The sequence below is a fragment of the Poseidonocella sedimentorum genome, assembly GCF_900116005.1.
Lineage (GTDB): Bacteria > Pseudomonadota > Alphaproteobacteria > Rhodobacterales > Rhodobacteraceae > Poseidonocella > Poseidonocella sedimentorum.
The window spans coordinates 333424-444848 of sequence record NZ_FOYI01000002.1 but is presented as its reverse complement, the minus strand read 5'-3'; the positions used below and the strand labels follow the sequence as shown (position 1 = coordinate 444848).

Below are 111425 nucleotides of genomic sequence, written 5' to 3'. Positions count from 1 at the left end.
CCTGCTGCGCCAGCGCGATCAGCTGATGGTGGACGGCGTGCTCAAGGCGCAGGATCGCGATGACCTCTGCGCCGGGTTCCAGCGCGCCGTCGCTGATATCCTCGCCGAAAAGACCCGCCGGGCGCTGGCCGCCTTGCACGAGGCCGGTCCGGTCGATCCGACGCTTTCGGTGGCCGGGGGCGTTGCCGCGAATGGCGAGATCCGGGCGCGGCTCGGCGCCGTCTGCGCGGAAAACGGGGTCGCCTTCACCGCGCCGCCGCTCGCGCTTTGCACCGACAACGCCGCGATGATCGCCTATGCCGGGCTGGAGCGCTTCGCCGCGGGCGCGCGCGATGACATGACCCTCGCCGCACGGCCGCGCTGGCCGCTGGACGAACGCGCCGCGCCACTCATCGGAAGCGGGCGCAAGGGGGCCAAGGCATGATCGCGGTGATCGGTGCCGGGGCCTTCGGGACCGGGCTCGCCGTTGCGCTCGCCCGCAAGCACGAAGTCCGGCTCTGGGCCCGCAACCCCGATCATGTCGCCGCGATGCGCGCGGACCGGGCAAACCACGCCCGGCTGCCCGGAATCGCCCTTCCGGAACGGGTCGTACCGACGCAGGATCTGGCCCTTGCCGCCGAGGCGGAGATCCTGCTCCTTGCCCTGCCGATGCAGCAGCTTTCGGGCATGCTCACAGACCACGCCGGGCGCTTTGCCGGCAAGGTGCTGGTGGCGACCTGCAAGGGGCTCGATCTCGACAGCCTCGCGGGGCCGGTGGACCTTATCGAACGGCGGCTGCCGGGCTGCCGCGCGGCGCAATTGACCGGCCCGAGTTTTGCCAGCGAGATCGCCGAGGGCAAACCCACTGCCCTGACCCTCGCGGCGCGCGATCCCGCGCTTGGCCGCGCGTTGCAGGAGGCCCTGACCACCCCAACGCTGCGGCTCTACCGAAGCACGGATGTGATCGGCGCACAGCTTGGCGGGGCGCTCAAGAACGTGATCGCCATCGCCGCCGGGGTGGTGATCGGCGCGGGGCTCGGGGCGAGCGCGCGCGCGGCCCTCATCACCCGGGGCTTCGCCGAGATGCAGAACCTCGCAGGGGCGCTCGGGGCGGAGCCCGAAACGCTCGCCGGTCTCTCGGGGCTGGGCGATCTGATCCTGACCTGCACCTCCGAGCAATCGCGCAACTACAGCTTCGGTCAGGCGCTCGGCCGGGGGGAGCATTTCGCGAGCACCATCACCGTCGAGGGCACCGCCACCGCCCGCGCCGCGCACCGGCTCGCCGGGCAACACGGGCTCGACATGCCGGTACTCGCCGCCGTGGTGGCCGTGCTGGAGGATCCCGGCGCGCTGAACGACACCATCGACGCGCTGCTGTCGCGGCCGCTGAAACCGGAATGAGGGACCCCGATGCGCTACTGGCTTTTCAAATCCGAACCGTCGACCTGGAGCTGGGAGGACCAGCGCGCCAAGGGCGACGCGGGCGAGGAGTGGGACGGGGTGCGCAACTATCAGGCGCGCAATTTCATGCGCGAGATGGCCGTGGGGGACCGGGGCTTTTTCTACCATTCGCAGAGCGAGAAGGCCGTGGTGGGTCTCGTCGAGGTTATCGCCCAAGCCCATCCCGACAGCACCACCGAGGATAAGCGCTGGGAGTGCGTCGACATCAAGGCGCTGCGCAGCGTAGAAACCCCGGTCACGCTCGATGCGATCAAGGCCGATGAGCGGCTGGCCGAGATGATCCTCGTGCGCAACTCGCGGCTCTCGGTGCAGCCGGTGACGGAGGCCGAATGGCGGATCGTCTGCGAGATGGCGGGCGTCACGCCGATGTGACCAACCCGCCCCTGCCGTAGGGGCACGCAAAACCTTGGCAGATCCCCGCGCCCGGCGCATACTCACGCCAATCACCGCCGAAGGAGAAGAGCCGATGGGTGTGGTCAGTGTTATCGCGGCGGGGGCCGCAGCGTGGGTTTTCGGAGCGATCTGGTACAGCGTGCTGGCGCAGGCGTGGAAAGAGGCTTCGGGCGTGGCGCTCGGAGAGGATGGCGCGCCGGTCAACCAGAAGAACCCCGTGCCCTACATCGCGTCGATGGTCTGCATGATCGTTGTCGCGGGCATGATCCGCCACATCTTCGCGGGGACGGGCATCACGACACTCGGCGCAGGCGGTCTCGCCGGTCTTGGCGCCGGGCTCTTCATCGCCGCACCCTGGATCGTGACGTGCTACGGATTTGCAGGGCGTCCGCTCAAGTTGATCCTCATCGACGGCGGCTATGCCACCTTCGGCTGCATGGTCATCGGGATTGTGCTGACGCTTTTCTGACGGCGCGTCTGCCGCCCCGGCAGCGGCAAAGCCCGGACATACGGCGCGGCAACGGAGCTGCTCTGCCTGCCGTGCGCGTCGCCTGAATTGAAAGAAGGGTCCCGATCGCAATGACCGAGACCCTTCCTCACCCCGCGTGCTCCCACAAACACCACACGCGTTTCTTGAAACTGGATCCCGGCCATCCTAGCCGTTGCATCAGTGATACACCGCAAAGCCCTGAATCACCAAGCCGCAAGTAGTTAGAAATGGATGTGAACCGTTGAGGGTTTGATAAGCAAATCGCGCGCCGTTCGCGCTGACCGAGGCAAAGATTAAGGCCCGCCGCCGGGATGGCGCGGGCCTTTGTGTCTGGTCCGGTCCGGGTCTCGGCTCAGCCGTAGACGCTCTCTTTGCCGAAATGCTTGGTCAGCATGTAGTAGATCACGGCGCGGTACTTGTTGCGCTCCGAACGGCCATAGGTCTCGATCACGGAATTGATCGCGTCCATGAGCTCCGGGCCCTCTGCGAGGCCGAGTTTCTTCTTCAGAAAGTTCTCCTTCACCGTCTCGAGCTCGCCATCCTGCGAGGCTGCGACGGTCGAGGCGTCGGCGTTGTAGATCGCCGGGCCGCAGCCGATTGTGACCTTGGTGAGAAGAGCCATGTCGGGGTCCATCCCGCATTTGTCCTTCAGGTCCTCGGCGTATTTCGCAATTAGGTCGTCACGCTTTCCCATGCTTATCCCTGTCTCCACTGTTGCACCGCTGTGTTCTTGTCGCGGTTTCGCGTTTGAGTAGTGCGGAACCTAGTCAGAATTTCCGCCTGCGGGAAGCTTAAATATCCGGCGGGTTTCGAGGTGGCCGATTGCCGCCCGGCTCGGCGAGGCGTTGCAACTCAGGCCGCGCGCCGGCGGCGGCGCGGGACGATCTGCTGCACGATCCCGGCGCAGAGCAGGTAAAGCGTCGTGATCACAAGGCCCCAGTGGGCCCAGCTTTCGGGATGAAATCCGACCCAGGCCGCCCAGCCGGCAAAGACCGTCCAGCCGATCGCCATGGGCAGCGAGACCGCCCGCCAGCGGGCCGTCCGGACCGGGTGGATAAACTTCAGCGGCAGGAACATCGCCACCGCGAGCAGCACGATGATCGCGAACATGACCCAGAAATTCGGCTCCAGCGCGAAGAGCACGAGGACCACCATGTTCCAGCAGCCGGGGAAGCCGAGAAAGGAATTGTCGGCCGTTTTCATGCCGGTGAAGGCGAAATAGAGCGCGCTGGAGAAGGTGATGGCGATGATCGAGGCCCAGCCGGTCCAGCCGGGCAGGAGGCCGGATTGAAAGAGCGCGAAGGCGGGGATGAAGACGTAGGTCAGATAGTCGATGATCAGGTCGAGCAACACGCCGTCGAAGGTGGGCGCATTGGCCTTTACGTCGTAGCGCCGGGCGAGCGGGCCGTCGATCCCGTCAACCACGAAGGCCACCACAAGCCACAGGAACATCATCGCCCAGTCGGCCTTGACCGCCTCCAGCATGGCGAGCATGGCAAAGACCGCGCCGGTCGCGGTGAAGAGGTGAACGAGGAGCGCCTTGGTGGTGAGTTTCATCCCCCTGTCATGGCCGAGGCGCGCGCGTGATGCAATCAGGCTTTGGGATGAGCCTTGGCATAAACCTCCATCAGGCGGGCCTGATCGACGGCGGTATAGGTCTGGGTTGTGGAGAGGCTGGCATGGCCCAGAAGCTCCTGAATTGCCCGCAGATCCCCGCCCGCCGAAAGCAGGTGCGTGGCGAAGCTGTGGCGCAGGGCGTGGGGCGTGGCGTCGGAGGGCAGGCCGAGCTGCATCCGCGCCGCCTGCATCGCCTTCTGGATCGGCCGGGGCGAAAGCGCGCCGCCGCGCACCCCGCGAAACAGCGCCATGCCCGGGGCGCTCCCATAGGGACATTGCCGCAGGTACTCCTCCACCGCCGCCCGCGCGACCGGCAGGAGCGGGACGATCCGCTCGCGCCCGCCCTTGCCGCGGATCCGCAGGCTCTCGCCCAGCGGCAGGTCCGCCCCGGTAAGCGAAAGCGCCTCGGAGATCCGCAGACCCGAGCCATAAAGCAGCGTGACCACCGCCACATCCCGCGCCGCGACCCAGGGCTCGCGCGCCTGAAGCTCGACCGTGCCGAGCATATCCCGCGCGCCCTCGATCGAGAGCGGCCGGGGCAGCTTGCGCTGAAACTTCGGACTGCGCGCGCTCAGCACCGCGCTCGCGTCAAAGCCCTCGCGCTCCGAGAGCCATCGGTAGAACGTCTTGACCGCCGAGAGCTTGCGCGCCAACGACCGGGCCCCAAGCCCCGCGCGCCGCTCCTGCGCCATCCAGGCGCGCATGTCCTGCACGCTGACCCGCGCCAACGCCGCGAGCCCCTGCCCGCCGCCGGTATGACCGGCAAGAAAGCCCAGAAACCCCGCCACATCGGCGCGATAGGCGGTGATCGTGTTGTCGCTCGCGTCCTTCAGCGCCGCCTCCGCCTCCAGCCAGCGCTGGAGCGCGTCCATCGCGGCGGGGGCGCCGGTGATCACGCCAGCCAGCCGCGCAGTTGCCGCTCGACCACCCCACCGAAGAAATCAAGCAGGTCCGTCGCCTGTTGCGGCGCAAAGGTCTTGGAATCGCGCGCGCCCATGACCAGAAGCCCGGGCAGCCGGTCGGGCCCCAGATCGAGCCGCAGGCAGGCCTCGGACCGGATCTCGACCGAAATCGGCCCGTAAATCGCGGGCAGCCCCTGTTGCAGATTGCGCAGCACAACGCGCGTCTCCGCCCCGCCGAGCCCGCTCAGAAGCCGCGTGACGAAGCCGGGCGGCGCGGTGGAGATCACCGAATTCACCGGCACCAGCGCAGTGCCCTGTTCGGCATCGGCGGATTCGAGGATGATGTGCATCTCGTCGACCCGAAGGATCGCCGACGCCTCTCCGCTCAGCGCCGCGAGGAAGCCCTCGAAATCGGCGGGCTCCAGCATTTGCAGGATCGCGCGGTGGACCTGATGCGTGCCCGAAAGGTTCTCATAGGCGGCGGCGATGACCGAGCGGTGAGTGTCTTCGAGCCGGTCAAGCCGGCGCTCCAGCCGCTCCATCGCGATGCCGCGCAGATCGATGACATTGTCGCCGCGCGCCTCCTCGCTTGCCGTCACGAGGGCTTTCATCACGGCGCCGTCTTCGAGAATGGACTCGGGCTCGGCGATGATCCGCGCCCGCAGCGCGTCATCAATCAGGGGGTCGGTGCTCATAGGTGCCTCTTTTCGGGTCGTTTGGTCTTGCCTGTTTTGGCCAAAGCCTAGCAAAGCCCCGCCCGGCCCGCCGAGGGAATTCCGCCCGGCGCCGCACGATTGGCCCGAGGCGTTGCGCGCATGACACCAAGGCCGCGCCCAATGGGCCGCCCGGCTCACCCGCTCAAGCCCTACGGGCAAGAGCGTAAGGCCTAACGCCATGACCCTCCCACAGCGAGCCCACATGCTCACACTCCCGCGGCTAGCAATCCATCGCGCCGGATTGCGGGGAATATAGCATGAAACCGGATCGTTTTGGGCGAGTACGTCCAGCCCCCTGCCCGGACGCGGGAGCCGGTGCCCACAAACGCACCGCGCCGCCGGCTCCGGGGACGCGGCGGCGCGGAAATGGCCGGGAAAGCCCCCCGCCGCAGGGTTAATCTCAGAGGATCTTCTGCCCGGTCTTCGCCCAGTCGGCGAGGAAGGCGGCGAGGCCCTTGTCGGTCAGCGGGTGGCTGACCATGGATTTGATGACCGCCGGCGGCGCGGTGATCACATCAGCGCCGATGCGCGCGCTCTCGGCGATGTGGTTCGCCGTGCGGATCGAGGCCGCGAGGATCTCGGTCTCGAAGGCGTAGTTGTCGTAGACGGTGCGGATGTCGGCGATGAGCTCCATCCCGTCGATGTTGATATCGTCGAGCCGGCCGATGAAGGGCGAGATGAAGGTCGCCCCGGCCTTGGCCGCGAGAATCGCCTGATTTACCGAAAAACAGAGGGTTACGTTGACCATATGGCCCTCGGACGAGAGCGTCTTGCAGGCCTGGAGCCCGTCCCACGTGAGCGGGACCTTGACGGTGATGTTCTCGGCGATCTCGGCCAGCTTGCGGCCCTCGGTGATCATCTGCTCGGCTTCGGTGGCGACCACCTCGGCGCTCACCGGCCCATCGACCAGATCGCAGATCTCCTTGGTCACCTCGATGATATCACGGCCCGATTTCATGATCAGGGAGGGGTTCGTCGTCACCCCGTCGACCATGCCAAGGGCGTTGAGTTCGGCGATCGCCTCGACATCTGCGCTGTCTACGAAGAATTTCATACCGGGGTCCTTTGACTGGCATTCCGTTTGCCCTCCGTGTAGCCCAAGCATGGGGGCGCGGGAACCCCCCAAGATGCGAGAGGACCCACGGCCTTGTACTTTGATGAAGGCGATCGCGTCGCCGTTTTGACGACTCAACCCCTTGATCGCGCTCTGGATTATCTGGCGCCCGAGGGCGGCTGCCATCTCGGCGCCTTTGTCGAGGTGCCGCTGGGACCGCGCAAGGTCATCGGCGTTGTCTGGGGGCCGGGGACGGGGGATTTCGACGCGGCGAAACTTCGCCGGGTGAACCGCGTGCTCGATGTGGCGCCCATGCGCGAGGAGCTTCAGGATTTTCTGGAAAAAGCCGCGGCTTACACCCTGACGCCCATGCCCGCGATGCTGCGCCTTGCGACCCGCGCACCGGGGCTCGGGGATCCGCCGTCGATGCGCAAGGTCTACCGGCGCGGGGAGGGGCTGCCCGAGCGGATGACCGATGCGCGGCGCCGGGTGATCGCGGCGCTCGATGACTTCGGCGGGCTTGCCTTCACCCTCAAGGAACTGGCCGATATGGCCGGAGTCACGAGCTCGGTCGTCAAGGGGCTCGTCAAGCTCGGCGCGGTTCGCGAGGAGGACGCCCCCCGGGATACCGCCTTCCCGCGGCTGGATCCGGAGCGCGGCGGCAAGGACCTGACCGAGGATCAGGCCGCCGCCGTGGCGGAGCTCGTCACCCGCGCCCGCGCCGGGAGCTATGCGACCACGCTGCTGCGCGGCGTCACCGGGTCGGGCAAGACCGAGGTGTACCTCGAAGCCGTGGCCGAGTGTCTGCGGCAGGGGCGGCAGGCGCTTGTCCTGCTTCCGGAAATCGCGCTGACGGCGGAATTCCTCGCCCGGGTCGAGGCGCGGTTCGGCGCGCGGCCCGCCGAGTGGCATTCAGGCGTAACCATGACCGAGCGGCGGCGCATCTGGCGTATGGTTGGCGAAGGTGGGGCCGAACTTGTCGTCGGGGCGCGCTCGGCGCTTTTCCTGCCGTTTCGCGATCTTGGGCTGATCGTCGTCGATGAGGAGCATGACACCTCCTACAAACAGAGCGACGGAGTGAACTACAACGCGCGCGACATGGCCGTCTTGCGGGCGTCGATCTGTGCGGCACAGGTGATCCTCGCCTCTGCGACGCCGTCGCTCGAAAGCTGGGCCAATGCGGATGCGGGCAAATACGCGCGGCTGGAGCTGACCTCGCGGTTCGGAGAGGCGGTGCTGCCGCAGATGCGGGCCATCGACATGCGCGCCGAGACGCTGCCCGGCTCGCGCTGGATTTCACCGACACTTCAGGGCGAAATCACCGCCCGGATCGAAGCCGGCGAACAGGCGATGATCTTCCTCAACCGGCGCGGCTACGCCCCGGTCACCATCTGCCGCGCCTGCGGGCACCAGATCGGGTGCGATCACTGCGATGCGCGCATGGTCGAACACCGGTTCCAGAAACGGCTCGTCTGTCATCAATGCGGCGAGACCAAGCCAATCCCCAGCGCCTGCCCCTCCTGCGAGGCCGAGGACCGGCTCGCCCCGGTGGGGCCGGGGGTGGAACGGATGACCGAAGAGGCGCAGCTGCTCTTTCCCGACGCGCGGATCGCGACGCTGAGTTCGGATCTTTTCGGCTCGGCCCGCAGCCTCAAGGAACGGATCGAGGAGATCGCCACCGGCGGAGCCGACATCATTATCGGCACCCAGATCGTCGCCAAGGGGCACAACTTCCCCAACCTCACGCTGGTTGGTGTGATCGACGCGGACCTCGGCCTTCAGGGCTCGGATCTGCGCGCGGCGGAGCGGACGTTTCAACTCATGCGGCAGGTGGCCGGACGCGCCGGCCGGGCCGAAAAACGCGGGCTCGCGCTGCTCCAGACCTTCCAGCCGGAGCACAAGGTGATCCGGGCGATCCTGTCTGGCGAGGAAGAGGCGTTCTGGACCGCCGAGGCCGAGGAACGCCGCGCCGCCGGGATGCCCCCTTACGGGCGGCTCGCGGCGATTGTCCTGAGCGGCAGCGATCTGCAACAGGTGTTCGAGCTGGGCAACGCGCTGGCGCGCAACGATGGACCGTTGCGGCGCGCGGGGGCGACGGTCTTTGGCCCGGCCCCGGCGCCGATTGCCCGGGTGCGTGGCCGGCACCGGGTGCGGCTCCTGGTGAAAGCGGCGAAAGCGGCGGCGATTCAGCCCGCGCTGGCCGAGTGGGCAGGCGCGCAGCGGCTGACCGGCGATCTGCGCCTTGTCATCGACATCGATCCGCAGAGCTTTTTCTAACGCAAGAAGGCGGCCCAATGGCCGCCCTCTCTATATCTTGATGTCGGCAGGATCAGGTGCCGGAGGCCGCCGCGACGGTGATCAGCGCGAAGGTGCCGCCGACGATCAGCAGGGGCAGCGCGAGAAAGGCCGTGCTGGCAAAGGGATCGGTGGACACTTCCGCTTCGGTTGCAGCGGCGGGAGCGGCGGCGCTGAGCGCGGATGCGGCGACAGCGGCGAGTACAAGTTTTTTCATAACGGTCTCCAACTAAAAGATGGCAGCGGCGCCACCTCATCACCCAACTAAGAACAGGTCCGGCCCCGTTCGCCAAGGAAAAAGTCCCAAATCTCTCAGGTTGGCGGAAAAATACCACAGCCGCTGCCCGCGCACTCCACTCAATCTGCCAATTGACGCGTTTGCCGCACAATCAACCCACGGCTGTGAGAACCTCAGGGCGACTTGGTCAATGCCGCCTGCGAATCATCCCCCGTCTCGATCGACCGGCTGACGAGCTTGCGAATCTCGCCGCTATCGCGCCCCTCGATCGCACGGCGCAACTCGCGCACCAGCTTCGCCATCTGAATCTCCGAAAGGTGGCGCTCCTGCGCGCGCAGGATCTTGTTGTGCGGCGTGGTGAGCATGTCCGAGCCGATCAGAAGCTCCTCGTGAAGCTTTTCGCCCGGGCGCAGACCGGTCACCTGAATCTCGATATCGCCGGAAGGGTTGGACGCATCGCGCACGCTATAGCCCTCATCTTCGATCATCTGTCGCGCCAGTTGGCGAATCGGGACGGGATCGCCCATATCGAGCACGAAGACATCGCCCCCGCGCGACAGCGATCCGGCCAGAAGCACCAGCCGCACCGCCTCGGTCACGGTCATGAAATAGCGCGAGACTTCCCAGTCGGTCAGCGTCACCGGGCCGCCGCGGGCGATCTGTTCCTCGAAGAGCGGGACAACCGAGCCGCTGGAGCCGAGCACATTGCCGAAGCGGACCATGGAGAAAAACGTGTTGGGCGAACGCGTGGCGAGATCCTGAATGACCATTTCGGCGATGCGCTTGGACGCGCCCATGATGCTCTCGGGGCGGACGGCCTTGTCGGTCGAGACGAGGATGAACCGCTCGGCCCCGAAATCGCGCGCCGCTTCGGCGACGGTCTTGGTGCCGAGCACGTTGTTGCGCATGCCCTCCACCACGTTGCCCTCGACCATCGGCAGATGCTTGTAGGCCGCGGCGTGGAACACCACGTCGATCTCGAACCGCTCGAAGAGATCGCGCACCAGCGCCTCCTCGCAGATCGAGCCCAGGACGGGGATGATCTCCACCGCGCGCGCCGCCGCGGCCAGTTCCCGCTCCACGTTGTAGAGGGCCAGCTCGCTATGATCGACGAGGATTACCCGCGCGGGTTTGAGCGCGAGGACCTGACGGCAGAGCTCCGCCCCGATCGAGCCGCCCGCCCCGGTCACGAGGACGGATTTGCGCGAATAGCTGTCGCTGGTGCCGGGAAGCTCGGCCTCCAGCTGGTTGCGCCCCAGAAGCTCGGAGACACGTCTCGCGGTCGCAGCCTCGGCGAGGTTTTCCCGCAGAACGAGCTGGGCAAAGGACGGCAAGTCGCGCACCTCGCAGCCCAGATCCCGCAGCTGGCGCACGATCCGCGCGCGGATCGGGCGGGTCGTCGTGGGCATGGCGAGGACGACGAGATCGGCGCTGCGTTCCCGCACGATCCGGGTCATGTTGGTCGAGGGGTAAACCTTGAGCCCGCAGATGGAAATCCGCTGCAGCGCGACCTCATCATCGACGAAGGCCACCGGTTCGACCTCGTGATCGGAGCGCAGCGCCATGGCAAGCTGTTGGCCCGCGTGGCCCGCGCCATAGATCACGATCCGCCGGCGCGGCTTGCCCTGATCGTAGATCTTGCGCACGAACTGGCGCAGGGTCAGGCGGCCCGAGACCGTCGCCACGAGAAAGCTCAGCCCGAAGACCACGAAAAACCCGCTCCGGGGCTCGGGGAGCGCGACAACCGCAAAGAGCAGACCGAGCGCGGCGGTCCCGGCCGCCATGCCGAGAGATTCGACCATGCCGTGAGATTCGAAGGCGTTGAGCTTGATCTTGTGCAGCCCGAACCAGACCGAGAGGCCGAGCCCCGAAAAGAGCAGCGCCGCGAGCAAGGCCCATTCGCCGTTCTCAAGCGGAAGCGCCGCCCCCGTCACACCGCGCGCGAGCGCAAACGACAGAACGATCGCGAGAAAATCGAGAAACAGGAAGATTGCCTGCTTTTGCGGATTCTGCAGACCGATACAAATTTCGTAAAGCTTCATACGCTGAAATGCCCCACCCGAACTGGCCCGCAACACGCGCGAAACCATAACGCTTCAACTATTCCGGGAATTTTCCCGGAGTGGCAAGCCGTTACCGCAAGAGTGTGCAAATCGGCAGGTTTCCTCCCGCCCTGTCGCCTCAACGCCGCGCAGCGCGCCATACTGTCCGGAGCAGGATGACCATATCCCAGCACCACGTCCGGTTTGCGGCATAGAGCAGATCGAGCCGCGCCTTGAGCGGCACGCAGCGCCGGGCGTAGACCGCATCGGTCTCCTCCGCTGAGGCACAGCCGGCCAGAAGCGCCTCTTCGCGGCGGTGGGTGAGCAGGGTCGCGAGGCCGGTGATGCCGGGGCGCATCGTCAGAACGGCGCGGTAGAGGTCGGGGAAGCGCTCGGTATATTGCCGCAGGGGCGGGCGCGGACCGACGAAGCTCATGTCGCCCCGCAGCACGTTGACAAGCTGGGGCAGCTCGTCGAGCCGCAGCGCCCGGAGCCAGCGCCCGGTGGCCGTGATCCGCCCCGCCTTGTCGCCGCCGGAAACGCCGGTATCGGCCCGCGCCCGGCTCATTGTGCGGAATTTCAACAGCGTGAACCCGGTCTCCGGCGTCTTCATCCGCTCCGACAGATAGAGCACCGGCCGGCCATCGCGCAGCGCGATCAGCAGGGCGATCGCGCAGATCGGCAGGGCAAAGATCAGCAGGAGCGCGCCCGCCAGGATCACATCGGTGAGGCGTTTGCCCGGGGTCATCGCGGCCGCACCTCGCGCCAGTCGGTGATCATCTCCGCCGCCGTGCTCCGCGGCAGGGCGCCGCGGAGGAGCGTGGCGAGACGGTCGGTCGAGAGCGTGGCGCGTTCCGCGGCGCCGGGGGGCGCGGGCTGCCAGTCGAACGGGCGCCCGGCGGCGCGGAGCAGGTCCTCCATCCGGACCGGCTCGGGCGCCGCGATATTGAGAACGGGCGGCAGGCTGCCCGCGTCCAGTCGCAGCAGCCCGGCAAGAACCCGCGCGAGCGCGCCGGGCGCGATATAGCTGCGCAGCGGGCCCGCGCCGGTGGGGAAGCGGTCAATCCGGGCGGGAACTGTCCCGTCGAGGGCCGCGGTGAGGCTATCGGCCCCCACCACATTCCCCAGCCGCAGGCAGGTATGCGCAGAGCCGCCGTTCAGCGTCGCCACCTCCCGCTCCATCGCGACCTTGGCCCGCCCGTAAGGGGTCGTCGGGCGCGGCGCATCCTCCTCGTGCGCGCCATCGCATCCCGGCCCATAGACCGCGGCGGAGGAGAGGTGCAGCACGCGCCGCGCACCGATGTGCGACGCGATGCGGGCGGCCTCCCTCGCGAGCGCGGCGTTCTGCGTCAGGTCATCCCCCGAGGTCACGCCCCAAAGCGCGAGGATCGCCTCCGTGGGCGGCAGGTCATCCATCGGCGCGCCGGGCCTCCAGACCACATCCGGCCCGCTCCCGGGCTGCCGCGATTGGTAGATCGGCCGGATCGCCGGGGGCGGCGCGAGAAACCAGGCGCGGCGCAGGAGCCTGCCGACGCGGCCGCTCGCGCCGAGCACGAGGACGCGGGTCTCCCCGCTCACGGGGCGCGCTCCAGCACGGCCTCGACCCGTCGGTTGCGCATCCGGCCCGCGTCGGTCTCGTTGCTCGCGCGCGGCGCAAGGTAGCCCACCCCGCGGGCCATGATCCGGTCCGGCGCGACGCCGTGGTCCCGGATCAGACGCGCGCGCACCGCATCCGCACGGGCGCGCGAGAGGGCGACATTGGCGTCCAGCGACCCGACCCAGTCGGTATGCCCGACCAGCACCACGCGCAGCGCCCGATCCGCCGCCATCAGCGCGGCAAGTTCGGTCAGCGACGCGAAAGGCCCCGGCCCGAGCGCGGTCGATCCGGTCTCAAAGGTCAGATCGTCGAGCGCGGCGTGGCCCTCGGCGGCAATGGCGCGGGCGATGGCCCCGTCGGGCATGGGGCCGATCTGATCGGGCGCCGCCACCTCCGCGCGCGGGACGGCGTCCATCGGCGCCGCGGTGATGAGCTGGAGATAGACGGTGTTGCCCGACCGACTCGCCAAAGCGCTCGCCACCCGGCCATCGGAGTGGCGCAGGGCCACATAGCGAAAATCCTGCAGGTTGACGATCATCTCCGGCGGCCGGGCGAGGTCGATCCCGAAGCGAAAATCATAGCCGCCGCAGACAGTCGCGCGGCAGAGGAAGACCTCCTCGAACCCGCGGGCGGTAAAATCGTCGCGCAGCGCGGAAAGGACGCGGAACGTCCCATGGCTCGATCGCGGGAAGCGCCAGATCTGGCGCGTGACAAGCCCCTCGATCCGCTCCGTCGGAACGCGCTCGCCGTCAAAGGCCGCAATCGGCAGCTGGTAGCGATCCGGCGCGATCTGCTCCGAGATGAGCTCGGCCCCGGAGGGAAGATCCAGCGCAAACGCCCGGCTCGCGGCAAGCACGCCGATCAGCGCGAGGGCGGCAAGACCATCACGCCGCATCGCGCGCGGCATCCCGGAGGCGGTAGTGGTAGCCCCCCACGGTTTCCATTCCCAGCGCGCGGTAGAGCGCGTTGGCCGGCCCGTTCGCGCGGGTGACGGCGAGGCCGATCCGCGCCGCGCCCCTCTCCCGCGCCCAGAGCGCCGCGTGTCGCAGCAGCGCGCGGGCCTGCCCTTTGCGGCGAAATATCGGGCGGACGTAGAGCGCGTGGATCATCGCGATCTCGCCATGGGCGGCAATGAAACCGACCCCCGCGGCGCGGTCGCCGTGCCGCGTGAGCAGATGGGACCGGGGGCCACCCGTGCGCGCCATGACCGCCCGCCGGGACGCGCCAACCCCGTCTTCGGCCCAGATCTCGGACATGATCGCGAGCGGGGCCTCGGCGTCGGTGATCGGATGGGCGCCCGGGTCGAGACCGGCAAGCGCCGCCACCGGCGCGCCATAAAGATGGACCGGATCGACGATGCCGTAACCCTCGGCCTCAAGCTGGGCGTCGAGCGCCCGCTGATTGGGGGTGATCATGAAGAGCGGCGCCTGAGCGCGCGCGCGCATGTGGTCTTCCGCGGCCCGGAGCGCCTCGGGGGCGAGCGCCCCGGCGCCGGCAACACTGGCCGCGCTCACCCGTTTGCCGCCGCCCTGCCCGTCCCGGAGCGTGATCGGCGCATGGGTTTCGGTGCGCGCGGGGGGCCATGTCGCCTCCATCGCCTCCAGCCAGGGCTGCGCCCCGTCCGTCATGCCTCCAGCAACTGCGCCAGCTCGGCCATGGCGGCGTCGATCTGGCCGCCGTCGAACCCGCGCACGACGATCTGCGCGCCGAAAACGCCGTCTTTCTGGAACGGGTAGGAGCCGAAGGACAGCGCGGGAAAACGCCCGGCAAGATCGGCCAGCGGCCCCGCGATATCGCCCTCGCCGCGGTAGATCCGCAAGCTCTGGGACAGCAGCGGCTTGCCCCCGGCGATGCTCGGCAAGACGCTCGCCACCATCGCCTGAAACACCGTCGGGACCCCGGCCATCACATGGATATTGCCGATCGTGAACCCCGGCGCGATGCTGACCGGATTGTCGATCAGCGCCGCGCCCTCGGGGATCCGCGCCATGCGCAGCCGCGCGGCGTTGAGTTCCGATCCTTGCGCGCGGTAGTGCTCGGCCAGCAGCGCGCGGGCGTCCTCGCGAATATCGATCGCGGCGCCCATCGCCTCGGCGATTGCATCGGCGGTGATGTCATCATGGGTGGGCCCGATGCCGCCAGAGGTAAAGACATGATCATAGCGGCCTGAGAGGGCGCGGGCCGCGTCCACGATACCGGCGTGATCATCGGAGACGATGCGCACCTCGCGCAGCTCGATGCCCTGTTTCGTCAACTCGCCGGCAAGGTAATGCATATTGGCATCGCGCGTCCGGCCCGAGAGGATCTCATCCCCGATCACCAGCATCGCCGCCGTTGGATTGCCCATCGCTGCCCTCCTTGCGCGCCCATCTGGCACGCTCCTGTCTGGCAAGGTATAGGGCCAACCCATGCGCTTTCAAACCCCGCTCGTGCCCGCCCGCCTGATCCGCCGCTACAAGCGTTTCCTCGCCGATTGCCGGCTCGATGACGGGCGCGAGGTGACGGCTCATTGTGCCAATCCGGGCAGCATGATGGGGCTGGCCGATCCGGGGATACGGATCTGGCTGGAGCCCAACGATGACCCGAAAAAGAAGCTGAAATACGGCTGGCGGCTGGTCGAGCACGAGGACGGACATTTCACCGGCGTCGATACCTCCGTGCCCAACCGCGCTCTGCGCGCGGCGCTGGAGGCGCGCGCGGTGCCGGGGCTGGGGCCCTATGAGACGGTGCGCCCCGAGGTCAGATATGGCGAGGGGAGCCGGATTGATTTCCTCCTCGGCGGCGGGCCGGAGCCCGACCTCTATCTGGAGGTCAAAAGCGTCACGCTCTCGCGCGAGCCGGGGCTCGCCGAGTTTCCCGACAGCGTCACCGCCCGCGGCGCCAAACACCTCGCCGAGCTCTCCGCCATGGTGCGGGCGGGCCACAGGGCGGCGATGCTCTACCTTGTCCAGCGCACCGATTGCCGGCGGTTTGCCCTCGCGGCCGACATCGATCCGGCCTATGCGGCGCGCTTTGCGCAGGCGCGCGCGGCCGGGGTCGGGCTCCATGTTTTCGGCACGGATATCGACACCCAAGGCATCACGCTCGGCGCTCCGATCCCCTGCGATCTCTGAGGACTGGCACAATGCTGCATTTGCAACTAAATAAATCACAGACACCTTCAATTCCAGCGCACCCTGAAGGAGGGGCGGTTTGAACGATCAACACACGGGCCGCCTCACACGGGACGGCATACGCATCCATTCCGAGGCCGACTTCGCCGGTATGCGCCGCGCCGGCGCGGTTGCCGCGACCATTCTCGACGACATCGCCGAACACATCTTCCCCGGCCAGACCACGGGCGAGATCGACCGGATCATCGAAGAGAAGATCAACGCCGCCGGTGCCGTCTCGGCCACGATCGGCTACAAGGGCTACGAACACGCGAGCTGCATCAGCGTGAACCACGTGGTCTGCCACGGGATCCCGGGCGACAAGAAGCTCAAGGACGGCGATATCCTCAACATCGATGTGACCGTGGTCGTCGATGGTTGGTACGGCGACAACTCGCGGATGTACGTGGCGGGCAAGCTGAGCCGCAAGGCCGAGCGGTTGATCCAGATCACGCACGACGCGTTGATGAAAGGCATCGAGACGGTCCGCCCCGGCGCGACCTTTGGCGATATCGGCCACGCGATCCAGAGCTTCGCCGAAGCCAATCGCATGAGCGTCGTGCGCGATTTCTGTGGCCACGGGCTCGGCCGCGTCTTCCACGCGCCGCCCAACGTCCTCCACTATGGCCGCCCCGGAACCGGCGCGATCCTCGAAGAAGGCATGTTCTTCACCATCGAGCCGATGGTCAATCTCGGCCGCCCCGAGACCAAGGTTCTGGCCGATGACTGGACAGCCGTGACCCGCGACAAGAGCCTCTCGGCCCAGTTCGAGCACTCCATAGGCGTGACCGCGGATGGCTGCGAGATTTTCACGCTTTCTCCCGCCGGGACCTTCCATCCGACCTACTGACACCTTATATAGTAGGCGCTCGACGGCCTGACCCTAGATCCGTGTCAGTGTTTCGAAAGGTGCGGCGAAGCCACGCGAAGCGGGCCTGTCTGGTTGCAACACGCACCAAATTTTGCACTCTGCGCCCCATCGCGGGCGTTTTGACGCTGCAAATGGAGGAAACCAGCATGAAATTCCGTCTCGCCGCCGCGCTTGCGGCGCTCGCCAGCGCCATCGCGCTGCCCGCGGCATCTCAGGACGTGACCTTGCGGTTCCAGCATTTCGTTTCGCCGAACTCGGCCAACCCGAAGTATTTCATCGAACCCTGGGCCGAAAAGGTCGAGGCGGAGAGCAACGGCCGGATCAAGGTCGAGATTTATCCCCTGATGCAGCTCGGCGGCTCCGCCCCGGGGCAATACGACCTCGTGCGCGACGGCGTGATCGACGGCGGCTGGGTTATCCCCGGCTATCAGCCGGGCCGTTTCCCCGAAGCCGAGGCGATGGAGCTGCCCTTCATGGTCTCCAAATCCGGTGAAGAGGCGAGCCGCGCGGCCTGGGCCTTTACGCAAAAGCACTTGATGGATGATTTCGCCGATGTCCACGTCATCGCCGCGCATATGCATGGGCCCGGCCTCGTTCACAAGAAAGGCGCGCCGATCGAGGCGCTTGCCGATTTTGACGGGCTCAAACTTCGCGGCCCCTCGCGGCCCGCGACGCTCCTGCTCAAGAAGCTCGGCGCGACGCCCGTGGGCATGCCCGTGCCCGCCTTCCCCGAAGCGCTCGCGCGCGGCGTGGTCGATGGCGGCGTGATCACGTGGGAAATGTCGCCTTCGCTCAAGCTCGACGAACTGACCGACAGCCACACCGATGTCGCCGGCGAACGCTCGCTCTACAACCTCTACTTCGTCTGGGTCATGAACAAGGCCAGATACGAGGGCCTGCCCGATGACCTTCGCGCCGTGATCGACGCCAATTCGGGGCTGGAGACCTCCGCCTGGGCGGGCCGCGCGCATGACACCGGCGACGAGGACGGGTTCAACGCGATGAAGGCCGCCGGCAATGTCATCGCCGAGATCAGCCCGGAGGTCACCGAGGAGATCAAGGCGCTTGGCGAGGCGGTGACGCAAGAGTGGATCGCGGAGATGAGCGCCAAGGGGCTCGACGCGCAGACGCTCTATGACGACGCCAGAGCCGCGGTGGCGGCCGCCGAAGCCGAGTGATCACCGAAGGCCGGGGACGCGCGCCCCGGCGGTTTCACTCCCGCTCTAGAAACGTGACCGTGGTATCGCCATAGCGGCGCTGATCAAGACGGGTGAACCCCGCGGGCGCGCTCTGTGCGGCGCTCTCCTCCCAGACGATCAACGCCCCGCGCGCGATCCAATCACCGGCGTCCGCCGAGGCCAGCGCCTTGCCGCCGAGCCCCTTGCCATACGGCGGGTCGAGGAAGACGAGGGTTGCCGGGGCGCCGGTGTTCGCGGGAAGCCGCGTTGCATCGCGCTTGAGGATTTGGGTCAAGGCTTCGGTGCGCGTGCGGGCGATATTGTCGCGAATGAGCCCCCGCGCCTTGCCGCCGTCATCCACGAAAACCGCCCCCGCCGCGCCCCGGGACAGCGCCTCCAGCCCGAGCGCGCCCGTGCCTGCGAAAAGATCCAGCACATGCGCCCCGCTCACCGGATCGCCGAACTTCCCGCCGGCCAGCACGTTGAAAAGCGTCTCGCGCACCCGGTCCGTCGTGGGGCGCAAATGCGCGCCCGGATCGCCCTTGCCGAGCCCGGCCAGCGCCGTTCCGCGAAACTCGCCCCCGACGATCCTCATGACGCGCTCATGCCCGGAGCAGCGCCTTGAGATCGGTCTCCGGATCGGCCACCACATCCGGCGCAGGTGATTTTCCGCTTTCGATCAATCGCTTACCCACCATGTAGGCGCGAGGATCATTGATCGCATCAAGCGCGAGCAGCGTCTCGCCCGCGTAATACCAGAATGAGACCGCCCCGCCCTCGCCCGGCCGCGTCACGACCCGGTCATGCCCGGTGCCGAGCCCCGCGATCTGGAGCTTGACGTCATACTGATCGGACCAAAACCACGGCTTGGCCGCATAGTCGCGCTCGGCGCCGAGCATGTTGTCGGCCACGCATTCGGCCTGATCGATGGCATTGCCGACGCTTTCCAGCCGCATCCGCCCCGTCCCATGCGGGAAGGAGGCACAGTCACCCGCGGCCCAGATCTTCGGATCGGAGGTGCGGCCCGACGTGTCGGTGCGGATGCCGTTGTCGAGCGCGAGCCCAGCGGCCTCGGCGAGCGCGGTGTCGGGCACGATCCCGGCACCCACGATCACCAGATCCGCCGCGACCTCGCTCCCGTCGGTGAGCCGCGCGCCGGTCACACGGCGCTCGCCGAGCAACCGCTCAAGGCCGATCCCTTCGCGCAGATCGACGCCGTGGCCCTCGTGCAGCGCCCGGAAATAGGCCGATGTCTCCTGCGACGCAACGCGCTGGAGGATACGGTCGGCCATCTCGACCAGCGTGACCGTCAGCCCGGATTTGATCAGCACCGCCGCGGCCTCCAGCCCGATGTACCCGCCGCCGACCACGAGCGCCTTGCGGCCGGGCGACACCTCCGGCTCAAGCGCCTGCACGTCCGCCAGCGTGCGCACCACGTGCACGCCACCGAGCGCCCCGCCGATCGCTTGCGGCAGACGGCGCGGCGCCGAGCCGGTGCAAAGCGCGAGCTGGTCATAGGGGATGCGGCCGCGGCTGGTCACGACCTCTCCCGCCGCCCGGTCAATCGCCTCGACGGCGCAGTCGAGCCGGAGCTCTATGTCCTTTTCGGCATAGAACTTTTCGGGCCGCAGGTAGAGCCGCTCCTCCTCCATCTCGCCCAGAAGATAGGCCTTGGACAGCGGCGGGCGCTGATAAGGCGGGACCGGTTCGGCGCAGAGCAGCGTGACCGCCCCGTCGAACCCCTTGGCGCGCAGCCGCGCGGCCAGTGAGGCGCCCGCCTGTCCACCACCCACAATCACGATCCGTTCCATCCGCGCGCCCTCATTCCCGATTGGCCTTTTGCCGGCGCAGGCTATATCGCTGGGAGTGCGAAACGCAATCAGCAACCAAGCCGAGGGATGGGTATTATGGCGATCAAGACAAGCGACACTCTGCCGGATGCAACACTGGTGAAACTGGGGGCCGAGGGGCCGGAAGCGGTCGAATTGTCGACCCTGCTCAACGGGCGCAAGGTGGTGATCTTCGCCGTGCCGGGGGCCTACACGCCAACCTGCGATTCCGCCCATGTGCCGAGCTTCATCCGCACCAAGGATAGCTTTGTGGAAAAGGGCGTGCACGAGATCATCTGCATCTCGGTCAACGATCCCTTCGTGATGGGCGCATGGGGCGCCTCGACCGGCGCGACCGAGGCCGGGATCACCATGCTGGGCGATCCCGAAGCGGCCTTCACCAAGGCGATCGGGATGGAGTTCTCGGCCCCGCCTGCCGGTCTCATCACGCGCTCCAAGCGCTATGCGATGCTGGTCGAGAATGGGGTCGTGAGCCTTCTCCACGAAGAGGCCGCGCCGGGGCAATGCGATGTCTCCGCGGGCGAGGCGCTGCTCGAAGCCATGTAATTCGCCGTGGCCCTGCAGCGCGCGGCGCGGGGCCCGGCTACAGGAGTGTCTACTCGCCGCGGGCGGTTGACGCCCGCGGGGCGAGCGGCCTCGCAGTTTAGCGGTACATCAAGGGTGAGAGCCATGGCTGAGGGCAACTGGATCAAGATCGAACGGCAGCTGACCGCCCCGATCGGGGAGGTCTGGCGCATGTGGACCGATCCGGCGCACTTCGTGCGGTGGTACGGGCCGGGCGGGATGGCCGTCAGCGTGATCGAGATGGACCCGACGATCAACGGCGCGCGGCGGATCCGCATGAAGCGGCCCGGGCCGGGGGGCGGGATGTCGATGTTTTTCACCGGGGCCTTCACCGAGATCGATGCGCCCGGTCGGCTGGTCTATACCGAGGCGATGTGCGACGCGGAGGGCGCGATCCTCTCGCCTGAGGCAATGGGCATGCCGGAGGGCACGCCCGAGGTTACGGAGGTCAGCGTGGATCTCGCCCCGTTGTCGGGCGGCACCCGCATTGTGCTGGTGCATCGCGGTGTTCCGGCGGGCAGCCCGGGCGAGGCCGGCTGGCGCAACGCGCTAGACGCGCTGGCCGGGCTTCTGGACTGACGGCCCCGGCCGCCGGTCAGGACATCGGGTCGAATTCGGTGACAACCACGCGCCCGTCATCAAAGACTTTCTCGCGCGACAGCCGCGTGCCTTCGTCGTCGAACCGGTCCACATAGTGCGACCAGTTCCGCGTATCGGCAGTGTCGGTCATGGTCATGAGGGTCCGCACGCCGCCGTCAAACTCCGCCACCATCTCGCGCCCATCGTCGTAGAGCGTGCGCTGCTCGGCGAGCGCGCCGGCCTCGTCATAGTCGCGCGCGACCTCCCGCCAGACGAACGCATCTTCCACATCCGTCGTCACCGCGCTCTGCTTGATCCCGTCCGCGTAGAGCGCCTCCGATACGCGCCCATCGTCATAGACCTTGAGCCGCGACAGGAGCGCGCCATCCGCATCGAAGATGTCCGAAATGGTCTCCCACGCCAAGGCGTCCTCGGCGTCCTCGATCTGGCGCGAGCTGAGCGCCCCGTCTGAGTAGAGCGTCGTCACCACGCGCCCATCGTCGTAGACCATCGTGTCGGACGTCGGCTGACCGCTGTGATCGTAGAGCTTCAGGCTACTGCTCCAGCGGAACTGGTCGGTCGTATCGGTCACGGCGCGCGACGTGATCTCGCCCTCCGAGAGCCCGATCACCGCCATGCGCCCGTCATCATATTGCGCCACGCGCAAGACCTCTTGCCCCGCATCGTCGCGGAATTTCAGCTGGTAGGTCCAGGGCCGCGTGCCCTCCCAATCCACCACCAGGTCAAAGCTGAATCCCGCCGCGCTGCCGCCGGGCCAGATCATCTCCGCTGAGGTGCTGGGGGTTCGGGCGGTCCAGAGAGTTTGCAGCCAGGTCACCGATATCGCTCCGTTGTTCGGATTTCGCGCAAGGGCAGAGCCGCCGCGCAGTCACCCGGCGAGAGTTCACATCAAATGATTTCAAACTGGTGTACCCGAGCGCGTGCCCGATTGTCGCGGGGTCGCGCGGGCAGCGATCAGTCGGCCCCGACCGCCTGCCCTTTTTCGACAACGAGCGTGCGCGTGGGGAAGGGAATGCCGATCCCATTGGCGTCGAACGCGTCCTTGATGGCGCGCGTCATGTCGAACTTGAGCCCCCAGAGATCATCCGCGCTGCACCAGAGCCGCAGGGTGAAATCGACCGAACTGTCGCCGAGATTGGTGACTTTGCAGAAGGGCTCGGGCTCGGCAAGCACGCGCGCATCGGCGCGGATGAGCTCCCACAGGATCGTCTCGGCCCGTTTCAGATCGGCATCATAGCTAACCCCCACGACCAGATCGCAGCGGCGCGTCGGGTGGGCGGAGTAATTCTTGATGACATTGCCCCAGACCTCGCCATTGGGCAGGATCAGCTGCACGTTGTCGACCGTGGTGAGCTCGGTGGTGAAGAGCGAGATGTTGGACACAGTCCCGCTCTGGCCCGCCGCCTCGACGAACTGGCCGATCTGGATCGGGCGGAAGGCAACCAGCATCACCCCGGAGGCGAGGTGGCTCAGCGTGCCCTGAAGCGCGAGGCCGATGGCGAGGCCGGCGGCACCGATGAGCGCGGCGAGCGAGGTGGTCTCGATGCCGAAGCGGCTGAGGACGAAGATGAGCGCGAGGGCCAGAACCGCGTAGCGCGCCACATTGGCGAGGAAGTTGGCGAGCGTCGGGTCGAAGTGGCGGGTGCGTGCCCCGAGCCGCAGGATCCGCCGCTTGACCCAGCCGCTGACGACAAGGCCGACAATGAAGATCACCAGCGCGGCGAAGATGTTGACCACGAGCCCCTGCACGATCAGGAACGTCTCGCGGTTGTCATCGAAAAATTCCAACGCGGCCTCGAACTGCTCTTCCATCGGCATCCCTCTTGCAAGCGACGGGCCCGGCGGGGCCCGTCAATCGTCCGGCTTCGCTAACGATTCTGGGGCGTCTGTCAACCCGGGGACATGCCGCGCAGCCGCTCGGAGCGGCGGCGCAGAAGCTCAAGGCTGGTCAGCAGCAGCACCGAGATCGTCACGAGGATGGTCGCGGCGGCGAGGATCGTCGGGCTGATCTGCTCGCGCAGGCCGGTGAACATCTGCCACGGCAGGGTTTGCAGCTCGGCCGAGCCGAGGAAGAGAACGACCACGACCTCGTCAAACGAGGTGATGAAGGCAAAGAGCCCGCCCGAGATCACGCCGGGCAGGATGAGCGGCATCTGCACGCGGAAGAAGGTGGTGATCGGGTCGGCGCCCATGTTGGCGGCGGCGCGGGTAAGCGAACGGTCAAAGCCGACGAGCGTTGCCGTCACGGTGATGATCACGAAGGGGATGCCGAGCACCGCGTGGGCGAGCACGACGCCCCAGTAGGTGCCGACGAGGCCGATCTTGGAGTAGAAGAAATACATCCCCGTGGCCGAGATGATCAGCGGGACGATCATCGGCGAGATCAGGATGGCCATGATCGTGCGGCGGCCGGGCACATGGGACTGGCTCAACCCGATGGCGGCGAGGGTGCCGAGAGTGACGGAGATGAGCGTGGCCAGCGGCGCGATGCGGATCGAGTTCCAGACGGCAGACGTCCATTCCGGGTTGGTCAGGAAATCGCGGTAGTGCTTGAGCGAGTAGCCGTCCGGGTCGAAGCGCAGCATCTCGGGCGTGAAGGTGAAGAAATCCTCGGCATTGAACGACAGCGGAATGACCACGAGGATCGGCGTGATGAGAAAGATGAAGATCGCGCCGCAGATCACGCGGAAGGTGTAGTGCCACAGCACCTGACCGGAAGTGAGATAGGGCACGAGATGAGCGCGGTAGCGATTGGTGGCGAGCCAGTAGATGAGCCAGCCGAAGAACCAGCCGAAGAGCGCGCCGATCACCCCGCCCATCGGCCCGCCAGACCAGAACCCGGCGACGGCGGCGAGGAGCGCAAGGCCCCAGCGGGCGACGCGTTCGGGCGGGTTGGCGAGCATGATGAGCGCGGCGAGCAGGGCCGCGAGGGTCGCGCCGGCGACAAGCCCGATGAGGCCGGAGCCCTGCGCCGTGCCGACGAGCAGGCCGGCGAAGGCGCCGAAGGCGGCGGCGGTGGAGGCAACGAAGGAGAGCGGGCGTTTGAACTTGGTCATGGCGCTTATCCCAGCTTCACGTTGTCGATGCCGACGATCCGGTCATACGCCCAGTAGAGCACCAGAACGACCGCGAAGAGGATCGACCCCAAGGCCGCCGCCAGCCCCCAGTTGAGCGAGGACGAGATATGGTAGGCGATGCGGTTGGAGATGAATGTCCCCGTTGTGCCGCCGACGATTTCGGGCGTGATGTAATAGCCGATGGCGAGGATGAAGACGAGGATCGACCCCGCCCCGATCCCGGGCACGGATTGCGGAAAATAGACCCGCCAGAAGGCCGTCCAGTTCGTCGCCCCGAGCGATTTGGCGGCGCGGGTGTAGCTTTCGGGGATGGTCGACATGACCGAATACATCGGCAGGATCATGAACGGCAGCAGGATATGCGTCATGGCGATGATCGTCCCGAGTTGGTTGTTGATCATCACGAGCCGGGCATCATCGCCCACCAGACCGAGCCAGACGAGTACGTCGTTGATGACGCCCTGTTGCTGGAGCATGATTTTCCACGCGCTGGTGCGCACGAGAAGCGATGTCCAGAACGGCAGAAGCACGAGGATCATCAACATGTTGGCCGAGCGCATCGGCAGGTTGGACAGCAGGAAGGCCACCGGGTAGGCGAGCAGGATGCAGGAAAACGTGATCATCAGGCTCATGAAGAGCGTGCGCTTGAAGAGCGTGGCGTAGATCCGCTCGCCCTCGGGGCGCATCTCGGGGCCGTCGGTGGTTTTCTGCATGTCGACGGCGTTGAGGAAATAGCCCGTGGTGTAATCGGGGCTGTACATCTTGATCGTGTCCCAGACCGGCGGGGCGATCCAATCCTCGTCGATCTGCTCGAAGGCGGCGGCGAAATCGATGGGCGGCAATTCGGCGAGGGCGGCCTGCGCGCGGGTGAGCTCGGCGGCACCGGGGCCGGAATACAGGCTCAGATCGGCGGTGCGGAGATCCTGCACCAGCGCGGTGTAGACCGATTCCCACGGCTCCTCCTCCGCGACGACGTCCTCGTCCTCGATCACGGTAAAGAGCGCGAAGGCAGTGTATTCGCGGGCGGTCTGCGGCAGGAGCGCGACGATGTCCTCGCCCGGGGTGAACCCGATATCGCCCTGGAAGCTCTCGCCCGCGAGCGCGGCGAGCCGGGCGCGTTGATCGAGCAGAAGGGCCCGGTCGGAGTCGCCATTGCCCTGCATCAAGCCATGCCAGAAGCCGGCCTCCTCCCATTGCGGATCGAGGTCTTCCAGCAGGTCCCTCTGGTCTTCGCCCACGTCATCGACCCCGCGGCCGGAGGAGCGGAAGAGCGACGACAGGCCGGTCTGTTCGTAGTTCAGCCGCGTGCCCAGCCGGGTGTGGCGGCGGGCTTCGGCGGCGAGAAAGAGATCATAGTAGAGCGCTTCGAACGTGGCGGGGGGCGGAAGGTCGCTCTCCCCGTCCCAGTCTTCGAGCACGCGGGCGGTCATCGGGATCGTATTGGAAACGATCCGGTTTTCCACCGAGCGGAACAGCATGTCCCCGATGGGCGCGATGAACGCCATCAGAACGAAAATCAGCAGCGGAGCGATCAGCGCGAGCGCCCGGAGCTTTTGCGCGCGCAAGGCGCGGTTGAGCGATTTCTTGAGCGGCGTGCCATCGGCGGCCAGCACCGGGCCGCTGTCGGCCGCATCGCTCTGATCCGAAGCCGTCGCGCTCATTGAGTGCCCTCCACAACGAGGATCACGCTGTCGGCGGTACGCCAGCGGATCGCGGCAACCTCCTGGTACTCGGGGTCGTCATAGGCCTTGAGCGCGGCCTCGTAGCTGGGAAATTCGATCACCACATGGCGCTGGAAGGTCTCGCCTTCCTTGACCTCAGAGGGGCCGCCCCGAACGATGAACCGCCCACCAAGCCCTTCGAGGATCGGCGTATCGCGCTCTACATATTCCTTGTAGGCTTCGGGGTCGTTCACGGTGATATGCCCGATGATGTAACCTTTTGCCATGGCGCGGCGCCTCCCTGCGTGGTTGGGGTGCGGCGGGACAAGGCGCCCCGCCGCGAGGGGTTTATTGAGCCAGCCAGGACTGGAATTTCGCGTCGATGTCGTCGCGATAATCCGCCCAGAACTCATAGTTGTAGAGCAGCGTGTTGGCCGCGTTGTCCGGATCGGTGGGCATGTGCGGCGCCATGTCGATGCCAAGTTCGGCATGCTGGCCGACGAGCGGTGCCGAGGACAGACGCGCGGGACCGTAGGAGATATAGGCCGCCTGATCCGCCAGACGCTGGGTGTCGGTGGCGAAGCTGAGGAAGTCCATCACCCGGGCAAGCCGGTCTTCGGGAAGATCCGCCGGGACGATCCAGCCATCAAGGTCGAAGACCTGCATGTCCCAGAGCATCGCGAAGGGCTGACCCTGTTCCTCGATCGCCGAGAACCAGCGGCCGTTGTAGGACGAGCCCATGACGATCTCGCCATCGGCCAGAAGCTGCGGCGGCTCGGCGGCGGCGGACCACCAGACAACCTGATCCTTGATCGTGCCCAGCTTGGCGAGCGCGCGTTCCTGCCCTTCGGGGGTCGCGAGCACGTCATAGAGCTCGTCCTTGGACACGCCGTCGCAGTAGAGCGCCCATTCCATATTGTTGATCGGCCGCTTTTCCAGCGCGCGCTTGCCCGGATATGCGTCCATGTCGAAGAAGGCGCAGATGCTGGTCGGCGCTTCCGCCCCATCGGGCAGCAGGTCCGGGCGGTAGGCCGCGGTGGTGGAATAGACGATCTGCGGGACGAAGCAGTCGGAGACGATCAGGTCGCCGAAATCGTCGGAGGGATCGGAGCCATCGTCGCCCTTGGCGAGCACATCGTCGTGATCGATCTCCATGGCAAGCCCCTCGTCACAGAGGCGGATCGCGTCGGAGGCAACCACATCGACGATATCCCAGGTCACGTTGCCGGCCTCTTCCATCGCGCGGAGCTTGGCGACCGCCTCGTTGGAGGATTCGTCCCAAGACCAGGACAGGCCATCATTGGCCGCCTGGTAGGGCTCGACATAGGCTTTTTGCTGCGAGGACTGATAGGCGCCGCCCCAGCTTACTGCGGTCATGCTGTCGGACATGTCCTGCGCCGTCGCGGCGCCGGCAAGAGCGAGTGTGAGGGCGGATGTGGCCATCAGGGTATTGGTGAGTCTCATGTAGGTCTCCCTGTATTTCCCCGTTTGGTCGTAAGCAGCACGGCGCGCCCCGGGTCAGGCGGCGCCGGCATCCGGTCCGGATGTGTGGACCGGGTGAGTGGTCGTGTGCGTCGGGTCAGGCATCAAGCGCGCGGCAATCCCGCGGCAGCCAGCCGATCGAGATCACCTCGCCCTTCTTCAGCCTACGCTGATCGGGCGAGTTGCGGGTCTTGATGATGAAATCGTCGCGCCCCGCGACGCGAAGCCGGGTGCGGAAGATATCGCCCATGTAGATGAATTCGAGAACCTCGGCGCGAATCGTCTGGGCGTCGGGCCCGAGCTTTTCGGTGTCGATCTCGACCCGCTCGGGCCGGATTGAAACCAGCGTCCGCTCGCCCGCGCCGGTCACGTTCACGGCCTTCGCCGCGACGATCTCGCCGGTGTCGAGCTCGACGGTCACATCCTCGCCGCGCATGCTCTTGATGCGGCCCGCGAGCGTGTTGTTCTCGCCGATGAACTGGGCGACGAAGCTGTTTCCCGGCGCCTCGTAGAGCTCATCCGGGGGGGCAAGCTGCTGGATTCGGCCATCGTTGAAGACAGCGACGCGATCCGACATGGTCAGCGCCTCGGTCTGGTCATGGGTGACGTAGACGGTCGTGATGCCAAGGTCATGCGCGAGGTTGGTGATCTCGAACTGCATGTGCTCGCGGAGCTGCTTGTCCAGCGCGCCGAGCGGCTCATCCATCAGCACCAGCTCCGGCTCGAACACCAGCGCCCGCGCCAGCGCGACGCGCTGCTGCTGCCCGCCCGAAAGCTGCGCCGGACGGCGGCTCCCGAATTCGCCCATCTGAACCATGTCGAGCGCGCGGCGGACCTTCTGCTCGCGTTCGGCCTTGCCCAGCTTGCGCACCTCCAGTGGAAAGGCGAGATTCTCGGCAATCGTCATGTGCGGAAACAGCGCGTAGTTCTGGAAGACCATCCCGATCCCGCGTTTGTGCGGAGGGATATTGTTGATCGAAACACCCCCGAGCTTGATCTCGCCATGGGTCGCCGTCTCGAAGCCCGCGAGCATCATCAGGCAGGTGGTCTTTCCGGAACCCGAGGGCCCGAGCATCGTGAGAAACTCGCCCTTCGGCATCGTCAGGTTAAGGTCTTTTACGACAAGCGTTTCGCCGTCATAGCTCTTCTGGACATGTTCGAACGCGACAAACGCGTCCTCCCCACCGTCATAGGCCAAGCGATACTCCCCATTCATTGCATCCCGGTTTTCCCGGCGTTGTCATGGGGGAATAAAGCGCGTCAGACCGCAGGTTGCAACCGTATCGCCCGGATAAGACCGGGGTTCGCATGGAAATACACCCCAAACCGCGAGTTTTCAGGCGGTTCGGGGCGGCGGAATGGGGCTGCGCGCGACTCAAGCCGCTTTGAACAGGCCTTTTTCGTGCAAATCCTGCAAACACTGATCAAGCGATTTCCATGCCCGCTCGATCAGGATGTCGATCTCGTCGCGGCTGATGACCAGCGGCGGGGAGATGATCATCCGGTCACCCACATGGCGCATGATCAGGTTGTTTGCAAAGCACCGGTCGCGGCAGACAAAACCCACCGTTCCGGCGCTGGAGGCAAAGGCCGCGCGGGCGGATTTGTCAGGCGTGAGCGCCAGCGAGGCCATCATGCCCACGATCTTCGCTTCGCCCACGAGCGGGTGATCGGCCAGCGCCTCCCACTTCTCGCGCAGGTAGGGGCCGGTATCCTCGGCGACGCGCTCGACGATCTTTTCCTCATCGAGAATCCGCAGGTTTTCGAGCGCCACGGCGCAGGCGACCGGGTGGCCGGAATAGGTGTAGCCGTGGTTGAACTCATGCCCGGAGATCACGGCCGCGACCTCATCGGACAGAAGCGAGCCGCCGATCGGCTGGTAGCCCGAGGAGAGCCCCTTGGCGATGGTCATGATATCGGGCCGCAGCCCGAGCGTTTCGGAGCCGAACCAGCGGCCCGTCCGGCCAAAGCCGCAAATCACCTCGTCGGCAATGAACAGGATCTCGTACTTGTCGCAGATGCGCTGAACTTCCGGCCAGTAGCTGTCGGGCGCGACGATGACGCCGCCCGCCCCCTGCACCGGTTCGGCGATGAAGGCCGCGACGTTTTCCTCGCCAAGCTCATTGATCATGGCTTCGAGCTGGCGCGCGCGTTCGAGCCCGAACGCCTCCGGGGTCATCTCGCCGCCCTCGGCCCACCAGTTCGGCTGGTCGATATAGTGGATGTCCGGAATCGGCAGGCCGCCCTGGGCATGCATCCCGGCCATCCCGCCCAGCGACGCGCCACCCATGGTCGAGCCGTGATAGGCGTTCTTGCGCGAGATGATCTTGCGCTTGGACGGTTTGCCCTTCTCCGCCCAATACTGGCGCACGATGCGGATGTTGGTGTCATTCGCCTCAGAGCCGGACCCTGCGTAGAAGACGTGGTTCAGATCGCCCGGCGCGAGCTCCGCCAGCCGCGCCGCGAGGGCGATGGCGGGGACGTGAGTCGTCTGGAAGAACGTGTTGTAATACGGCAGCTCGCGCATCTGGCGCTCGGCCGCCTCGGCCAGTTCGTGGCGCCCATAGCCGATATTGACGCACCACAGCCCCGCCATCGCATCGAGAATGCGCGCGCCCTCGCTGTCATTGAGCCAGACGCCATCGGCGCGGGTGATAACGCGCGCGCCCTTTGCGGACAGCCCGTTTCCATGGGTAAAGGGATGCATGTGATGCGCGGCGTCGAGCCGCTGCAATTCGGCGGTGGGCATGTGATTTGTGATGGCAGGCATGGGGGGCTCCGGATGGGAGAAACACTCGGGGCGACAATATGATCAAATTGCACGCTGTCAATCGAATCACCGTCTAGCGGACGGCGACCAGCGCCGTGTCGATCAGGGCCATGCCCTGCGCCACATCTTCATGCATCGCCGCCACGGCGCCGGCCTCATCGCCCGAGCGCAGCGCGTCGATCAGAAGCTTGTGGTTGTCCGGCAGCCCGAGCGTGCCCAGCCGCCCGACGACGACGCGCATCGAGGGGCCGAATCGCAGCCAGAGCGTATCTGCGACCGACGAGAGGATCGGAGAGGCCGCCAGATGATGGATATGATGGTGAAAGGCGTGGTTGCTGCGCAGGTACCCCTGCAGATCCCCCCGCGCGATCGCGGCATCCACCTCGGCGTCGATGCGCGAGAGCGCGCCGATGTCGACATCTGTCATATGTCTCAATGATTTGCGGCACAGTTCCGCCTCGACCCAGAGCCGCGCGCTCAGCAGGTCCGCCAGATCGCCCGCCTCAAGTTCGGGCACACAGACGCGGCGGTTGCCCCGCAGCTCCAGCGCGTTTTCACTGATGAGCCGACGGATCGCTTCGCGGACCGGGGTCGATCCAGCCCCGAGCGCATCGCAAAGCCCCTGAATCGTCACCGGTTGACCCGGTACGAGATCCCCGAAGAGCACCGCGTCGCGCATCGCGAGATAGGTCTGCTCATGGGCGGGAACGGGCCGGTCCTGCGCTCGCTTTTCCATCAATCCACCCCCGCTCCACTCCATTTCCGCGCGCGCCGCTATTGCACCGCTTGCGCACCGCCCTCTGGCGTGGAAACATACTTGTCGCGACCCGAATTGCCAGAGTTGATCAGATTCAACCACGGACGGCCGTCGCTCAGGAGCCCGCATACTCGGGACCAACGGGAGATACTGATGAAGAAGACATTCCTGGCCATTGCCCCCGCGATTTCGCTCATCGCCGGCGCGGCTGCCGCAGATGAGGTTCGGGTCTATAACTGGTCCGACTATATCGATGAGGAACTGCTCACCAAGTTCGAGGAAGAAACCGGGCTTGAGCTTATCTACGACGTGTTCGACAGCAACGAAGTGCTGGAGACCAAAATGCTCGCCGGCGGCTCCGGCTACGACATCGTCGTGCCGACCGGGACGTTCCTGCAACGGCAGATCTCCGCCGGCGCGTTCCAGAAGCTCGACATGTCGCAGTTGCCCAACGCCGAAAACCTCTGGGATGTGATCTCGACACGGACCGCGGGCTATGACCCCGACAACGCCTATTCGATCAACTACATGTGGGGCACCACCGGGATCGGCGTGAACGTCGGCAAGGTGCAGGAGCTGCTCGGCCCGGATGCGCCGATCGACAGCCTGTCTCTCGTCTTCGATCCGGCCAACATGGAAAAACTCGCCGAGTGTGGCGTGCATTTCCTCGATGCGCCGGCCGAGATGATCCCCGCGGCCCTGACCTATATCGGCGAAGACCCCGACAGCCACGACCCGGATGTCATCGCCAAGGCCGAAGACGTCTTCATGGCGGTCCGGCCCTACATCCAGAAATTCAACAGCTCCGAATACATCAACGCGCTCGCCAATGGCGATATCTGCGTGGCGATCGGCTGGTCCGGCGACGTGCTGCAAGCCCGTGACCGCGCCGCCGAGGCCGACAACGGGGTCGAGATCGCCTATAACGCGCCGACCGAGGGCGGGCAGATGTGGTTCGACCAGATGGCCATCCCGGTGGACGCGCCGAACCCCGAGGGCGCGCATGTCTTCCTCAACTTCATCATGGACGCCGAGAACATGGCGGCGGCGTCGAACTACGTCTACTACGCCAATGGCAACCTCGCGTCGCAGGAGTACCTCGCAGAGGACGTGATCGGCGATCCGGCGATCTACCCCTCGCCCGAAGCGCTGGAAAACCTCTACATCACCACACCGTTCGAACCCCGCGTGCAGCGCACGGTGACCCGGCTCTGGACCAAGATCAAGTCCGGCACCTGATCCGCGATCCGGCCCGGGCTTTTCGCTCGGGCCGTCCAATTCGGAAGCCCGCATGACGCAAACCATATTCGCGCCCTGGACCGATCCCGCCGAAAAGCCGCTCATCGAATTTGACCGGGTCACGAAGCGGTTTGGCGATTTCACCGCGATCGACGATCTCAGCATGGCGATCTACGAGCGCGAGTTCTTCGCCCTGCTCGGGCCCTCGGGCTGCGGCAAGACCACGCTGATGCGCATGCTCGCGGGGTTCGACACGCCGAGCGAGGGGACGATCTGGCTCGCGGGGCAGGACATCGCCCCGGTCCCGCCCAACAAGCGCGCGGTGAACATGATGTTCCAGAGCTATGCGCTCTTCCCGCATCTCTCGGTCTGGGAGAACATCGCCTTCGGCCTGCGGCGCGAGGGGATGCCCAAGGACCAGCTCGCCGCGCGGGTCGACGAGATGCTTCGGTTGACCCGGCTGCAACGGTTCGCCGGGCGCAAACCGCATCAGATTTCCGGCGGCCAGCGCCAGCGCGTCGCGCTCGCCCGATCGCTCGCCAAGGCGCCCAAGCTTCTGCTGCTCGATGAGCCGCTCGGCGCGCTCGACGCCAAGCTGCGGCAGGACACCCAGTTCGAGCTGATGGAGATCCAGGAAACCACCGGCACGACCTTCGTCATCGTCACCCACGATCAGGAGGAAGCCATGACCGTCGCCTCCCGCGTGGCCGTCATGGATGAGGGGCGCGTCATGCAGATCGCCACGCCCGAAGACATCTACGAAGCTCCGAGCAGCGTCTACGTCGCCGATTTCATCGGGGATGTGAACATCCTGCGCGGCACGGCTCGCCAGACCGCGCCCGGCCGCTACGAGATCCTCTGGGGCGAGGGCCGCGCGCCGCTGATCAGCGAGAGCGACACCGCGCTCGACAACGGGCAATCCTGCGCGCTGGCCATCCGGCCTGAGAAGGTCTCGATCAGCGCCGACCGGCCCGAGACCGCGAATGCGGCGCAGGGGAAAATCCTCGATATCGCCTATCTCGGCAACCTCTCCACCTATCACGTCGAGCTCCCGGACGGGCAAATCATCAAGGCGCAGGAAGCCAACACCCAGCGGATCGCGCGGCGCAGCTTCACCTGGGAGGACGAGGTCTGGGTGAGCTGGACGAAAACCGCAGCCGTCCTGTTGGCGGACTGATGCGCAAGGCCCTCGTCATCGCCATCCCGTACCTGTGGCTGCTCGCGCTGTTCCTCGTCCCCTTCCTGATCGTTCTGAAAATCTCGCTGAGCGATTCCGTCCTGGCGATCCCGCCCTACGCGCCCAAGCTCGACCTCTCGGAAGGCTGGGGCGGGCTGATGAGGTTCGTTTCCGAGCTGGATTTCGAGAACTTCGCCTTCCTGGCGAGCGACAACCTTTACTGGAAAGCCTACCTCTCCAGCCTTCGCATCGCGGTAATCGCGACGTTTCTGACCCTTCTCGTCGGCTACCCGATCGCCTACGCGATGGCGCGCGCGCCCGAGGAATGGCGCCCGACGCTGCTCATGCTGGTCATCCTGCCGTTCTGGACGTCCTTCCTGATCCGCGTCTATTCGTGGATGGGCATCCTGAGCTCTGAGGGTTATCTCAACCAGCTTTTGCTGAAACTCGGGCTGATCTCCGAGCCGCTCACGATCCTCAACACCAACATCGCGGTCTTCATCGGGATCGTCTACACCTACCTGCCCTTCATGATCCTGCCGATCTACGCGGCGCTCGAAAAACTCGATGGCTCGCTGCTGGAAGCCGCCGAGGATTTGGGCTGCTCGCGCACCTCCGCCTTCTGGCTGGTAACGCTGCCGCTGTCGCGCAGCGGGATCATCGCGGGCTGTTTCCTCGTTTTCATCCCGAGCATCGGCGAATTCGTGATCCCCTCACTGCTCGGCGGCTCGGACACACTGATGATCGGCAAGGTACTTTGGGAAGAATTCTTCTCGAACCGGGACTGGCCAGTGGCCAGCGCGGTTGCCGTCATCCTGCTCCTGATCCTGATCATCCCGATCATCCTGTTCCAGAGAAACGAACAACGGCAACGGGAGGCGGACAGTTGATACCGAACACACGTTGTCACCGGCTCACCCCGGAAAATGATCAATCATTTTCCGGCACGATTTCTGATCGATCAGAAATCGGCGCCGCGGAGAGGGCATCGCGATGAGACGACTGTCTTGGGTGAGCGTCACGGCATTGAGTTTCGGGTTGGCGTTTCTCTATCTCCCGATGTTGATCCTCGTGATCTTCTCGTTCAACGACTCCAAACTCGTCACCGTCTGGGCCGGGTTCTCCACGAAGTGGTATGGCGAGCTGCTGCGCAACGAGGCGTTTCTTGATGCCGCCTGGGTCACCTTGCGCGTCGCGGTCATCAGCTCGACCATCGCGACCGTTCTCGGCACGATGGCGGCCTGGGTGCTCATCCGGTTCAGCCGGTTCCCCGGACGCTCGCTGTTTTCCGGCATGGTCTACGCGCCGCTGGTCATGCCCGAAGTGATCACCGGCCTTTCGCTGCTCCTTCTCTTCATCGGCATCGGTCTCGATCGCGGCGTGGTCACCATCGTGCTTGCCCACACCACCTTTTCAATGTGCTACGTCTGCGTCGTGGTCTCCTCGCGCCTCGTCAGTTTCGACACCTCGCTCGAAGAGGCCGCCTTCGATCTCGGCGCGACCCCGTGGGAGACCTTTCGCCTCGTGACCTTGCCGATCATCGCGCCCGCGGTGATTTCCGGCTGGCTCCTCGCCTTTACCCTCTCGCTTGACGATCTGGTCATCGCCTCCTTCACCGCCGGCCCCTCCGCGACCACCCTGCCAATCAAGATCTTCAGCTCGGTCCGTCTCGGGGTCAGCCCCGAGATCAACGCGCTTTCCACCATCATGATCAGCGTCGTCGCGATCGGTGTGATCACCGCCTCACTCATCACCAAACGCACCGCCGTGCAGCGTCAGATGGATGAACAGGTCGCGCTGCGCGATGAAACGTCTGTATGAGCCCGCGGCTTATGAGGCCGCGTCATACGATGATTGCTATTGGAGCGGCACGGCCGAGCTTCCCCGCTGTCCGGCACTGGAGGGGGACGCGCGCGCGGATGTGGCGATCGTGGGGGCCGGTTTCACCGGGCTGAGCGCCGCGTTGCATCTCGCCGAAGCCGGGCGCGACGTGATCGTGTTGGACGCCCAGACCCCGGGCTTCGGGGCCTCGGGGCGCAACGGCGGGTTCTGTTGCATCGGCGGCGGCATGTTGAGCGATGCCGCGATCGCATCGCGCTTCGGCGCCGTGGGGCTCGCGGATTGGCAAGCGGCGCAGTCAGGCGCGATTGCGCTGGTGCGGGACCTGATCGACCGCCACAGCATTGACGCGGAGACCCATTCCAACGGGGAGACCCAGCTCGCGCATTCGCGGCTGGGGATGGCGCGTCTGCGCCACGCGGGCGGACAGATCATCGAGCGCAAGGAGCTTGCCGCGCACGGGATTACTGGCCCGTTCCACGGCGCGCGGATCACGCCCGAAGGCTTCGCGCTCAACCCGCGGCGCTATGTTGCCGGGTTGCTGGAGGCCTGTCTTCGGGCCGGGGTGCGCGTCCATGGGATGACCGAAGTCAAAGGCCTCCCGGAGCCCGGCGCGCTTACCACCGGGCGGGGGACCGTCCGCGCCGGGGAGGTCATCCTCGCCACCAATGGCTACAGCGCAGACGGGCTATTCGATTGGATGGGCGCGCGTTTCCTGCCGGTCATGTCGGCCGTCATGGTCACGCGCCCGCTGAGCGAGACCGAGCTTGCGGCGCAGGGCTGGAGCAGCCGGCAGATGTGTTACGACACGCGCAACCTGCTGCACTATTTCCGGCTCCTGCCCGAGAACCGAATGCTGTTTGGCATGCGCGGCGGCATTCGCGCGACCCCGCGTGAGGAGGCCGCCGTCCGTCGGCGGTTGCGGCATGATTTCGACGGGTTTTTTCCCGCCTGGACCGGGGTCGAGGCGACGCATATGTGGTCCGGGCTCGTCTGCCTGATGCGGGGCGGGCTACCCTTCGCTGGACGGGTGCCCGGCCACGAGCGGCTCTGGGCCGGTCTGGGGTATCATGGCAACGGCGTTGCGATGGGCAGCTATACGGGCCGCCTTCTGGCCGAGGCGATCACCAGTGCCTCCCCGATCCCACCGGTGCTGAACGCGCCGCCCCGCCGCTTCCGCCTCGGCCTGCGCCGGCGCGCCCTTCTCCGCCCGGTCTACGCCGGGCTCGGGCTCGTCGATCGGCTATAGGCCAAACCGCTTGCATTGCGCGCCGGAAGCCCGTCAGAGTGGACGGGAATTGCAAGGAGCGAAGCATGTCTGACTGGTGGCGCGGCGCGATTGTCTATCAGATCTATCCCAGATCGTTTCAGGACAGCAACGGTGATGGAATCGGCGATCTGAACGGGATCACCCGGCGGCTGGATCACGTGGCATCGCTCGGGGCCGACGCGATCTGGCTCAGCCCGATCTTCACCTCGCCGATGAAGGACATGGGCTACGATGTGTCAGACTATACCGACATCGACCCGCTCTTCGGAACGCTCGCGGAATTCGACGCGCTGCTTGCCCGCGCCCATGATCTGGGGCTGAAAGTGATCATCGATCAGGTGATTTCACACAGCTCCGACAAGCATCCCTGGTTCGTCGAAAGCCGCACGAGCCGGGACAACCCGAAGGCAGATTGGTACGTCTGGGCAGACCCCAACCCCGACGGCACCCCGCCGAACAACTGGCCCAGCGTCTTCGGTGGACCGGCCTGGGAGTGGGAGCCGCGGCGGCGGCAGTATTACCTGCACAATTTCCTGATCGAACAGCCCGACCTCAACATGCACAATCCCGAGGTGCAGGACGCGCTGCTCGAGACGATGCGGTTCTGGCTCGCGCGCGGGGTCGACGGCTTCCGGCTCGACACGGTGAACTACTATTTCCACGATCAGGATCTGCGGAGCAACCCGCCCAATCCCGACGGATCGCAGGAAATGGCGACCGACACCTACGGGATGCAGGATCACATCTACTCCAAGAATCGGCCCGAAAACCTCGCCTTCCTCGAACGGCTCAGGGCGCTTACCGATGAATTTGACGACCGAATGATGGTGGGCGAAGTGGGCGACGGCGGCCAGCGGGCCATCGATCTGATGGCGGCCTACACCAAGGGCACGAAGCGGCTGCACATGTGCTACAGCTTCGAGATGCTCGGCCCCGATTTCTCCGCCGGCCACTTCCGCAGGGTGATCGAAGGCTTCCTCAACGGCGCGCCGGACGGCTGGCCGAGTTGGTCCTTCTCCAACCACGATGTCCCGCGCCATGTGACGCGGTGGGCAACCCATGCCGAGGATCAGGACGCGCTGGCAAAACAGACGGTGGCGCTGCTGATGTCCTTCGAGGGAACGATCGGGATTTATCAGGGCGAAGAGCTTGGCCTGCCCGAGACCGAGATGGAATACCACGAGCTGACCGACCCGCCGGGCCTGCGGTTCTGGCCCGAGCAGAAAGGCCGGGACGGCTGCCGCACGCCGATGGTCTGGCAGAACGACGCCCCGCATGCCGGGTTCACCACCGGCACGCCCTGGCTCCCGGTCAAAGTGCCCCAGATCGCGCGCGCCGTCGATCTGCAGGACGGCGAAACGGGCAGCGTGCTCGCGGCCTATCGCGCGATGATCGGTTTTCGAAAATCCCGTCCATCCCTCGTCGAGGGGCGCACGGAGTTTATCGACTGCAAACCGCCATTGCTTGCCTTTCAGCGCATCGCAGACGGCGACGCTTTGACATGCGTGTTCAACCTCGGGACGTCGCCAACTTCGGTTTCCGTGACCTCAGATGCGCGGCTGGCTCACAACCAATTCGCAAGCGTGCGAAACGGACAACTCAAACTCGGACCAAACGGCTTTGCCTTCCTCGAGCACGACGACGCGAGCTCGCCGGTCAAGCTAAAGCTCTGACCGCGCCGCCACGCCGTTTTCTGATTAATCAGAAAACGGGCCGGAAAATGATTGATCATTTTCCGGTGGCGATGGCGTCGATCTTGCGCGCAAAGGTGACGTCCCGCTGGCTCAGCCCGCCGACGTCGTGCGAGGTCAGGGTGATTTCCACACGGTTGTAGGTGTTTGACCATTCGGGGTGATGATTGAACTTCTCGGCCAGAAGCGCGACCTGTGTCATCCAGCCGAAGGCCGCGCGGAAGTCCTTGAACGCAAACCGCCTCTGCAAGGCGTCGCGGTCTTCGGCCATTGTCCAGCCCGCGGCCAACAGCTCCGGGAGAGCTTCGGCGCGGTCGGCCTCGGTCAGCTGATCCTTGGTCATTCTTGCTCCTCCACGTTTGCTTTTCGGAACGGCCCGTACTCGGTCAGGATCTCGATTTCCTGATCCACCGCTTCCGCTTCGGCGTCGATAAACTGCGCGATCGCGCGGGAGAGGCCGGGGTCCGCGATCCAGTGCAGCGAGTGTGTTTCCACCGGCAGATAGCCGCGCGCCAACTTGTGCTCGCCTTGTGCGCCCGCCTCGACCGCCGAGAGACCACGCCGGATCGCCGCATCGATCGCCTGATAGTAGCACAGTTCGAAATGCAGGCAGGGATGGTGTTCGACACAGCCCCAATAGCGCCCGTAGAGCGTCTCGCGCCCGATGAAGTTCAACGCACCGGCGATGTATCGCCCGTCGCGCTCCGCCAGGACGAGCAGGATATGCTCGCGCAGGCTCTCTTGTGCTGCGTCGAAGAAGGCGCGGGTGAGGTAGGGTGTGCCCCACTTCCGCGCGCCGGTGTCCATGTAGAACTGCCAGAAGGCGTCCCAGTGTTCGGGCTCTATCTCATCGCCGGTCAGGGTAATGATCCGCCCGCCGAATCCCTGCGCCTGGGCGCGTTCCTTGCGGATGTTCTTGCGCTTGCGCGAGCTGAGCGAGCCGAGGAAATCGTCAAACCCCGCATAGCCGTCATTGCGCCAGTGAAACTGCTGCGATTTGCGGCGCAGCAAGCCCATCGCCGCGCCCGCCGCCGCTTCGGCCTCGGTGCAGAAGGTCACGTGGAGCGAGGAGAGCTCGTTGTCCGCCGCGACCTGGACCGCCCCTTGTATCAGCGCCGTGGCCCCTTCCGCATCCCGCCCGGGCCGGGTCAGGAAGCGCCGCCCGGTGGCCGGGGTGAACGGCACCGCGATCTGAAGCTTGGGGTAGTAGCGGCCGCCCGCGGCGTCGTAGGCATGGGCCCAGTTGTGGTCGAAGATGTACTCACCCTGGCTGTGGGTCTTGGCGTAGAGCGGGGCGACGGCGATGATCTCGCCGGCTGCGCGTGCCGAGAGGTAGAGCGGTTGCCAGCCGGTCCCCGGCCCGACCGATCCGCTGTCCTCCAGCGCCTTGAGGAACGCGTAGGTGGTGAAAGGGTCGCAGGGCGGCCCGCCGTCCTGCGTTTCGGGGCAGGCGCAGGCGTTCCAGTCCGTCTCGCCGATGGCGTCGATCCCGGACGCGGTCGCGATTTCGATCATGTCCTGCATCGGCCCTTCCATACCCTGCTACGTGGCGCGTTTCGGGCCCGGTTCAACCCGGATCATAGCCTTCGAATGTGATATTGTCGGCAAGAGCGCGCGCCTCTGTTTCAGACGCCTCCGAGCGGATTGTCCAGCACAGGATCGGTACCCCGGCCTCGCGCAGCGCCGCCACCGGCCGGGCGCTCAAATCGCGCGCTTGATGGCTTATGAAGGAGGCGCCGACACGCTCGAAATCGGGGATGCCGCGAAGGCGGCGGCGCGTCTCTTCGGGCAGGAGGGGCCAATCCTCGGCATCGTAGGCGCAAGTCGTCAGCCCGCGCGGCAGGTCGGGCAGAAGCCGGGCGATCTCGGCCACCGAATGGGGGTTGAACGACATGATCGCAACCGGCCCGGCGTAGGGGGCAAGGTCCTGCGCGAGTGCGGCCTCGAGCCGGCCCACGCCGGGGCCCATGGCGCCATCCTGATCCTTGATTTCGAGCAGCAGCGGGACGCGCCCGTCCACCAGCTCGAGAATATCGCGCAGGCTCGGGATCCCCTGCGCGCCGCCGCGCAGGGTGATCTGGCGCAGGGCATCGGCGGGGCGCAGCGCGACCGGGCCGGTCTCCGCGGTCAGCCGGTCGAGCTCGTAGTCGTGGAACACCATGGCCCGACCGTCGGCGCTGAGCTGCAGGTCGAGCTCGACGGGAAGCCCGCGCTCCATCGCGGCGCGGACGGCGGCGCGGCTGTTCTCGGGCCGGCCCTCGGCGACTTCATGCAAGGCACGGTGCGCGATGGGCCTGGCGAGAAACGCGTCGGGCAGGATCATCGGACTTCGAAAATCCCTTCGATCTCCACGGCCACGCCAAACGGCAGGGAGGCGGCGGAGACGGCGGAGCGGGCGTGGCGGCCGGCATCACCCAGCACCTCGACGAAGAAATCGGAGGCGCCGTTGATGACCTTGGGCTGGTCGGTGAACTCCGCGGTGGAATTCACGAAACCGGTGAGCTTCACCAGCCGCACCAACCGGCCCAGATCACCGCCACAGGCCGCGCGCGCCTGCGCCAGGAGGCTCAGCGCGCAGTGCTTTGCCGCAAGCGCGCCGTCCTCGACGCTCAGATCCGCGCCGAGCTTGCCACAGATGAGGCCGCTCTCATTCGCCGAAACCTGCCCCGAGATATGAACGAGGCCCCCGACCTGCACGAAGGGCACGTAGTTGGCCGCCGGCGCGGGCGCATCGGGCAGGGTCAGGCCGAGCTCGGCAAGGCGGGTTTCGATCGGGTTGGTCATAGTGTCTGGTCCTTTGAAGCAGGTCTGCGCATCGGGCCGTCAGCCTTCACGGAAGGCCTTGGCGAGATAGTCGGTCAGGGGTTTGACGAGGTAGGCCATCGGGGTGCGGTCATTGGTGCGCAGGAACGCCTCGACCGGCATTCCGGGCACCAGCGCGATCCCATCCGGCAGCTTGGCCAGCTCCCCTTCCGTCAGGACGATCTCCGCGCGGTAGTAGGAGAGCGAGGAGCGGTCATCAGTGAAGGCGTCGGCGGAGATCTGGACGACGGTGCCGTTGAGTTCGGGCGTGGTCCGCTGATCGAAGGCCGAGAAGCGCAGGACGACCTCCTGCTGGAGGCGGATCTGGTCGATGTGGATCGGCTCGATCTGGGCGGCGATGATCAGCGGGCGGTCCTGCGGCACGAGGTAGAGCACCGGGTCGGCCGCGCGGATGACCGAGCGCGGGGTGAAGACCGTGAGCCCGTAAACGATCCCGGAGACCGGCGCGCGAATGTCCAGACGGCTGAGCTGTTCGAGCAGGCTGCGGCGGCGTTCGCGCGATTCGAGCTCGTTGACGGACAGGTCCCGAAGCTGGGTGATGGCCTGTTCGCGGCGCTGGTTCGCGAGCTTGATGATCTCGATGTCGATCTCCGTGACGCGCCCCTCGGCCTGGGCCTTTTGCGCCTTGAGCTCGCCCACCGTGCCGGAAAGCCGCGCCTCTTCGCGGCGCAGGGCGAGCACGCTGCTGGCTTGGGTGAGCCCGCGTTCGAGCAGGGATTCCTGCCCCACCAGTTCCTCCCGGATGAGGTCGAGCTGGGTGGTCAGGGCGTCTTGCTGGGCGTCGATGCCGACGATCTGATCGCTGATCTGCAAGCGGCGCTTGCCGAGCTGTTCAACCTCGTTGGCGATGGAAATCCGGCGGCTTTCGAAAAGACGGCGCTGGCCGGCGACGAGCGTCTCGATCTCCTCGCGCTCCGCCGCGGCCTCCAGCAGGATGGGCGCGAAGGCGATCTCTTCGGTGTCGTCCCGCTCGGCCTCGAGCCGCCCGATCCGCGCGAGGATCTCGAAGAGCTGGTTCTCGACGACCGCGAGCTCGGAGCGCAGCAGCGTCGCATCGAGCCGGATCAGAAGATCGCCCGCCTTCACCGTGTCGCCCTCGTCGACGATGATTTCCTCGACCACCCCGCCATCGGGGTGCTGGACGATCTGGCGGTTGCGATCGACCTCGATGCGGCCATTGGCGATGATCGCCCCGGAGATGATCGCCTGCGTCGCCCATGTGCCGAAACCGCCCACGAGGATGAGCAGCGCAAAGGCCCCGAGGATCAGCGGCCGCTTGGCCGACCAGGTTCTTTCGGCGCTCATGAGACCCCCCCGGGATTGGGCGAGGCCTGGATGTCGCGCGCGTTGGTGACGACCTCCTTGAGCACCTCGTCCTTGGGCCCGAAGGCCCGCCGGGCGCCCTGATCGAGCACAAGCAGGTGCGAGCATTCGGCGATGGCGGCGGGGCGGTGGGCCATGATCAGGATCGACTTGCCGTCTTTCTTCATGGTGCGGATGGCAACGTTCAGCGCCTCGGAGCCCTCGTTGTCGAGGTTGGAGTTGGGCTCGTCGAGGACGAGGATCACCGGATCGCCATAAAGCGCGCGGGCCAGCCCGATGCGCTGGATCTGCCCGCCTGAGAGCGTCGATCCGGCGATGGAGACGCGCGTGTCGTACCCATCGGGCAGCTTGAGGATCATGTCATGGGCGGCGGCCTTGCGCGCGGCCTCGATGACCTTGTCCGCATCCGGCTGGGTCGACATGCGGGCGATGTTCTCGGCGATGGTCCCGTCGAAAAGCTGCACCCGCTGGGGCAGGTAGCCGATATGCTGACCGAGCACGTCCGGATCGTAATTGTCGAGCGAGGCACCATCGAGCCGGACCTTGCCGCCGGCCGGGCGCCAGACGCCCATGATCGCGCGGGCGAGCGTGGATTTGCCCGAGCCCGAGGGGCCGATCACGCCGATCGCCTGACCCGGTTCGACCGAGAAAGACACCATGCGCAAGACCGCCTGCTGCTGCCCCGGTGGGATGACAGTGACCTGTTGCACATCGAGCTTGGCGCGCGGCTTGGGGAGCTGCGTGCGCGGCGGCTGCGGCGGCGCGGCGCTGAGCAATTCGCCGAGCGAGGACCAGCCCTTGAGCCCGCGCTGGATCACCGGCCACTGGCCGATGAGCAGCTCGATCGGCGCCAGCGCCCGGCCCAGAAGGATCGAGCCCGCGATCATGACGCCGGGCGTGACCTCGCCCTGCAGCACAAGATAGGCGCCGAGCCCGAGCATCCCTGATTGCAGGAAGAGCCGGAATGTCTTGGTGATGGCCGAATAGGTCCCGCCGAGATCGGCCGCACCCACGGATTCGCTCAGCGCGACATCGCGCGCGCGCTGCCAGCGGGAGAAGGTCGCGCCGCGCATCCCGAGGCTCTGGACCATCTCGGCCTCGCCCCGGATCTGATCGCCGAGCTGTTCGGCCACGTAGGTCGCGCTGTTGGCGCGGGTGAGCGGGCGTTTGGTGGTGGTCTGGTTGAGCAGCGTGACGATGATCAGGATGCCGCCGCCGATGGTCGCCAGATAGCCCAGATAGGGGTGAAACAGGTAGATCGCCGCGAGGAAAAGCGGAGTCCAGGGCAGGTCGAACAGCGCCATGAGCGCGGGCGAGGACAGCATGCGCTGCACCGATTCGAGATCGCGCAGGCCGGTGCGGGCGGATTCCTCCGGCGCGCCCTTGCCCGCCTGGCGGAGCACCGCGTCGAACACCCGGCCCTCAAGCCGGTTCTGGAACCGGGCGCCGACCCGCGCCATGATCCGGCCGCGGGCATAATCGAGCAGGCCCATGACCCCGTAGAGGAAGGCCACCAGCGCGGTCAGGGCGATCAGCGTCTCGATGGAGCGCGAGCCGAGAACGCGGTCATAGACCTGAAGCATGTAGATCGGGCCGGTCAGCATCAGCATGTTGGCGAAGAAGCTGAAAATCGCGACGGACCAGTACAGCGCGCGGCTATCCGCGCGGGCGGCGCGCAATTCCTCGCGACCGTCATGGGGAGAGGGTGCTGCCATGGGCTCTAACCGAAAACCTTTCTTCCAATTGGCAATATGTTGTGCAAGTTGTGCGGTCAAATTAATTTGCAAATAGGGCGCGCGGAGCAATGCCGGAGGGCAGAGCGGTGCGCCATGGCGGTTGGTAGCATGATTGGATTGGGTTTGTCTCGCCCCTGTCGGCGACTGTTTATTGCGCTCTGCCTGTTGCCCGCGCTGGCGCTTGTGGCCGGCTGCGCGCTGCCCGAGGCACCAGCGCCCGCCGGGATCGAAGACCCCTTCGAGGAGCGCAATCGCCGGGTTCATGCCGCAAACAAGGGGATTGACCGCGCCGTCCTTCGGCCGGTGGCGCGCGCCTATGGCGCCGTGGTGCCGGGGGTGGCGCAGACCGGGCTGCGCAATGTGGCCAATACGCTCGATCTGCCAGGGACGGTGGTCAACAACCTGTTGCAGCTCGACCTGCCCTCCGCGGCGCGCAACAGCGCGCGGTTTACCATCAACGCCACGCTGGGAATTGGCGGGCTCTTCGATCCGGCCGGGGAGATGGGGCTTGCGGAGGCGGACACCGATTTCGGTGAAACGCTGCATGTCTGGGGCGTGCCCGAAGGGGCATATGTGGAGCTTCCGGTGTTTGGCCCGTCAAACAAGCGCGATGCGCTCGGGACCGTGGTCGATATCGTGCTCAACCCACTCGGGCCGATGCTCTCTGACGAGACCCGCCGCGTGGTCACGGCGATCGAGGTCGGGGAGGTGGTCGACACGCGCAATCGCTATGCGGTCATGATCGACGGGGTGCTCTATGAAAGCGCGGACAGCTACGCGCAATCGCGGCTTCTTTACCTGCAAAATCGCCGCTTCACATTGCACACGGACATCGCGACCCCAGATGAAGATCCAATGGCTCTCGATACCGAAGGATTCTAGGCTCGATGCTGACCCGACGCCAATGGCTCGCCGCCCTCGCCGCCGCGCCCGCTCTCACACTGGCACGCCCGCTTGCCGCACTGACCGAAGCCAGCGGCCGCGCGCTGATCGACCGGGTGGTGGCAGAGATCAACACGGTGATCGCATCGGGCGCCTCGGAGGCGGGGATGTTCGACGCCTTCGAGACGATCTTCCGGCGCTACGCCGACACGAGCTACGTCGCGGCCTATGCGATGGGCGCTGACGGGCGCAGCGCGAGCGACGCACAGAAGCGCGCCTTCACCGATGCCTATGTCGGCTACCTCGCGCGGAAATACGGGCGGCGGTTCCGTGAGTTCATCGGCGGGCGGCTGGAGGTGCGCGACGTGGTGCCGGCGACAAACGCGGTCGAGGTGCGCACGACGGCCTATCTCAAGGGGCAGGCGCCGTTCGAGGTCAGCTTTCTGGTCTCTGATCGCACCGGCTCGGACCTCTTCTTCAACATGTTTGTCGAGGGGATCAACATGGGGCTGACCGAACGCGCCGAGATCGGGGCGATGATCGATGCGCGCGGCGGGGATATCGACGCGATGATCCGCGACCTGCGCAGCGCCGGCTAGACGTTTTTACAAGGAGCGCCTGCGGCGCACGCGATCTCTCGCGCCCCGGCCTTGCGGCCGGAGCACTCGGATTGGCGCGGGGCGAAAGATCTTCGGCTCAGTTCCCGCCGAAGATCCCGCGCAGCACGTCGCGCAGGATGTTTTCGGCGATGTTGTCGGGCTTCTCCGGGGATTTTTGCGAAGAGCTTTGGCCGGAGCGGGACGTCGTCGTTGTGCCCGGTGTGCGGTTTGAGGGTTCGGGGACGATCATGGGCAGGGGTTTGGGGGGGATGCCCTCATGCACCCGGACCATAGTCTCGTGCCAGATTTCGGCGGGCAGCCCGCTGCCGGTCACGCCCGTCAGGGGGGTGTTGTCGTCATAGCCCATCCAGACGCCTGCGACGTAGTCGGCGGTGAAGCCGATGAACCAGGCGTCGCGGGCGGACTGGGATGTGCCGGTCTTGCCGGCGGCCTGACGGTCGGGGAGGCGGGCGCGGGTGCCGGTGCCTTCGCTGATGACCTTTTCCATCATGTAGGTGAGTTTGCGAGCGGCCTCTTCTTGGATGACCCGTTCGCCGATCCCGCCGCCGGCGGCGTCCATCAGCGGACTGTCATCGCCGAGCAAGGTCAGCTCCGTCAATCCGTAGGGTTCGACCGAGGAGCCGCCGTTGAGGATACCGGCGTAGGCGCCGGTCATTTCCAACAAGGTGGACTCGGAGGCGCCGAGGGCGAGGGCGGGGCCTTCGGCCAGATCGCTCTGGATGCCGAATTCCGAGGCGACGGTCTGGACCACATCGCGCCCGACCAGCTCGGAGATCTTGACCGCGGGGATGTTGAGCGACTCCTGGAGCGCCCGGGTCAGCGTCACGCGGCCGTAGAACCGGTTGGTGTAGTTTTGCGGCGACCAGGGGCCGGATCCGGGGATGTTGATGGTCAGCGGCTCGTCGACGATCGTGTCGAGCGGGGAATAGCCGAAGTCCATCGCGGCGGCGTAGACGAAGGGTTTGAAGGCCGAGCCGGTCTGGCGGCGGGCTTGGGTGGCGCGGTTGAAGAGGCCGGGGACGCCCGTCTGGCGCCCGCCGACCATGGCGCGCACGGCGCCGTCGGCGCTCATCACCACGATCGCGGCCTGGGCCTTGGAGCCCTCGCGCACCTTTTCGTCGAACACCGTGCGCAGCGCCTCTTCCGCCGCGGTCTGGAGGCGCTGGTCGAGGGTGGTGCGGATGAGCACGTCCTCGGTGGTGTCGCGCGTGAAAAACTCCGGGCCGGATGACATCACCCAATCGGCGAAATACCCGCCAGCGCGCTTCTCGGCAGCTTCCGAGAGCCGGGCGGGGCGGGCCAGTGCATTGGCGGCCTCGGTGGCGTCGAGATAGCCTTGACGCTCCATCAGCCCGACGATGACCGCCGCGCGATCCTGCGAGCGCTGGAGGTTGTTGGTCGGCGCGTAGCGGGTTGGCGCTGTGAGGAGCCCGGCGAGCATCGCCGCTTCGGCGGGGCTGACATCGGCGGCGGATTTGCCGAAATACCGCTGGCTCGCCGCTTCGAAGCCGCGTGCGCCGGAACCGAGGAAGGCCCGGTTGATATAGATCGTCAGGACCTCGTCCTTGGTGAACTTGAGCTCCAGGGCAAGTGCGTAGGTCGCTTCCTTGATCTTGCGCCAGAGCGAGGTCTCGCGGCAGTCGGCCTCATAGGCGGATTCGCTCTCCCAGCGGGCCGGATCGAAGGGGACCCCGAGGCACAGAAGCTTGGCGGATTGCTGCGCGATGGTCGAGCCGCCATGACCGGAGAGCGGGCCGCGGCCCTCGCTGAGGTTGATGCGGATTGCGCTCGCAACGCCGATCGGATCGACGCCGGGGTGGTAATAGAAGCGCCGGTCTTCTGTCGCGAGGATGGCGTGTTTCAGGTGGGGCGAGATTTGATCCGCGGTGATCATCCCGCCGAACTGCTCGCCGCGCCAGGCGAAGACCTCGCCCTCGCGGTCGAGCATGGTGACAGAGCCGCGCGCACGCCCGTCGATCAGCGCATCGAGCTCCGGCAGGGTCGTCACGAAGTAGACCGCCGCGCCGAGCACGAGCAGCGCGGTGACGGCGCCCAATCGCCACAGGACCGACCAGGCCAGACCGATCGTCCAGCGGATCACCCAACGCAGCGCGCGCGCCACGGGGCCGCGCTTGATGGCCGCCGGCTTGCGGGGCGCCTTGCGCTTGGCGGGTTTGGCCCGTGCCTTGGAGGGCGCCTTGGATGATGCCGGGGATCGCCGCTTGTCGGCCACAAGCCGACGTCCCGACCTTGGTGAATCACTCATTGACGTGAACTGCCTGTTGTCATGCCTCGCGGGCAAGATAGCCGCTTTCGGCGCCCATGTTTAGGCAAGGACCCACCGAGAGCGCGTTTTCATACCGCTCATTTTTTGAGCATTAATTATTAAATGTGCAAAAAATGTGCATTTTGCCTGTCCGATTGGTCTGAATTTGGGCGTCGTCAGGTTGAGCGCGGCGCCAATCAGCGTCTGAGTGCTGGGCACCAAAGGGCGCGACATGCGCGGAACGAAGGGGAACACAGTGAAACTCATCATCGCTGCAATCAAGCCGTTCAAGCTGGAGGAGGTCCGCGAGGCGCTGACCGCCATCGGTGTGCGCGGCATGATGGTGACAGAAATCAAGGGGTTCGGTTCGCAATCGGGCCATACGGAAATCTATCGTGGCGCCGAATACGCCGTGAATTTCGTGCCGAAAGTGAAGCTCGAGATCGCGGTCGCGGACGCAATGGCCGAACAGGTTGTCGATACCATCACCAAGACCGCCAAGACCGACAAGATCGGCGACGGCAAGATCTTTGTGCTGGACCTCGAACAGGCGGTTCGCGTCCGGACCGGTGAATCCAACGAAGACGCGCTTTGAGCCGCGCGAACTAGGGACTTTTGATCCAATGAAACTTCTCAAAACATTCGCCCCGGTCGCCGCGCTTGCCGCGTTGCCGTCCATGGGCCTCGCACAGGACGCCGCCGCGGCGCCGGGCTTCGACGAGATCGGGCCCTACATCATGACCACTCTGCTGTTCTGCATGGCAGGGTTCCTGGTGTTCTTCATGGCCGCTGGTTTTGCCATGCTCGAAGGCGGGCTGGTACGCTCCAAGAACGTCACGATGCAGATGACCAAGAACATCGCGCTCTTCTCGATCGCGGCGATCATGTACTGGCTCATCGGCTTCAACCTGATGTACCCGGGCGACTTCAACGGCTACGTCGGCAGCTTCTTCTCGCCGACGGTCCTCGATCCCGTGGGCGTTGCGGCGGCCGATGCGGCGCTCGACTACGCATCTGTCGGGTCGGACTTCTTCTTCCAGCTCGTCTTTGTCGCGGCGACCGCCTCCATCGTGTCCGGTGCTGTGGCTGAGCGGATCAAGCTTTGGCCCTTCCTGATCTTCGTCGTGGTCCTGACTGGCGTGATGTACCCGATTTCCGGTTCCTGGCAGTGGGGCGGCGGCTGGTTGAGCCAACTGGGCTTCTCCGACTTCGCAGGGTCCACCGTTGTGCACTCCGTCGGGGGTTGGGCGGCGCTGGCTGGCTGTATCGTGCTTGGTCCGCGGATCGGCAAATACAAAGACGGCAAAACCACTCCGATGCCCGGCTCCAACCTCGCGCTGGCCACTCTGGGGACGTTCATCCTCTGGCTCGGCTGGTTCGGCTTCAACGGCGGCTCCCAGCTCGCCATGGGCACGGTCGGCGATGTGTCTGACGTGTCGCGTATCTTCGCCAACACCAACATGGCCGCTGCGGCCGGTTCGGTTGCCGCGCTGGTCCTGACCACCATCGTCTATGGCAAGCCGGACCTCACCATGGTGCTCAACGGCGCACTGGCCGGCCTTGTGTCGATCACCGCTGAACCGCTCGCGCCCTCGCTCTTCATGGCGCTCATCACCGGTGCCATCGGCGGCGTGATCGTGGTCTTCACCGTCCCGATGCTCGACAAGTTCAAGATCGACGACGTGGTCGGCGCCATCCCGGTTCACCTCATCGCAGGTATCTGGGGCACGCTCGCGGTTGCCTTCTACACCGGCGACTGGGGCGCACAGATCACTGGCATCATCGCCTACGGTGTCTTCACCTTCGTGGCCAGCCTGGTTGTGTGGTTCATCCTCAAGGCGATCGTCGGCATCCGCGTGAGCGAGGAAGACGAAATCATGGGGCTCGACATGGCCGAGCTGGGCATGGAGGCCTACCCCGAGTTCTCCAAAGGCTAACTCCTCCTTCCATTAGCCTTTCGGACCAACTGCCCGGGCGTTCGCGCCCGGGTTTTTTGTTGCCCGGACGCCAGACTCAGGGCCGCACGGGGCCTGCGACCGGGGCGGCCTCCGGGCGATGTCTTGCGAATGGGTGTAAAAGGGCCGGGGCGGCTCAGTCGTCGAGCGCGCGCGCCTCGTCCACCAGCATCACCGGGATGCCGTTGCGGATCGGGAAGGCAAGGCCGGCCGGGCGGGAGATGAGCTCCTGCGCCTCGGATTCATACTCAAGGCCCGCGTGGGTTTGCGGGCAGATGAGCGCCTCCAGCATCCGGCGGTCAAAGGCCGGCGCGGGCCGGGCTTCGGTCTCGGGGTTAGCGGTCTCGGTCATTGCTTGATCATCTCCTCGTCGCCACCTCTTAGCGCGAACTCGATCAGCGTGACCAGTGTTTCGCGGCGGGTCGAGAGCGAGGGCGCTTCGAGCAGGGCCTGCTTGTCCTCCGGCTCCAGCGGGCAGAGCATCGAGAGCGCGTCGATCAGCATCTCGTTCTCGGCATCTTTCATGCTGTCCCAATCGGTCTGCAGGTCATGCACGTCGAAATACCGGCGCAGAAGGTCAAAAAAGCTTGTGCGGCAGAAGTCGGTGTCTTTCTCCGGCGTCTGGTCGAGATCGCGCTCGAAGCTCGCCCAGCTCACCTCGCAGCAGCGATAGGGGGTGAACCCTTCTACCTCGCGCGTGATCCGATAGCGGCTGATGCCCGCCAGCGTGACCATGTAGCGCCCGTCCTCGGTCTCGGAAAACTGGGTGATGCGCCCGGCGCAGCCGATGGCGTGGAGCTGTTTTTCCTTGCCGGTGCAGAGCGGGTTGGGCTGGACCATCCCGATAAGGCGGTGCGGCGTCTTGAGCGTGTCGTCAAGCATCGCGAGGTAGCGCGGCTCGAAGATATGCAGCGGCAACCGCGCGCGCGGCAACAGCAGCGCACCCGGCAGCGGAAACACGGGTATCTTGTCGGGCAGGTCTGCCAGCTTCATCATGAGCGAGAACCTAGCCCGCGCCCGGCGTCAGGCAAATATCATCGAGCTGAGCTTGCGGCGCCCGTTGAGCACGATCGGATCCTGCGGCTTGAGCGCGTCGAAGATGGTGAAAAGCTGGGCCTTGGCGGCGCCGTCGTTCCACTCACGGTCCCGGCGGAACAGCTCCAGAAGCTGATCGACCGCGCCCTCCACGTCGCCATGGGCGTGCAGCGCCTGGGCGAGATCGAAGCGCGCCTGGTGATCGGCAGGATCGGCCTCGACCTTGGCGGTCAGCTCGGCCACGGGCCCGGCATTCGCGGCCTGCTTCGCCAGCTCGACAGCGGCGGCGGCGGCCTCAAGCTCCGGGGCGGTGGAAATCTCCGCCGGTGCGCCATTGAGAATCGCCTCGGCCTGATCCAGATCGTCCAGCGCAAGGTGCGCCCGCACGAGCCCGCCGTAGGCGGCGGCATTGGCCGGATCTTCGCCCAGAATGGCGGAGAAGGTCTGGGCGGCATCGACCGCGGCGCCCTCGGCGAGCATCTGCTCGGCCGCCTCGACCGCATCGCCAAGCCCGCCGTCACCCTCGCCCCCGGCGATCTCGGCCACGCGCGCAACGAAGGCGTCGATTTCCGAACCCGGGACCGCGCCCTGGAACCCGTCGACCGGCTGGCCCTTCCAGAAGGCATAGACCGTGGGGATCGACTGGACCCGCAACTGCCCGGCGATCATCTGGTTTTCATCGACGTTGATCTTGACCATCCGCACCGCGCCACGGGCCTTCGTCACGGCGGCTTCGAGCGCCGGCCCGAGCGTCTTGCAAGGGCCGCACCACGGCGCCCAGAAATCGACGATCACCGGGATCGTATCGCTCATCTCGACCACGTCGGCCATGAAGGTGGCCTCCGTGCCGTCCTTGATGAGATCGGCGGCGGGGGTGGTATCGGCGGTGCTGTCCAGTCCGAGCATCGGGTCGCTCCTGATGGCGTGAGTGTGTTTGGCGTTGGCCCCTATATGGCCCGGCGGCCCCCGTCTGCCAAGAGGCGGCGGCGGCCCGCGCGGGCTCAGAGGTCAAATGTGGCGAAGACGGGCGCGTGGTCGGACGGTTTCTCCCAGCCGCGCACGGGGCGCAGGACGCGGCTGGAATGGCCTGCGCCGGAGATGTCCGACGTGGCCCAGATGTGGTCGAGCCGGCGCCCCTTGTCGGCCGCATCCCAATCCCGCGCGCGATAGCTCCACCAGCTGTAGAGCCGCCCCTCGGGCACATCCTGCCGCGTGATGTCGACCCAGTCGCCCGCCTCCTGTACCGCGCCGAGATGCTCGACCTCGACCGGCGTGTGCGAGACGATCTTGAGCAGCGCCTTGTGATCCCAGACGTCATCCTCGCGCGGGGCGATGTTGAGATCGCCCACGAGGATGGCTTTCCGCGGGGTCTCGGCGTGGAACCAGTCGCGCATCTCGGTGAGGTAGTCGAGCTTCTGGCCGAACTTCTCGTTGACCTCGCGGTTCGGCTTGTCGCCGCCTGCGGGGACGTAGAAGTTGTGGATCGTCGTGCCGTTCTCCAGCCGCGCCGCCACGTGGCGCGCATGGCCGAGCCGGGCGAAATCCTGCTCGCCCGCATCGACAAGCGGCAGTTTCGACAGGATCGCCACGCCGTTGTAGCCCTTCTGCCCCCGCGCGACCATGTGGGGATAGCCGAGCGCGGCAAAGACCTCGCGGGGGATCTTGTCCACCGGGCTTTTGCATTCCTGCAGGCAGAGCACATCGGGCGCCTCCTCGCGCAGCAGCCGCGCCACCAGCTCGGCGCGCAGCCGGACGGAGTTGATGTTCCATGTGGCGAGGGTGAAGGGCATGTCAGGCTCCGGTCGTCAGGGTCGCGGGATCGCGCGCCCCCGGTAGCACAGGCCCGAGCCCGTCCGCCAGCGCCGAAGCCCCCCTCGGAGCGGGTGGACGTTTCAGAAGGCTTGGCAGAAGACTTGATGGGGCGGGCAAGACCCGTTATGTGACGCGCTATGAAGAGAATGTTTGACATGGACGATCGAGCGTTTCTCCCGTGGCGTTTCTTTGGCGCTTCGCGGTCGGTACTCGCACGGCTATAAGGCCGCGACGCCCGCATTCCGTCTATTTTCAAAACATGTCATCCAGGGAGAGGACCCATGTCCCCCAAGACGCTCTACGACAAGATTTGGGACGCGCATATCGCGCATGAAGCCGAAGACGGCACCACCCTTCTCTATATCGACCGCCACCTCGTGCATGAGGTGACGTCGCCGCAGGCCTTCGAAGGGCTTCGGCTCACTGGCCGCAAGGTGCGCGCGCCGGACAAGACCATCGCCGTGCCGGATCACAACGTGCCGACCACGCTGGACCGGACCAAGGGCATCGACAACGAGCAGAGCCGGATTCAGGTCGATGCGCTCGATCGCAACGCCAAGGAATTCGGCGTCCATTACTATCCCGTCTCGGACATCCGTCAGGGGATCGTGCATATCGTGGGCCCGGAAAACGGCTGGACGTTGCCGGGCATGACGGTCGTCTGCGGCGACAGCCACACCGCGACCCACGGCGCCTTTGGCGCGCTGGCCCACGGGATCGGCACCTCCGAGGTCGAGCACGTGCTCGCCACCCAGACGCTGATCCAGAAGAAATCCAAGAACATGAAGGTCGAAGTGACCGGCAAGCTCAAGCCCGGCGTGACACCCAAGGACGTCACGCTCGCGATCATCGGCGCCACCGGCACCGGCGGCGGCACCGGCTATGTCATCGAATATTGTGGCGAGGTGTTCCGCGACATGTCGATGGAAGGCCGGATGACGGTTTGCAACATGGCGATCGAGGGCGGCGCGCGCGCAGGGCTCGTCGCACCGGATGAGACCACGTTCGAGTATGTCAAGGGCCGGACCCACGCGCCCAAGGGCGCCCAGTGGGAAGCCGCGCTGACATGGTGGAAGACGCTCTACACCGACGAGGGCGCGCAGTTCGACAAGGTCGTGACGCTGCGCGGCGAGGATATCGAGCCGGTCGTGACCTGGGGCACCAGCCCCGAGGACGTGCTGCCGATCACCGGCGTCGTGCCCGATCCGTCGCAGTTCAAGGGCGGCAAGGTCGACGCAGCGCGCCGGTCGCTGGAATACATGGGGCTCAAGCCCGGCCAGAAGCTCAGCGAGATCGAGATCGACACGGTCTTCATCGGTTCCTGCACCAACGGGCGGATCGAGGATCTGCGCGCCGTGGCGGATGTGGTCAAGGGCAAGAAGATCAAGGAGGGGCTGCGCGCCATGATCGTGCCCGGCTCCGGCCTTGTGCGGGCCCAGGCCGAGGAAGAAGGGCTTGCCGAAATCTTTCAGGAGGCGGGCTTCGAATGGCGCCTCGCGGGCTGCTCGATGTGCCTTGCGATGAACCCCGATCAGCTCTCCGAGGGTGAGCGCTGCGTCTCGACCTCCAACCGGAATTTCGAAGGCCGGCAGGGATACAAGGGCCGGACGCACCTCGTCTCGCCGCCCATGGCCGCCGCCGCGGCGATCACCGGCCGCCTCACCGATGTGCGGGAGATGATGTAATGGACAAGTTCGAGAAAATTACCGGAATCGCCGCGCCCATGCCGCTCGTCAATATCGACACGGACATGATCATCCCCAAAGTGCACCTCAAGTCGATCAAGCGGACCGGCTTCGGCAAGCACCTCTTCGACGAAATGCGCTACAACCGCGACGGCACCGAGGTGGCGGATTTCGTCCTCAACAAACCGCAGTACCGCGATGCCGAGATCCTGATCGCGGGCGACAACTTCGGCTGTGGCTCCTCGCGGGAACACGCGCCCTGGGCGATCGCGGATTTCGGGATCAAGTGCGTCGTCTCGACGAGCTTTGCCGACATCTTCTTCAACAACAGCTTCAAGAACGGCATCCTGCCCATCGTCCTGCCGCAAGAGCAGGTCGACATCCTCATGGCGGACGCCGAGAAGGGCGCGAACGCGCGGATGACGGTCGATCTCGAAGCGCAGGAAATCACCACGTCCGATGGCGATGTGATCCCGTTCGATGTCGATCCGTTCAAGAAGCACTGCCTGCTGAACGGGCTCGACGATATCGCGCTCACCATGGAGAAGGCGGCGAGCATCGACACGTTCGAATCCTCCATGTCGGTGCAGCGCCCCTGGGTCTGAGCATCCGGGCATTTTGCGTCGCGGCGGCGCTTCTGGCGTCGCTGCTTCCCGTCGCGCCCCTCGGCGCGGCCGAGACCATCCGCGTTGCCAGTTTCAACGCCGAACTTGGCCGCAAGGGCCCCGGCCTGCTCCTGCGCGATATCCTCAAGGGCGATGATCAGGCCGCCGCCGTGGCGCGGGTCATCGCGGAGGTCTCCCCCGATATCATCGCGCTGCAGGGCATCGATTTCGACGCCGAGAGCCACGCGCTCAACGCGCTGGCCGATCTCATCGCCGAGGCCGGCGCGGATTACCCCCACCGTTTCGCCCGCCGCCCCAACAGCGGGCGGACCACCGGGCTCGATCTCGATGGGGACGGGCGGCTCGGCGGGCCCGGGGATGCGCAAGGCTACGGCGAGTTTTCCGGCTCCGAAGGCATGGCCCTGCTATCGCGCTTCCCCATCATCGAGGCTGAGGTCTCCGATCTCTCCACGCTCCTCTGGCGCGACCTGCCGGGCGCGGAGATGCCCGAGTTGAGCGCGGAGATCATCGCGATCCAGCGGCTCTCCACGATCGCGCATTGGATCATCCCGGTGGAGCTGCCGGAGGGCGGGCGCGTCGATGTCATGACCTTCCACGCCACGCCCCCCGTCTTCGACGGGCCCGAAGATCGCAACGGGCTGCGCAACGCGGACGAATTGCGCCTCTGGTCCGCGCTGCTGGACGGCGCCTTGGCGGATGTGCCCGGCGGCGCGGCGCCCCCGGAGGGGCCCTTCGTGATCCTCGGTGACGCCAACCTCGACGCCTCGGCCGGCGATGGCCGCCGCCCGGTGATGCAGGAGTTCCTCGCGCGCTCCGACATTCAGGACCCGCGCCCCGAGAGCCCCGGCGGCACGGACGCGGGCCGCCCGATGGCCACCGCCGACTGGCGCGCGATCGATGTGGGCCTCATGCGGGTCGATTACGTCTGGCCCTCGCAGCACTGGCGCATTGCGCGCTCGGGCGTTCACTGGCCCGCCGCAGAAACCCCCGCAAATGCTGACGCCATCGCCGCCAGCCGGCACCGCATCGTCTGGGCCGATCTGGTCGTGCCCGAGACCCCGTGAGCTTTCTTGACCCCCCAAGCCGCAGCCGATAGGCCGTTGGCCGACCAACGCAGACAGGACCAAATACCATGAGCAACCCCTCGCTTCTCATCCTCGCCGGGGACGGCATCGGCCCCGAAGTCATGTCGCAGGTGCGCCGGATCATCGATTGGTACGGCGAGAACCGCAGCCTCGCGTTTGACGTGAGCGAGGATCTGGTGGGCGGCGCGGCCTATGACGTGCACGGCGTCCCGCTGACCGACGAGACCATGGAAAAGGCGCAATCGGTGGATGCGGTCCTGCTCGGCGCGGTCGGCGGCCCGAAGTATGACGATCTGGATTTCTCGGTGAAGCCCGAACGCGGGCTGTTGCGCCTGCGCAAGGAGATGGACCTCTTCTCCAACCTGCGCCCCGCGCAATGCTTTGACGCGCTTGCCGATTTCTCCTCGCTCAAGCGCGACGTGGTGGCCGGGCTCGATATCGTCATCGTCCGCGAGCTGACCTCCGGCATCTACTTCGGCGAGCCGCGCGGCATCATCCAGGAAGGCAACGAGCGCGTCGGGATCAACACGCAGCGCTACACCGAAAGCGAGATCGAACGCGTGGCCCGGTCGGCCTTCGAGCTGGCGCGGCGGCGCGGCAACAAGGTCTGCTCGATGGAAAAGGCCAACGTCATGGAATCGGGCATCCTCTGGCGCGAGGTTGTCCAGAAGGTGCACGACGAGGATTACGCCGATGTCGAGCTTTCGCACATGTACGCGGACGCCGGCGCGATGCAGCTTTGCCGCTGGCCCAAGCAGTTCGACGTCATCGTGACCGACAACCTCTTCGGCGATCTGCTCTCCGACGCGGCGGCGATGCTCACCGGCTCGCTCGGGATGCTGCCCTCGGCCTCGCTCGGCGCGCCGATGGCCAACGGCCGCCCCAAGGCGCTCTACGAGCCGGTCCACGGCTCCGCCCCCGATATCGCGGGTCAGGGCAAGGCCAATCCGATCGCCTGTATCCTCAGCTTCGCCATGGCTCTGCGCTATTCCTTCGACCAGGGCGACGAGGCCTCGCGGCTGGAGAACGCGGTCGAAGCGGTGCTCGCGGATGGCGCCCGGACGGCCGATCTTCTCGGCGAAGAGGGCGTCACCCCGGTGACAACCGCTGAAATGGGCGACAGGATCCTCGCGGCGCTCGACGCAAGCCTCTGATCCCCTTGAGTGTACCGCCGGTTTGGGGCAACCCTGTGCGCAGGCAGCTTCGAAACGGCGGTACCCATCCATGGGCGGCAACACCAAAGGCGCGCTTCACGCACTGACGGCCTTCGCGATCTTCTCGGCGCATGACACGGTCGTGAAGTTTCTCGGCGGCACCTACTCGCCGTTCCAGATCATCTTCTTCACCGCGCTCTTCAGCTTCCCCATCATCACGATGATGCTCATGGGCAGCACGACCAAGGGCAACCTGCTTCCGGTGCATCCGTGGTGGACGGCGGCGCGCACCTGCGCCACCGTGGTGACCGGCATCTCTGCCTTCTACGCCTTCTCGACCCTGCCCCTGACGCAGGTCTATGCGATCATCTTCGCCGCCCCCCTCCTGATCACGGTCCTCGCGATACCGATCCTCGGCGAGACGGTGCGCCTGCGCCGTTGGATCGCGGTTCTGGTGGGGCTCACCGGGGTGGTGATCGTCCTCCGGCCGGGCACGGCCGAGCTCTCTCTGGGCCACCTCGCGGCGCTCGCCGCCGCCTGCGGAAGTGCCTTTGCCTCGATCATCGTGCGCAAGATCGGATCCGACGAGCGCAGCGTCGTGCTGCTCCTGTACCCGCTCGCGGCGAACTGCATCCTGATGGCCTTCGCCCTGCCCTTCGTCTACCGACCCATGCCGCTGACGGACATGGCCGGGGCCGCCGGTATCGCTTTGCTGGGCCTTTTGGCGGCGAGTTTCGTGATCTCGGCCTATCGCAACGGCGAGGCGGCCATCGTGGCGCCGATGCAGTATTCCCAGATCATCTGGGCAACGCTCTTCGGCGCGCTCCTCTTCGACGAGTTCCCCGACGGTCCGACCATCCTCGGCGCCGCCATCGTCATCGCCAGCGGTGTCTACATCGTCCTGCGCGAGAGCCGTAGCGGCCAATCGGCCAACACCCCGGTCCTGCGCACGCGCACCCGCTTCGGTGTCACGACGACCCCCCGCCTCAACACGATCTTCGACCGGCGCACACCCAACGACTGACCCCCCACCGCGCCCGCCGGTTTGCCCTTGTCAAACCCAAGCCGCTCGGGTATCTGCGCCCGCACGGTCGGAGTGTAGCTCAGCCTGGTAGAGCACTGTCTTCGGGAGGCAGGGGCCGGAGGTTCGAATCCTCTCACTCCGACCAATATTTTCAGATGCCTATGGGTTTCTGGGGATCATCGCTCAGGGTCGTTGCCCCTGACTCTTTTCGCTACAGTCGAACTCTGTCGATTTCAGCCGCGTGTCTGGACTGATCCACCCGGGTTTCCAGCCATTGGCTGGAAATGGCGCGCGCCAATGTGAAAACATTGCGGGGAACTTGCGAGCTCGCAAGATAGTTGGACCGTCATCGCCGATGCAAATGGCCCGGATACGTCCGGCCCTCTCCAAAGGAAAGTATCAATGAAACTCCAGATCGGCGTTGAGCTGCATTACGCAGTCGAGTCCGCCACGGATATCATCTTGCAGATCGAGGTTCCCAGCTTTGCCGATCAGCGGGTCGTCCACGAGAAGATCGAGTTGAGCGAAACTCTGGACTCGGCACAAGTGTCGGCAGAGGAAGGCCTCGGGCACCGCAGGCTGCTGCAGGTCGACAAGGACTTCAAGTGCAGCTACGTCACGCACGTCGAGGTCGATCGCCCCGCCCTGGATATCTCACAACTTCCGGCCGTGCCGCCGCATCAGCTGCCGAGCGATGCGATCCGATACCTGATGCCGTCGCGCTATTGCCCGTCCGATGAATTGCAGAACTTTGTCGCGGCGGAATTCGGATCACTCAACGGCGGCGCGCGGATCGCTCAGATCCGGGACTGGATCTTTGAGGGGTTCAAATATGTTCCGGGGTCGAGCAACGCGCAGACGACCGCTCTGGATACCTTCGTCCAGCGCCAAGGCGTGTGCCGTGACTATGCCCATGTCATGATTGCCCTGGCTCGCGCCTCGGCGATTCCAGCGCGATTTGCCAGCTCCTACGCGCCCTACGTCACGCCGCAGGATTTTCACGCGGTCGCCGAGGTCTATCTCGACGGCACATGGCATCTCGTCGATGCAACGGGGATGGCTGCCGCCAACCAGATCGCACGGATCGGCGTTGGCGCGGACGCCGCGGAAGTGTCGTTCTTGTCCAGCTTCGGTCAGGTCTATCTGCAAAACCAAACGGTAGAGGTGACTGTCTCCGAATAGGATGGCGCTGGAACGGCTCTTGCCGGAGTTCGAGGCGTTGCGTCAGGACACTTGACGCCTGTCAGCGGTGATGCGGCCGTCCTCCAGCGTGATGATGCGGTCGGCCATTTCAAGGATGCGGGGGTCATGAGTGACCATGACGGTTGTCGTGCCGCGTGCGTCGCCCAGACCCTTCAGCATCTTGACGACCCTATGCCCGGACGCCTTGTCGAGAGCAGCGGTCGGTTCGTCAGCCAGGACGATTTCGGGGTTCGACACCAATGCGCGCGCCACGGCAACGCGCTGTTTTTGGCCGCCCGACAGGTTTCCGGGCAGGTAGTCGCACCGATCCGCAAGGCCAAGCAGGTCGAGAAGGTGGTGCGCCGCGGCGCGCTGTTTTCTGGCGTCACCAGCGCCATGCACCTGCAGCCCCATCAACACGTTCTGCGTCGCAGTCAGGCTTTCGTGCAGGTTATGCGCCTGAAAGATGAACCCCAGCCGGCGGCGCAGGGCAACCAGCGTCGCCTCATCCGCCCTCATCAACTGTTGGCCAAGGATGCGCACGTCCCCGTCTTTCACCGCGCGCAGACCGCCGATCAGGGTCAAGAGCGTTGTCTTGCCTGATCCGGACGGCCCCATCAGGACGGTCAGGCTGCCCCGATCCACCTCCAGCGCGATGTCAAAGAGGGCCTGCTTGCGGGTGTCCCCGGTCCCGAAAAAGTGGTTCAACCCGTGCGTGATGATCGGGGCGTCGCGCATCAGAACAAGTCCGCCGGATCGGCATTGGCCAGCCTGCGCGTGGCAATGGCGCCGGACAGGCTACAGGCCGCCAGTGTGCCGAAGAACACGAGGATTGCGCGGCCTGCGTCCATCACGACAGGCAAGCCGGTGACCGACACCAGCCCGGCATAGAGCACCATCGAGACAAAGACGCCGGGAATGAAGCCGAAGACGGCAAGGACCATCGCCTCCTCAAAGACGATCCCAAGGAAAAACGGCTGTCCATATCCCATGGCCTTGAAGGTGGCGTATTCACGCAGGTGGTCAGCGACGTCCGTGGACAGGACCTGATAGACGATGACCAATCCGACGAGAATGCCCATGAACACGCCAAAGCCGAAGATGATCCCGGTCGGGCGTTCGGTTGCCATGTAGGCGAGGTCGTTGGCAGCTGACCCCGCCATGGTCTGGATGCGAATGTTGCCTTTGGGCAAGGCCGCTTGCAGGCGGGCCACCACGGCGTCCGGTGATACCCCGTCGGCGGTGCGGATCAGGATGTGGTTGGGCGCGCCGCTGGTGCGGTTGGGAAACAGGCGCAGAAAGGTCTGGTCGGACATGATCACCATTCCGTCGGCCAGAAACCCGCCGCCAACATCCATCGTTCCGATCGCGGTCAGGGTAGTGCCGCCGGTCTCAAAGCTGTAACGCCCGCCATCCGTGAGTTTGGCGATGACGGAGGCGGGCATACCGCGCGTGCCTTCGTCCAATAGGGCGGTGTTTTCGAGGGTCAGCCTGCTCAGGGACGCCGCGATTCCGGGGCTGGCGAAGGACGGTTGGGCCACGTCCATGCCAAAGCTGAGCAGGGACACGGATGACCCGTCGTCCAGCGTGAAGGGCAGGTTGCCGATATAGAGGGGGGTGGCATCGGCCACACCGGCCACCCCGAGGGCCTGAAACATGCGCACGCGCGGGATATGGCCGCCGTCTGTCAGGGTGTTGCCGTCCTCGGACGACAGGATGATGTCGGCGTTGAGCATGGCATAGGGGGCCACGGTGGAAGAGTTCAGCGCGCCCATGATACCAAGCTGCATGAAGACAAGCAGGTTGGCAAAGGCCACCCCCGCCACGGCGGCGATGAACCGGCCGCGATTGTGGGTCAGTTGCAGCCAACCGATGGGCAGGCGGCCGAAAACCAGGGTCAGAAGTTGGCTCATGGTGCGCGGCCGGCGTCGATCCGTACAACGGCCGCAAGATTGGTGAATCGCGCCGCGATGGGCGAAGAGGCCGGATCAAGAGTCACGATAACATCGACGACGCGTGCATCCGTGTTGGCGGCCGGGTCGTTCGAGGTGATGGATTGGCGTCCGATCTCGAGCCCGATGGCGGTGACCGTTCCGGTCAGATCCTGTGACAGGGCATCGGCGCTGACGATGACGGGATCGCCGATCGTGACGCGCCCGATCATGGTTTGATAGACCTCGGCCTCGACCGTCATCTGCGAGGTGTCGCCAAGGTGGATGATCCCTGCCGAGCCGGGGCGTTCCCCTGCGCGGACGTTGATATCCAGAACCTTGCCGCGGTCCGGCGCGCGCACATAGGCGCGGTCGAGGTTCTGCTCGGCGCTGGCGAGTGCGGCGCGGGCGGCATCCAGATTGGCCTCGGCCACGGCGATATCGGCCTGAACGATCTCCGATTGCGTGGTGTAGCGCGACAGAGTGGCCTTTGCGCGTTCGACATCAAGCATGGATTGCGTGGCGGCGGCCAGGGTTTGATCGAAGACCGCGCGGGTCGTCACACCGCGTTCGAACAGGGTGGTGACACGCGCCAGTTCCGATTGCGCCACATCCGAGGCGGCCTGCGCCCGGTCGAGCGAGGCCTGCGCCTCCGCGCGGCTGGCGGTGTTGGAGGCGCGTGTCCGGTCAAGGCTGGCCTGGCGCACGCGCAGCTCCGCCCGCGCCGCGTTCACGGCGCTTTCGAGTTGGGGCAGGTTATCGAGAACAGCGAGGATGTCGCCCGCTTCGACCTCATCCCCCACCGCGACCCGCAATTGCGCGATCCGCGCGTCGCCTGCGCCGGACGGCGTCGCAACGCTGATGACGTCACCGCGCGGGATGATCCGGCCAAGGGCGACAACATCGCCTTCGCTGATCACCGCGACCTGTTCGTGGTCCTCCACCTGCTTGATCGCCACGGCGATCGGCGTGGACGTACCTGCCCCGGGTTCCAATCCCGTCGTGTTGAAAAAAGCCCGCAACCCCGGCGGTTGGAAATACATGCCGATCACGGCCCCGGTGAAGAGGGAAATCATGACCAGCGGAATCAAAAGCAGTCGGGACCAGCCATCGCCTTCTGGCGGGGGGGCCGGTTCGGGCTTTGTCAGACCGGCGTCCTCCAGCGGAAGATCAACGGAGGTGATCGGCTCATCGGGCATGGTACGCGGTTCAATCGAGGTTTGTGCCGGGCCTTCGGCGCCGCAAGGACACAGGGGCCAGGCGATCCCGGTAGTCTATACGTTTCGGGGCCTCTGCGCACCTTGCGCTGGATCAAGCGTCGATCAAGACGACGAAAGCGGCGCCCGGCATGCACCGGGCCCGTTCTGACATGGGCAGGTCGTCCCGTCTCACCCGTGCGTTTCCTCCGGACGAGACTTCGGACACCCTCCCTGTTCTTGATAGAACGGGAGGGCGGTGCAGGTTGTCGCGGTAATTTGGGTTGTACCCGTTGCCATACCTAGATCGACGGAAGCGCCTTCACCATGGCGGCGAGCACATCGTCCGCCGGTTTGGTCCACCAGTTTTCGGCCGAGAATATCTCGACCTCGACCAAGCCGTCGAAGCCTTCGGCCTCGACCATCTGACGGAAGGCCGGGATGTCGATCACCCCGTCGCCCATCATGCCGCGGTCGGTCAGCATATTCTGCGTCGGGTTCATCCAGTCGCAGACATGAAAGGCGTGGATGCGCTCCTTGCCGGCGCGCTTTATCTGAGCGGCGATCGCCGGATCCCACCAGATGTGATAGACATCAAGCGCCACGCCGATGCCCTCGCCGAGCGTGTCGCAGATATCCAGCGCCTGCCCCGTGGTATTCACGCAAGCGCGGTCGGCGGCGTACATCGGGTGGAGCGGTTCGATGCCAACCTTCACCCCGACGGTGCGGGCATAGTCGAGCGTTTTTCCCAAACCCTCGGTGACGATCTCGCGCGCCGCGACGATATCCTTGGAGCCCTCAGGCAACCCGCCGACCACCATGACAAGGGTCTCCGCGCCGATGGCCGCGGCCTCGTCGACCGCGCGTTTGTTGTCGTCGATCACCTGTTGCGTCAACGCAGCCTCGGCGGTGTACCACCCGCCCCGGCAGAGGCCGGACACGCCGAGCCCCGCGTCGCGGATCAGTTTCGCCGCGCGCTCCACGCCGCAGTCCTGCAACTTGTCGCGCCAGGGGGAGATGCCGCCGATGCCGTGGCGGCTGCAGCCATAGATGCACTCTTCGAGCGTCCATTGCTTCGACACCGTGGCGGTGTTCAGCGAAAGGTCGGCGGCTGTCAGCGTCCTCATGCCCAGACCCCCCGCGCCTGAAACACCGGCGTCGCGCGGCGCAGGACCTCATCGGGATCGGTGAAGAGCCGGGCCGCGTTCGCCAGCCGGATAACCTCGGCCAGATGCAGCGTCGAACGGGCACTTTCCTGACCGCCGATCATGGTGAAGTGATCCTGATGGCCCATGAGGTAGGCCAGGAACACAACCCCGGTCTTGTAGAACCGCGTCGGCGACTTGAAGATGTGGCGGCCCAGCGGCACGGTCGGATCGAAGACCGCGTGGTATTGCGCGTCATCGCCCTCGGCCAGCGCGTTGAGCGCGCGGCAGGCGGCCCCGGCGATGGGATCGAAGATTCCGAGCAGCGCGTGGGAATAGCCCTGCTCATCCCCCTTGATCAATTCGGGGTAGTTGAAGTCGTCGCCGGTGTACATCAGCACGCCGTCGGGCAGTCGGCGGCGCATGGCGATCTCTTTCTCCGCCGACAACAGCGAGACCTTGATGCCGTCGATCTTGTCGGCGTTCTCGGAGATCACGTTGAGGCAGGTCTCCATCGCGGCCATGTGATCGGTATTGCCCCAGTAGCCCGCCAGCGCCGGGTCGAACATCTCGCCCAGCCAATGCAGGATCGCTGGCTGCTGCAAGCCAGACAACACCCGGCCATAGACCTTGGCGTAATCCTCCGGCCCCGTCGCCGCCCGCACAAGCGCACGGCTGGCCATCAGGATCACGCGGCTGCCGGTGGCCTCGACCGCCTCGCATTGCATCTCGTAGGCGGCGATCACGTCGTCGAGGGTGACATCCGGGCCGGGGACGAGGTGGTCGGTCCCTGCTCCGCTGGCAATCAGCGCGCCGGCGGGGGCGGCGTCCATGCTGCGTTGGATCAGCTCCAACGACGTTGGCCAGTCGAGGCCCATGCCCCGCTGCGCGGTGTCCATCGCCTCGGCCACCCCCAGACCCAGCGACCAGAGGTGCTGGCGGAAGGCCAGCGTGCGGTCCCAGTCGACGGCGACGCCGTCCCCGGGATCGACCTCGGCCAAAGGATCAGAGACCACATGCGCGGCGGCATAGGCCGTACGGGTCCACCCGCCGCCCGGGGCGGGGACCGGTCCGGCGGAGATCTCGAACCGGGCGGTGCTGCCGCCTGCTGTGGGAAGGATGAGTTGTGCCATGTCCGCCCCCTCAGATGTCCAGCGCCGGCACGTCGAGCCAGCAGCGCTTTTCGGAGCTTTCATAGCCCAGTTCCGCGAGCTGCACGCCCTTGGCGCCCTCTTCGAGGGTGTAGGACCACGGCGCGTCCTCGACCACGTGGCGCAGGAATTGCTCCCATTGCACCTTGAAGCCGTTGTCGAAAACCGTGTTGTCCGGCACTTCGACCCAGTCGTCGAAGAAGTTCATCGTTTGCTTCTGGTCCGGATTCCAGACCGGCTTGGGCGTGTTGACCCGCGCCTGGCTGTAGCAGGTGTGCAGCCCGGCGACGGCACTGCCATGGGTGCCGTCGATGTGGAAGGTCACGAGGTCATCGCGGCGCACCCGGGTGCACCAGGAGCTGTTGATATGGGCGATGATGTCGCCTTCGAGCTCGAAGGTGGCATAGGCCGCATCGTCGGCGGTGGCCTCGTAACGCTCGCCATTCTCGTCCCAACGCTCGGGGATATGGGTCACGGCTGTGCAGTTCACCGCCTTGACCGGCGCAACCACGTTATCCAGCACATACCGCCAGTGGCAGAGCATGTCAGACACCATGCCGCCGCCATCCTGCTTGCGGTAGTTCCAGGAGGGGCGCTGCGCCTGCATCCAATCGCCTTCGAAGACCCAGTAGCCGAATTCGCCGCGCACGCTGAGGATCTTGCCGAAAAACCCGCTGTCGCGCAGCCGCTTGAGTTTCAGCAGGCCGGGCAGGTCCAGCTTGTCGTGCACGATGCCGTTCTTAACGCCCTTCTCCTTGGCGTGCTTCGCAATCGCGACCGCCTCATCGAGCCCTTCGGAGACCGGCTTTTCCGAATACACGTGCTTACCGGCGTCGATCGCCTTGCGCAGCAAACCGGGGCGCATCTGGGTGCTGGCGGCGTCAAAGAAGATGGTGTCGTCGGGGTTGGCCAGCGCTGCATCGAGATCGGTCGTGTACCGCTCGACGCCGTGCTGCGCGGCCAATGCGGCGATCTTCTTCTCGTTGCGCCCGACGATGATCACATCCGGAACAAGCCGATCGCCATTCTTCAGCAGCATCCCGCCCTCGTTGCGGATCGCCAGAACCGAGCGGATCAGGTGCTGGTTCATCCCCATGCGCCCGGTGACGCCGTGCATGATGATGCCGATGCGTTGTGTGGTCATTTGCTTGCTTCCTTTTTCTTGGCGTCATTCGGGCGCGCGCGGCGCTTGGGTGCCGTTGATCTGCACGGGCGAAAACAGGAAACCGCGATGCCGTTCATGTACCCTCCCGCAAGCTACCGTCTGGTAATCTATAAGTTACCAACTAGTAGGTTAACGGAATCGAGTCAAGGATCGATGCGTGCGACGCCGCGATTTTCGGTCTGCCGAAATGAACTGTGGAGGGTCAGGCGTGGGGTTGATCAGCGTCCGTCTCGGACGGCCGCAAATAGGCAATGATCATGTCGGCTGCCTTGTCGGCATGGTCCTTCACCCAGCCTTCCGAGATCGGGGCGTGAAACACCACTTTGAGCGTGTGCATGTTGGAGATCGGAAACCAGCAGACCGAGGCGATGAAGATATAAAGCTCCACCGGATCAATGGAGGATCGGAACTGGCCCGAGCTGTTGCCGCGCCGTAGGATTTCCTCGACGCGGCGCAGCAGGACCGACTGGATTTCGGTGGCATCGTCGAGCGTCCGAACGGTTTCGCCGCCCATCAGATTCTCGGTGTTCAGCATCCGGATGAACCACGGATTGTTCCAGAAGTGGTTCATGGTGAAATGCACCAGCGCGCGCACTGCCTCTTCCGGCTCCAGCGTATCGAGTTCGAGCGTCATCTCACCCTGGCGGATCTGCACATAGGCTTCGCGGAGCGCCGCGGAATAAACTGCGTCCTTGTCGCCGAAATAGTCATAGATCATCGGCTTGCTGACCCCCGCCCGCGCGGCGATCCGGTCCACGCGCGCGCCGGAATGGCCAACCTCGCTGAACTCCTCCAGCGCGGCGTTCAGGATGGCGGCCCGGGTCACTTCCGGGTTGCGCTTTCGGTCCTTGCGGATCGGGGTAACTTGCTTGGCCATGCGCCCTCTTGCTGGTCGTGCGGTCCCCGCCCCGGGGTGCCCTCCTCTTTAGCAGCCGAAACCCGGGCGGGCCAGAGAGCCGATCTCGACCCGCCCCCCGGCGATGCGGAGCGCGACGCCGTTGTCATCCTGCGACAGGATATCGCCGTGGCGCTCCAGCAACATGGCGCGTTCCGCCTCCGGCGCGCCCTGCAGTCCACCAGCGAAATGATGGCCGTTGCGCTCGACGTCCCGCACGCCGCAAGCCGACATCATCGCCGCGTCCTGAAGCCAGCAGATGCCGGGCTGACAGGTAAGGTCCTCGCCCGACAGAAGCGTCCCCGACGCCTCGGCCCGCGCCTTGTTGATCAGCGCCCGGAGCACACCCTTGCAACTTTTGATCGAAGTGCCCGACCAGCCGAGGGTCAGGGCACGCGCAAAGGCATCTTCGCGGTCGTCGCTTTCGTCGATGATCAGCGGAAGCGGCGCGTCAACCGGGTTGGTGAGGGCGACCTCGCGCGGGAAGGGTTGCTCCACGAAACGCACCGCCGGGAAGAAGCGCGACAGCGCCGTATCCGCGGCAATGGCCCCGAGGAAAGCGCCGAAGTCCTCCGGCGCATATTGCTCGTTGGCGTCCAGCGTCACGGCATAGTCACCGCCCCCGTCCAGCAGTCCGGCGATGTCGCGCAGACGGCGGTGATCGGCCTCCGGGTCGCCCTTCAGCTTGATCTTGAACGCCGACACGCCGGTGTCCGAGATCACCTCGTCCAGCGATACCGGTCGGCCGTCCTTCGGACGATCCTCGCCGACGTCCGCCTGCCGCAGTGGCGCGTCGAAGCCGACGGTGTGACGCAGGACAAGCGTTTTCGGCGCGGAAATCGTGGCCAGGGAGGAGGACAGATCCGCAGGGGAGAGATCACCCGGGCAGCCGCTGACCAGCCCGAAGGCATCATCGCGCGCGGCCGTCCAGAAAGGCACTTGGAGCGCTTTGCAAAGCGCGTCGATCACGGCCATTTCGACCAGCGCGGGTCCGAAACCCCGCGCCAGCGGTGGGGTGTTCGGCAAGGCCCGGTCCAAACCTGCGCGCAAGGCGCGCGTCACCTCCAGCGCGGTACCGCGCAGCCCCGGGGCCTCGGCCACTGCAGTGTCCACGACCCGGCGCAATTCGTCGATCGTATCGGCATTGCTCATCTCCGCGCTCTTGTTGAACCAACGCGGGACCATGAGTTGCGCCGACACGCCCGTTTCACGAATGCCGTTCACGTCGATCTCGACGCGCGCATGCGCCTCGGCGGTTTCGCGGACCTCGGTACTGCCGAACTGAAACGGCAGCCGCATGGTCACGGGGCGTTCCGACCAGGTGGCCGAGCGGATCGTGAGCGTTGTCATGAGCAGGCCCTTTCACAGGCTCGCAAGGTGGCAATTCCGGTGGCCGCGGTGACCGGCGCGTCGATCAGGGTGCGGAATGGCTCGACACCCACGGGCCGGGCCCAGCCGGTCTCGACCAGCGCGGCGACGATCTGAGGGAACGGGTCATCGCCCATCCCCGGCGCGCCGCGATTGGTGTCGTTGGCGTGGATATGACCGATCATTCCCGTCGGCACCCAATGTCGGATAAGGTCGGCCACCGGCGGCTCGGTCTGGCCGGATGCGCTGATGTCGATCATGGTGCGAAAGGCCGGGTTGCCGATGGCGCGGGCCAGCTCCGCCCCCTGAGCCACGGTGTTGATCGCGTCGTCCTCGGCCTGCGACAGCGGCTCGATGCAATAGGTCACACCAGAGCTCTCGGCCGCCTCGGCCACCGGCGCGAAGAACTCCGCAAGCAGCGCCAGGAATGCGGCATCGTCCATCCCCTCGGGCCGAACACGTTGTTTCGGCGAGCCGTGGATCAGGACATCCCCGCCGAGCGCGGCGCAGAGATCGACCAGCTTCAGCAGGATCGCCTGCGCCCTGCCCTGTTTCGCCGGATCGGTGATCGACAGATCCGGATACCCGCTGAGCAACCAATGCAATCCGGTGACGCGAATGCCCTCGGCCTCGATGGTGGCGCGGATGCGGGTGATCTCCTGCGCCGTCAGATCGTGCGGCGCTTCGCCCAAAGTCGCTGGCGCGAGTTCCAGCCCCGAATACCCCAATGCGGCGGCGATCCGCGCCTGTTCGCCCAGGTCTCTGCCCTCATCGGCCAGCAACTCGTTGCATAAGGTATAGTCAAGCATTGAGCCGCGCCCCGAGTCGGCGGAACGGTGCGAGGGCCACGCGCCGGACCTGCGGCAGGTTCATTGCGATGGACAGCACGATCAGCGCCACGAAGACCGCCGAGACCGGGCGCGTGAAGAACGGCGCCAGCTCGCCATCGCTCAACGTGAGTCCGCGACGCAGGCTCTTGTCGAGCAGGTCGCCGAGGATGATCCCCAGAACCAGCGGCGCCATCGGGTATTTCATCTGCCTCAGGACAAAGCCGACCAGCCCGAAGAACACCATGATCCAGATGTCGAAGATCCGTTGGCTCAGGGCATAGGTTCCGATGACGCACAAGACGAAGACCACCGGCATCAGATAGCTGTAGGGCACGCGCAGGACCTGAACGAACGCCTTGGTCAGGGTCAGGCCATAGAACGCCATGAACACCGTGGCGATCACCACCATCGCGCTGATGAGGCCGACGAAATGCGGCTGTTCGATCATGATCAGTGGCCCGGGGCGGATGCCATGGATGAACAGCGCGGCGATCAGAACCGCCGACGAGGCCGATCCGGGCACCGCCAGCGTGATCGCGGGGATCAGCGATCCGGGCACCACGGCGGAGTTGCCGGTTTCCGCGGCGATGAGCCCCTCGTGGCTCCCGTGGCCGAATTTTTCCTTTTCCTTGGACGTCTTGCGCGCCGCGGCATAGCTCGCCCAGGCACCGATATCCTCGCCCACGCCGGGAATGATGCCGACAAGTGTGCCGATCAGCCCGGAGCGCGCGATGGTGAACTTGTAGCGCCAGAGATCCGCAAGGTCCGGTATCGTCCGGTCGCTCTTGTCCTTCTTGACCGCCAGCTCGCCAGCCTTGTTCCACATCGCCGTCAGAACTTCGGCAAAGCCGAAGGCCCCGACCATTGCCGGGATCAGCGCGATGCCGGCGTTGAGGTCCTGCACCCCGAGGTTGAAGCGCACATGCGCGTGGATCCCCTCCGAGCCGATCATCGCAACAGCCAGCCCCAGCAGACCCGCGATATAGCCCTTGAGCGGCGTGGTGTCGGCGGTCAACTGGCCGGAAATCAGGATGCCGAAGACCGCGAGCCAGAAGAACTCGAAACTGCCGAAATTCAGCGCGGCCTCAGCGAGCGGCGGCGCGATCAGCACCAGCATGAAGACACCGGCCAGCGTCCCCAATGCGGACCCGGCGGTGGCCAGCCCCATCGCGTATCCCGCGCGCCCCTGTTTGGCGAGGGGATAGCCATCGAGCGAGGTTGCCGCGCTTGCCGGTGTGCCGGGGATATTGAGCAGAATCGCGCTGCGCGACCCGCCATAGATCGCGCCCACGTACATGCAAATCAGCACGAAGATCGCAGCGGTCGAATCCAGCGAATAGGTCAGCGTGGTCATCAGTGCCACGCCCATCGTCGCGGTCAGCCCGGGCAGCGAGCCCACCACGATGCCCAGAAGCGTCGCCCAGGCCGCGTGAAACAGCATCATCGGCGTGAGCAGCGTGCCCAGCCCGGTGATCAGATCTCCCAGCCCGCTCATGGCAACCTCACCAGAAAGAGTTTCTCGAACAATAGCGCCGAGCCCAGCGCCACGCCGAAACCCAAGGCGAGCGCCCCGGCGAGGGATGTGAGCTGCGCCCGCCGCGCGCCGTCGATCGGGAAGGAAAAGACCAGAGTGAAACACGCCGTGAAGACGAAGGTGGCCCAGAAATACGGCAGCCAGCCAACAAGCCCCAGCGCGTAGACGGTACAGATCGCCGTCGTGATCCCCAGCCGCGCCCAGGATCCGCCCGAGAGCACCGGTGCCGCGTTGCGGTCCTCGGCCTTGTAGGTCGACCGAAAGAGCAGCGCCGCGCAGAGCGCCAGCAGCACGCCGAGGATCATCGGCACGAGACCGGGAATCGAGGCCGGGTGAATCTGCCGGATCTCGAGCCGGTCCATCGTGTAGCCGCCCACCAGAAGCGCCAGTCCGAGCATGAAAAGCAGAAGCGCCGAAAGGCGGTCCGCCAAGGCCATGTGCATGGGATTACCTGTTTTCGTTTGTCAAAAACTCAAAATCTCCGGGTGGAGCCGCGACGCCCCACCCGGACGGCGTTGTTATTCTGCGGGGCAGTCGATGCCGATCTCGGAAGGATCGACAACCGCTTCGCCACGGGTCACGCGGGCACAGGCCTCGGCCACCACGACCGGCATCGCCTTCTCCAGCGCGCCATCACCGAAGCTCGGCGCGAAGACGGCGCCGCGATCGGTGGCATAGGCTTTGAGCGCCTCGCTGTTCATGACGTGATCCTGCCAGATCTGATCGACGGTGTCATAGACTTCCTGCGGCGCGCCTACGGGGATGAAGACCCCGAAGTAATCCGCGGCCACGTGGAAATCCGGCATGAAGTCGGTGATCGGCGGAACCGGGTCGATGCCTTCGACCTCGAGCGGGGTATCCGACAGCACCGTGAGCGCGCGCAGACGCCCGGCGCGGATCATCTCGGTCTGCTCCACCGCGAGCTGGGTGGTGACCTGAACCTCGCCCGACGCCGCCGCGATCACGGCCGGGTTGCCCCCGTCATAGGTGATCATCCGCGCGCCGGACAAATCGCCCTCGGCGCTTTCCTTGATCGCCGCCAGCGCCATGCCGCCCGAGGAGTTCACCCCCGCGGTGCCGACCGTGACCGAGCCGTTCTGCATGTCTTCCAGAAGTTCCGGGAAGGTCTGATAGGGCGCGTCGGCATTGACGCTGACCACCGGAACATTCGCGACATGCAGGTAGATGTGATAATCCTCGATCGAGGTGTCCTCGATGAGCCCGGTCACCGCGTAGGTAGCATTGTTGGCGATGGCGTTGGCGGTCCAGGTGTAGCCGTCGCGCGGCGCGTCGAGCGCGGCCTTGGTGCCGGTGGAGCCGGATGCCCCCGGCTGGTTGACCACGACGACATCCGTCCCCAATGCCTCCTCCAGGATGGGCGCAACGACGCGGGTGACCTGATCGGTCGATCCGCCCGCCGACCACGGCACGATGATGTTGATCGGACGGTCCGGTTTCCAGGCGTAATCCTGAGCGGAAAGCGGGGCGGCAAACGCCGCGGTCGCCGCGAAAATGGCGACCCTTGAAAAGGCTGACATGGTATCTCCTCCGTTATCTACCATATAGTAGGTTATGGAGCAAACCCACGCCTGTCAAACGTTTTGGTAAAACCGCATTTTCGGTATTGTGTCAGGCCGCTCGCCGCGCGCCATGGTGGATCGCCACCGCAGGAGTGCGCCAGCGCGGCCCCTGCGAGGGGGCGCCGAGGGGCTTGATTTGCACCAGCCTCCGGCGGATCAGCTCGCGGCTTCAAAGCGTTTGCCCCGGGAAGCGCCGCCTGAGCCGCCTCACTGGAATCACGGGCCGCCGTCAGGTAGGTGTGGGGCGACACGGAAAGGCCAGCCTATGCACACCACGCCCCAAGCAGAACGGCTCGCGAACGTCTTGCGCCGCGCGCGCCGGACCGGCGCGCCCGAGGATTTCGACGCGGCGGAGAATATCAGCACAGCGGAGGCGATCTCCTACCAAGAGGCGCTGGCCGTCCAGCAGTTGATGATGCCGGATCTGGGCGCGGTGAGCGGCTTCAAGGTCGGCGCCTTTCGACCGGGTCAACCTGCCCTCGCGCCCATTCCCGCCGAACGGACCTTCGAGAGCGGCGCGGATATTCCCGCGCGCGGCAAGATCGGGATCGAGCTGGAAATCGGGTTCGAAGTCCTGCACCTGCCGGACGCTCAGGCGCGTGACATGCCCCAGACCTGTTTCCGGCCGCGCATCGTGATCGAGCTTTGCGGGCAGCGTCTGGCCGGAGACGACCTCGATCCGGTCTTGAAGCTCGCCGACATGCAACTCAACGAGGGGCTCGTGGTCGGGCCCGCTTTGCAAGGGTGGGACGGTCGGGATTTCAGCACGATTACCGCGCGGCTGCGCTGCGGTGAGGAGGTGGTGACCAGCGGCGAGGCCGCCATCCCCGGCGGCTCCGCCCTTGGCAATCTCTGGACACTTGTCGACCATCTCGGCGCGCATTGCGGCGGGCTCAAGCCCGGCCAGATCCTCATCACCGGATCGGTCTCCGGCCTGCGCTGGTTCCGCCCCGAGATCCGCGTCGATGGCCACATCGAAGGGTTCGGCCCGATCGCCTGCCGGATCGTTCCGGGATAGCGTCCGGCAAGTGCCTCTCTATCGGGCAACCGGCGGGCGCGGCGCATCAATCTCATCACGTGGCAGCTTTGCGGGCGAAGTTCGTGCTGACCCCGAACCATCCCCGACCGCTTCCGTGCTCTGATCGCAAGACCGATCAGGGAGCCCAAAGATGAGCCATCGCCGCTATATCGTCGCCCTCGGCCAGCTTGGCCCCATCGCCCGGGAGGAGCCACGGGCGAGCGCCGTGGCACGGCTCTGCGCGATGCTGGAGGAGGCGGCGAAGCGCGGGGCGCGCCTCATCGTGTTTCCCGAACTCGCGCTGACCTCCTTCTTCCCGCGCTGGTACATGGACGGCCCGGCGGAGATCGATGCGTGGTTCGAGACCGAGATGCCCAACGCCGCTGTGCAGCCGCTCTTTGACCTCAGCGCCGACCTCGGCATCGCCTTCCATCTCGGCTATGCGGAAAAGACGCCGGAGGGGCGCTATTTCAATACCGCGATCTTTGTCGAAAACGGGGTGATCGTGGGAAAATACCGCAAGATCCACCTGCCCGGACACCGGCAGAACGAGGAGTGGCGCGCGTTCCAGCACCTTGAAAAGCGCTATTTCGAGAAGGGGGACCTCGGGTTTCCGGTCTTCGATGGGGCCGATGGCCGGCTCGGGATGTGCATCTGCAACGATCGGCGCTGGCCGGAGACGTGGCGGATGCTGGGGCTCGGCGGCGCGGAACTGGTCATGCTTGGCTACAACACGCCGCAGCACTATCCGCCCGCCCCCGAGCACGATCACCTGCAACATTTCCACAACGCGCTGTCGCTTCAGGCCGGGGCCTATCAGAACGGGCTCTGGGTCGTCGCGGCGGCGAAAGCGGGGCGGGAGGAGGGCTGTGATCTGATCGGCGGCAGTTGCATCGTGGCGCCCACGGGCGAGATCGTGGCAAGCGCGGCGACGGTGGCGGACGAGGTCGTTACCGCGATGGTCGATCTCGACCGCTGCGCCGAGATCCGCGCCAATATCTTCAACTTCGCGGCCCACCGCGAGCCGGGGGATTACGGGCTGATCACCGCACCAAAGGGATGATCAGCGAAGCTCGATCACCGCATCCACCTCGACCAGCGCATTGGCGGGCAGCGACGCGACATTGACCGCCGTCCGGGCATGGCGGCCCCTCTCGCCGTAGAGATCGATGAAGAGCTGCGATGCGCCATTCACGACAAACGGCCCTTGGCCGAAGTCGGGCGGCGCCGCGACAAAACCACCGAGACGGACGACCTCTGCGACCGCGTCGAGCGAGCCGGCCACGGCCTTGATGCAGTAGAGCAGGTTGAGCGCGCACATGCGCGCGGCGGCCTGTCCTTCCTCCATGTCGAAGCCGTCGCCAACCGGGCCGAAGTATTTTGGCACGCCCTCCCATTCGCAGATCTGACCCGAGAGAAAGAGCAGGTTGCCGGTGATCTTGCCCGGCAGAAAAAGCGCGCGGGAGGGGGCGGAGGGCGGCAGGGCGAGGCCAATCTCTGCCAGTTTGTCTTCGATGCTCATGCGGGGTTTTCCACGTGTGTGAGGGTGATGGCCAGTCGGATCAGCGACAGATCGGATCCGCGCGGCCCGATGAGCGACAGGCCGAAAGGCGCGCCATTGACGCGGCCGCCGGGGAAGACGACTTGCGGAAGCCCCGTAAGCCCGGCGACGCAGAGCAGCTTTTGCGAGTGGTGGCGATAGGTGTCGAACACCTCGACCGGGTCGTCATGGCGAAACGGCGCGTCGTGGCAGGCGGGCGCGAGGATAACCCCATCCGGCCCGAGCAGCCGCTCAAGATGGGCGGTGTACTCCGCCCGTGCGGCGCGCGCCGCTGACACCTCCGCCTCCGTCAGCGCCTCGGCGGCCGCCGCGCGTTCGCGAATACCGCGCACAAGGGGCATCCCGGACGAGCGGATGAAGGGCAGGATGGCGTCCTTGGCATCCGCACCCACGGTGGTCAGGAAGGTCTGGTAGACCGCCTCCACGCCGTCGGGATAGAGCCCGGTCAGCTCCGCCGCCTCCAGCCCCGAAAACCCGCCTTCGCAAAGCGCGCGCTGTTCGGGCCCGAGCTGGGACATCATCTCTACCGGCCAGAACAGGCGCGGGGTTGCGGGCAAGGGGGCCGCGTCGGTCTGGAGCACGGAATGGGCGCGCAGCAGCGTCTCGCCATCGCGGGCGAAGAGCCCGGCGGTATCGTAGCTCGGCGCGAGCGCCATGACCCCATCCAGCGGGATCAGCCCGTGGCTCGGCCGCAGGCCCCAGACGCCGCAGAAGCTCGCCGGGGCGCGCACCGAGCCGCCGGTGTCCGAGCCGATCGCGATGTCCGCCAATCCGCCCGCAACCGCGGCCGCCGAGCCCGAGGACGAGCCGCCCGAGATATGCCCCGGCGCGGCGGGGTTCTGGACGTAGCCCATATGCGCGTTCATGCCGTACATCGACCAGGCGAGCTCGTCGGTGTGGGTCTTGGCGGCGAAGCGCGCGCCGGCGTCGAGGAGCGTCTGGACGGCGGGGCAGGTGCGGGTCTTGACCTCGGACATGGCCAGCGCGAGCGGGTTGCCGTTGCCGGTCCGGTATCCCGCGACATCGTAGATATCCTTGACCGCGAGCGACAGGCCGGTCAGCGGCCCGTCCCCGTTTGGAACCGCGGCGGGAGGATAGGGCATGAGGCAGTGATAGGGATCGTGCGGGCTGGTCATATCATTCGGCCGCAATGGTCTCTTGCGCGCGCAGACAGGCGACGCGGCGGCGCTCGGAGAGATCTACCATCGGCGGCCGGCATTCCCGGCAGGCGGGCAGCACATGTGGGCAGCGCGGGGCAAAGGAACAGGCCTCGGGCCGGGTTTCCAGCGCGGGCGGCGCGCCGGGGATGGCGTTGAGCCGCTCGCCCCGCGCGACGTCGTGCAGGTTCGCCGCCAACAGGCCCTGGGTGTAGGGGTGGCGGCCCTCGCGGATGATCTCGCGCGTGGTGCCTTCCTCGACGATCTGGCCCGCGTACATCACCGCGACCCGTTCGGAAATCTCGACCGCGACGCCGATATCATGGGTGACGAAGATCACGCCCATGCCGAACTCCTTCTGCAACTCGCGCAGCAGCAGGAGGATCTGGATCTGCACCGTGGCATCGAGCGCGGTGGTCGGCTCATCCGCGAGCAGGAGTTTGGGCCGGCACGCAAGCGCGAGCGCGATCATCACCCGCTGTCGCATCCCGCCCGAGAGCTCGTGCGGGTAGTTGTGCAGCCGGCGATTGGCGGAGGGAATGCGCACGCGGTCGAGCATGTCGAGCGCGGTGGACATCGCGTCATCGCGCGAGATGCCCTTGTGACGCATGACAGCCTCGGCGATCTGATGACCGACGGTGTAGACCGGGTCCAGCGCCAGCGCCGGCTCCTGAAACACCATCGAGACCTCGCCGCCCCGGTAGCGGCGCAGGGCCTTGCCGGAGAGGGAAAGCACATCGGTGCCGTTGACGTGGATCGAGCCTTCGATCTGCGTGCGTTTGGGGGGCAGCAGCCCGAGGAGCGCCTTGAGTGTGACCGATTTTCCCGATCCCGATTCCCCAAGCAGCGCGAGGGTCTCGCCCTGTTTCATCGAGAGAGAGACGTCGTTGATCGCGTGCACCGTGCGCTTGCCGTTGAAGCGGATGGTGAGGTTGTTGATGTCCAGCAGGTTGGTCATGATGGCAGGCCCTGTCCGGCGTCGGGGTGGCCCGAGGCGGGATCGTGTAGATGGCAGGCGACAAGGTGCGCAGCGTTCTCGGACAGGCCCGCGAGCTTCGGTGCCCGGGCCTTGCAGACCTCGGAGGCAAAGCGGCAGCGCGTGTGGAACCGGCAGCCGGAGGGCGGGTTGATCGGGTTGGGCGGATCGCCGGTGAGCGGCGGTACCTTGGTGCGGTTGTCCGGGTCCATCGACGGCATCGCCGAGAAGAGCGAGCGCGTGTAGGGATGCGCCTGCGCGGCCCAGATGCTGTCGACCGGCGCGACCTCCACCACCTCGCCGAGATACATCACGAGGATCCGGTCGGAAATGTAGCGGACCACGTTGAGATCGTGGGAGATGAAGATGTAGGTCAGGCCGAACTCGGCGCGCAGATCGTTGAGCAGGTTGAGCACCTGCGCCTCCACCGACTTGTCGAGGGCGGAGACGGCTTCGTCGAGGACGACGAGACGCGGCGACATGGCCAGCGCCCGGGCGATGTTGACCCGCTGGCGCTGACCGCCCGAGAGCTCGTGCGGATAGCGGTGGGCGAAACGGTCGGGGTCGAGCCCGACGCGGTCCATCATCTTGCTGGCCAGCCCGGCGGGATCCTCAAGGCCCAGCACCTTGGCGCCGAAGGCGACCGAGTCGAGGATGGTCAGGCGCGGGTTCAGCGTGGCGTAGCTGTCCTGAAACACCATCTGCACGCTCTTGCGCAGGTCCTTCAGCGACAGGTCCGGGCCGAGCGACTGGCCGTCGAAGACGATGTCGCCCTTGTCCTTTTCGGTCAGCCCGATGAGCAGTTTGGCCGTGGTGGATTTGCCGCAGCCGCTTTCGCCGACGATACCGAGGGTTTCGCCCTTGCTGACCTCGAAGGAGACGCCGTCGACGGCCTGCACCTTCGCCTGGGTGCGCCCCAGAAGGCCGCCGCGGACGGGGAAGTGTTTCTGCAGGTCCTGCACGACGAGGAGAGGGCCCTCGGGCGCGGTGCCGGCGGTGTCGGGGGCGTGATCAATCGCGGACATTCATGGCACTCCTCAGGCCGTCGGACAGCAGGTTCAGGCACAGCGACGTGATGAAGATCATCACCCCGGGCAGCGCCGACAGCCATGGATTCACGTAGATCGCGGAGCGGAGCGTGTTGAGCATCAGGCCCCATTCCGGCTCGGGCGGGCGCACACCGATGCCGAGGAACGACAGGCCCGCGGCGAGGATCATGCAGACCGAGGTGAGCGAGGTCGCATAGACGAAGATCGGCGACAGGACATTGCCGATGACATGCACGCGGATCACGGTAAATGCATCGGCCCCGGTGGCGCGGGCGGCGTCGATGTAGTCGAGCGCGCGGACGCCCGAGGTCACGGCTTCGGCCACGCGGGTGATGGGCGGGACGAAGACGATGGTGAGCGAGACGAGGCTGTTGACGATGCCGGCCCCGAGCGCGCCGGAGATCGCGATCGCCAGCAGCACCGATGGGAAGGCGAAGAAGACATCGACCGTGCGCATGATGATGGTGTTGGTCAGCCCGCCGACATAGCCCGCGACGATCCCGAGCGCCGAGCCGATGAAGAAGGCAAAGACCACCGGCATGAGCCCGATGAAGAGCGTGAGCCGCCCACCGTAGATCAGCCGGGCGAGCATGTCGCGCCCCTGCTCATCGGTGCCGAGGATGTGGCCCTCTGTGCCGAGCGGCTTGAGGCGGGCGATCATCGAGCCCTTGTAGGGGTCGGCGAGGCCGATCCAGGGCGCGAAGATCGCGGCGAGGATCAGCCCGAGGATCACTGCGGAACAGAACAGCGTCAGCGGATCGCGGATCAGCCGCGCCCCGACGCCGGACCAGTAGCCTTGAGGCTTGGCGGCCGGAGCGGGCTCGGTGGGGAGGGTTTCGGCAAGGGCCATGGATCAGGTCCTCTGGATGCGGGGGTCGATTGCGGCCTGGGCCACATCGACGATCAGGTTCATCGCGACGAAGAAGAGCGCGAGCACAAGGATCGTGCCCTGGAGCAGCGGCAGGTCACGCTGGAAAATGGCGTTGGAGAGCAGGAAGCCCGAGCCGGGCCAGTTGAACACCGTCTCGATCAGGATCGACCCGCCGAGAAGGTAGCCCAGTTGCAGCCCCATGACCGAGAGCGCCGTGGCGGCGGCGTTGCGCGCCACATGACGCAGCACGTCGGCGCGGCTCATGCCCTTGGCGTAGAGCGCCTGCACGAAATCCATGGTCAGGATATCCCCCGCCAACGCCCGCACGGTCCGGGCGACGATGCCGATGGGCACGACGGCGAGCGTCACGGCGGGCAGGATCAGGTGGCGTATATGCAGCCAGTTCCACTCCCATTCCGAAGACCCGCCCGGCCCCGCGCCCATGGAGGGCAGCCAGCCGAGATTGACCGAAAAGATGATGACGAGCACAATCCCGAGCCAGTAATTCGGCACCGAGACGCCCGCGATGGAGATCGCCGTCACGACCCGGTCAATCCAGGTATCGCGGAAGTAACCAGCCAGAAAGCCGAGGAAAATCCCGATCGGAAAGGCGATGACGGCGGCTGAGAGGGCGAGGACGAGCGAGTTCTGCACCGCGCCGAAGACCTCTCCCGCGACCGGCCGGCCGCTGGCGATGGATTTGCCCATATCGCCCTGGACGAGGTTGCCGATCCAGATCGCGTATTGGACCGGAAGCGGCTTGTCGAGACCGTAGGCGGCGCGCATCGCGTCCTGTTCCTCGGCGGTGGCATCGACGGGCATGATCGCGGTCAGCGGATCGCCCGGCGCAATCTGCACCAGCAGAAAACAGATCACCGAGACGCCGAAAGCAACCGGCAGGACAAGGATCAAACGACGGATCAGGTAGGTAAGCAACGGGCGGCCTTCCGAAATATGAGAAAGCCCCCGCCCACCACAATGGCGGGCGGGGGCGACAGGTCATTCCATCGTGATGGAGGAGAAGTTCTGGTACCAGTTCTGGGCCTGCACGAAGCCCTTCACCTTGGGCGACATGGCGCGCGGCGCGACGTCATGCGTCACGAAGAGGAAGAGCGCTTCATCGACGTATTTCTCATGCGTCTTCTTGAGCACCGCGTCCTGCTCGACCGGATCGAAGGTGGTCTTGATCTGGGTGAACAGCTCCTGCATTTCCGGGTCCGAATAGTGGCCCCAGTTGGTGCCGTTCGGCGCGATGAGGCCTTCGTCGAGGTGCCGGATAAGCCCGGTGAACGGATCCTGGATGAAGTAGGTGAAGTTGATCGACTGCGCGCCTTCCACGGCTTCATCCGCCGCACCCGCACGCCACAGGTTGATCATCTGGTTCCACTCGACGACGACGAATTCCACATCGATCCAGACCTCCGCGAGGCTCTGCTGGACGAACTCGTTCATCGGCAGCGGGAGCATCTGGCCCGAGCCCGACGGCGAAATCAGCGCCTTGACTTCGAGGTGGTTGTCGGGCCCGTAGCCGGCCTCTTCCATCAGCGCCTTGGCGGCGTCGAGGTCATAGGACGGATCGAAGGAGGGGTTGCCGAACCACTGCGACGACGGCGGCAGGAAGCCCTTGGCCGGGACCATCAGCCCGCCGAGAAGCGGCATCATGCTTTCGCGGTCGATCGCCATGTTCGCGGCCTTGCGCACGCGAATGTCGTTCCAGGGCGAGCCCTCGAGACGCGACAGGTGCCAGGTCCAGTTGTGCGGGTAGGCGTTGGAGGAGATGACGAAGCCGTTGCCGGTCATGGCCGGGATGGTGTCCGGCGCGGGGGCTTCGATCCAGTCGACCTGCCCCGACATCAGCGCCGCGGCGCGCGCGTTGGGCTCGGGCAACGGAATGAGGATCATCTCGTCAAGCTGCGGGATGCGCGTTTCGTCCCAGTACTCCGCGTTCGGCACCAGCACGGCACGTTCGCGCGGCACGAATTCGGTCAGCTTCCACGGGCCCGTGCCCGAGGGCGCGGCGGCGACCTTTTCCCAATCCTTGTCCAGCGCTTCCCAGTTGGCCTTGGAGGACATCAGGATCCACGCGAGCTGGTAGGGCAGCGTCGCGTCGGGGGTCTTGGTGGTGATGGTGAGGGTCAGATCGTCCACCACCTCATAGGAGGCGACGGCGGGAATACGGGATTTGCCCTGCGCGGCTTGCCGGCTGTCATATTGCTCGGAGCTGTCGTCGAGCAGCTTGTCGAGGTTCCAGACAACGACCTCGGCGGTGAGCGGCGAGCCGTCGTGGAACGTGACGCCCTCGCGCAGCTTGAATGTCCAGGTGAGCTCGTCCTCGCCGACCGTCCATTCGGTGGCAAGGCCGGGGATCAGAACGGACGGTTTGTCGGCGCTGGTCAGGTCCCATTCGATCAGGGAATCATAGACCGTGTAGCCCATGAAGCGCATCCCCTCGCCGCCCTGGTCGGTCTGGCCGGTGGTGAGCGGGATGTCGGCGGCTGTCATGCCGACACGCAAGGTGCCGTCGGCGTGAGCGAACGTGGCGCAGAACAGCGCAACGGCAGTGGCTAAGGCGCTGACGCCTCGTTGCAGTTTCATCGGTTATACCTCTCTGTCATGTGACGCACCGCTTCGCGCGGCCTTGCCCGAAAGGCCGAGCTTCGGCGCATCCGTGGGGCAATGCTGACAAGCCCGGTTTTGGACTGGCCAGCCTCGAAATGTATCAATGCGGGGGGCTCTTCCGCTGATCGCCGCTGTTGCCCACGAAGGCGGCGCGGATTTGCTGCAGTGCAACATTTTTCAGCAATCTTGGTCGCGACGCGGCCCGGCTCGGGGATGATCGCCGTGGTATAAAACACCTCGATCCGCATGTCGGAACGATGGAAAATTGCTTTGGGATGCCATCGAGGCTAGCGATTCGCCGCGGAGGCGCTTGGCCCGACCTGCGCGATGCTGCTGTTTTCAGCGATGCAAGTTTTGGCGTCTTTCTTAAGTAAACCGCTACCCTATGCGTTTGGGATCGTTGACAGCCACGCTCGCAGGCCCAACTCTGCGTAAGCGGGTTTGTTGAGTTGTTGGCGCGTTGCGCAGGTTGAATGCCATTTGAACCACTGAAAGTTTTCGCTCATGACTGAGAGTTTCGACAGCCCCGCGCATGAGACGCCGACGGCAACGGCGCAATGGGTTGCCGAGACCCTGCGCGATCGGATCGTCAAGGGCGTCTATCCGGCGGGGTCGCGGATCGTCGAGCGGGCCATCTCCACCGAGCTCAATGTCTCCCGGACGCCGGTGCGCGAGGCGCTCAAGCTGGTTGCCGCCGATGGGTTGATCGTCATTTCCCGCAACAAGGGCGCGCAGGTGCTCCAGTACGGGGCGGAGGACGCGCTTGCGCTGTTTGACGTGATCGCCGCGCTGGAGAGCCTCGCCGCCGAGCGGCTCGCGGCGCGGATGGACGCCGAAACTCTCGATGTTTTCGAGGAGATGCACGACCGGATGATGACGTATTACAAGATCGGCAATCACACGGATTACTTCGACACCAACACAGAGATCCACGATGCCATCGTGCAGCGCTGCGGCAACGAGATCCTCGCGGGTGAGCATCGCAAGCTGATGGCACGGGCGCGGCGGGGACGGTTCCTCGCGATCATGCGGCCGGAGCGACTGACCGAGGCGATCAAAGAGCACGATGCGTTGATGGAGGCGCTGCGGCAGAAAGATCCGGCGCGCGCGGCCCGGATATGGCGCACGCATCTTCTACACACTGGCGATACCGTTGCGGCGCTTCTCTGAGGCGCGGGCAGCTAGGACAAGAGCGCCCTGATCTCTTCCGCCGCCGCGCGGATCGGATTGACCAACGTGACGGGGCTTGACGGCGCGAGGCGGTCCGCCGCCGCGCCCAAGGGCCCACCGCCGATGATGACCTGCTGTGCCCCCGCCGAGGCCGCGCGGCGAATCGCGTCCGAGAGGGCACCGTCGAGGGCACGCTCATCGGCCATCAACGCGTCCGGGTCCTCTTCCGTCAGGAAGCACCCGAGATAGGGGTTTCGGCCCGCCTGCGCGGCCATGAGCGCGTCAATCCGGCCAGCCAGCGCCGGGGTGGTCGTGGCGACGGCAAACGGCGCGGCGCAGGCCCGAGCGGCGGCGGCTCCGATTCCGACCACCGGAATCTCGATCCGCCGCGCAAGCTCCGCCGCGCCCGGATCGCCGAAGGCCGAAACGATGATGCCGTCGAGCCCCGGTTCGAGCACGGCCGCGCTGATGCCAGCCGCCGCCGCATCAAGCGCGTCCGGTGTGGAGATGAGATCCGGGCCTCGCGGCGCCGTCCAGGGCTCTGGCGGGTGTGGCAGGGATCGGGCGGCGATGCGGCACATCATCTCGGTCACGGCGCGGCTGGCGTTGGGGTTCATCAACAGAACTCTCATGTGTACAGCGCCTCCTGATACTCCCCGGCCTCGCCATTGAGCAAAGAGCCAGTCCGCAGCGGGATGATTGAAGGGCTCGACGGGCGGTGGCAAACCGGAAAGGCCATCACCAACCGGGAAAGGATCGGCGCGGCGCCGGGCCGTCTAAAACATGCGCATTGGGGACTTGCACCGGCAATCCCGTATGCAGCGCACACAATGAACGTGGCGGCATCGGTGGAAAATCCGGCGACGCAATGACAGAACATGTCAAATTGAATTCTATCGCTGTCCAGCGGCAAGCGGTTAGTCTGTCGCGATAGGCTGGCGCACCCCGAACACGCGGGGCGCGCGCGCTTCAGGTGCCTTCGAAGGTCAGATGCACCTTGACCGACCGGGTGCGGTCCCCGGCGACGCGGAAGGCTTCGGCCGCGTCTTCGAGGGCAAATCGCTCGGTGATGATCGGGCGCACGTCGATGCGGCCCGAGCTGATGGCCTCGACGGCCGCGGCGAATTCTTCGTGGAACCGGTGTGTGCCTTGTACGCGGAGCTCTTTGGCCACCATCGCGTTGATCGGCATCGGCGTGTCGCCGACGACCCCGACCTGCACCAGCACGCCGCGCGGGCGCAGGGCGGCGATGGCGCTTCTGATCGCGGGGGCGGCGGCGGAGCATTCGAACGCGATGTCGAAATAGCCCTTGTTGTCGGCGTAGCGGTCCATCTCGGCCCCATCCCGGGCCACGTTGATCACGCGCGTCGCGCCCATGGTCAGCGCCACATCCAGCACCGCGTCATGCAGGTCAGTGACAACCACTTCCGAAGCGCCCGCATCGGCGGCGATCGCGGCGCAGAGCAGGCCAATCGGCCCCGCCCCGGTCACGAGCACCCGTTTGCCCGCGATCTCGCCCGCCATATGCGCGGCGTGCAGACAGACCGCCAGCGGCTCGGCGCAGGCCACCGCGCCCACGTCCGCAGCGGCGGGCAGCTTGATGCATTGGCTCGCCTGCACGTTGATCCGGTCGCGGAACAGCCCCTGTTCGTGCGGCAGGCGGATGGCGGAGCCGTTGAAGCGCATGTTGAGGCAATGCATCGGCAACCCCTCGGCGCAGTAGTCACACGCCCCACAGGGACGCGAGGGGTTGATCGCCACCTTGTCGCCCGCGCTCAGCCCGACCACGCCCGCGCCCGTCGCGACCACCCGGCCAGAGGCCTCATGGCCGAGAATGATCGGCTCGCGCACGCGGATCGTGCCGATACCGCCCTCGGAGAGATAATGCATGTCCGAGCCGCAAATCCCGCCCGCGGCGATCGCCAGCTGGACCTCGCCCGCGCCGGGATCGGTCGTCTCGTCGGTTTCGATGCGCAAATCGTTTTGGCCGTAGAGACGGCAGACGCGGGTTTTCATGACAAAGCCTCAGTTGATCAGGAGCCGCGGCAGCCAGGTGGCCAGCGGAGCGTAGTAGGACACCGCCAGCAACACGAGGATGTTGCTCAGCAAGAACGGCAGAATGGCGACCACCACCGGCATCAGCGGCAGGCGCGCGATCCCGGCACAGACGAAGAGACAGACCCCGACCGGCGGCGTCGTCAGCCCGATCATCAGGTTGAGCACCGCGAAGGTGGCGAAGTGCAGCGGCTCTATGCCCACCGCCTCGGCGAGCGACAGAAGCGGCACGAAGAGGATGATGAGCGCGGCGATGGTCTCCATGAACATGCCGACGAAGAGCAGCAGCAGGTTGATCAGGAGGATCACCAGGAACTTGTTGTCGGTGATCCCGAGGACGCCATCGGCAATCGCCTGTGGGATGCGCTCGGAGACGAGGATCCAGCCGAAGACATTCGCAAACCCCACCAGCGCGAGGATCCCGGCGGCCGAGGTCGCGCTCTCGACGAGGATGGCGGGGACACGTGAGATCGGCAACTCGCGATAGATGAAGGCGCCGACGATGAAGGCGTAGACCGAGGCGACGACGGCAGTCTCGGATGGCGTGGCGAGGCCCGACAGCAGACCGTAGATGATGAGGAACGTCATCGCGAGCGCCCAGAAGGCCCCGGAGAACGCGCGCGAGACCTCGCCCAGCCCCTGCCAGCTTTGGCGCGGGAAGTTGCGGCGGGCGGAGATGACATAGGCCGTTACCATCATGGCCACGCCCATCAGGATCCCCGGGACCGCCCCGGCGAGGAACATCTGGCCCACCGAGATCCCCGACAGCGCCCCGACGATGATCATCGGGACGGACGGCGGAATGATGGGCCCGACGGTGGAGGACGCCGCGGTCACGGCGGCGGAAAAGTCCGCCGGGTAGCCCGCCTTCTTCATGCCCGGAATCATCACTCCGCCGATCGAGGCCGCATCAGCCACGGCCGTTCCGGTGATGCCACCGAAGAGCATGGAGGCCGCGATATTGGTCAGGCCGAGGCCGCCACGAATCCAACCCACCAGCGCGTTGGCAAAGCGGATGATCCGCCCCGTGATCCCGCCTTGGTTCATGAGATTGCCGGCGAGGATGAAACCCGGGATCGAGAGCAGGACGAACACGTCCATGCCCGCGTACATCTTTTGCGGCATGACCACCGGCGGTGTGCCGGTCAGCAGAAGATAGGCCAGCGAAGAGAGGCCGAGCGTGATCGCCACGGGAATGCCCAGGACAAGCCCGCCGACGAAAACGAGAAACAGAACAGCGACTTCCATGGCTCAGAGGTCCTCTTCGGGTTTGACGGGCTTGCCGTCTTCGGCCCCGGTCAGCATGCCCAGCACCCGCAGCGCGGCGAAGACCGCAAGGAACAGCAACAGGAGCCAGACCGTGAAATGAATGTAATCCATGCGCACCCCGAGCGCCGGAGATGTCTGCATCTTGCCGATGGAGACATAGCGCCACGCATGCGGCAAGAGGTAGAGCGCGAGGCCGCCGGTGCTCAGTGCTGCGACGAGGCGCAGGACCCAAGGCGCCCGGCCCGGCAGGAATTCGCAGACCACATCCACGTTCACCAGATCGCCGGAGCGGAACGCAAGGCCAGCGCCGAACGACACCGTGAATAGCAACGCGTAGCGCGTGAGTTCTTCGGTCCAGACGGCGGAAAAGCCGATCAGGCGTCCGGTGATCTGAACCAGAACGGCGAGGATCAGCAGGGCGAATGACAGCCCCGCGCCACATTGGGCAAGCCGTGTGATCAGATGGATGATCTTATCTGCGCGTCGCACATCGGACCTCGGGATTTCATGAGAAAAATTTGCTCCGGCGCCGGGGGTCTCCGGCGCCGGAGCGGATCTCGATCAGTTGGAGAAGAGGTCTTCGACGATCGGTTTGATCTCGTCATTGACGTTCGCGAGAACCGCGTCCTTCGCGGCGGCCTGGAATGCGGCGGCGTCGACTTCGACGAAGGTCATGCCTTTGCTTTCGAGGTAGGCGCGGTCATCCGCGAGGCTCTTTTCGAACAGCTCACGCTCATAGGCCTGCGCGCGCGCAGCGGCTTCGGTCACGGCAGCGCGATCTTCTTCGCTGAGCTTGTTCCAGGTAGATTCGGCGATGGTCAGGTAGATCCAGGACCGCACGTGGTCTGTGAGGTTCACGTGGCTCTGCACTTCGTTGAAGCTTGCCGACCGGATCAGCGCGAGCGGGTTTTCCTGCGCTTCGATGGTGCCGTTCTGGAGCGAGGTGAAGACCTCGGAGAAGGCCATCGGGCCGGGGTTGGCGCCAAGCGCGGACCAGACATCAACAAAGAGCGGCACGTTGGGCACACGCATTTTCAGGCCGTTGAGGTCATCGGGGTGGGCAATCGGGCGATTTGACGTCAGATCGCGCGCGCCACGGGCGAAATAGGCGATCGGGCGGATCTGGACCTTCTCGACGATCTGCGCTTCGATTTCATCGCCCACCGGACCAGAGGCAAACGCGTCCATGTCCTCGATTGTCTGGAACGCATAGGGGACCGCCAACAGCGCGGCCTTGGGCGCCCAGTTCTGGAGGCTCTCGCCCGTGATCGTCATGTCGACGGTGCCGAGCTGCATCCCGTTGATCAGGTCGATTTCCTTGCCGAGCGACTCGTTGGGGAAAACCTCGACCGCGATCCGGCCATCGGTCAGCGCCGAAAGCTCTTCGCCGAATTTTTCCGACGCGAGGTGCCACGGGTTGTCCTCGTTGGCGAGGTGGCCGAGCTTGAGCGTCATTTCCTGAGCCTCAAGCGGTGCGGCGAGGCAGCTCGCGACCGCGGCAGCGGCGGCAAATTTGACTGAAAGTTTCATCCTATATCTCCTCCTTGGATGGGCGCATTGACCGGAGCGGGCGTTTCGCCCTCCGGCAATTCGAAAAAACTGGTGTTGGCTGCAACGATCTGCGGCAAGTCGGCGAGCACTTCGCGCAAATGGTGACGGATCGCGGAATTGCCGCCGGAAATGTCGCCGCGTTCGATCTGATCGACGATGTCTCGATGCTGGCCGATGAGGTTCTTGGTCGGGAAGGCGCCAAGCGACAGGAAGCGCACACGGTCCATCTGGGATTTCATCCCCTCGATCTGCTTCCAGGCCCCGCCCTTGCCCGCGGCGTCGGCCAGGGTGCGGTGAAACAGATCGTCGAGGCGGATGAAGCTCTCCGGCTGGCTGGGGCCGATCTCCTCCTGCTTCACCAGTTGGGCGCGAAGCTCGGCAATCGCGACCTTGTCCGGCGACTGGGCGAGAATCTTGACGATATCGGCTTCGATCGCCTCGCGCAGAAAGCGCGCATCCAGCACCGAGACATAGCTGATGCGGCTGACCAACGTGCCCCGCTGGGGCATCACGGTAACGAGGCCCTGATCGGCGAGGCGGATGAAGGCTTCCCGGGCCGGTTGCCGGCTGACCTCATAGACGCGGGCGACCTCGGATTCGGTCAGGCGGTCGCCGGGTTTGAGGTCGGCGCGGATGATGCGCTCGCGCAAGATACGCGTTATCTGCGGCACGATGGGCGTCGCCGGGTCCAGCCGCCAATCTGAAATCGGTTTGATCCGCATGATTCGTCGTCCCCCCGCCGTGTCATTACCATACTTCCATACTAGGCAGCAATCGGGGTAAATGATACGGTTACCCACAAACGCGACTCGGGAGGATATCATGAAGCAGACGTGGCGCTGGTTTGGTCCGAAGGACCTCGTTTCCACAGACGATGTGGCCCAGGCGGGGGCGGAAGGGATCGTCACCGCTCTGCACCACGTGCCGACGGGTACGGCCTGGACGCTGGAGGACATCCGCAAACGCCAGGATGAGATCGGGCGCATGCGCGACGGCGCGCCCTCCGGGCTTCGCTGGGAGGTTGTCGAAAGCCTGCCGGTTTCGGAAGACATCAAGAAGCAGCAGGGCGCGTGGCGCGCGCATATCGCCAACTACAAGACGAGCCTGCGCAACCTCGCCGAGGCGGGGATCGAGGTGATCTGCTACAACTTCATGCCCGTGCTCGACTGGACCCGGACCGACCTCGCCTGGCGGTTGTCCAACGGCGCCACCTGCATGCGCTTCGACCTGATCGATTTCATCGCCTTCGACCTCAATATTCTCAAACGCCCGGGCGCCGAGGCCGATTACGATGCCGCGCAACTGGACGCCGCGGCCCGGCGTTTTGCCGAGATGACCGAGGCAGAGGCCGAGCAACTGGCCGGCAACGTGGTCTTCGGCCTGCCCGGCGCAGCGGAGAATTTCAGCCTTGAGGAGGTGCGCGCGCATCTCGCCGAATATGCGGCCATGCCCGAAGAGACGCTTCGGAGCCATCTCGTCGATTTCCTTGCCGAGGTCGCGCCGGTGGCGCAGGAACTTGGCCTGCGGCTCTGCTGCCACCCCGACGATCCGCCCTTCTCTCTCCTCGGCCTGCCCCGGATCATGTCGACCGAGGCGCACTACCGGGCGGTGATGGAGGCGGTGGATCTGCCCGCGAACGGCATCACGCTCTGCTCCGGCTCGCTCGGCGCGCGGCCCGACAATGACCTGCCCGGGATGATGGAGCGGCTGGGCGACCGGGTGCATTTCCTGCATTTGCGCAACGTCAAACGGGAGTCGAGCGAGGTCCGGGGCTCCTTCCACGAGGCCGAGCATCTGGGCGGCGATACCGATATGGTCGCGCTGGTCGAAGCCGCGCTGAGGGAAGAGGCACGCCGCAAGGCAACCGGACGTGCTGATTGGTCGATCCCCTTCCGCCCCGACCACGGGCAGGACATTCTCGACGATCTGGGACGGCGCGCCCAACCGGGCTACCCGTCGATCGGGCGGCTCAAGGGGCTGGCGGAATTGCGCGGCATCATCGCCGCATTGGAGCCCCGGGTGGCCGCCGAATGACGACGCGCCTGACCTCCGCCGCCGCTCTGCCCGACACGGTCCAGCGCCCCGCCTACCGGCGCGAGGCCCATGGGCCCGGCATCGTCCACATCGGGCTGGGCGCGTTTCACAAGGCCCATCAGGCGGTCTATACCGACGATGCGTTGGCCGCGTCAGCCGGGGATTGGCGCATCATCGGCGTCAGCCTGCGCAGCACCGCCCCGGCCGAGGAACTGACCCCGCAAGACGGGCTCTACACCATTCTGGAGCGCAGCAGTGGCGGCACCCGGGCCCGTGTCATAGGCTCCCTCGCCGCCGCGCTCAGTTTGCGCACCGACCGCGCGGCGGTGCTCGCCGCGCTCCGCGCCCCGACGACCCGGATCGTCAGCCTGACAGTCACGGAAAAGGGCTATGGCATCGACCGGCGGACCGGGGGCGTGAACCCCGAACACCCGGCGATTGCCGCAGATCTGGCCAACCCGGACGCGCCGACGGGCGTCGCCGGGTTGCTGGTCTGGGCGCTCAAGGCCCGCCGCGCCGCCGGGATCGCCCCCTTTAGCGTGCTGTGCTGCGACAATCTGCCGGAAAACGGGGCGATGGTCCGCGCTCTGTTGGCCGACTTTGCCCGCCGCGCCGCGCCCGAACTCGTGGACCATATCGAAACCGAGGTCGCCTTTCCCGCCACCATGGTCGATCGGATCACCCCGGCGCGCGGACCGGAAACCCTGCAGCTCGCCGAAGACCTGACCGGGTTTCAGGACGCCGCCGCCGTGGAGACCGAAGCCTTTCATCAATGGGTGATCGAGGATCGCTTTCCATCCGGCCGCCCCGACTGGGCCGCGGGCGGGGCGCTCTTTGTCGAGGATGTGCGCCCGTTTGAGGAGATGAAACTGCGGATGCTCAACGGCGCGCATTCGATGCTGGCCTACACCGGGTTTCTGGCCGGGCACAAATACGTGCGCGATGTGATGGCCGACGCCGCGCTCGCGCCCCTCGTCCGGCGCCATCTCGCCGCCGCGGCCGCCACGCTCGACCCCCTGCCCGGCGTGGATTTCGCGGCCTATGCGGAGGACCTCGCACAGCGCTTCGCCAACCCGCATCTGGCGCATGAAACCTATCAGATCGCGATGGACGGCTCGGAAAAGATGCCGCAACGGGTGTTCGCTCCGGCGCTCGACGCCCTCCGGCGTGGCCAGTCCCTAGACGCTTTCGCCTTCGCCACCGCGGCCTGGATGCGGTACACGCTGGGGCGCAGGGACGATGGCCACGCCTACGATCTGCGCGATCCATTGGGCGCGGCCTTGCAGCGCGACCCCGCCCCCGAGACCGCGGTCGCCCTCATCGCACATCTAAACAGCCTCCCCGGCCTCATCCCCGAGGCGCTGCAAACCAATGCCGTCTGGCAGAGCAGCGTTGAGACGGCCCTAAACACGATGCTCCGAAACGGCATGTGATCCGGGGTTAGCGCCGGGGCCCTTGACCCCGGGGACCGGCTAATCAGGCGCCGACGCGGCAAGTGGGTTGCCCTAGCGTCATATCTCAAGGCAATCTGTCTGCGCTGCAGCGGCACGACCGGGCGCATGAGGACATTAACCCGAGGAGATTGCCGCATGTCTGATCAGACCATGGCCGCCGGTTTCGCGAACGCGTTTCTCGACTACGCGGTGGCCGAGGGGGCCTCGCGGGGCGGGCTTCTGGCGGCATCGGGGCTGACGACGGAGGCTCTCGCCGATCAGGATGGCCGTATTCCAACCGACTCCTACCAGACCCTTATCGCCGCCGCGATCGCGGCCACGGGCGACACCTCGCTGCTTCTCCGTCACGTGCTGGAAACCCGGCTCGAGACGATGTCGATCGTCGGCCAGATCGTGCATGCCTCCTCCTCGTTTCCCCACAGTCTGGACCAGTTGAACCGCTATGCGCGCCTCATGGCCGATGTGCCGATCCCCGGCGGGCGGGACCGGTTCGCCCTTGAGCGGGAGGCGGGCGCTGTCTGGCTGGTGGATCACCGGCCCAGCGACGGGAACTGGATGGCGACCGAGGCGAGCTTCGCGCGGTTCATCTCCGAGTTTCGGCGCTCGGCCCCGGAGTTCCCGTTCGAACAGGCGCTGGAGGTCTCCTACGCGCCGCCGCCGCACGCCAATCGCTACCCCGACCTGTTCCGGGTCCCGGTGACGTTTCGCGCGGCGCGCAATGCGCTTCGGATCAATCCGGTCTGGCTCGATGTGCCGTTCGATGGCGGCAAGGACTATGTCTTCGGCGTCTTCACGCGCCATGCCGACGGGTTGCTGACTGAGCTTGCGTCAAACGACACGGTGCGCGCAGCCGTCGAGGCGCGGATGCTCGCGGACCTGCACGAGGGCACGCTTTCGATGGACCGCATCGCACGCGATCTCGGGATGAGCCGCCAGACGCTTTACCGCCGCCTCAAGGACGAGGGCGCGACCTTCGCGCAGGTTCATGACGACCTGCGCCACCGGATGGCGATGGATTACCTCGGCGCGCGCAAGGTCTCGGTCGGTGAGGCGGCCTATCTTCTGGGGTTTTCCGAGGCGTCGGCCTTTGTCCGGGCCTTTCGGCGGTGGACCGGGATGAGCCCGACCGCGTGGCTCGCCAATTGATACCCGGGGTCAATCGGTTGAGCGCTGCGGTCATGCCGCGCGCGGGTTTGGCACGGTAGATCCCCTTCGACACGCACAACCGTCGAAGGAGACACGACAATGAAATCGATACTGCTCACCCCTCTGGCCCTGACCGCGCTTCTGGGGGCCTGCGCCGAAATGGGCACGGATGTGGATCCGATCCTCGACGGCGCGCCGAATGCCCGGTTCGAGAGCGATCTCGCCGCCTGCCGCGATCTTGCCCGCAACCAGTCGCAGCTCGACCACGAGACGATGGCCTCCGCTGCCCTCGGGGCCGGGATCGGCGGTCTGTTGGGCAAGGTGGACGAGGACGGCGATGCGCTTGGCGGCGCCGTAGTCGGCGCGCTGGCGGGGGCGGCGGCGGGCGTCTCCAACGCAAGTGACGCGCGCGAGGAGATCGTGCTGAATTGTCTGCGCGGCCGCGGCCATGCTGTCGTCGGATGAGGGAGGAAACCATGCAAGATCCACGCACCCGTATGGGCGGCCTTTACCGCCTTTTGACCGGCGCTCGACCACGTTGGCGCTGCACCTACCCGCCCCGGCATCTCTGGGGCGATCTCGGCTTGCCGGATGGCCGGGCCCGCGCCGCACGCCGCGCGGCACCGTCCCGCAAGACGCGGTGGTGAGGGTCCGGCCATGACCCAGGCACTCGCCCTCGCCTATGCCGGCCTGGCCGCGCTGCCCGTGGCGATGCACCTCGCCGTCGCCGCCGGCGCCCCGCTCGGCCGCTTCACGGTCGGCGGCCGTTTTCCGGGCCGTCTGCCCCCCGCGTGGCGTGCGCTGGCTCTGGTCCAGGCGGCGCTGCTCGGGGCAATGGCCGGGGCGGTTCTGGCGCGGGCCGGTGTCGGCGCATCGCCACTGGCGCCGCTGTTCTGGCCGGCCATCGCGCTCACCGTGATGTCCCTTGCCGCGAATGCCGCGAGCCCGTCGCGCCCCGAGCGCCTGCTCTGGACGCCTGTCCTCTTTCTCATGGCTGCCGCCGCGCTTGGCGTGGCCCTGCTGTAATCACCGGAGGTGAACGATGAATGTTCTCGTTGCCGGCGCGACCGGCTATCTCGGGCGCTACCTCTGCGCCGAATATGCGCGGCGCGGGCACCATGTCACCGCGCTGGTCCGCGATGCCGGGCGGGCCGAGGGGATTGCCGATCTCCTGGTTGAAGCCGAGGCCACCCGGCCCGAGACGCTGAAGGGCGTGATGGATGGCGTGGGCCTCGTGGTCTCCTCGCTGGGGATCACGCGGCAGGCGGATGGGCTGGGTTACCGGGAGGTCGACTTTCAGGCCAACCTCAACCTGCTGCGCGAGGCCGAGGCGGCGGGCGCCGGACGCTTTGCCTACGTGCATGTGCTGAACGCCGATGCCATGGCCGGTGTGCCGCTCGTCGATGCCAAATCCGCCTTCGTGGCGGCGCTCCATGCCTCCGACATGCCCGCGACGGTGATCGCGCCCACGGGGTATTTCTCGGACATGGCCGAGATCCTGTCGATGGCCCGCAGGGGCCGTGTCTGGTTATTCGGCGACGGATCGCACCGCCTGAACCCGATCCACGGCGCCGATCTGGCCGCGGCCATCGCCGATGCGACAGATGCGGGACTGGGCTGGGTCGAGATCGGCGGCCCCGACGTGATGACCCAAGGCGAAATCGCGCGCGCCGCCTTCGCCGCCCTCGAGACAGAGCCGCGGATCACCCATGTGCCGGACGCCCTGCGCCGCGCCGTGCTCGCCATCCTCCCGGCCCTGCCGCGCCGCTTTGGCGGCCCGGCGCGCTTTTTTCTGACCGCGCTCGGCCGCGACATGGTCGCGCCCCGTTTCGGGACGCGGCACCTCGCCGACCACTTTGCAACCCTCGCCACCGATAAGGTGCGCCAACCTCAAGGATCCCGCACATGACTCTTCGCTCTGCTGGCGGCCTCGCCGCCCTCACCTGCGCCGCAACCTACCTCGTCGGGTTTGCGCTCCTCGTCACCCTCTTCGCCCCGCTGGGCTTCGGAACCGGCGATATCGACCCCGCGGCGGTCGTCGCCTTCATCGCCGAGCGCCCGGGCACGCTTATCGCGTGGAACACCACGATCTACATCGTCAACGCCCTCGCGCTCGCGGTGCTCGTTGTCGCCCTGCGCCAGGAGATCGCCCGCGCGCGGCCCGACGCCGCCGCCCTGACCAACGCAATCGGCCTGATCTGGGCCACCCTCGTCCTCGGCGCCGGGATGATCGCCAATGTCTCCGTCGAACGTACCCACGCGCTCGCCGCCGACCCGGAGGCCGCCGCCGCGCTCTGGCAAACGCTCCACGCGGTTGAACTGGGCCTCGGAGGCGGCAACGAAATCGCCGGCGGAGCATGGATCCTCGCGGTCAGCCTCGCAGGCCTCGCAAGCGGCTCCCTGGGCCGCATCACCGCCGGTATAGGCGCGCTGAGCGGCTTTGCCGGGCTGGTGACAATCCTGCCGCCGTTGGGAGACATCGCCGGCGCCATCTTCGGCCTCGGCGCCATTGCCTGGTTCATCGCCGTCGGCATCGCGCTCCTGCGCGGCCGACCCACCGATCCGGCGAAGAGGATTGCCTGACACCCAATTGCGCCATGCAGACAGGGTAACGGAGCCTCCGGCGCTACAGCTTGTTTCGCGCTACGAAGATTGCGCTTACTGGTGAACGCGTGTGCGCCGCGACGCGGACTTGATCCGCAGTGTCGACCAGACCGTCCAGAGCAAAAGCGTGGCAGTCAAAAACATCACGGCGCTGCTGATGGGCCGGTCAACGAAGGTCATGAAGTCGCCCCGCGACAACAGCATGGCGCGGCGGAAGTGCTCTTCCATCAGCGGGCCCAGCACAAACCCCAGCAGAAGCGGCGCGGCAGGTAGGGAAAGATACCGCATCAGGTATCCAAGAGCTCCGAAAAAGGCGACCATCCAGACATCCGCCACGTTGTTGTGGACAGTGTATGTGCCGATACAGATGAACATCAGGACGGCCGGAAACAGCAGGTGGTATGGCACCAGCAAGAGGCGGACCCAAAGCCCGATCATCGGCACGTTGAGCAGGACCAGCAGCAGGTTGCCAATCCAGAAACTCATAACGAGGCCCCAGAACAGGTCCGGATGCTCCGTCATCAGACCCGGGCCGGGGTTGATGCCGTGGATCATCAGGGCGCCAAGCATGATGGCCATCGTGGCGCTGCCGGGAATGCCCAGCGTAAGGGTCGGAATAAAGGCCGTTTGGTCCGCGGCGTTATTCGCGGCCTCGGGCGCACAAATGCCCTCGATCGCGCCTTTGCCAAAGCGCGATGGGTCCTTGGCGACCTGTTTCTCGATTGCGTATGCCATGAAGGCCGCAATGGACGGTCCGGTTCCCGGCAGGGTGCCGAAGAAGGCGCCAAACCCTGTGCCACGCAGGATCGGCATTCCCGAGCGCTTGATGTCGTCCTTCGTGGGCGTCATCGCCTTGAGGCTAACGCTCTTGCGATCAATCGTGGTCAAGTCGACCTTGCCGATGCTGGCAATTACCTCGGTCACGCCAAAAAGCCCCATCGCCAGCGCGACCAGGCTGAGCCCATCCATCAGATCGAGAGAGCCAAAGGTAAAGCGCGGGACACCCGAGTAGATGTCGGTGCCGACCACTCCGAAAGCGAGCCCTAGCACCACCATGGCAAGTCCCTTGGCGGGCGCTCCCGAGGTGATCGTCGAGGCCGCGACCAGGCCCAGGAGCATCAGAGCGAAGTATTCGGACGAGCCGAAATTCAGCGCGTATTCCGCAATCGTTGGCGAAAAGATCATCAATATGACGATGCCGATCGTGCCGCCGATAAACGAAGCGACTGTGGTCATCAGCAAGGCGACGCCGCCACGTCCCTGCCTGGTCATCGGATATCCGTCCAGGCAGGTCACGGCGCTTGATGTCGTGCCGGGTATGTTGAGCAGGATGGAGGCAGTATTGCCGCCGTAGGAACTGCCGTACCAGATGCCCGCCAGCATGATCAGCGCCGTTGTCGGCTCCAGATGAAAGGTCAGCGGGAACAGCATTGAAATTGCCGCCAGCGATCCGATCCCCGGAATCACGCCGATAAGCGTGCCGAGAAAGACGCCGAGAAAGCAGTAGGCGAGGTTGTTGACCGAGAGAGCCGTTTCGAGCCCGATGGAAATGCTTGAAACCAGATCCATCAGAACGGCCACTTGAACATGAAAAGAGGCAGACCCAGACCGACTAGAAAGACCAGATACGCCAAGCAGGCAAGAGACACACAAAGAACTGCGAGGGTCAGGGGCTTAACCTTGCGCTCTGCGTAGGACGACAAGATCGTCGAGGCGAAGATGGCCGGGGCCAGCCCCAATGGACCAACCAGCAGTGCAAAGGCCGCGATGCCCAGAAGCACCATCACCAGAGACCGTGTGTCGACCTGTGGCAGGGTGCCGCTTCGGAAAAACGCAGGCACCGTGATCAGAACGCCGAGGCCAGTGAGCACCAGCCCGATGCCCAGCGGAAACATCCCCGGTCCCATCCGGTAGATCGTCCCGATATCGTATTGCGTGACCGAGTAGGTTGCAAAGAATATCCCGGTTGCACTGATCAATGCTCCGGTGATTATGTCAGCGGTGTCAACTCGCTTCATGCGCTCCCCCCTTTCGTTTCTTTTGTCGGGCCCGAGCCCTGCGGGCCGTTACTGGCCCGTCGTACAGCCCTTTTCGCGCAATGCGGCATCCACCCAGGATCGGTCGTTGGTCCTGTCAGCAATGCGCGCCATCTGCGCCGCCTCTGCCTGCTGCTTGCGAAGTGTCGCGTGATAGATCGTCTCTGCGGCGTCCATCGGGACGGACAGCAGCCCGTCCGCATCCCCTACAATGAGGTCTCCTGGATGAACGACCAGCCCGTCGACGCGGATCGTCGTATTGATCTCTCCGGGACCGTCCTTGTAAGGGCCCCGGTGCGTAACGCCAGAGGCGTAGACCGGAAAGGCGCCTCTGCTGATGACGTCGATGTCGCGGACCGCGCCGTAAATCACCACGCCTGCGACGCCTCGGTTGATCGCATGGGCGATCATCATCTCTCCAATCAGGGCGTTGGATGTCTCGCCGCCACCATCGACGACGATGACGTCCCCGGGGTCCGCGAGGTCGATGGCTTTGTGCAGCATCAGATTGTCGCCTGGTCGCGTCGCGACCGTCAGGGCCGGCCCGCAAAGATAGCCGGACTTGTGCACCGGACGCAGGCCCGCTCCGCCGCCGAACATCCGGTGCATCGAGTCGCTGATATTGGCCACCGGCAGGCCGCGAAAGGCCTCGACCCATTTCGATGCGACAACTGCCTTTCGCTGCTCAATCCTGAATCCGATCATGAAACCGTCTCTTCCCTTTATTCGTAAGTGATTTGAGGCGCTGAAGGCTGCCGGCTGACAACCGCAGGGTTCGCAAGAACTTCACGGCGCAGCGGCCGACCGGCGAAGGCGTCGAGCGTGTTTCTGACACTGGTCACGGCCATCGCCTTGATACCGCTACGCCCCGCGCCCGCGATATGCGGGGTCAGAATGACGTTCGGCAACTGCCACAGCGGATGGTTCTCGGGCGGTGGTTCCTGCGCAAAGCTGTCGAGAGCTGCGCCCCCGAGATGGCCAGCCTGCAACGCTGCGATCAGTGCGTCCTCTTCCACCAGGCCGCCGCGTGCGGTGTTGATCAGAAAAGCGCCCCGGGGCATCCGCCAGATGGTATCAGCATTCAGCATGTGCCGATTGGACGTCGTCAATGGGCAGTGCAGGCTTATAATCTCGTTCCCCGCCAGCAATTCATCCAAAGAGCCGACCTGACTGAACCCCTCGCTCACCTGGGCCGAGGGGTCGTAAATCTCGACCTCCATGCCCAGAGTTTTAGCGGTGTGCGCGACTTTGGCGCCGATGGCACCATAGCCGACCAGCCCCAGTTTCACGCCGACAATGTCACGACCGATGAAGCCCTGCTTGGGCCAGAGCCCCTGCCGCACCGAACGATCCAGCCCGAAGAAATCCTTGATCAGCGCGTAGATCAGTCCGATCGTGTGCTCTGCGGCGGAACTGGCGTTGGCACCTGTGGCCTTTAGCACCGGAATACCCCGGCGCGTGGCCGCTTCGAGGTCTATCAGATCGACGCCGACGCCATGCCGGGACAGGACGATCAGCTTGTCAGAGGCGGCAATGACCGTTTCATCGATGACCCCCTGGCGGACGATGATCCCTTCGACCTGATGGCGCCGCGCCAGCATCGCGATATCGCGGCTGTCTATGTTGTCCTCTGAATAGACGGTTTCGACCCCGTTATCCTTCAGCATGCGCGCAGCCTCTTCGTGCAGCTTCGCCCCTGTCACCAATACGGTTCGAACAGGCATGTCGTCTTTCCCCTTGGCGCTGCGATGCTTCTGCGGTGCAATCTCAACAGGTGCGTTTGCATACGGCTCCGATGTGATAATGCTATACCAAGGAGCTAAAGAGTTGCATAGATCGAAACGGCGTTTTATTTAATTATTGCACGGACAAGGATTGGTACATGGCAAAACGACCAGAAAGCGTCTCGGCTGTCGAGCGCGCGCTCTCGATCATGCAGACCTTCGAAGAAGGGGACACCACGCTTAGCCTTGCAGAGCTTGCCCGCAAAACCTCATTGGACAAGGCGACGGCGTTGCGGATCGCGCGCACCTTGGCCAACCGGCATTTCCTGATCCAGAACCCGGATTCAAGCTGGCGGCTCGGGCCTGCGCTTGTTCGGCTGGGGGCGATCTACCAGAGCAACTTCAACATCCGGGATGCCGCCGAACCGGCTTTGCGACAGCTGTCAAAATTGACCGGAGAAACGGCCGCCCTTTATGTCCGCGAGGGTGATCACCGGATTTGCCTGTTTCGTCACGAGTCTAGTCAGTCCATTCGCCATCACGTGAGGGTGGGCACCCTGCTGCCGCTAAATTTCGGCTCTCCGGGGCGTGTCATTCTGGCCTTCACCGGAGAAGAGGGCAGGCTTTACGACGAGATCCGCGCCCAGGGGTTTTACAACACCTTCGGCGAGACTGATCCGCAGGTGGCCAGCATGGCAGTGCCCCTGTTCCAGGGGGGCGATGTCCTGTTCGGCGCGCTAGCCGTGACCGGACCGCCAAACCGGTTCTCTCCGGATGCGGTCGCTCTTCACCTCAAAGCGTTGCGATCGGTCGGAGCGGAGCTGACCCGGTCGCTTGGCGGAAATCCCGCCTTTTATGGGGAACCCGGAGGCTCGGTCGGGGCAGAAGCCACCGACGGCGAAGCCACCTGAGCGCGCCCTAGCCGACCAGATTTTCGAAACGAAAAGAGCTTGCGATCGCCTATCGCGACCGCAAGCCCGGTGATTTCAAGAACTGGTGGCTAGGGTCAGTTCCGGATGCCCGACGCCTCGATCACTGCATCCCAACGCGTCACTTCCTGTTCGAAAAACGCTTCCATCTCTTCAGGCGTCGAATGGCCCAGCTTGGCGCCCATCTTGGCCAAGCGTTCTGCCAGCGCTTTGTCTGATACGGCAAAAGCGAGACCTTTGTTCAGGGTTTCCACGATATTGCCGGCCGTCTCGGCAGGGGCCATGACGCCGTACCATGTCGAGTAGGCATAGCCCTCGACCGTGTCAGAAACCTTTGGCACGCCCATGTCGGTCGGCGCTTCATCGGTCAAGGCGATCATGCGGATCTTACCCGCTTCCAGCATGGCGGTGAGCGATGGGATCGAACTGAGCGACATGTCGACGGCGCCGGCAGCCAGATCCACGATCGCCGGGGCCGAACCCTTGTAGGGGATGTGCTCGATCTCGACGCCGGTGGCCTGCTTGAACATTTCAAACCCCAGATGCGCCGCGGCGCCGGTTCCGGCAGAGCCGAAGTTGAGCTCGCCCGGGTGCGCCTTGGCGTAGGCGATCAGCTCTTCGACGGTTTGGACATCAAGGCCATCGCGGACCACCATTGCGTGCGGGCTCTTGGAAACCAACCCAACGGAGCGCAACTGCTTTGCGATATCAGTGTTGTTGTCCACCAAGGGGCGAATCACAACGTTGCCGGCCGCGGCGAAAAAGATCGTCTGACCGTCCGGATCGGCCTGCGCCACATGCTGTGCCCCGATGATGCCACCAGCGCCGCCCATGTTTTCGACGATGACCGTTTGGTCCAGGTATTCGCCAAGACGTTGGGCAATTTCACGCCCCACCAGATCGACAGGACCGCCCGGCGCAAAGGCCACGATCATGCGCACCGGCTGCTCGGGCTTCCAGTCCTGAGCTTGTGACCCGGTGGCTGTCAGGATCGCTCCCGCGATGGCCATCATCCCGAATTTAAGTTTATTTTTCATAGTCTTCCTCCCGTTTAGTTTCCGTTGTATTCCCGGCGGCCTTGTGTCACATCAAGCCGTTTCCCCGATAGAGTTCCTCTAGATCCGGCGTAGCCGTGATGATCCCCTGACGGCGAGCGCAAGCGACGGCCAGTTCGAGACTGCGGTCCACGGCGTCGCGACCGATCAGGGTCTCCTCGCCTGGCGTCTCCTCCGCCCGCGCAACGCTGGATTCCAGTCCTTGCATGAACTGTGCAACCAGATCCGGGCGCTGCTGCGCGAAGGCTCGCGGCACCGTCATGACGTGGTTGATCTGCAAGGCGTCGTGTTTCTGACGCCAGGCGTCTCCGGCTTGCTCGTACGCCTTGATCACGGGTGAAACGTCGTCGCCAACAGGATCGGCCCGCAGGATCGCCGCATCCAGCAAACCGTCTCTCAGCATGTCTTCGGCGTTGGCGCCCGGGGGCGCTTGCACAACGTTGTCCGGGTTCACAAAGCCATCTACGTGAGGCGGCTCAAATACCACCCAGGTGATCGCGTCGCGAGCAATTCCGTAATCCTGTTCCAGAATGTCGCGCAACCAAACCACGGTCGTCACTGTATAGGCCCGGACACCGATCCTCTTGCCCACAAGATCCCTGGGATGACGAATAGGCCCATCGGTGAGGCTGTAGAGAAAGCGATGCTGCGTGCCGCCCAGAACGACAACGGGCAACAGAGCTAGCGGCACGGCGCGCTCATGCGCCATCAGCACGGTCATGATGGGTGCCTCGGCGATGTGAATGTGCAGGCGTTCGATAAAGGCACGGAAATGCTTGACCGGTCGCCCGGGCAGAAAGCTGCACTCAGCGCCGAACCCAAGGCCGTCTTTCATCTCTCTCGTGCCGGGGTAGTCGCCCAGAAGTGCGGTGATCATCATGCTGTTCCCTTGGGCGCACTCAAGTGACTGATTGCCCTGATCATGGCCGTCACAGAAGATCGACACGGGCAGGAAAGACGCTCTGGAACGCCTCTCCATAGATCGGGCCGGTTGCTTTGCCCTTTTGCCGACGCCGGGACACAGCCCCGCGCTGAAGGCCGACTCTTTCGTAGTAGTCCCAAAGCGCCTTCTGGCCAGCGAGGCATTCCATAGCCTTGCGCTTGACCTCCCAGACGCTGGTGATGTCCAGTAGGGTATCGGGTTTGAACAGGCAGAGTTCCGATTGGTGCGGCTCGAAAGAATAGACCTGCGGCGCACCGATGACCGCGCCACCGGGATGACCGTGGGCCTGAGCGACCATGCGCGCTTCAAGCGCGAAGTTGAAAGTCGTCACGTGATCCAGATTTGACGGATCGGCGGCCGGATGGGTCAAGATGAATTCCGGCTGGGTTTCTCTCAGCACAGCGGCTGTCTTGTGCAGCATCTCATCGTTGACGCGCAGCATGTAGTCCGAGCCGTCCAGAAAGACGATGGTGGCACCAAGGACGTCTGCGGCCGCCTCGGCTTCGGCCCGGCGGCGGGCTCGGGCCTTTTCGGCAGTCATTCCCGGCTCTTCGTAAAGCCGCGCAGATTCACCGCGCTCCCCGTAACTCAGGCAGACGATCGTCGCCTTGTAGCCAGCGGCAACATGAAGAGCGATGGCTCCTCCACACCGCCAGACGAAATCGCCCACATGGGCACTGATCACGACGAATTCTTTCTGCACTGCATCCTCCGCAGATTGCGGCTCCGCGCCGCGCAGGGCGTGCTTGCCCGGCGCTTGCCTGCCGCTTTCTCAATGTCGCCACAGCCTACATGTCATTTAACAAAATGCAACGCCATTTCAAAAAATTCATCTTCACGCTTGTGGTCGGCCAGCAACCGTGCGAGTTTCGAGGGAGACGCGATTTGGTCTGCCACTGTCTGTGCGGCCCCTGACCGACCATGTGCTCGCCGGTCGTGGCAGGTGCTTTATGGGGTGCGCGTTTTTAGGGAGCTTGGTGGCAAAGGCCGCGGTTCTCGGCCGGCTCCGCCTCGAAGAGGTGCGGCCATCATCAATGACGACGTTAAACGAAAAGAGAGTGCGATGGGACAGCAGCAACAAGACATGGCAAAGTCTGCGGAAACCGAAGACCGTATTGCCCGCCTGTTTGCAGATCGGTATGGCGCCAGCGAACCCGGTCTACCGGGCTATTCTGGTGATGTGCTCGAAACTATATTGGGGCACCGCACGGTTCGGTCCTATCTGCCAGACGCGGTAGACGAAGAGGACATCTCGGTCGCAATTGCGGCGGCGCAATCCGCGCCCTCCTCATCCAATTTGCAGCTGTGGAACGTGGTGACCGTCGCCGATCCTGAGCGTATTTCCCGATTAGCTGCTCTGGCGAATAATCAAAAGCATATCTACGCCGCACCGTTGGTAATGGTCTGGATCTGCGATTTGTCGCGGATGCGGAAGATGACCGAGATCGAGGGCACAACCGCCGATGGACTGGACTACCTCGAACTCTTCCTGACGTCCGTCGTCGATGTATCGCTTGCGGCACAAAACGCCTGCGTCACGCTGGAGGCATTGGGATACGGAACCTGCTACATCGGGTCGATGCGCAGCAATCCCATCGAATTATCCGCCGAACTTGACTTGCCCAAGGGATCATTCTCGGTCTTCGGAATGACCGTCGGGCGCGAAGATCCGGCACGCCCTGCCTCGGTCAAACCCCGCCTTCCACAGCGCACGGTGTGGCACAAAGAAACCTATCGGGCGGATACGGTCGCAGAGGACATTGCACAGTACAACGCCACCATGCGCGATTTTCAGCAAGCGCAAGCAATGCCTGTCGTCGATTGGTCTTTGAAATCGGCAGAACGTGTCGCAACGGCGGACATGTTGAAGAACCGGGACAAGCTGAAAGGCTTCCTCGAAGAACGCGGTTTCAGCTTCAAGTAGCGCCCCGTTTACGGCCGCGGAAACCGTGAACAATTGATGCGGGTGGCACCATGCTTCAGACCGGAGCAGGTACCATCCACTTCAGTGCGCTTCTGCTGACGGTCTGCCCCGGTGGGGTTTGTCACATGACCTTGCCCAGCCTGCGAGAGGTGAGGCCGAAGGGTTATCAAGCGACGTTTGCCGCAGGATACAACGCCTCGAACAGGCCGTCGATCAAAGCGATTTCACCATGGACACCCGTTCGTTCGGCGTGAGCGGAAGCTCTGGCGATACCCCAGCAACCGTCTCATCGGCGCATGATCGCTGTCGATCCGAGTGTTGCGCCATATTTTCGGTCGATGTGGCGGATGTTGTCAAAATGCAGTTCAATTTTGTGAACTGTCTTACAAATGACGCCTCGATAGTCCCGCGCTTTGTCCGACTCGATTGTCATCGGCCGGTGCAGACAGGCACGCTTGATCGCCTTATTGAAGTCGCCTTAGCAACGCGCCGCGCGGTGAGGCGGAAATCGATCATCTGGCATTTGGAATCGACGGCACGCCAGAGGGAGCGCCATCAGCCTCCGACCCGGTATAGGTTTCATCGATGTGCGAGTCGACGCTCGCGCGGGCAAGTGCTTCTCGGTGCGCTTGGCAGGTCACTGCTGAACTTCTGGACCCAGAGATACGCCGGAGAGCGATCCACCGTGACCCCACACTCTGAAAGAAGATCAACGAAATCCTAGTAGAAAATAAAAAGTGCAGATGCCAACCTATGCAAAGAGAATGAACGCGCGCGGAAAGCCATGATGCTTGAACGGTGACTTGCGCGGCATGTTCAACCTCAAAAGCCAAAATCTGGCCGACAAGAATAATTCATGGAATAGCCAAATTAAAAAGACCCAAGAAAAGTTAAAGAGACAGACATGCGCTTACTTAAATTGCTAATCTCTACAACTACCTTCTACGTTCTTATTTCTTCGGTTGCGTTTGTATTAGGAAGTAGTATTGGAGCAGCAGCTTACATTGGGTTGATATTTGTGACCATAGCATTTCCGGTATTTTTTGTGTCCGCATTGTTTAATTGGAGCATGCCGGTATCAATATTGTCTATGACCCTTTGGATCTCTTTCATCTTGCATTTGCCCGCGTTTTTTGTTGGAACCTTCAACTACACGGCTGGTTCTGGTCAAATTTATAGGGACGGCCTCCCAGACGCAGTCTTTGCCCTTGAGATAGTTATCGCGTTTTGTTTAGTTGCGACAGCGTCTTTCTGCGCGGCAAAATATTTGTCACCTAAAGAGACTTAAATCGGGAGCGATTGATGATGGTTCGATCGCGGTTGGCGACGTGGGTTCTGTGCGAACCACGAATGCCTTGGCTTTGGGGAGCGTATTTCACATTTTATGCATCAAGGCTTAGCGACCGGGAATGTTACGAAAACCTCCACCTTTTTTCGCCCTTGTTGGAGCTCTCGAAATCAGCGATTTCAAAAAAGAGGCCTATGAAAATGGTGATGATCTTCCCAACCAAGCTCCCAACCGGGATCGGTAGCCAGACACGAGCCGCGAGAAAATTCAGTGTTTACTGGTAGCGGAGGAGGGACTTGAACCCCCGACACGCGGATTATGATGCAGCAAGATCGGTTCAAGGGCACGCTACGCTATAAGATAGTGTGAGACGCCGAAAGACGGAAATATTTCATGTTTACAATTGTATAGCCACCGCATCCTGCGTCTCATCCGGCCTCATGCGACCTCGCAAAATCGCACCCCAGCGCAGCGATTTCGCCACCCCAGCGCCACCCCAAAGGAAATTCCTTCCGGGCGAACTCAGACGGTCCGACTTCCTCCTCGCTAACAACGAGGAGCACGACCATGACGACCACCAATGCCACCGCCCCCCGCGATTTCACCGATGTCTTCGTCCGCGGCTTCAAGAACGAGTCCGACAAGCGAGTCGAGATCCGGGACGCCAAGATCACCGGGCTGGTGATGCGGGTGACACCGAAGAATAAAAAGACCTTCACTCTTCACACCCGCACCGCCGTCGGCGACAAGGTGCAGATCACGATCGGGGCCTACCCCGCCATCTCGCTGAAGGACGCGCGCGCGATCGCGGTGAACCACCTCGCTGATATTCGGCGGGGCCATGATCCCCGGGAGCAGGCCCGGCTCGCCAAGGCGCTCGCCGAGGCCCAAAGCCTAACCCTGACCGATCTGCTTGATGAGGTCGAGCCGATCTTCGCCCTCACCAAGTCAACATGGCGCGCCGGCAGCCGCTATGGTCGCACGAAGCCCGAGGCACGGGCTGCAATCGAAAACGTCTTCCAGTCGCTTCTTGGCAAGCCTCTGAACAAGATCAGTCAGTCGGACTTTTCTAAAGCGGTAAAGGGATACACTCCGAAGCGACCCCGGAAAGGCAAGACCAGCGCAAACGGCTCGGTTGCGCGCGCTCTGACGTATCTCCGGCCGGTGTTCGACTGGGCCTCCAACCGCGGCCGCTTCCGGAAGGAGGGCGCAGGGCGAGAGCCGAAGCTGGCGTTGCCGGACCTGGCCCTCATCCACGACCCGTCTATCGATGACCCGACCCTCGAGGGGAAACGGGAACGTGTGCTCACTCAGGATGAGCTGATTAGCGTCATGCCTCTGCTGGTCTATCCAGCTCCGGCAGGGCTGCGGTCAAACCTTGATCCGCATGAGGATTACGGTCCTGTGGCCTTTCGCTTCCTATTCCTTACATTGTCCCGTCGCGAGGAGGTCGCCGGTGCGCGCCGCAAGGACATAGATCTACGCGCTCGCACTTGGACCAAGGCGGTGAAGACACGGCGCAAGCCCGGCTCCCATGGTCCCGCGGAACGCCGCAAGGTAACTGTCCCGCTGTCGAATGCAGCAATCGACCTCCTGCTTTCGCTTCCAAGCTTCGTCGAGGGACAGCCGGAAGATCTCGTCTTCCCCTCGTCGAGTGGGGGCCCTCTCGGCAACTGGGACCGGACGCAGGACACCATCAACCAGGCGAGTGGAACATCTGGTTGGCACCGCCATGATCTCCGGCGGACTGCGGCAACCATCCTCGGGCAGTTGAAGGTCCAGCCCGCCGTTATCGACACACTCCTATGCCATGTAAATCCCTACAACCGGGAACAGGTATCTTCAGCAGCGCCGATCTACATTATCAAAACAAAGATCTTGCACGATGCTATCGATCAGGAACGTGTCGCGGTGAACCAGCTTGCGGATGCTTTGGCGTCCATCTGCACGCCCAGCCAGACCTCCGAGCTCTCGCGCCCTGAAGAAGCAACGCCTTCCGCTCCGGCTGAGCGGCGCAAGTCGCCATGGGCCCGCTCTGCGTAGGGTGGTCACGGGGCGAGCCTTTCGTGCCCTGAATCGGAACTGCGAGCGGGGGGATAAGGCCACGCCGCTCGCAGATGTCCGTCGATGCCAATTCTTCAAATCAGAAGGCGACACAACGGTCTGCATCCGGCCCGATCCGGACGTTCACGATGCACCCCACAAATGGCAGAATTCAGTCCAAAGCGTCTGAGCTTGCCGCAGTTGGCACAACGCAAACTTTCTTCCACGACGGGATAAAGCCTCCCCACGTTGCGCCAAAGTTCCTCACTTGGTCTACTGGCAAAAGCTGGGCACAGTAACAAACCTGATCAACTTCAAAGACCGGATTTATTGCCGATGACAAGAGAGAATATTCAAACTGAAGCTGACGCGTTGCGGTCAATTCTTGACTGGTCGAAAGAGCGTCCCGCTTGGCAGCGCGACGCCCTTCGGCGCCTTCTCCAAAACGGCGAACTGACGGACACTGACATCGCGGCGCTCGCCGAGCTATGCAAGGACCAATCGAAGCCATCGTATCCTCTAAGGGAAGAGCTTATCTCGGCTCAAAAAGCAGGTGCGCCAACAGTGGCGCTGAAGAGCATTCGCAACGTCCAGAACATCAACGCCCTCGCCGAGAAGCAAACCCTTTCCTTTATCCCGAAAGGGATCACGATCATCTACGGAGACAACGGCGCAGGTAAGTCCGGCTACGTTCGCATCCTGAAGCGCTCCTGCCGAGCCAGGAACGCAAAGGGCAAGGAGGAGGCGCTCCTTCCCAACATCTACGAACAGGCCAAAGGGCCCCAATACGCAGAGCTTGAATACCAAGCCGGGGCGCAGACGCAGAAGGCGACGTGGAAGAGCGGCCAGCCCGTCGATGCGCTTCTTTCGGAAATCAGCGTCTTCGACTCCCGCACCGCCAACGTTCACGTAGAGGAAACCAACGATCTCGCCTACACGCCGTTTCCGATGAAAGTGCTGGAGCGGCTGGTCGCCGCTTGCAAGTCGGTCAAGGGGACGATTGAAGGCGAGATCGCGGTGATCAAGGCGCAGACCCCGCGCAGCGTTTCAGATCCCTCATGTTCGCCAAACACTGTCGTTGGGCAGATGATGGCAAAGCTCGGAAAGGATACGAAGCCGGAAGCCGTTGAAACCTTGGCCGCGTTGAGCGACGAAGAGGCGGCGCGCCTCGCTGAATTGACTGCGGATTTCGCCCATGACCCCAAGACCACGGCGCGACGGCTCCGGGCGCAGAAGACCCGGCTCGAGACCATCCGAACGAGGCTTCAGACCTTACATGCCGCTGCTTCTACCGAAAGCGCAGAGCAGCTGGCAACGCTCTTTTCCGATCTCAGCGCCAGAACGGAAGCGGCCAAGCTTGCCTCCGCCGCGCTATTCAAAAACGAGCCGCTGGAGGGCGTCGGATCGGAAACCTGGCGGACACTCTGGGAGGCAGCGCGCGCTTATTCCACCGCCGAAGCCTATCCGGACACAGCTTTCCCGGTCACCGGCGAGGAAGCCCGCTGCGTCCTTTGCCAACAGGCTCTCAGCGAAGAGGCGGGAAGCCGCCTGCACCGGTTCGAGGCGTTCGTTCAGGACCGCACCCAGCAGGATGAAGAAGCCGCCCGGCGCGCGCTCTCAGCCTTCGTCGAGACTTTGCGCAGGGCTTGGCTCGGTCGCGGGACGCGCCTGGAAGACCGCAGTTTTCTCGCAGACGAATTCGGCAATCAAGACCTCGCGGCTGCATACAAGTCGTTCACGGTCCGGGTCTTGTGGCGTCTTCGCGCAGTGCTCCAGGCGAGCGCCGACGTCGCTCTGTCATTGCCCCCCCTCGACAGTCTCGGTCTCGATGCCGTGATTGATGCCATCGATACCCGCGCCGACGCACTGCTCACCGATGAGGAAAGCCCCGAACGAAAGGCGCTGAGAGCCGAACTGGCTGGGCTGCAAGACCGGCGGTGGCTCGCCGGGATGAAAGACGACGTGCTTGCCGAAATCGGACGCGCGATGGATGTCGACGCGCTTAGCGCGGCCTTGAAGGACACGAAGCAGAACACGATCACCGCGAAGAACACCGAGCTGTCGAGGGCCCTGATCACCGAGCGGCTTCGCGGGCGCTTTGCCCAGGAAATCAATCACCTCGATCTCGCAGGCTTGGCGATCGAGCTCGAACAGGCGGGTTCGCAAAGCGGGATCTCCCGGTTCAAGGTCAGCCTGATGCACAAGAAGTCCGAGAATGCCGGGTCGATCCTCAGCGAAGGCGAATACCGCTGCGTCGCGCTTGCCGGCTTCCTCGCCGAGCTCGCTACGAACGACAGCGAGTCCGCCATCATCTTCGACGATCCTGTGTCGTCGCTGGACCATCTCCACCGTGAAGCCATCGCCAAACGTCTGGCCGAGGAAGGACGCAAACGTCAGGTGATCGTCTTCACCCACGACCTTCCGTTTCTGTTCCTTCTGCGCAACGCCTGCGTGCAGGGGGGCGATCCGGCGCTGAAGACAGAGGTGGCGGTCCGCCATATTCAGAAGCGGCTGGACACGCCGGGCTATTGCAGGAACGAGCCGCCCGAGAAGGCGCAGGATGCCCGCTCGCGCCTAATGACAATGCGTAGCCACCTCGCGAAGGCAAGTGCCCAGTATGACAATGATCCGGACGGCACTGACTGGCTGATGACCGCCCGCGGGCTCATCGACAGCCTCCGCCAGACGTGGGAAGCCGCTGTCGAGGATTCAATCGCGCCTGTGCTACGCACCTTCTCCAGCAAAGTGAATACTAAGGGCTTCGCCAAACTCTCAGTAATCACCGAGCAGCACGCCAAGACCATGCGCCATCACTATGGGGAATGCTCAATACTGCTTCACAAGATTTCGGATTCGATGAACCCCGTCGCTCCAACACCTGACCGTATCGAGAAGGAACTTGACGCACTAACGGTCTGGCTCGACGATGTCTCCACCCGACAGAAGCAAATTTAAGCCACCCGCGTGATCTCCGCACAGTAACGGGCCCGACTTTTCGGACGGCCGCTCCTGGCGCATCGCATCGGTTCATTCGAAGCGCAGCAAAGGTCGGCTTGCCTCCCTTGGGACGCTCACGGCCCACAGCAGCCGTCGGCTACGAGTGTCACGAACGGCAGCTCCAAGCCGAGCGCGACGAATTCTGTCCGCCCTTCGCGTCATGAGGTCGGTCCAAAAAAGGGAAAACCTTTCCCAGCACTGTAGTAGATTGTGATGTCCATTGTGACGGCATGCGGGGTGTCGAGTGTCATTAAGTCCCAAGTCTCGCGCATGTCGTAGAAACTTGCCGTCTTGCGAAGAAATTCAGTAGCGGTTCGATCGACTCTTTATGGCCACATCGGATACGGATAATTGCGTCGCGAGGCGATAAACAAACTGGGTTAAGGCGGCGCGTTTCTTTGAGGGGAAGAGTTTGAGCACAAGTTACTTCACGGACCGCGAATATGGCGCTCTGCCGGCAATATCGGAAACTATCGGCGAACGGGTTTGGGGCGCCCTCCATGCGCTTATGGATATGCGCATCGGAAATGGCGCGTTCGGCTATCGATTCACCGAGCAATGCCCGGACGGAAAAGGGCCGTGTGGCTGCGACCAGCAAGCTTTTGGACGATTCCTCCAAGCCGAAGTCCCGTGGGTCGAGTGGCCGCTGCGATGCGACGAGCTCCCCGAGACACCGGTCGTGCTGGATCTACTGGAGTTCTGCGCAAAGGCGGTCGGCGAACCAATCCTCGGCAGCTACCACTCCTATTATGGTCATCATCACTTGACATGGGACAGAGCCGCAGGCCTCGCCTCCTTCGTCGCGGACGTCAACCTCCTGTTCCAGAGAAATGGCATCGCCTTCAAGCTCGATGACGACGGCCGCGCAAAGCGAATACTCCCGCAGCCGGTCGCACAGGCCCTTGGCTGGCAGATGTTCGATACAGGTGAAACGGAGCTCGATCGCCTGCTGGATTACGCTCGCTCGCGCTTCCTTTCGCCGAAGCTCGATGATCGTCGGGATGCGACCGAAAAGCTGTGGGATGCCTTCGAGCGCATGAAGACACTCGAGCCAGGTTCGGATAAGCGCGCGCAGGCCGATGCTCTGCTGGATCGAGCCGCTGCTCCCGGAACGAGGATGCGTGCCGCGCTCGCTGACGAGGCGAAGGAGCTCACCTCTATCGGCAACAGCCTGCGCATTCGCCATTCGGAGGTGACACAGGAAGTGATCGATCAGTCGGTGCAGCTGGATTGGCTCTTCGTCCGCATGTTCGGCTTCTTGCGGCTGCTATTGCTGTCGTCCGGACGGAGCACCAATCCAACTTCCGCAGGAGAGAGGCGGTAGGGAATGAGAATTGATGTTACGAAGGCCGATGCCGGCGTCGCTGTTGGAACCGTCACCGCCATCGTCGGTGTCCTCACTGACCTGAAGTTCGACAGTTCAGTCTCGACGGCGTTGACCGCGGCGGGCGTCATCGCAACCGCATTGTCGAGCTATTTCAAGTCGCGCAGCGCGGCCAGCAGTGCTCGGGAAAGCGCGCGTGAGGTAGCCGATATCGCGGCTACGGCTTCGATCGACAACACCGCCAAGACGGTGCTGGTGCAGACGGTCACCGCAGAGCGAGCGAAATGGCGAGCCGAGATGCGGGACCAGACCGAGCGGCTGGCGGCGATCCTGCGCACCCATGAACGAGGCGGACCCGAGGTCGACTGGGTTCAGTTTGACCGTCTGCGAACCGGGATCAGGCTGCGCCTCAATCCAACCGGGCGCACTCCAGTGCCTGCCGAGGGCGACACGCATGATGCCGATCGCGCGGTGCACCAGGTTCTTGACGCCATAGCAAACGCAGGCAAATCAGGGACGTCGCCGAACACCGCGTTGGCTGACGATCTTGAGGAGCACATGGCGGCTCTTCTCAAGGGCGAGTGGGACAAGTCGAAGTGCGAAGCGGTGTCGGGGAAGCTCGGCGGTTAGTAACCCGATGCCAACGGGTCGGGGACGAGGTGT

Annotated in this window: 109 protein-coding genes, 1 tRNA gene and 1 pseudogene (1 of these 111 running past the window's edge); 44 read left to right on the top strand and 67 right to left on the bottom strand. The window is 65.0% G+C overall.

All coding sequences use genetic code 11. From position 1 onward, the window contains the following. The 4 genes from tsaD to BM353_RS05120 form a co-directional block, all read left to right on the top strand. On the top strand, window positions 1-424 hold the end of the coding sequence (gene tsaD, locus BM353_RS05135; RefSeq protein ID WP_092077301.1) for a tRNA (adenosine(37)-N6)-threonylcarbamoyltransferase complex transferase subunit TsaD. Its footprint begins 668 nt before the window's first position; only the last 424 of its 1092 coding nucleotides appear in the window; the start codon falls outside the window, past its left edge; it ends in the stop codon at window positions 422-424. Continuing rightward, window positions 421-1380: an NAD(P)H-dependent glycerol-3-phosphate dehydrogenase gene (locus tag BM353_RS05130; RefSeq protein ID WP_092077297.1), complete on the top strand. Its 960-nt coding sequence runs from the start codon at window positions 421-423 to the stop codon at window positions 1378-1380. The genes tsaD and BM353_RS05130 overlap by 4 nt, the downstream gene beginning before the upstream one ends. Before the next feature lie 9 nt (window positions 1381-1389). Further along, entirely contained in the window at window positions 1390-1812 is a 423-nt protein-coding gene (locus BM353_RS05125; protein WP_092077294.1) for an EVE domain-containing protein, read from the top strand. A gap of 94 nt (window positions 1813-1906) precedes the next feature. Beyond that, entirely contained in the window at window positions 1907-2302 is a 396-nt protein-coding gene (locus BM353_RS05120; protein ID WP_092077292.1) for a DUF1761 domain-containing protein, read from the top strand. 373 nt (window positions 2303-2675) lie between these two features. Here the strand turns inward: BM353_RS05120 and BM353_RS05115 are convergent, their stop codons facing one another. From BM353_RS05115 to fsa, 5 genes are all read right to left on the bottom strand, one after another. Next, on the bottom strand, window positions 2676-3017 hold the full coding sequence (locus BM353_RS05115) for a DUF2853 family protein (protein ID WP_092077289.1): 342 nt from the start codon (window positions 3015-3017) through the stop codon (window positions 2676-2678). A 158-nt stretch (window positions 3018-3175) separates the two neighbouring features. After that, the gene (locus tag BM353_RS05110) at window positions 3176-3880 is read right to left on the bottom strand and encodes a CDP-alcohol phosphatidyltransferase family protein (RefSeq protein ID WP_092077286.1); all 705 of its coding nucleotides are present in this window, start codon (window positions 3878-3880) and stop codon (window positions 3176-3178) included. 35 nt (window positions 3881-3915) lie between these two features. Then, window positions 3916-4812, bottom strand: coding sequence for a tyrosine recombinase XerC (locus BM353_RS05105; RefSeq protein WP_177220457.1), 897 nt, complete (start codon window positions 4810-4812; stop codon window positions 3916-3918). A 20-nt stretch (window positions 4813-4832) separates the two neighbouring features. Continuing rightward, the gene (locus BM353_RS05100) at window positions 4833-5537 is read right to left on the bottom strand and encodes a DUF484 family protein (RefSeq protein WP_092077280.1); all 705 of its coding nucleotides are present in this window, start codon (window positions 5535-5537) and stop codon (window positions 4833-4835) included. A gap of 421 nt (window positions 5538-5958) precedes the next feature. Beyond that, complete coding sequence (gene fsa, locus BM353_RS05095) at window positions 5959-6612, bottom strand: fructose-6-phosphate aldolase (protein WP_092077277.1); 654 nt, start codon at window positions 6610-6612, stop codon at window positions 5959-5961. A 93-nt stretch (window positions 6613-6705) separates the two neighbouring features. On the opposite strand from fsa, the gene BM353_RS05090 reads away from it, so the two are divergent. Continuing rightward, window positions 6706-8889, top strand: coding sequence for a primosomal protein N' (locus tag BM353_RS05090; RefSeq protein ID WP_092077274.1), 2184 nt, complete (start codon window positions 6706-6708; stop codon window positions 8887-8889). Window positions 8890-8941: 52 nt separating this feature from the next. Here the strand turns inward: BM353_RS05090 and BM353_RS05085 are convergent, their stop codons facing one another. The 7 genes from BM353_RS05085 to BM353_RS05055 form a co-directional block, all read right to left on the bottom strand. Beyond that, window positions 8942-9124 carry a hypothetical protein gene (locus BM353_RS05085; RefSeq protein ID WP_092077272.1) on the bottom strand — a complete coding sequence of 61 codons (183 nt, stop codon included), beginning with the start codon at window positions 9122-9124 and terminating at the stop codon, window positions 8942-8944. Between the two features lie 194 nt (window positions 9125-9318). Next, on the bottom strand, window positions 9319-11187 hold the full coding sequence (locus tag BM353_RS05080) for a polysaccharide biosynthesis protein (protein ID WP_092077269.1): 1869 nt from the start codon (window positions 11185-11187) through the stop codon (window positions 9319-9321). Between the two features lie 139 nt (window positions 11188-11326). After that, window positions 11327-11935, bottom strand: coding sequence for a sugar transferase (locus BM353_RS05075; RefSeq protein ID WP_092077266.1), 609 nt, complete (start codon window positions 11933-11935; stop codon window positions 11327-11329). Further along, a complete protein-coding gene (locus BM353_RS05070) occupies window positions 11932-12765 on the bottom strand; it encodes an NAD-dependent epimerase/dehydratase family protein (RefSeq protein ID WP_092077263.1) in 834 nt (277 codons plus the stop codon). Before BM353_RS05070 ends, BM353_RS05075 begins: the two co-directional genes overlap by 4 nt. Then, complete coding sequence (locus tag BM353_RS05065) at window positions 12762-13679, bottom strand: OmpA family protein (protein WP_143104101.1); 918 nt, start codon at window positions 13677-13679, stop codon at window positions 12762-12764. Before BM353_RS05065 ends, BM353_RS05070 begins: the two co-directional genes overlap by 4 nt. Beyond that, window positions 13669-14412, bottom strand: a complete 744-nt coding sequence (locus BM353_RS05060; RefSeq protein WP_092077259.1) for a GNAT family N-acetyltransferase — start codon at window positions 14410-14412, stop codon at window positions 13669-13671. Before BM353_RS05060 ends, BM353_RS05065 begins: the two co-directional genes overlap by 11 nt. Then, window positions 14409-15131 carry a competence/damage-inducible protein A gene (locus BM353_RS05055; protein WP_092077257.1) on the bottom strand — a complete coding sequence of 241 codons (723 nt, stop codon included), beginning with the start codon at window positions 15129-15131 and terminating at the stop codon, window positions 14409-14411. Before BM353_RS05055 ends, BM353_RS05060 begins: the two co-directional genes overlap by 4 nt. Before the next feature lie 61 nt (window positions 15132-15192). Here BM353_RS05055 and sfsA point away from each other — a divergent pair, with 61 nt between their 5' ends. The 3 genes from sfsA to BM353_RS05040 all read left to right on the top strand — a co-directional run bounded on the left by sfsA (window position 15193) and on the right by BM353_RS05040 (window position 17985). After that, window positions 15193-15897, top strand: a complete 705-nt coding sequence (gene sfsA, locus BM353_RS05050; RefSeq protein WP_092077255.1) for a DNA/RNA nuclease SfsA — start codon at window positions 15193-15195, stop codon at window positions 15895-15897. A 79-nt stretch (window positions 15898-15976) separates the two neighbouring features. After that, complete coding sequence (map, locus tag BM353_RS05045; protein ID WP_092077253.1) at window positions 15977-16786, top strand: type I methionyl aminopeptidase; 810 nt, start codon at window positions 15977-15979, stop codon at window positions 16784-16786. 167 nt (window positions 16787-16953) lie between these two features. After that, entirely contained in the window at window positions 16954-17985 is a 1032-nt protein-coding gene (locus BM353_RS05040; protein WP_092077576.1) for a TRAP transporter substrate-binding protein, read from the top strand. 34 nt (window positions 17986-18019) lie between these two features. Here the strand turns inward: BM353_RS05040 and rsmD are convergent, their stop codons facing one another. Together rsmD and BM353_RS05030 are read right to left on the bottom strand one after the other, a co-directional pair. Then, window positions 18020-18580, bottom strand: coding sequence for a 16S rRNA (guanine(966)-N(2))-methyltransferase RsmD (gene rsmD / locus BM353_RS05035; protein WP_092077251.1), 561 nt, complete (start codon window positions 18578-18580; stop codon window positions 18020-18022). A gap of 7 nt (window positions 18581-18587) precedes the next feature. After that, complete coding sequence (locus BM353_RS05030) at window positions 18588-19796, bottom strand: NAD(P)/FAD-dependent oxidoreductase (protein ID WP_092077249.1); 1209 nt, start codon at window positions 19794-19796, stop codon at window positions 18588-18590. 96 nt (window positions 19797-19892) lie between these two features. Here BM353_RS05030 and BM353_RS05025 point away from each other — a divergent pair, with 96 nt between their 5' ends. Beyond that, complete coding sequence (locus tag BM353_RS05025) at window positions 19893-20381, top strand: peroxiredoxin (RefSeq protein WP_092077247.1); 489 nt, start codon at window positions 19893-19895, stop codon at window positions 20379-20381. Window positions 20382-20504: 123 nt separating this feature from the next. Continuing rightward, window positions 20505-20978, top strand: coding sequence for an SRPBCC family protein (locus BM353_RS05020; RefSeq protein ID WP_092077245.1), 474 nt, complete (start codon window positions 20505-20507; stop codon window positions 20976-20978). A gap of 16 nt (window positions 20979-20994) precedes the next feature. On the opposite strand, the gene BM353_RS05015 is transcribed toward BM353_RS05020, so the two are convergent. From BM353_RS05015 to BM353_RS04975, 9 genes are all read right to left on the bottom strand, one after another. Then, the gene (locus BM353_RS05015) at window positions 20995-21816 is read right to left on the bottom strand and encodes a hypothetical protein (RefSeq protein ID WP_143104100.1); all 822 of its coding nucleotides are present in this window, start codon (window positions 21814-21816) and stop codon (window positions 20995-20997) included. A 137-nt stretch (window positions 21817-21953) separates the two neighbouring features. Then, a complete protein-coding gene (locus BM353_RS05010; protein ID WP_245759568.1) occupies window positions 21954-22817 on the bottom strand; it encodes a mechanosensitive ion channel family protein in 864 nt (287 codons plus the stop codon). A 71-nt stretch (window positions 22818-22888) separates the two neighbouring features. After that, the gene (locus tag BM353_RS05005) at window positions 22889-24055 is read right to left on the bottom strand and encodes an ABC transporter permease (RefSeq protein WP_092077241.1); all 1167 of its coding nucleotides are present in this window, start codon (window positions 24053-24055) and stop codon (window positions 22889-22891) included. Between the two features lie 5 nt (window positions 24056-24060). Further along, on the bottom strand, window positions 24061-25737 hold the full coding sequence (locus BM353_RS05000) for an ABC transporter permease (protein WP_092077239.1): 1677 nt from the start codon (window positions 25735-25737) through the stop codon (window positions 24061-24063). After that, window positions 25734-26024 (bottom strand): DUF1330 domain-containing protein, encoded by a 291-nt coding sequence (locus tag BM353_RS04995; protein ID WP_092077237.1) that lies wholly within the window; start codon window positions 26022-26024, stop codon window positions 25734-25736. Before BM353_RS04995 ends, BM353_RS05000 begins: the two co-directional genes overlap by 4 nt. Before the next feature lie 61 nt (window positions 26025-26085). Next, window positions 26086-27201 carry an extracellular solute-binding protein gene (locus tag BM353_RS04990; RefSeq protein ID WP_092077235.1) on the bottom strand — a complete coding sequence of 372 codons (1116 nt, stop codon included), beginning with the start codon at window positions 27199-27201 and terminating at the stop codon, window positions 26086-26088. A 115-nt stretch (window positions 27202-27316) separates the two neighbouring features. Then, the gene (locus BM353_RS04985) at window positions 27317-28435 is read right to left on the bottom strand and encodes an ABC transporter ATP-binding protein (protein WP_092077233.1); all 1119 of its coding nucleotides are present in this window, start codon (window positions 28433-28435) and stop codon (window positions 27317-27319) included. A gap of 159 nt (window positions 28436-28594) precedes the next feature. Further along, a complete protein-coding gene (locus BM353_RS04980; protein ID WP_092077231.1) occupies window positions 28595-29989 on the bottom strand; it encodes an aspartate aminotransferase family protein in 1395 nt (464 codons plus the stop codon). A gap of 73 nt (window positions 29990-30062) precedes the next feature. Next, the gene (locus BM353_RS04975) at window positions 30063-30725 is read right to left on the bottom strand and encodes a GntR family transcriptional regulator (protein WP_092077229.1); all 663 of its coding nucleotides are present in this window, start codon (window positions 30723-30725) and stop codon (window positions 30063-30065) included. A 174-nt stretch (window positions 30726-30899) separates the two neighbouring features. On the opposite strand from BM353_RS04975, the gene BM353_RS04970 reads away from it, so the two are divergent. From BM353_RS04970 to BM353_RS04945, 6 genes are all read left to right on the top strand, one after another. Then, complete coding sequence (locus BM353_RS04970; protein ID WP_092077227.1) at window positions 30900-31985, top strand: polyamine ABC transporter substrate-binding protein; 1086 nt, start codon at window positions 30900-30902, stop codon at window positions 31983-31985. A 52-nt stretch (window positions 31986-32037) separates the two neighbouring features. Further along, entirely contained in the window at window positions 32038-33162 is a 1125-nt protein-coding gene (locus tag BM353_RS04965; protein ID WP_092077225.1) for an ABC transporter ATP-binding protein, read from the top strand. Continuing rightward, window positions 33162-34052, top strand: coding sequence for an ABC transporter permease subunit (locus BM353_RS04960; protein WP_092077223.1), 891 nt, complete (start codon window positions 33162-33164; stop codon window positions 34050-34052). Before BM353_RS04965 ends, BM353_RS04960 begins: the two co-directional genes overlap by 1 nt. Before the next feature lie 103 nt (window positions 34053-34155). After that, window positions 34156-34983, top strand: coding sequence for an ABC transporter permease (locus tag BM353_RS04955; protein ID WP_092077221.1), 828 nt, complete (start codon window positions 34156-34158; stop codon window positions 34981-34983). After that, window positions 34967-36250, top strand: a complete 1284-nt coding sequence (locus BM353_RS04950) for an NAD(P)/FAD-dependent oxidoreductase (RefSeq protein WP_092077219.1) — start codon at window positions 34967-34969, stop codon at window positions 36248-36250. Before BM353_RS04955 ends, BM353_RS04950 begins: the two co-directional genes overlap by 17 nt. Before the next feature lie 65 nt (window positions 36251-36315). After that, window positions 36316-37944: an alpha-amylase family glycosyl hydrolase gene (locus tag BM353_RS04945; protein WP_092077217.1), complete on the top strand. Its 1629-nt coding sequence runs from the start codon at window positions 36316-36318 to the stop codon at window positions 37942-37944. A 55-nt stretch (window positions 37945-37999) separates the two neighbouring features. Here BM353_RS04945 and BM353_RS04940 read toward each other — a convergent pair whose 3' ends face one another. From BM353_RS04940 to BM353_RS04915, 6 genes are read right to left on the bottom strand one after another with little or no spacing between them, the layout of a single operon-like run. Then, window positions 38000-38305, bottom strand: a complete 306-nt coding sequence (locus tag BM353_RS04940) for a 4a-hydroxytetrahydrobiopterin dehydratase (protein WP_092077215.1) — start codon at window positions 38303-38305, stop codon at window positions 38000-38002. Further along, window positions 38302-39486, bottom strand: coding sequence for a GNAT family N-acetyltransferase (locus tag BM353_RS04935; RefSeq protein ID WP_425439390.1), 1185 nt, complete (start codon window positions 39484-39486; stop codon window positions 38302-38304). Before BM353_RS04935 ends, BM353_RS04940 begins: the two co-directional genes overlap by 4 nt. A gap of 43 nt (window positions 39487-39529) precedes the next feature. Further along, complete coding sequence (locus BM353_RS04930) at window positions 39530-40285, bottom strand: glycerophosphodiester phosphodiesterase family protein (RefSeq protein WP_092077211.1); 756 nt, start codon at window positions 40283-40285, stop codon at window positions 39530-39532. After that, a complete protein-coding gene (locus BM353_RS04925; protein WP_092077209.1) occupies window positions 40282-40746 on the bottom strand; it encodes a RidA family protein in 465 nt (154 codons plus the stop codon). Before BM353_RS04925 ends, BM353_RS04930 begins: the two co-directional genes overlap by 4 nt. Before the next feature lie 39 nt (window positions 40747-40785). Further along, window positions 40786-42090 (bottom strand): HlyD family type I secretion periplasmic adaptor subunit, encoded by a 1305-nt coding sequence (locus BM353_RS04920; RefSeq protein ID WP_092077207.1) that lies wholly within the window; start codon window positions 42088-42090, stop codon window positions 40786-40788. Next, complete coding sequence (locus tag BM353_RS04915) at window positions 42087-43823, bottom strand: type I secretion system permease/ATPase (RefSeq protein ID WP_092077205.1); 1737 nt, start codon at window positions 43821-43823, stop codon at window positions 42087-42089. The genes BM353_RS04920 and BM353_RS04915 overlap by 4 nt, the downstream gene beginning before the upstream one ends. Window positions 43824-44009: 186 nt before the next feature. Here BM353_RS04915 and BM353_RS04910 point away from each other — a divergent pair, with 186 nt between their 5' ends. Further along, window positions 44010-44726: an MlaA family lipoprotein gene (locus tag BM353_RS04910; protein ID WP_245759567.1), complete on the top strand. Its 717-nt coding sequence runs from the start codon at window positions 44010-44012 to the stop codon at window positions 44724-44726. An 8-nt stretch (window positions 44727-44734) separates the two neighbouring features. Then, entirely contained in the window at window positions 44735-45325 is a 591-nt protein-coding gene (locus BM353_RS04905) for an MlaC/ttg2D family ABC transporter substrate-binding protein (protein ID WP_092077568.1), read from the top strand. Window positions 45326-45422: 97 nt separating this feature from the next. On the opposite strand, the gene BM353_RS04900 is transcribed toward BM353_RS04905, so the two are convergent. Further along, a complete protein-coding gene (locus BM353_RS04900; RefSeq protein WP_092077203.1) occupies window positions 45423-47612 on the bottom strand; it encodes a transglycosylase domain-containing protein in 2190 nt (729 codons plus the stop codon). 256 nt (window positions 47613-47868) lie between these two features. On the opposite strand from BM353_RS04900, the gene BM353_RS04895 reads away from it, so the two are divergent. Continuing rightward, window positions 47869-48207, top strand: coding sequence for a P-II family nitrogen regulator (locus BM353_RS04895; protein ID WP_092077565.1), 339 nt, complete (start codon window positions 47869-47871; stop codon window positions 48205-48207). A gap of 28 nt (window positions 48208-48235) precedes the next feature. Further along, entirely contained in the window at window positions 48236-49549 is a 1314-nt protein-coding gene (locus BM353_RS04890) for an ammonium transporter (protein WP_092077201.1), read from the top strand. 154 nt (window positions 49550-49703) lie between these two features. Here the strand turns inward: BM353_RS04890 and BM353_RS04885 are convergent, their stop codons facing one another. From BM353_RS04885 to BM353_RS04870, 4 genes are all read right to left on the bottom strand, one after another. Continuing rightward, entirely contained in the window at window positions 49704-49919 is a 216-nt protein-coding gene (locus BM353_RS04885) for a Trm112 family protein (RefSeq protein WP_092077199.1), read from the bottom strand. Further along, the gene (locus BM353_RS04880) at window positions 49916-50563 is read right to left on the bottom strand and encodes an LON peptidase substrate-binding domain-containing protein (protein ID WP_092077197.1); all 648 of its coding nucleotides are present in this window, start codon (window positions 50561-50563) and stop codon (window positions 49916-49918) included. The genes BM353_RS04885 and BM353_RS04880 overlap by 4 nt, the downstream gene beginning before the upstream one ends. A 27-nt stretch (window positions 50564-50590) precedes the next feature. Continuing rightward, window positions 50591-51508: a thioredoxin family protein gene (locus tag BM353_RS04875; protein ID WP_092077195.1), complete on the bottom strand. Its 918-nt coding sequence runs from the start codon at window positions 51506-51508 to the stop codon at window positions 50591-50593. Window positions 51509-51603: 95 nt separating this feature from the next. Then, window positions 51604-52392, bottom strand: coding sequence for an exodeoxyribonuclease III (locus BM353_RS04870; protein WP_092077193.1), 789 nt, complete (start codon window positions 52390-52392; stop codon window positions 51604-51606). Between the two features lie 303 nt (window positions 52393-52695). On the opposite strand from BM353_RS04870, the gene leuC reads away from it, so the two are divergent. The 7 genes from leuC to BM353_RS04835 all read left to right on the top strand — a co-directional run bounded on the left by leuC (window position 52696) and on the right by BM353_RS04835 (window position 59170). Next, window positions 52696-54099: a 3-isopropylmalate dehydratase large subunit gene (gene leuC, locus BM353_RS04865; protein WP_092077191.1), complete on the top strand. Its 1404-nt coding sequence runs from the start codon at window positions 52696-52698 to the stop codon at window positions 54097-54099. Further along, window positions 54099-54704 carry a 3-isopropylmalate dehydratase small subunit gene (leuD, locus tag BM353_RS04860; RefSeq protein ID WP_092077189.1) on the top strand — a complete coding sequence of 202 codons (606 nt, stop codon included), beginning with the start codon at window positions 54099-54101 and terminating at the stop codon, window positions 54702-54704. The genes leuC and leuD overlap by 1 nt, the downstream gene beginning before the upstream one ends. After that, window positions 54671-55789 carry an endonuclease/exonuclease/phosphatase family protein gene (locus BM353_RS04855; RefSeq protein WP_342742207.1) on the top strand — a complete coding sequence of 373 codons (1119 nt, stop codon included), beginning with the start codon at window positions 54671-54673 and terminating at the stop codon, window positions 55787-55789. The genes leuD and BM353_RS04855 overlap by 34 nt, the downstream gene beginning before the upstream one ends. Window positions 55790-55857: 68 nt before the next feature. Next, window positions 55858-56964: a 3-isopropylmalate dehydrogenase gene (gene leuB, locus BM353_RS04850; protein WP_092077187.1), complete on the top strand. Its 1107-nt coding sequence runs from the start codon at window positions 55858-55860 to the stop codon at window positions 56962-56964. Window positions 56965-57034: 70 nt separating this feature from the next. Continuing rightward, window positions 57035-57988 carry a DMT family transporter gene (locus BM353_RS04845; RefSeq protein ID WP_092077185.1) on the top strand — a complete coding sequence of 318 codons (954 nt, stop codon included), beginning with the start codon at window positions 57035-57037 and terminating at the stop codon, window positions 57986-57988. Window positions 57989-58056: 68 nt separating this feature from the next. Further along, a tRNA-Pro gene (locus BM353_RS04840) sits at window positions 58057-58133 on the top strand. A 257-nt stretch (window positions 58134-58390) separates the two neighbouring features. Next, window positions 58391-59170: a transglutaminase-like domain-containing protein gene (locus BM353_RS04835; RefSeq protein ID WP_092077183.1), complete on the top strand. Its 780-nt coding sequence runs from the start codon at window positions 58391-58393 to the stop codon at window positions 59168-59170. A gap of 42 nt (window positions 59171-59212) precedes the next feature. Here BM353_RS04835 and BM353_RS04830 read toward each other — a convergent pair whose 3' ends face one another. From BM353_RS04830 to BM353_RS04775, 12 genes are all read right to left on the bottom strand, one after another. Next, the gene (locus BM353_RS04830) at window positions 59213-59908 is read right to left on the bottom strand and encodes an ATP-binding cassette domain-containing protein (RefSeq protein ID WP_092077181.1); all 696 of its coding nucleotides are present in this window, start codon (window positions 59906-59908) and stop codon (window positions 59213-59215) included. Then, window positions 59908-61083: an ABC transporter permease DevC gene (gene devC / locus BM353_RS04825; RefSeq protein ID WP_092077179.1), complete on the bottom strand. Its 1176-nt coding sequence runs from the start codon at window positions 61081-61083 to the stop codon at window positions 59908-59910. Before devC ends, BM353_RS04830 begins: the two co-directional genes overlap by 1 nt. After that, entirely contained in the window at window positions 61080-62300 is a 1221-nt protein-coding gene (locus BM353_RS04820) for an HlyD family efflux transporter periplasmic adaptor subunit (RefSeq protein ID WP_092077177.1), read from the bottom strand. The genes devC and BM353_RS04820 overlap by 4 nt, the downstream gene beginning before the upstream one ends. Before the next feature lie 299 nt (window positions 62301-62599). Next, window positions 62600-63424: a sugar phosphate isomerase/epimerase family protein gene (locus BM353_RS04815; RefSeq protein WP_092077175.1), complete on the bottom strand. Its 825-nt coding sequence runs from the start codon at window positions 63422-63424 to the stop codon at window positions 62600-62602. Further along, window positions 63421-64575 carry a dihydrodipicolinate synthase family protein gene (locus tag BM353_RS04810; RefSeq protein ID WP_092077173.1) on the bottom strand — a complete coding sequence of 385 codons (1155 nt, stop codon included), beginning with the start codon at window positions 64573-64575 and terminating at the stop codon, window positions 63421-63423. Before BM353_RS04810 ends, BM353_RS04815 begins: the two co-directional genes overlap by 4 nt. A 10-nt stretch (window positions 64576-64585) precedes the next feature. Continuing rightward, entirely contained in the window at window positions 64586-65737 is a 1152-nt protein-coding gene (locus tag BM353_RS04805; protein ID WP_092077171.1) for a Gfo/Idh/MocA family protein, read from the bottom strand. 223 nt (window positions 65738-65960) lie between these two features. Then, the gene (locus BM353_RS04800; RefSeq protein WP_092077169.1) at window positions 65961-66635 is read right to left on the bottom strand and encodes a TetR/AcrR family transcriptional regulator; all 675 of its coding nucleotides are present in this window, start codon (window positions 66633-66635) and stop codon (window positions 65961-65963) included. Between the two features lie 48 nt (window positions 66636-66683). After that, a complete protein-coding gene (locus BM353_RS04795; RefSeq protein WP_092077167.1) occupies window positions 66684-68003 on the bottom strand; it encodes an enolase-like domain-containing protein in 1320 nt (439 codons plus the stop codon). Further along, complete coding sequence (locus tag BM353_RS04790; protein ID WP_092077165.1) at window positions 68000-68830, bottom strand: sugar phosphate isomerase/epimerase family protein; 831 nt, start codon at window positions 68828-68830, stop codon at window positions 68000-68002. Before BM353_RS04790 ends, BM353_RS04795 begins: the two co-directional genes overlap by 4 nt. Next, window positions 68823-70346, bottom strand: a complete 1524-nt coding sequence (locus BM353_RS04785; protein ID WP_092077163.1) for a tripartite tricarboxylate transporter permease — start codon at window positions 70344-70346, stop codon at window positions 68823-68825. The genes BM353_RS04790 and BM353_RS04785 overlap by 8 nt, the downstream gene beginning before the upstream one ends. Continuing rightward, complete coding sequence (locus BM353_RS04780) at window positions 70343-70822, bottom strand: tripartite tricarboxylate transporter TctB family protein (protein WP_177220450.1); 480 nt, start codon at window positions 70820-70822, stop codon at window positions 70343-70345. The genes BM353_RS04785 and BM353_RS04780 overlap by 4 nt, the downstream gene beginning before the upstream one ends. An 81-nt stretch (window positions 70823-70903) precedes the next feature. Next, window positions 70904-71923 carry a Bug family tripartite tricarboxylate transporter substrate binding protein gene (locus BM353_RS04775; RefSeq protein WP_092077159.1) on the bottom strand — a complete coding sequence of 340 codons (1020 nt, stop codon included), beginning with the start codon at window positions 71921-71923 and terminating at the stop codon, window positions 70904-70906. A gap of 307 nt (window positions 71924-72230) precedes the next feature. Here BM353_RS04775 and BM353_RS04770 point away from each other — a divergent pair, with 307 nt between their 5' ends. Next, complete coding sequence (locus BM353_RS04770) at window positions 72231-72983, top strand: hypothetical protein (protein ID WP_092077157.1); 753 nt, start codon at window positions 72231-72233, stop codon at window positions 72981-72983. A 151-nt stretch (window positions 72984-73134) separates the two neighbouring features. Beyond that, complete coding sequence (locus tag BM353_RS04765) at window positions 73135-74046, top strand: N-carbamoyl-D-amino-acid hydrolase (protein ID WP_092077155.1); 912 nt, start codon at window positions 73135-73137, stop codon at window positions 74044-74046. Here BM353_RS04765 and BM353_RS04760 read toward each other — a convergent pair whose 3' ends face one another. The 7 genes from BM353_RS04760 to BM353_RS04730 all read right to left on the bottom strand — a co-directional run bounded on the left by BM353_RS04760 (window position 74047) and on the right by BM353_RS04730 (window position 81099). Continuing rightward, a complete protein-coding gene (locus tag BM353_RS04760; RefSeq protein WP_092077153.1) occupies window positions 74047-74505 on the bottom strand; it encodes a RidA family protein in 459 nt (152 codons plus the stop codon). Continuing rightward, window positions 74502-75680, bottom strand: coding sequence for an amidase (locus BM353_RS04755; protein WP_092077151.1), 1179 nt, complete (start codon window positions 75678-75680; stop codon window positions 74502-74504). The genes BM353_RS04760 and BM353_RS04755 overlap by 4 nt, the downstream gene beginning before the upstream one ends. A 1-nt stretch (window position 75681) precedes the next feature. Next, the gene (locus BM353_RS04750) at window positions 75682-76659 is read right to left on the bottom strand and encodes an ABC transporter ATP-binding protein (RefSeq protein WP_092077149.1); all 978 of its coding nucleotides are present in this window, start codon (window positions 76657-76659) and stop codon (window positions 75682-75684) included. Beyond that, window positions 76656-77702, bottom strand: coding sequence for an ABC transporter ATP-binding protein (locus tag BM353_RS04745; RefSeq protein ID WP_092077146.1), 1047 nt, complete (start codon window positions 77700-77702; stop codon window positions 76656-76658). The genes BM353_RS04750 and BM353_RS04745 overlap by 4 nt, the downstream gene beginning before the upstream one ends. Then, complete coding sequence (locus tag BM353_RS04740; protein ID WP_092077144.1) at window positions 77689-78576, bottom strand: ABC transporter permease; 888 nt, start codon at window positions 78574-78576, stop codon at window positions 77689-77691. Before BM353_RS04740 ends, BM353_RS04745 begins: the two co-directional genes overlap by 14 nt. Before the next feature lie 3 nt (window positions 78577-78579). Then, entirely contained in the window at window positions 78580-79533 is a 954-nt protein-coding gene (locus tag BM353_RS04735) for an ABC transporter permease (RefSeq protein WP_092077142.1), read from the bottom strand. Between the two features lie 63 nt (window positions 79534-79596). Further along, window positions 79597-81099 (bottom strand): ABC transporter substrate-binding protein, encoded by a 1503-nt coding sequence (locus tag BM353_RS04730; protein ID WP_245759566.1) that lies wholly within the window; start codon window positions 81097-81099, stop codon window positions 79597-79599. Window positions 81100-81720: 621 nt separating this feature from the next. Between BM353_RS04730 and BM353_RS04725 the strand changes: the two genes are divergently transcribed. After that, window positions 81721-82386: a GntR family transcriptional regulator gene (locus BM353_RS04725; RefSeq protein ID WP_092077138.1), complete on the top strand. Its 666-nt coding sequence runs from the start codon at window positions 81721-81723 to the stop codon at window positions 82384-82386. A gap of 11 nt (window positions 82387-82397) precedes the next feature. On the opposite strand, the gene BM353_RS04720 is transcribed toward BM353_RS04725, so the two are convergent. Continuing rightward, window positions 82398-83018 carry an aspartate/glutamate racemase family protein gene (locus BM353_RS04720; protein WP_245759565.1) on the bottom strand — a complete coding sequence of 207 codons (621 nt, stop codon included), beginning with the start codon at window positions 83016-83018 and terminating at the stop codon, window positions 82398-82400. 36 nt (window positions 83019-83054) lie between these two features. Between BM353_RS04720 and BM353_RS16855 the strand changes: the two genes are divergently transcribed. Then, on the top strand, window positions 83055-83258 hold the full coding sequence (locus BM353_RS16855) for a hypothetical protein (protein ID WP_177220449.1): 204 nt from the start codon (window positions 83055-83057) through the stop codon (window positions 83256-83258). A gap of 97 nt (window positions 83259-83355) precedes the next feature. Here BM353_RS16855 and BM353_RS04715 read toward each other — a convergent pair whose 3' ends face one another. The 5 genes from BM353_RS04715 to BM353_RS04695 form a co-directional block, all read right to left on the bottom strand. Further along, complete coding sequence (locus BM353_RS04715) at window positions 83356-84402, bottom strand: L-idonate 5-dehydrogenase (RefSeq protein ID WP_092077134.1); 1047 nt, start codon at window positions 84400-84402, stop codon at window positions 83356-83358. 9 nt (window positions 84403-84411) lie between these two features. Then, the gene (locus tag BM353_RS04710) at window positions 84412-85689 is read right to left on the bottom strand and encodes a TRAP transporter large permease (RefSeq protein ID WP_092077132.1); all 1278 of its coding nucleotides are present in this window, start codon (window positions 85687-85689) and stop codon (window positions 84412-84414) included. Between the two features lie 3 nt (window positions 85690-85692). Further along, a complete protein-coding gene (locus tag BM353_RS04705; RefSeq protein WP_092077130.1) occupies window positions 85693-86199 on the bottom strand; it encodes a TRAP transporter small permease in 507 nt (168 codons plus the stop codon). Between the two features lie 72 nt (window positions 86200-86271). Further along, entirely contained in the window at window positions 86272-87240 is a 969-nt protein-coding gene (locus tag BM353_RS04700) for a TRAP transporter substrate-binding protein (protein ID WP_092077128.1), read from the bottom strand. Further along, window positions 87237-87983 (bottom strand): GntR family transcriptional regulator, encoded by a 747-nt coding sequence (locus BM353_RS04695; RefSeq protein ID WP_092077126.1) that lies wholly within the window; start codon window positions 87981-87983, stop codon window positions 87237-87239. The genes BM353_RS04700 and BM353_RS04695 overlap by 4 nt, the downstream gene beginning before the upstream one ends. Before the next feature lie 100 nt (window positions 87984-88083). Between BM353_RS04695 and uxuA the strand changes: the two genes are divergently transcribed. From uxuA to BM353_RS04660, 7 genes are all read left to right on the top strand, one after another. After that, a complete protein-coding gene (gene uxuA, locus BM353_RS04690) occupies window positions 88084-89295 on the top strand; it encodes a mannonate dehydratase (RefSeq protein WP_092077124.1) in 1212 nt (403 codons plus the stop codon). After that, a complete protein-coding gene (locus BM353_RS04685; protein WP_092077122.1) occupies window positions 89292-90728 on the top strand; it encodes a mannitol dehydrogenase family protein in 1437 nt (478 codons plus the stop codon). Before uxuA ends, BM353_RS04685 begins: the two co-directional genes overlap by 4 nt. A gap of 156 nt (window positions 90729-90884) precedes the next feature. Continuing rightward, the gene (locus BM353_RS04680; RefSeq protein WP_092077120.1) at window positions 90885-91895 is read left to right on the top strand and encodes an AraC family transcriptional regulator; all 1011 of its coding nucleotides are present in this window, start codon (window positions 90885-90887) and stop codon (window positions 91893-91895) included. A 99-nt stretch (window positions 91896-91994) separates the two neighbouring features. Further along, window positions 91995-92360 (top strand): glycine zipper family protein, encoded by a 366-nt coding sequence (locus BM353_RS04675; RefSeq protein WP_092077118.1) that lies wholly within the window; start codon window positions 91995-91997, stop codon window positions 92358-92360. Between the two features lie 192 nt (window positions 92361-92552). Then, window positions 92553-92921, top strand: a complete 369-nt coding sequence (locus BM353_RS04670) for a hypothetical protein (protein WP_092077116.1) — start codon at window positions 92553-92555, stop codon at window positions 92919-92921. 16 nt (window positions 92922-92937) lie between these two features. Next, complete coding sequence (locus tag BM353_RS04665) at window positions 92938-93804, top strand: SDR family oxidoreductase (RefSeq protein ID WP_092077114.1); 867 nt, start codon at window positions 92938-92940, stop codon at window positions 93802-93804. Continuing rightward, window positions 93801-94478: a hypothetical protein gene (locus tag BM353_RS04660; protein ID WP_092077112.1), complete on the top strand. Its 678-nt coding sequence runs from the start codon at window positions 93801-93803 to the stop codon at window positions 94476-94478. Before BM353_RS04665 ends, BM353_RS04660 begins: the two co-directional genes overlap by 4 nt. Window positions 94479-94553: 75 nt before the next feature. Here BM353_RS04660 and BM353_RS04655 read toward each other — a convergent pair whose 3' ends face one another. Genes BM353_RS04655 through BM353_RS04640 form a run of 4 tightly spaced genes read right to left on the bottom strand, consistent with a single transcriptional unit; the run spans window position 94554 to window position 98259 of the window. Continuing rightward, on the bottom strand, window positions 94554-96068 hold the full coding sequence (locus BM353_RS04655) for a tripartite tricarboxylate transporter permease (protein ID WP_092077110.1): 1515 nt from the start codon (window positions 96066-96068) through the stop codon (window positions 94554-94556). Beyond that, a complete protein-coding gene (locus BM353_RS04650) occupies window positions 96068-96517 on the bottom strand; it encodes a tripartite tricarboxylate transporter TctB family protein (protein WP_092077108.1) in 450 nt (149 codons plus the stop codon). The genes BM353_RS04655 and BM353_RS04650 overlap by 1 nt, the downstream gene beginning before the upstream one ends. 48 nt (window positions 96518-96565) lie before the next feature. Then, the gene (locus BM353_RS04645) at window positions 96566-97240 is read right to left on the bottom strand and encodes an RraA family protein (protein ID WP_092077106.1); all 675 of its coding nucleotides are present in this window, start codon (window positions 97238-97240) and stop codon (window positions 96566-96568) included. A 17-nt stretch (window positions 97241-97257) separates the two neighbouring features. Beyond that, window positions 97258-98259 (bottom strand): hydroxyacid dehydrogenase, encoded by a 1002-nt coding sequence (locus tag BM353_RS04640; RefSeq protein WP_092077104.1) that lies wholly within the window; start codon window positions 98257-98259, stop codon window positions 97258-97260. A gap of 158 nt (window positions 98260-98417) precedes the next feature. Here BM353_RS04640 and BM353_RS04635 point away from each other — a divergent pair, with 158 nt between their 5' ends. Beyond that, window positions 98418-99170: an IclR family transcriptional regulator gene (locus BM353_RS04635; protein WP_092077102.1), complete on the top strand. Its 753-nt coding sequence runs from the start codon at window positions 98418-98420 to the stop codon at window positions 99168-99170. 95 nt (window positions 99171-99265) lie between these two features. Here BM353_RS04635 and BM353_RS04630 read toward each other — a convergent pair whose 3' ends face one another. From BM353_RS04630 to BM353_RS04620, 3 genes are read right to left on the bottom strand one after another with little or no spacing between them, the layout of a single operon-like run. Continuing rightward, window positions 99266-100225, bottom strand: coding sequence for a Bug family tripartite tricarboxylate transporter substrate binding protein (locus tag BM353_RS04630; protein ID WP_092077100.1), 960 nt, complete (start codon window positions 100223-100225; stop codon window positions 99266-99268). A 46-nt stretch (window positions 100226-100271) separates the two neighbouring features. After that, window positions 100272-101123, bottom strand: a complete 852-nt coding sequence (locus tag BM353_RS04625) for a substrate-binding domain-containing protein (protein ID WP_092077098.1) — start codon at window positions 101121-101123, stop codon at window positions 100272-100274. Between the two features lie 49 nt (window positions 101124-101172). Next, the gene (locus tag BM353_RS04620; protein WP_092077096.1) at window positions 101173-101889 is read right to left on the bottom strand and encodes a PIG-L deacetylase family protein; all 717 of its coding nucleotides are present in this window, start codon (window positions 101887-101889) and stop codon (window positions 101173-101175) included. 360 nt (window positions 101890-102249) lie between these two features. Here BM353_RS04620 and BM353_RS04615 point away from each other — a divergent pair, with 360 nt between their 5' ends. Beyond that, window positions 102250-103110, top strand: coding sequence for a nitroreductase family protein (locus BM353_RS04615; RefSeq protein WP_218155458.1), 861 nt, complete (start codon window positions 102250-102252; stop codon window positions 103108-103110). 166 nt (window positions 103111-103276) lie between these two features. On the opposite strand, the pseudogene BM353_RS17225 reads toward BM353_RS04615, so the two are convergent. Next, a pseudogene (locus BM353_RS17225) lies at window positions 103277-103924 on the bottom strand (IS6 family transposase). Window positions 103925-104965: 1041 nt separating this feature from the next. Here BM353_RS17225 and BM353_RS04605 point away from each other — a divergent pair. From BM353_RS04605 to BM353_RS04590, 4 genes are all read left to right on the top strand, one after another. Beyond that, window positions 104966-106441 carry a tyrosine-type recombinase/integrase gene (locus BM353_RS04605; RefSeq protein WP_092077093.1) on the top strand — a complete coding sequence of 492 codons (1476 nt, stop codon included), beginning with the start codon at window positions 104966-104968 and terminating at the stop codon, window positions 106439-106441. Window positions 106442-106777: 336 nt separating this feature from the next. Beyond that, window positions 106778-109396, top strand: coding sequence for an AAA family ATPase (locus tag BM353_RS04600; protein WP_143104099.1), 2619 nt, complete (start codon window positions 106778-106780; stop codon window positions 109394-109396). A gap of 454 nt (window positions 109397-109850) precedes the next feature. Further along, window positions 109851-110762 (top strand): hypothetical protein, encoded by a 912-nt coding sequence (locus BM353_RS04595; protein ID WP_218155457.1) that lies wholly within the window; start codon window positions 109851-109853, stop codon window positions 110760-110762. 3 nt (window positions 110763-110765) lie between these two features. Beyond that, window positions 110766-111392 (top strand): hypothetical protein, encoded by a 627-nt coding sequence (locus tag BM353_RS04590; RefSeq protein ID WP_092077089.1) that lies wholly within the window; start codon window positions 110766-110768, stop codon window positions 111390-111392. Window positions 111393-111425 lie beyond the last annotated feature (33 nt).

Bases quoted from the DNA above. Each gene is read 5' to 3' on its own strand.
- BM353_RS04975 (WP_092077229.1), bottom strand. From the start codon at position 30,725: ATGGAAAAGCGAGCGCAGGACCGGCCCGTTCCCGCCCATGAGCAGACC.
- BM353_RS05085 (WP_092077272.1), bottom strand. From the start codon at position 9,124: ATGAAAAAACTTGTACTCGCCGCTGTCGCCGCATCCGCGCTCAGCGCC.
- leuD (WP_092077189.1), top strand. From the start codon at position 54,099: ATGGACAAGTTCGAGAAAATTACCGGAATCGCCGCGCCCATGCCGCTC.
- BM353_RS04795 (WP_092077167.1), bottom strand. From the start codon at position 68,003: ATGACAACGCTCACGATCCGCTCGGCCACCTGGTCGGAACGCCCCGTG.
- BM353_RS05055 (WP_092077257.1), bottom strand. From the start codon at position 15,131: ATGGGCAATCCAACGGCGGCGATGCTGGTGATCGGGGATGAGATCCTC.
- BM353_RS04675 (WP_092077118.1), top strand. From the start codon at position 91,995: ATGAAATCGATACTGCTCACCCCTCTGGCCCTGACCGCGCTTCTGGGG.
- BM353_RS04640 (WP_092077104.1), bottom strand. From the start codon at position 98,259: ATGCCTGTTCGAACCGTATTGGTGACAGGGGCGAAGCTGCACGAAGAG.
- BM353_RS04645 (WP_092077106.1), bottom strand. From the start codon at position 97,240: ATGATCGGATTCAGGATTGAGCAGCGAAAGGCAGTTGTCGCATCGAAA.
- fsa (WP_092077277.1), bottom strand. From the start codon at position 6,612: ATGAAATTCTTCGTAGACAGCGCAGATGTCGAGGCGATCGCCGAACTC.
- leuC (WP_092077191.1), top strand. From the start codon at position 52,696: ATGTCCCCCAAGACGCTCTACGACAAGATTTGGGACGCGCATATCGCG.
- BM353_RS04815 (WP_092077175.1), bottom strand. From the start codon at position 63,424: ATGAGGACGCTGACAGCCGCCGACCTTTCGCTGAACACCGCCACGGTG.
- BM353_RS04700 (WP_092077128.1), bottom strand. From the start codon at position 87,240: ATGAAACTTTCAGTCAAATTTGCCGCCGCTGCCGCGGTCGCGAGCTGC.
- BM353_RS04830 (WP_092077181.1), bottom strand. From the start codon at position 59,908: ATGCGCGACGCCCCGATCATCACGCACGGGTTGAACCACTTTTTCGGG.
- BM353_RS04990 (WP_092077235.1), bottom strand. From the start codon at position 27,201: ATGAGACTCACCAATACCCTGATGGCCACATCCGCCCTCACACTCGCT.
- BM353_RS04920 (WP_092077207.1), bottom strand. From the start codon at position 42,090: ATGAGCGCCGAAAGAACCTGGTCGGCCAAGCGGCCGCTGATCCTCGGG.
- BM353_RS04730 (WP_245759566.1), bottom strand. From the start codon at position 81,099: ATGACAGCCGCCGACATCCCGCTCACCACCGGCCAGACCGACCAGGGC.
- BM353_RS05010 (WP_245759568.1), bottom strand. From the start codon at position 22,817: ATGCCGATGGAAGAGCAGTTCGAGGCCGCGTTGGAATTTTTCGATGAC.
- BM353_RS04995 (WP_092077237.1), bottom strand. From the start codon at position 26,024: ATGGCAAAAGGTTACATCATCGGGCATATCACCGTGAACGACCCCGAA.
- BM353_RS05030 (WP_092077249.1), bottom strand. From the start codon at position 19,796: ATGGAACGGATCGTGATTGTGGGTGGTGGACAGGCGGGCGCCTCACTG.
- BM353_RS04790 (WP_092077165.1), bottom strand. From the start codon at position 68,830: ATGCTTGACTATACCTTATGCAACGAGTTGCTGGCCGATGAGGGCAGA.
- BM353_RS04820 (WP_092077177.1), bottom strand. From the start codon at position 62,300: ATGCCCGATGAGCCGATCACCTCCGTTGATCTTCCGCTGGAGGACGCC.
- BM353_RS04925 (WP_092077209.1), bottom strand. From the start codon at position 40,746: ATGACCAACCCGATCGAAACCCGCCTTGCCGAGCTCGGCCTGACCCTG.
- BM353_RS04680 (WP_092077120.1), top strand. From the start codon at position 90,885: ATGTCTGATCAGACCATGGCCGCCGGTTTCGCGAACGCGTTTCTCGAC.
- BM353_RS04720 (WP_245759565.1), bottom strand. From the start codon at position 83,018: ATGAGAGTTCTGTTGATGAACCCCAACGCCAGCCGCGCCGTGACCGAG.
- BM353_RS05000 (WP_092077239.1), bottom strand. From the start codon at position 25,737: ATGAGCGCGACGGCTTCGGATCAGAGCGATGCGGCCGACAGCGGCCCG.
- BM353_RS04665 (WP_092077114.1), top strand. From the start codon at position 92,938: ATGAATGTTCTCGTTGCCGGCGCGACCGGCTATCTCGGGCGCTACCTC.
- BM353_RS05080 (WP_092077269.1), bottom strand. From the start codon at position 11,187: ATGAAGCTTTACGAAATTTGTATCGGTCTGCAGAATCCGCAAAAGCAG.
- BM353_RS04835 (WP_092077183.1), top strand. From the start codon at position 58,391: ATGAAACTCCAGATCGGCGTTGAGCTGCATTACGCAGTCGAGTCCGCC.
- BM353_RS05040 (WP_092077576.1), top strand. From the start codon at position 16,954: ATGAAATTCCGTCTCGCCGCCGCGCTTGCGGCGCTCGCCAGCGCCATC.
- uxuA (WP_092077124.1), top strand. From the start codon at position 88,084: ATGAAGCAGACGTGGCGCTGGTTTGGTCCGAAGGACCTCGTTTCCACA.
- BM353_RS04715 (WP_092077134.1), bottom strand. From the start codon at position 84,402: ATGAAAACCCGCGTCTGCCGTCTCTACGGCCAAAACGATTTGCGCATC.
- BM353_RS05065 (WP_143104101.1), bottom strand. From the start codon at position 13,679: ATGCGGCGTGATGGTCTTGCCGCCCTCGCGCTGATCGGCGTGCTTGCC.
- leuB (WP_092077187.1), top strand. From the start codon at position 55,858: ATGAGCAACCCCTCGCTTCTCATCCTCGCCGGGGACGGCATCGGCCCC.
- BM353_RS04810 (WP_092077173.1), bottom strand. From the start codon at position 64,575: ATGGCACAACTCATCCTTCCCACAGCAGGCGGCAGCACCGCCCGGTTC.
- BM353_RS05120 (WP_092077292.1), top strand. From the start codon at position 1,907: ATGGGTGTGGTCAGTGTTATCGCGGCGGGGGCCGCAGCGTGGGTTTTC.
- BM353_RS05020 (WP_092077245.1), top strand. From the start codon at position 20,505: ATGGCTGAGGGCAACTGGATCAAGATCGAACGGCAGCTGACCGCCCCG.
- BM353_RS04755 (WP_092077151.1), bottom strand. From the start codon at position 75,680: ATGACCAGCCCGCACGATCCCTATCACTGCCTCATGCCCTATCCTCCC.
- BM353_RS04980 (WP_092077231.1), bottom strand. From the start codon at position 29,989: ATGCCTGCCATCACAAATCACATGCCCACCGCCGAATTGCAGCGGCTC.
- BM353_RS05110 (WP_092077286.1), bottom strand. From the start codon at position 3,880: ATGAAACTCACCACCAAGGCGCTCCTCGTTCACCTCTTCACCGCGACC.
- BM353_RS04900 (WP_092077203.1), bottom strand. From the start codon at position 47,612: ATGAGTGATTCACCAAGGTCGGGACGTCGGCTTGTGGCCGACAAGCGG.
- BM353_RS04670 (WP_092077116.1), top strand. From the start codon at position 92,553: ATGACCCAGGCACTCGCCCTCGCCTATGCCGGCCTGGCCGCGCTGCCC.
- BM353_RS04915 (WP_092077205.1), bottom strand. From the start codon at position 43,823: ATGGCAGCACCCTCTCCCCATGACGGTCGCGAGGAATTGCGCGCCGCC.
- BM353_RS04960 (WP_092077223.1), top strand. From the start codon at position 33,162: ATGCGCAAGGCCCTCGTCATCGCCATCCCGTACCTGTGGCTGCTCGCG.
- BM353_RS05130 (WP_092077297.1), top strand. From the start codon at position 421: ATGATCGCGGTGATCGGTGCCGGGGCCTTCGGGACCGGGCTCGCCGTT.
- BM353_RS04685 (WP_092077122.1), top strand. From the start codon at position 89,292: ATGACGACGCGCCTGACCTCCGCCGCCGCTCTGCCCGACACGGTCCAG.
- BM353_RS04935 (WP_425439390.1), bottom strand. From the start codon at position 39,486: ATGCAGGACATGATCGAAATCGCGACCGCGTCCGGGATCGACGCCATC.
- BM353_RS04660 (WP_092077112.1), top strand. From the start codon at position 93,801: ATGACTCTTCGCTCTGCTGGCGGCCTCGCCGCCCTCACCTGCGCCGCA.
- BM353_RS04740 (WP_092077144.1), bottom strand. From the start codon at position 78,576: ATGGCCCTTGCCGAAACCCTCCCCACCGAGCCCGCTCCGGCCGCCAAG.
- BM353_RS04695 (WP_092077126.1), bottom strand. From the start codon at position 87,983: ATGCGGATCAAACCGATTTCAGATTGGCGGCTGGACCCGGCGACGCCC.
- BM353_RS04615 (WP_218155458.1), top strand. From the start codon at position 102,250: ATGGGACAGCAGCAACAAGACATGGCAAAGTCTGCGGAAACCGAAGAC.
- BM353_RS04635 (WP_092077102.1), top strand. From the start codon at position 98,418: ATGGCAAAACGACCAGAAAGCGTCTCGGCTGTCGAGCGCGCGCTCTCG.
- BM353_RS04800 (WP_092077169.1), bottom strand. From the start codon at position 66,635: ATGGCCAAGCAAGTTACCCCGATCCGCAAGGACCGAAAGCGCAACCCG.
- BM353_RS04770 (WP_092077157.1), top strand. From the start codon at position 72,231: ATGCACACCACGCCCCAAGCAGAACGGCTCGCGAACGTCTTGCGCCGC.
- BM353_RS04885 (WP_092077199.1), bottom strand. From the start codon at position 49,919: ATGACCGAGACCGCTAACCCCGAGACCGAAGCCCGGCCCGCGCCGGCC.
- BM353_RS04745 (WP_092077146.1), bottom strand. From the start codon at position 77,702: ATGTCCGCGATTGATCACGCCCCCGACACCGCCGGCACCGCGCCCGAG.
- BM353_RS04870 (WP_092077193.1), bottom strand. From the start codon at position 52,392: ATGCCCTTCACCCTCGCCACATGGAACATCAACTCCGTCCGGCTGCGC.
- BM353_RS04955 (WP_092077221.1), top strand. From the start codon at position 34,156: ATGAGACGACTGTCTTGGGTGAGCGTCACGGCATTGAGTTTCGGGTTG.
- BM353_RS05060 (WP_092077259.1), bottom strand. From the start codon at position 14,412: ATGACGGACGGGGCGCAGCCCTGGCTGGAGGCGATGGAGGCGACATGG.
- BM353_RS04985 (WP_092077233.1), bottom strand. From the start codon at position 28,435: ATGAATGGGGAGTATCGCTTGGCCTATGACGGTGGGGAGGACGCGTTT.
- devC (WP_092077179.1), bottom strand. From the start codon at position 61,083: ATGAGCCAACTTCTGACCCTGGTTTTCGGCCGCCTGCCCATCGGTTGG.
- BM353_RS04630 (WP_092077100.1), bottom strand. From the start codon at position 100,225: ATGAAAAATAAACTTAAATTCGGGATGATGGCCATCGCGGGAGCGATC.
- BM353_RS04805 (WP_092077171.1), bottom strand. From the start codon at position 65,737: ATGACCACACAACGCATCGGCATCATCATGCACGGCGTCACCGGGCGC.
- BM353_RS04945 (WP_092077217.1), top strand. From the start codon at position 36,316: ATGTCTGACTGGTGGCGCGGCGCGATTGTCTATCAGATCTATCCCAGA.
- BM353_RS05115 (WP_092077289.1), bottom strand. From the start codon at position 3,017: ATGGGAAAGCGTGACGACCTAATTGCGAAATACGCCGAGGACCTGAAG.
- BM353_RS05105 (WP_177220457.1), bottom strand. From the start codon at position 4,812: ATGGACGCGCTCCAGCGCTGGCTGGAGGCGGAGGCGGCGCTGAAGGAC.
- BM353_RS04765 (WP_092077155.1), top strand. From the start codon at position 73,135: ATGAGCCATCGCCGCTATATCGTCGCCCTCGGCCAGCTTGGCCCCATC.
- BM353_RS05100 (WP_092077280.1), bottom strand. From the start codon at position 5,537: ATGAGCACCGACCCCCTGATTGATGACGCGCTGCGGGCGCGGATCATC.
- BM353_RS04655 (WP_092077110.1), bottom strand. From the start codon at position 96,068: ATGGATCTGGTTTCAAGCATTTCCATCGGGCTCGAAACGGCTCTCTCG.
- BM353_RS04725 (WP_092077138.1), top strand. From the start codon at position 81,721: ATGACTGAGAGTTTCGACAGCCCCGCGCATGAGACGCCGACGGCAACG.
- BM353_RS04780 (WP_177220450.1), bottom strand. From the start codon at position 70,822: ATGGCCTTGGCGGACCGCCTTTCGGCGCTTCTGCTTTTCATGCTCGGA.
- BM353_RS04965 (WP_092077225.1), top strand. From the start codon at position 32,038: ATGACGCAAACCATATTCGCGCCCTGGACCGATCCCGCCGAAAAGCCG.
- BM353_RS05125 (WP_092077294.1), top strand. From the start codon at position 1,390: ATGCGCTACTGGCTTTTCAAATCCGAACCGTCGACCTGGAGCTGGGAG.
- BM353_RS04785 (WP_092077163.1), bottom strand. From the start codon at position 70,346: ATGAGCGGGCTGGGAGATCTGATCACCGGGCTGGGCACGCTGCTCACG.
- BM353_RS04760 (WP_092077153.1), bottom strand. From the start codon at position 74,505: ATGAGCATCGAAGACAAACTGGCAGAGATTGGCCTCGCCCTGCCGCCC.
- sfsA (WP_092077255.1), top strand. From the start codon at position 15,193: ATGCGCTTTCAAACCCCGCTCGTGCCCGCCCGCCTGATCCGCCGCTAC.
- BM353_RS04940 (WP_092077215.1), bottom strand. From the start codon at position 38,305: ATGACCAAGGATCAGCTGACCGAGGCCGACCGCGCCGAAGCTCTCCCG.
- BM353_RS04890 (WP_092077201.1), top strand. From the start codon at position 48,236: ATGAAACTTCTCAAAACATTCGCCCCGGTCGCCGCGCTTGCCGCGTTG.
- BM353_RS04600 (WP_143104099.1), top strand. From the start codon at position 106,778: ATGACAAGAGAGAATATTCAAACTGAAGCTGACGCGTTGCGGTCAATT.
- BM353_RS04970 (WP_092077227.1), top strand. From the start codon at position 30,900: ATGAAGAAGACATTCCTGGCCATTGCCCCCGCGATTTCGCTCATCGCC.
- BM353_RS05075 (WP_092077266.1), bottom strand. From the start codon at position 11,935: ATGACCCCGGGCAAACGCCTCACCGATGTGATCCTGGCGGGCGCGCTC.
- BM353_RS04950 (WP_092077219.1), top strand. From the start codon at position 34,967: ATGAAACGTCTGTATGAGCCCGCGGCTTATGAGGCCGCGTCATACGAT.
- BM353_RS04590 (WP_092077089.1), top strand. From the start codon at position 110,766: ATGAGAATTGATGTTACGAAGGCCGATGCCGGCGTCGCTGTTGGAACC.
- BM353_RS04845 (WP_092077185.1), top strand. From the start codon at position 57,035: ATGGGCGGCAACACCAAAGGCGCGCTTCACGCACTGACGGCCTTCGCG.
- BM353_RS04875 (WP_092077195.1), bottom strand. From the start codon at position 51,508: ATGCTCGGACTGGACAGCACCGCCGATACCACCCCCGCCGCCGATCTC.
- BM353_RS04775 (WP_092077159.1), bottom strand. From the start codon at position 71,923: ATGTCAGCCTTTTCAAGGGTCGCCATTTTCGCGGCGACCGCGGCGTTT.
- BM353_RS04880 (WP_092077197.1), bottom strand. From the start codon at position 50,563: ATGATGAAGCTGGCAGACCTGCCCGACAAGATACCCGTGTTTCCGCTG.
- BM353_RS04710 (WP_092077132.1), bottom strand. From the start codon at position 85,689: ATGGAAGTCGCTGTTCTGTTTCTCGTTTTCGTCGGCGGGCTTGTCCTG.
- BM353_RS04650 (WP_092077108.1), bottom strand. From the start codon at position 96,517: ATGAAGCGAGTTGACACCGCTGACATAATCACCGGAGCATTGATCAGT.
- BM353_RS04930 (WP_092077211.1), bottom strand. From the start codon at position 40,285: ATGATCCTGCCCGACGCGTTTCTCGCCAGGCCCATCGCGCACCGTGCC.
- BM353_RS05025 (WP_092077247.1), top strand. From the start codon at position 19,893: ATGGCGATCAAGACAAGCGACACTCTGCCGGATGCAACACTGGTGAAA.
- BM353_RS04605 (WP_092077093.1), top strand. From the start codon at position 104,966: ATGACGACCACCAATGCCACCGCCCCCCGCGATTTCACCGATGTCTTC.
- BM353_RS04750 (WP_092077149.1), bottom strand. From the start codon at position 76,659: ATGACCAACCTGCTGGACATCAACAACCTCACCATCCGCTTCAACGGC.
- rsmD (WP_092077251.1), bottom strand. From the start codon at position 18,580: ATGAGGATCGTCGGGGGCGAGTTTCGCGGAACGGCGCTGGCCGGGCTC.
- BM353_RS04625 (WP_092077098.1), bottom strand. From the start codon at position 101,123: ATGATGATCACCGCACTTCTGGGCGACTACCCCGGCACGAGAGAGATG.
- BM353_RS05005 (WP_092077241.1), bottom strand. From the start codon at position 24,055: ATGACCAAGTTCAAACGCCCGCTCTCCTTCGTTGCCTCCACCGCCGCC.